The 114483-nt window shown below is 60.2% G+C and carries 107 protein-coding genes and 1 riboswitch (1 of these 108 only partly in view); of the genes, 55 read left to right on the top strand and 52 right to left on the bottom strand.

Annotation, left to right across the window (positions count from 1 at the left end):
* Positions 1 to 1598 carry the beginning of a YhdP family phospholipid transporter gene (locus ACSQ83_RS20170; protein WP_436229364.1) on the bottom strand. Its footprint begins 2608 nt before the window's first position, so the window shows 1598 of its 4206 coding nt (coding positions 1–1598); it begins with the start codon at positions 1596 to 1598; its stop codon lies beyond the left edge, outside the window.
* A 206-nt stretch (positions 1599 to 1804) separates the two neighbouring features.
* Between ACSQ83_RS20170 and glnE the strand changes: the two genes are divergently transcribed.
* Positions 1805 to 4603 (top strand): bifunctional [glutamate--ammonia ligase]-adenylyl-L-tyrosine phosphorylase/[glutamate--ammonia-ligase] adenylyltransferase, encoded by a 2799-nt coding sequence (gene glnE / locus ACSQ83_RS20165; protein ID WP_436229363.1) that lies wholly within the window; start codon positions 1805 to 1807, stop codon positions 4601 to 4603.
* Positions 4604 to 4669: 66 nt separating this feature from the next.
* On the opposite strand, the gene ACSQ83_RS20160 is transcribed toward glnE, so the two are convergent.
* From ACSQ83_RS20160 to ACSQ83_RS20145, 4 genes are all read right to left on the bottom strand, one after another.
* A complete protein-coding gene (locus tag ACSQ83_RS20160) occupies positions 4670 to 5080 on the bottom strand; it encodes a type II toxin-antitoxin system VapC family toxin (RefSeq protein ID WP_436229362.1) in 411 nt (136 codons plus the stop codon).
* A complete protein-coding gene (locus tag ACSQ83_RS20155; RefSeq protein WP_436229361.1) occupies positions 5077 to 5334 on the bottom strand; it encodes a type II toxin-antitoxin system Phd/YefM family antitoxin in 258 nt (85 codons plus the stop codon). The genes ACSQ83_RS20160 and ACSQ83_RS20155 overlap by 4 nt, the downstream gene beginning before the upstream one ends.
* A gap of 197 nt (positions 5335 to 5531) precedes the next feature.
* The gene (gene recN, locus ACSQ83_RS20150; RefSeq protein ID WP_436229360.1) at positions 5532 to 7187 is read right to left on the bottom strand and encodes a DNA repair protein RecN; all 1656 of its coding nucleotides are present in this window, start codon (positions 7185 to 7187) and stop codon (positions 5532 to 5534) included.
* 7 nt (positions 7188 to 7194) lie between these two features.
* Positions 7195 to 8097, bottom strand: coding sequence for an NAD kinase (locus ACSQ83_RS20145; protein ID WP_414950023.1), 903 nt, complete (start codon positions 8095 to 8097; stop codon positions 7195 to 7197).
* Between the two features lie 217 nt (positions 8098 to 8314).
* Between ACSQ83_RS20145 and hrcA the strand changes: the two genes are divergently transcribed.
* The 3 genes from hrcA to ACSQ83_RS20130 all read left to right on the top strand — a co-directional run bounded on the left by hrcA (position 8315) and on the right by ACSQ83_RS20130 (position 11008).
* On the top strand, positions 8315 to 9334 hold the full coding sequence (gene hrcA / locus ACSQ83_RS20140; protein WP_299713102.1) for a heat-inducible transcriptional repressor HrcA: 1020 nt from the start codon (positions 8315 to 8317) through the stop codon (positions 9332 to 9334).
* A 189-nt stretch (positions 9335 to 9523) separates the two neighbouring features.
* A complete protein-coding gene (gene hemH, locus ACSQ83_RS20135) occupies positions 9524 to 10591 on the top strand; it encodes a ferrochelatase (protein ID WP_436229359.1) in 1068 nt (355 codons plus the stop codon).
* Positions 10592 to 10600: 9 nt separating this feature from the next.
* The gene (locus ACSQ83_RS20130) at positions 10601 to 11008 is read left to right on the top strand and encodes an RNA-binding S4 domain-containing protein (RefSeq protein WP_414950026.1); all 408 of its coding nucleotides are present in this window, start codon (positions 10601 to 10603) and stop codon (positions 11006 to 11008) included.
* Here ACSQ83_RS20130 and ACSQ83_RS20125 read toward each other — a convergent pair.
* On the bottom strand, positions 10980 to 11141 hold the full coding sequence (locus tag ACSQ83_RS20125; protein WP_166681130.1) for a hypothetical protein: 162 nt from the start codon (positions 11139 to 11141) through the stop codon (positions 10980 to 10982). The two genes, ACSQ83_RS20130 and ACSQ83_RS20125, sit on opposite strands and share 29 nt — an antisense overlap.
* A gap of 454 nt (positions 11142 to 11595) precedes the next feature.
* On the opposite strand from ACSQ83_RS20125, the gene grpE reads away from it, so the two are divergent.
* From grpE to pabB, 5 genes are all read left to right on the top strand, one after another.
* The gene (gene grpE, locus ACSQ83_RS20120; RefSeq protein ID WP_436229358.1) at positions 11596 to 12177 is read left to right on the top strand and encodes a nucleotide exchange factor GrpE; all 582 of its coding nucleotides are present in this window, start codon (positions 11596 to 11598) and stop codon (positions 12175 to 12177) included.
* Positions 12178 to 12203: 26 nt separating this feature from the next.
* On the top strand, positions 12204 to 12599 hold the full coding sequence (locus ACSQ83_RS20115; RefSeq protein ID WP_436229357.1) for a thioredoxin family protein: 396 nt from the start codon (positions 12204 to 12206) through the stop codon (positions 12597 to 12599).
* Between the two features lie 199 nt (positions 12600 to 12798).
* A complete protein-coding gene (dnaK, locus tag ACSQ83_RS20110; RefSeq protein WP_436229356.1) occupies positions 12799 to 14757 on the top strand; it encodes a molecular chaperone DnaK in 1959 nt (652 codons plus the stop codon).
* A 347-nt stretch (positions 14758 to 15104) separates the two neighbouring features.
* A complete protein-coding gene (gene dnaJ, locus ACSQ83_RS20105) occupies positions 15105 to 16247 on the top strand; it encodes a molecular chaperone DnaJ (RefSeq protein ID WP_299707129.1) in 1143 nt (380 codons plus the stop codon).
* Between the two features lie 19 nt (positions 16248 to 16266).
* Positions 16267 to 18060 carry an aminodeoxychorismate synthase component I gene (gene pabB / locus ACSQ83_RS20100; protein WP_436229355.1) on the top strand — a complete coding sequence of 598 codons (1794 nt, stop codon included), beginning with the start codon at positions 16267 to 16269 and terminating at the stop codon, positions 18058 to 18060.
* A gap of 41 nt (positions 18061 to 18101) precedes the next feature.
* On the opposite strand, the gene panB is transcribed toward pabB, so the two are convergent.
* The 6 genes from panB to hda all read right to left on the bottom strand — a co-directional run bounded on the left by panB (position 18102) and on the right by hda (position 23444).
* The gene (gene panB / locus ACSQ83_RS20095; protein WP_414950035.1) at positions 18102 to 18917 is read right to left on the bottom strand and encodes a 3-methyl-2-oxobutanoate hydroxymethyltransferase; all 816 of its coding nucleotides are present in this window, start codon (positions 18915 to 18917) and stop codon (positions 18102 to 18104) included.
* A gap of 58 nt (positions 18918 to 18975) precedes the next feature.
* A complete protein-coding gene (locus ACSQ83_RS20090) occupies positions 18976 to 19689 on the bottom strand; it encodes a deoxynucleoside kinase (RefSeq protein ID WP_414966473.1) in 714 nt (237 codons plus the stop codon).
* Between the two features lie 58 nt (positions 19690 to 19747).
* Positions 19748 to 20275, bottom strand: a complete 528-nt coding sequence (gene folK / locus ACSQ83_RS20085; RefSeq protein WP_414950037.1) for a 2-amino-4-hydroxy-6-hydroxymethyldihydropteridine diphosphokinase — start codon at positions 20273 to 20275, stop codon at positions 19748 to 19750.
* A gap of 80 nt (positions 20276 to 20355) precedes the next feature.
* Positions 20356 to 21963 carry a polynucleotide adenylyltransferase PcnB gene (gene pcnB, locus ACSQ83_RS20080; protein WP_414950038.1) on the bottom strand — a complete coding sequence of 536 codons (1608 nt, stop codon included), beginning with the start codon at positions 21961 to 21963 and terminating at the stop codon, positions 20356 to 20358.
* On the bottom strand, positions 21956 to 22642 hold the full coding sequence (locus ACSQ83_RS20075) for an HAD family hydrolase (protein WP_436229354.1): 687 nt from the start codon (positions 22640 to 22642) through the stop codon (positions 21956 to 21958). The genes pcnB and ACSQ83_RS20075 overlap by 8 nt, the downstream gene beginning before the upstream one ends.
* Positions 22643 to 22718: 76 nt before the next feature.
* Positions 22719 to 23444, bottom strand: coding sequence for a DnaA regulatory inactivator Hda (hda, locus tag ACSQ83_RS20070; protein ID WP_414950046.1), 726 nt, complete (start codon positions 23442 to 23444; stop codon positions 22719 to 22721).
* Positions 23445 to 23676: 232 nt separating this feature from the next.
* Between hda and purM the strand changes: the two genes are divergently transcribed.
* Complete coding sequence (gene purM, locus ACSQ83_RS20065; protein WP_414950048.1) at positions 23677 to 24732, top strand: phosphoribosylformylglycinamidine cyclo-ligase; 1056 nt, start codon at positions 23677 to 23679, stop codon at positions 24730 to 24732.
* A gap of 1157 nt (positions 24733 to 25889) precedes the next feature.
* Here the strand turns inward: purM and ACSQ83_RS20060 are convergent.
* From ACSQ83_RS20060 to thiL, 4 genes are all read right to left on the bottom strand, one after another.
* Positions 25890 to 29195, bottom strand: a complete 3306-nt coding sequence (locus tag ACSQ83_RS20060) for an SNF2-related protein (RefSeq protein ID WP_436229353.1) — start codon at positions 29193 to 29195, stop codon at positions 25890 to 25892.
* Positions 29196 to 29276: 81 nt separating this feature from the next.
* On the bottom strand, positions 29277 to 29777 hold the full coding sequence (locus tag ACSQ83_RS20055; protein WP_414950051.1) for a CinA family protein: 501 nt from the start codon (positions 29775 to 29777) through the stop codon (positions 29277 to 29279).
* Positions 29778 to 29831: 54 nt separating this feature from the next.
* Positions 29832 to 30368, bottom strand: a complete 537-nt coding sequence (locus ACSQ83_RS20050; RefSeq protein ID WP_414950053.1) for a phosphatidylglycerophosphatase A family protein — start codon at positions 30366 to 30368, stop codon at positions 29832 to 29834.
* Entirely contained in the window at positions 30358 to 31398 is a 1041-nt protein-coding gene (gene thiL / locus ACSQ83_RS20045) for a thiamine-phosphate kinase (protein ID WP_436229352.1), read from the bottom strand. The genes ACSQ83_RS20050 and thiL overlap by 11 nt, the downstream gene beginning before the upstream one ends.
* A gap of 247 nt (positions 31399 to 31645) precedes the next feature.
* Here thiL and ACSQ83_RS20040 point away from each other — a divergent pair, with 247 nt between their 5' ends.
* From ACSQ83_RS20040 to ACSQ83_RS20030, 3 genes are all read left to right on the top strand, one after another.
* Positions 31646 to 33952, top strand: a complete 2307-nt coding sequence (locus tag ACSQ83_RS20040; RefSeq protein WP_414950057.1) for an NADP-dependent malic enzyme — start codon at positions 31646 to 31648, stop codon at positions 33950 to 33952.
* 607 nt (positions 33953 to 34559) lie between these two features.
* Complete coding sequence (locus ACSQ83_RS20035; RefSeq protein WP_414950059.1) at positions 34560 to 35078, top strand: ribonuclease domain-containing protein; 519 nt, start codon at positions 34560 to 34562, stop codon at positions 35076 to 35078.
* Between the two features lie 5 nt (positions 35079 to 35083).
* Complete coding sequence (locus ACSQ83_RS20030; protein ID WP_213768530.1) at positions 35084 to 35641, top strand: barstar family protein; 558 nt, start codon at positions 35084 to 35086, stop codon at positions 35639 to 35641.
* Positions 35642 to 35838: 197 nt separating this feature from the next.
* Here ACSQ83_RS20030 and ACSQ83_RS20025 read toward each other — a convergent pair whose 3' ends face one another.
* Together ACSQ83_RS20025 and ACSQ83_RS20020 are read right to left on the bottom strand one after the other, a co-directional pair.
* Positions 35839 to 36576 (bottom strand): 16S rRNA (uracil(1498)-N(3))-methyltransferase, encoded by a 738-nt coding sequence (locus tag ACSQ83_RS20025; RefSeq protein WP_436229351.1) that lies wholly within the window; start codon positions 36574 to 36576, stop codon positions 35839 to 35841.
* A 113-nt stretch (positions 36577 to 36689) separates the two neighbouring features.
* Entirely contained in the window at positions 36690 to 37103 is a 414-nt protein-coding gene (locus ACSQ83_RS20020; RefSeq protein WP_414950063.1) for a VOC family protein, read from the bottom strand.
* 385 nt (positions 37104 to 37488) lie between these two features.
* Here ACSQ83_RS20020 and tkt point away from each other — a divergent pair, with 385 nt between their 5' ends.
* Together tkt and gap are read left to right on the top strand one after the other, a co-directional pair.
* A complete protein-coding gene (gene tkt, locus ACSQ83_RS20015) occupies positions 37489 to 39519 on the top strand; it encodes a transketolase (protein ID WP_414950065.1) in 2031 nt (676 codons plus the stop codon).
* A gap of 100 nt (positions 39520 to 39619) precedes the next feature.
* Positions 39620 to 40630, top strand: a complete 1011-nt coding sequence (gene gap / locus ACSQ83_RS20010) for a type I glyceraldehyde-3-phosphate dehydrogenase (RefSeq protein ID WP_299705504.1) — start codon at positions 39620 to 39622, stop codon at positions 40628 to 40630.
* A gap of 121 nt (positions 40631 to 40751) precedes the next feature.
* Here the strand turns inward: gap and fur are convergent, their stop codons facing one another.
* Positions 40752 to 41180, bottom strand: coding sequence for a ferric iron uptake transcriptional regulator (fur, locus tag ACSQ83_RS20005; protein ID WP_047895757.1), 429 nt, complete (start codon positions 41178 to 41180; stop codon positions 40752 to 40754).
* 201 nt (positions 41181 to 41381) lie between these two features.
* On the opposite strand from fur, the gene ACSQ83_RS20000 reads away from it, so the two are divergent.
* From ACSQ83_RS20000 to ACSQ83_RS19985, 4 genes are all read left to right on the top strand, one after another.
* On the top strand, positions 41382 to 42227 hold the full coding sequence (locus tag ACSQ83_RS20000; RefSeq protein WP_414950070.1) for an outer membrane protein assembly factor BamE: 846 nt from the start codon (positions 41382 to 41384) through the stop codon (positions 42225 to 42227).
* 163 nt (positions 42228 to 42390) lie between these two features.
* Positions 42391 to 43194, top strand: coding sequence for a 4-hydroxy-tetrahydrodipicolinate reductase (gene dapB, locus ACSQ83_RS19995; protein ID WP_436229350.1), 804 nt, complete (start codon positions 42391 to 42393; stop codon positions 43192 to 43194).
* 34 nt (positions 43195 to 43228) lie between these two features.
* Complete coding sequence (locus ACSQ83_RS19990) at positions 43229 to 43933, top strand: MotA/TolQ/ExbB proton channel family protein (RefSeq protein WP_414950074.1); 705 nt, start codon at positions 43229 to 43231, stop codon at positions 43931 to 43933.
* Positions 43934 to 43980: 47 nt separating this feature from the next.
* Positions 43981 to 44406 carry an ExbD/TolR family protein gene (locus ACSQ83_RS19985; protein ID WP_414966480.1) on the top strand — a complete coding sequence of 142 codons (426 nt, stop codon included), beginning with the start codon at positions 43981 to 43983 and terminating at the stop codon, positions 44404 to 44406.
* 12 nt (positions 44407 to 44418) lie between these two features.
* Here the strand turns inward: ACSQ83_RS19985 and ACSQ83_RS19980 are convergent, their stop codons facing one another.
* Together ACSQ83_RS19980 and ACSQ83_RS19975 are read right to left on the bottom strand one after the other, a co-directional pair.
* Positions 44419 to 45144 carry a fimbrial protein gene (locus ACSQ83_RS19980; RefSeq protein WP_436229349.1) on the bottom strand — a complete coding sequence of 242 codons (726 nt, stop codon included), beginning with the start codon at positions 45142 to 45144 and terminating at the stop codon, positions 44419 to 44421.
* Between the two features lie 96 nt (positions 45145 to 45240).
* The gene (locus ACSQ83_RS19975) at positions 45241 to 45513 is read right to left on the bottom strand and encodes a hypothetical protein (protein ID WP_436229348.1); all 273 of its coding nucleotides are present in this window, start codon (positions 45511 to 45513) and stop codon (positions 45241 to 45243) included.
* Between the two features lie 435 nt (positions 45514 to 45948).
* Between ACSQ83_RS19975 and leuS the strand changes: the two genes are divergently transcribed.
* The 5 genes from leuS to ACSQ83_RS19950 all read left to right on the top strand — a co-directional run bounded on the left by leuS (position 45949) and on the right by ACSQ83_RS19950 (position 52168).
* Complete coding sequence (gene leuS, locus ACSQ83_RS19970) at positions 45949 to 48543, top strand: leucine--tRNA ligase (RefSeq protein ID WP_436229347.1); 2595 nt, start codon at positions 45949 to 45951, stop codon at positions 48541 to 48543.
* A gap of 104 nt (positions 48544 to 48647) precedes the next feature.
* Positions 48648 to 49199, top strand: coding sequence for an LPS assembly lipoprotein LptE (locus ACSQ83_RS19965; RefSeq protein ID WP_436229381.1), 552 nt, complete (start codon positions 48648 to 48650; stop codon positions 49197 to 49199).
* A 17-nt stretch (positions 49200 to 49216) separates the two neighbouring features.
* The gene (gene holA / locus ACSQ83_RS19960; RefSeq protein ID WP_436229346.1) at positions 49217 to 50332 is read left to right on the top strand and encodes a DNA polymerase III subunit delta; all 1116 of its coding nucleotides are present in this window, start codon (positions 49217 to 49219) and stop codon (positions 50330 to 50332) included.
* A gap of 85 nt (positions 50333 to 50417) precedes the next feature.
* Positions 50418 to 51695, top strand: coding sequence for a glutamate-5-semialdehyde dehydrogenase (locus ACSQ83_RS19955; protein ID WP_436229345.1), 1278 nt, complete (start codon positions 50418 to 50420; stop codon positions 51693 to 51695).
* Positions 51696 to 51751: 56 nt separating this feature from the next.
* On the top strand, positions 51752 to 52168 hold the full coding sequence (locus ACSQ83_RS19950; protein WP_436229344.1) for a CopD family protein: 417 nt from the start codon (positions 51752 to 51754) through the stop codon (positions 52166 to 52168).
* Between the two features lie 97 nt (positions 52169 to 52265).
* Here the strand turns inward: ACSQ83_RS19950 and ACSQ83_RS19945 are convergent, their stop codons facing one another.
* A complete protein-coding gene (locus ACSQ83_RS19945) occupies positions 52266 to 53042 on the bottom strand; it encodes a copper homeostasis protein CutC (protein ID WP_436229343.1) in 777 nt (258 codons plus the stop codon).
* Between the two features lie 789 nt (positions 53043 to 53831).
* Here ACSQ83_RS19945 and ACSQ83_RS19940 point away from each other — a divergent pair.
* The 6 genes from ACSQ83_RS19940 (at position 53832) to ACSQ83_RS19915 (ending at position 56751) form a co-directional block, all read left to right on the top strand.
* Positions 53832 to 54227: a hypothetical protein gene (locus ACSQ83_RS19940; RefSeq protein WP_414950089.1), complete on the top strand. Its 396-nt coding sequence runs from the start codon at positions 53832 to 53834 to the stop codon at positions 54225 to 54227.
* Positions 54145 to 54327: a hypothetical protein gene (locus tag ACSQ83_RS19935; protein ID WP_414950091.1), complete on the top strand. Its 183-nt coding sequence runs from the start codon at positions 54145 to 54147 to the stop codon at positions 54325 to 54327. Before ACSQ83_RS19940 ends, ACSQ83_RS19935 begins: the two co-directional genes overlap by 83 nt.
* An 81-nt stretch (positions 54328 to 54408) precedes the next feature.
* A complete protein-coding gene (locus ACSQ83_RS19930) occupies positions 54409 to 55026 on the top strand; it encodes a hypothetical protein (RefSeq protein ID WP_436229342.1) in 618 nt (205 codons plus the stop codon).
* Between the two features lie 77 nt (positions 55027 to 55103).
* On the top strand, positions 55104 to 55310 hold the full coding sequence (locus ACSQ83_RS19925; protein WP_436229341.1) for a hypothetical protein: 207 nt from the start codon (positions 55104 to 55106) through the stop codon (positions 55308 to 55310).
* Between the two features lie 152 nt (positions 55311 to 55462).
* On the top strand, positions 55463 to 56491 hold the full coding sequence (locus ACSQ83_RS19920) for a hypothetical protein (protein ID WP_436229340.1): 1029 nt from the start codon (positions 55463 to 55465) through the stop codon (positions 56489 to 56491).
* A complete protein-coding gene (locus ACSQ83_RS19915; protein ID WP_436229380.1) occupies positions 56443 to 56751 on the top strand; it encodes a YadA-like family protein in 309 nt (102 codons plus the stop codon). The genes ACSQ83_RS19920 and ACSQ83_RS19915 overlap by 49 nt, the downstream gene beginning before the upstream one ends.
* Positions 56752 to 56958: 207 nt before the next feature.
* Here ACSQ83_RS19915 and ACSQ83_RS19910 read toward each other — a convergent pair whose 3' ends face one another.
* A complete protein-coding gene (locus ACSQ83_RS19910; protein ID WP_436229339.1) occupies positions 56959 to 57804 on the bottom strand; it encodes a MurR/RpiR family transcriptional regulator in 846 nt (281 codons plus the stop codon).
* A 309-nt stretch (positions 57805 to 58113) separates the two neighbouring features.
* On the opposite strand from ACSQ83_RS19910, the gene edd reads away from it, so the two are divergent.
* The 8 genes from edd to ACSQ83_RS19870 all read left to right on the top strand — a co-directional run bounded on the left by edd (position 58114) and on the right by ACSQ83_RS19870 (position 65161).
* Positions 58114 to 59955, top strand: coding sequence for a phosphogluconate dehydratase (gene edd, locus ACSQ83_RS19905; protein ID WP_414950102.1), 1842 nt, complete (start codon positions 58114 to 58116; stop codon positions 59953 to 59955).
* Between the two features lie 59 nt (positions 59956 to 60014).
* Entirely contained in the window at positions 60015 to 60650 is a 636-nt protein-coding gene (eda, locus tag ACSQ83_RS19900) for a bifunctional 4-hydroxy-2-oxoglutarate aldolase/2-dehydro-3-deoxy-phosphogluconate aldolase (RefSeq protein ID WP_414966485.1), read from the top strand.
* Between the two features lie 242 nt (positions 60651 to 60892).
* A complete protein-coding gene (locus tag ACSQ83_RS19895; RefSeq protein ID WP_436229338.1) occupies positions 60893 to 62257 on the top strand; it encodes a GntP family permease in 1365 nt (454 codons plus the stop codon).
* 10 nt (positions 62258 to 62267) lie between these two features.
* Entirely contained in the window at positions 62268 to 62762 is a 495-nt protein-coding gene (locus ACSQ83_RS19890) for a gluconokinase (protein WP_414950106.1), read from the top strand.
* On the top strand, positions 62759 to 62917 hold the full coding sequence (locus ACSQ83_RS19885) for a hypothetical protein (protein ID WP_436229337.1): 159 nt from the start codon (positions 62759 to 62761) through the stop codon (positions 62915 to 62917). Before ACSQ83_RS19890 ends, ACSQ83_RS19885 begins: the two co-directional genes overlap by 4 nt.
* The gene (locus tag ACSQ83_RS19880) at positions 62914 to 63153 is read left to right on the top strand and encodes a hypothetical protein (RefSeq protein ID WP_436229336.1); all 240 of its coding nucleotides are present in this window, start codon (positions 62914 to 62916) and stop codon (positions 63151 to 63153) included. The genes ACSQ83_RS19885 and ACSQ83_RS19880 overlap by 4 nt, the downstream gene beginning before the upstream one ends.
* Before the next feature lie 692 nt (positions 63154 to 63845).
* Entirely contained in the window at positions 63846 to 64736 is an 891-nt protein-coding gene (locus ACSQ83_RS19875) for a hypothetical protein (RefSeq protein WP_436229335.1), read from the top strand.
* 206 nt (positions 64737 to 64942) lie between these two features.
* Positions 64943 to 65161, top strand: a complete 219-nt coding sequence (locus tag ACSQ83_RS19870; RefSeq protein WP_436229334.1) for a hypothetical protein — start codon at positions 64943 to 64945, stop codon at positions 65159 to 65161.
* Positions 65162 to 65171: 10 nt separating this feature from the next.
* Here ACSQ83_RS19870 and purB read toward each other — a convergent pair whose 3' ends face one another.
* Positions 65172 to 66560 carry an adenylosuccinate lyase gene (gene purB / locus ACSQ83_RS19865; RefSeq protein ID WP_436229333.1) on the bottom strand — a complete coding sequence of 463 codons (1389 nt, stop codon included), beginning with the start codon at positions 66558 to 66560 and terminating at the stop codon, positions 65172 to 65174.
* A 411-nt stretch (positions 66561 to 66971) separates the two neighbouring features.
* Here purB and ACSQ83_RS19860 point away from each other — a divergent pair, with 411 nt between their 5' ends.
* Positions 66972 to 67217, top strand: a complete 246-nt coding sequence (locus ACSQ83_RS19860; protein ID WP_414950115.1) for a FitA-like ribbon-helix-helix domain-containing protein — start codon at positions 66972 to 66974, stop codon at positions 67215 to 67217.
* Positions 67214 to 67636, top strand: a complete 423-nt coding sequence (locus ACSQ83_RS19855; RefSeq protein ID WP_436229332.1) for a type II toxin-antitoxin system VapC family toxin — start codon at positions 67214 to 67216, stop codon at positions 67634 to 67636. The genes ACSQ83_RS19860 and ACSQ83_RS19855 overlap by 4 nt, the downstream gene beginning before the upstream one ends.
* 9 nt (positions 67637 to 67645) lie before the next feature.
* Here ACSQ83_RS19855 and murU read toward each other — a convergent pair whose 3' ends face one another.
* Together murU and ACSQ83_RS19845 are read right to left on the bottom strand one after the other, a co-directional pair.
* Positions 67646 to 68362, bottom strand: a complete 717-nt coding sequence (gene murU / locus ACSQ83_RS19850) for an N-acetylmuramate alpha-1-phosphate uridylyltransferase MurU (RefSeq protein ID WP_436229331.1) — start codon at positions 68360 to 68362, stop codon at positions 67646 to 67648.
* Between the two features lie 8 nt (positions 68363 to 68370).
* Positions 68371 to 69396: an aminoglycoside phosphotransferase family protein gene (locus tag ACSQ83_RS19845; RefSeq protein ID WP_436229330.1), complete on the bottom strand. Its 1026-nt coding sequence runs from the start codon at positions 69394 to 69396 to the stop codon at positions 68371 to 68373.
* Positions 69397 to 69646: 250 nt separating this feature from the next.
* Between ACSQ83_RS19845 and ACSQ83_RS19840 the strand changes: the two genes are divergently transcribed.
* The 5 genes from ACSQ83_RS19840 to ACSQ83_RS19820 all read left to right on the top strand — a co-directional run bounded on the left by ACSQ83_RS19840 (position 69647) and on the right by ACSQ83_RS19820 (position 76038).
* The gene (locus ACSQ83_RS19840) at positions 69647 to 72025 is read left to right on the top strand and encodes an LPS-assembly protein LptD (protein ID WP_436229329.1); all 2379 of its coding nucleotides are present in this window, start codon (positions 69647 to 69649) and stop codon (positions 72023 to 72025) included.
* A 104-nt stretch (positions 72026 to 72129) separates the two neighbouring features.
* Positions 72130 to 73497 carry a peptidylprolyl isomerase gene (locus ACSQ83_RS19835; RefSeq protein ID WP_414950125.1) on the top strand — a complete coding sequence of 456 codons (1368 nt, stop codon included), beginning with the start codon at positions 72130 to 72132 and terminating at the stop codon, positions 73495 to 73497.
* 11 nt (positions 73498 to 73508) lie between these two features.
* Positions 73509 to 74504 (top strand): 4-hydroxythreonine-4-phosphate dehydrogenase PdxA, encoded by a 996-nt coding sequence (gene pdxA, locus ACSQ83_RS19830; RefSeq protein ID WP_436229328.1) that lies wholly within the window; start codon positions 73509 to 73511, stop codon positions 74502 to 74504.
* 63 nt (positions 74505 to 74567) lie between these two features.
* A complete protein-coding gene (gene rsmA, locus ACSQ83_RS19825) occupies positions 74568 to 75380 on the top strand; it encodes a 16S rRNA (adenine(1518)-N(6)/adenine(1519)-N(6))-dimethyltransferase RsmA (protein ID WP_436229327.1) in 813 nt (270 codons plus the stop codon).
* Positions 75381 to 75705: 325 nt separating this feature from the next.
* Entirely contained in the window at positions 75706 to 76038 is a 333-nt protein-coding gene (locus tag ACSQ83_RS19820; protein ID WP_436229326.1) for a LysR substrate-binding domain-containing protein, read from the top strand.
* A gap of 17 nt (positions 76039 to 76055) precedes the next feature.
* Here the strand turns inward: ACSQ83_RS19820 and ACSQ83_RS19815 are convergent, their stop codons facing one another.
* From ACSQ83_RS19815 to ACSQ83_RS19745, 15 genes are all read right to left on the bottom strand, one after another.
* Positions 76056 to 77015, bottom strand: a complete 960-nt coding sequence (locus ACSQ83_RS19815; RefSeq protein WP_436229325.1) for a DMT family transporter — start codon at positions 77013 to 77015, stop codon at positions 76056 to 76058.
* Positions 77016 to 77386: 371 nt separating this feature from the next.
* Positions 77387 to 77773 carry a lactoylglutathione lyase gene (gene gloA, locus ACSQ83_RS19810; protein ID WP_436229324.1) on the bottom strand — a complete coding sequence of 129 codons (387 nt, stop codon included), beginning with the start codon at positions 77771 to 77773 and terminating at the stop codon, positions 77387 to 77389.
* A 171-nt stretch (positions 77774 to 77944) separates the two neighbouring features.
* The gene (locus ACSQ83_RS19805; RefSeq protein WP_436229323.1) at positions 77945 to 78946 is read right to left on the bottom strand and encodes a YgjP-like metallopeptidase domain-containing protein; all 1002 of its coding nucleotides are present in this window, start codon (positions 78944 to 78946) and stop codon (positions 77945 to 77947) included.
* A 96-nt stretch (positions 78947 to 79042) separates the two neighbouring features.
* Entirely contained in the window at positions 79043 to 79858 is an 816-nt protein-coding gene (locus tag ACSQ83_RS19800) for a lysophospholipid acyltransferase family protein (RefSeq protein ID WP_436229322.1), read from the bottom strand.
* Between the two features lie 58 nt (positions 79859 to 79916).
* Positions 79917 to 80480, bottom strand: a complete 564-nt coding sequence (gene gmhB, locus ACSQ83_RS19795) for a D-glycero-beta-D-manno-heptose 1,7-bisphosphate 7-phosphatase (RefSeq protein WP_436229321.1) — start codon at positions 80478 to 80480, stop codon at positions 79917 to 79919.
* 11 nt (positions 80481 to 80491) lie between these two features.
* Positions 80492 to 82591: a glycine--tRNA ligase subunit beta gene (gene glyS, locus ACSQ83_RS19790; protein ID WP_436229320.1), complete on the bottom strand. Its 2100-nt coding sequence runs from the start codon at positions 82589 to 82591 to the stop codon at positions 80492 to 80494.
* 18 nt (positions 82592 to 82609) lie between these two features.
* Positions 82610 to 83617 carry a glycine--tRNA ligase subunit alpha gene (glyQ, locus tag ACSQ83_RS19785; protein ID WP_436229319.1) on the bottom strand — a complete coding sequence of 336 codons (1008 nt, stop codon included), beginning with the start codon at positions 83615 to 83617 and terminating at the stop codon, positions 82610 to 82612.
* A 182-nt stretch (positions 83618 to 83799) separates the two neighbouring features.
* Positions 83800 to 84321 (bottom strand): GNAT family N-acetyltransferase, encoded by a 522-nt coding sequence (locus ACSQ83_RS19780; protein WP_436229318.1) that lies wholly within the window; start codon positions 84319 to 84321, stop codon positions 83800 to 83802.
* Positions 84278 to 85999 carry an apolipoprotein N-acyltransferase gene (gene lnt, locus ACSQ83_RS19775; RefSeq protein ID WP_436229317.1) on the bottom strand — a complete coding sequence of 574 codons (1722 nt, stop codon included), beginning with the start codon at positions 85997 to 85999 and terminating at the stop codon, positions 84278 to 84280. The genes ACSQ83_RS19780 and lnt overlap by 44 nt, the downstream gene beginning before the upstream one ends.
* A gap of 204 nt (positions 86000 to 86203) precedes the next feature.
* A complete protein-coding gene (locus ACSQ83_RS19770) occupies positions 86204 to 87121 on the bottom strand; it encodes an HlyC/CorC family transporter (RefSeq protein ID WP_436229316.1) in 918 nt (305 codons plus the stop codon).
* A gap of 213 nt (positions 87122 to 87334) precedes the next feature.
* Positions 87335 to 87991: a gamma-glutamylcyclotransferase gene (locus tag ACSQ83_RS19765; RefSeq protein WP_414950291.1), complete on the bottom strand. Its 657-nt coding sequence runs from the start codon at positions 87989 to 87991 to the stop codon at positions 87335 to 87337.
* Between the two features lie 36 nt (positions 87992 to 88027).
* A complete protein-coding gene (ybeY, locus tag ACSQ83_RS19760) occupies positions 88028 to 88495 on the bottom strand; it encodes an rRNA maturation RNase YbeY (protein ID WP_436229315.1) in 468 nt (155 codons plus the stop codon).
* Between the two features lie 2 nt (positions 88496 to 88497).
* A complete protein-coding gene (locus ACSQ83_RS19755) occupies positions 88498 to 89607 on the bottom strand; it encodes a PhoH family protein (RefSeq protein WP_436229314.1) in 1110 nt (369 codons plus the stop codon).
* 33 nt (positions 89608 to 89640) lie between these two features.
* Positions 89641 to 91002 (bottom strand): tRNA (N6-isopentenyl adenosine(37)-C2)-methylthiotransferase MiaB, encoded by a 1362-nt coding sequence (gene miaB / locus ACSQ83_RS19750; RefSeq protein WP_436229313.1) that lies wholly within the window; start codon positions 91000 to 91002, stop codon positions 89641 to 89643.
* A gap of 159 nt (positions 91003 to 91161) precedes the next feature.
* Entirely contained in the window at positions 91162 to 92127 is a 966-nt protein-coding gene (locus ACSQ83_RS19745; RefSeq protein WP_436229312.1) for a LysR family transcriptional regulator, read from the bottom strand.
* A gap of 134 nt (positions 92128 to 92261) precedes the next feature.
* Here ACSQ83_RS19745 and ACSQ83_RS19740 point away from each other — a divergent pair, with 134 nt between their 5' ends.
* From ACSQ83_RS19740 to ACSQ83_RS19730, 3 genes are all read left to right on the top strand, one after another.
* Positions 92262 to 92657 (top strand): VOC family protein, encoded by a 396-nt coding sequence (locus tag ACSQ83_RS19740; RefSeq protein WP_414950158.1) that lies wholly within the window; start codon positions 92262 to 92264, stop codon positions 92655 to 92657.
* Between the two features lie 9 nt (positions 92658 to 92666).
* The gene (locus tag ACSQ83_RS19735) at positions 92667 to 93845 is read left to right on the top strand and encodes an MFS transporter (protein WP_436229311.1); all 1179 of its coding nucleotides are present in this window, start codon (positions 92667 to 92669) and stop codon (positions 93843 to 93845) included.
* 139 nt (positions 93846 to 93984) lie between these two features.
* The gene (locus ACSQ83_RS19730) at positions 93985 to 94854 is read left to right on the top strand and encodes a hypothetical protein (protein ID WP_436229310.1); all 870 of its coding nucleotides are present in this window, start codon (positions 93985 to 93987) and stop codon (positions 94852 to 94854) included.
* An 86-nt stretch (positions 94855 to 94940) separates the two neighbouring features.
* On the opposite strand, the gene ribB is transcribed toward ACSQ83_RS19730, so the two are convergent.
* The 3 genes from ribB to glpD all read right to left on the bottom strand — a co-directional run bounded on the left by ribB (position 94941) and on the right by glpD (position 98619).
* Positions 94941 to 95660 (bottom strand): 3,4-dihydroxy-2-butanone-4-phosphate synthase, encoded by a 720-nt coding sequence (gene ribB, locus ACSQ83_RS19725; RefSeq protein WP_436229309.1) that lies wholly within the window; start codon positions 95658 to 95660, stop codon positions 94941 to 94943.
* Positions 95661 to 95820: 160 nt separating this feature from the next.
* Positions 95821 to 96000: riboswitch (FMN riboswitch) on the bottom strand.
* 100 nt (positions 96001 to 96100) lie between these two features.
* Positions 96101 to 96862, bottom strand: coding sequence for a helix-turn-helix domain-containing protein (locus tag ACSQ83_RS19720; RefSeq protein WP_436229308.1), 762 nt, complete (start codon positions 96860 to 96862; stop codon positions 96101 to 96103).
* 164 nt (positions 96863 to 97026) lie between these two features.
* A complete protein-coding gene (gene glpD, locus ACSQ83_RS19715; protein WP_436229307.1) occupies positions 97027 to 98619 on the bottom strand; it encodes a glycerol-3-phosphate dehydrogenase in 1593 nt (530 codons plus the stop codon).
* 254 nt (positions 98620 to 98873) lie between these two features.
* Here glpD and ACSQ83_RS19710 point away from each other — a divergent pair, with 254 nt between their 5' ends.
* Complete coding sequence (locus ACSQ83_RS19710; RefSeq protein WP_414966498.1) at positions 98874 to 99254, top strand: hypothetical protein; 381 nt, start codon at positions 98874 to 98876, stop codon at positions 99252 to 99254.
* Between the two features lie 63 nt (positions 99255 to 99317).
* Here ACSQ83_RS19710 and ACSQ83_RS19705 read toward each other — a convergent pair whose 3' ends face one another.
* Positions 99318 to 99515, bottom strand: a complete 198-nt coding sequence (locus tag ACSQ83_RS19705; RefSeq protein ID WP_414950292.1) for a hypothetical protein — start codon at positions 99513 to 99515, stop codon at positions 99318 to 99320.
* A gap of 331 nt (positions 99516 to 99846) precedes the next feature.
* The gene (locus tag ACSQ83_RS19700; protein ID WP_436229306.1) at positions 99847 to 100626 is read right to left on the bottom strand and encodes a DeoR/GlpR family DNA-binding transcription regulator; all 780 of its coding nucleotides are present in this window, start codon (positions 100624 to 100626) and stop codon (positions 99847 to 99849) included.
* Positions 100627 to 101379: 753 nt separating this feature from the next.
* On the opposite strand from ACSQ83_RS19700, the gene ACSQ83_RS19695 reads away from it, so the two are divergent.
* Together ACSQ83_RS19695 and ACSQ83_RS19690 are read left to right on the top strand one after the other, a co-directional pair.
* Positions 101380 to 102207 (top strand): ferritin-like domain-containing protein, encoded by an 828-nt coding sequence (locus ACSQ83_RS19695; RefSeq protein ID WP_414950173.1) that lies wholly within the window; start codon positions 101380 to 101382, stop codon positions 102205 to 102207.
* Between the two features lie 87 nt (positions 102208 to 102294).
* Positions 102295 to 102810, top strand: a complete 516-nt coding sequence (locus ACSQ83_RS19690) for a hypothetical protein (protein WP_414950174.1) — start codon at positions 102295 to 102297, stop codon at positions 102808 to 102810.
* A gap of 77 nt (positions 102811 to 102887) precedes the next feature.
* Here ACSQ83_RS19690 and ACSQ83_RS19685 read toward each other — a convergent pair whose 3' ends face one another.
* The 4 genes from ACSQ83_RS19685 to ACSQ83_RS19670 form a co-directional block, all read right to left on the bottom strand.
* Positions 102888 to 104408 carry a DEAD/DEAH box helicase gene (locus ACSQ83_RS19685; RefSeq protein WP_436229305.1) on the bottom strand — a complete coding sequence of 507 codons (1521 nt, stop codon included), beginning with the start codon at positions 104406 to 104408 and terminating at the stop codon, positions 102888 to 102890.
* A 287-nt stretch (positions 104409 to 104695) separates the two neighbouring features.
* Positions 104696 to 105316, bottom strand: coding sequence for a PAQR family membrane homeostasis protein TrhA (gene trhA, locus ACSQ83_RS19680; RefSeq protein ID WP_414950177.1), 621 nt, complete (start codon positions 105314 to 105316; stop codon positions 104696 to 104698).
* A gap of 288 nt (positions 105317 to 105604) precedes the next feature.
* A complete protein-coding gene (locus tag ACSQ83_RS19675) occupies positions 105605 to 106903 on the bottom strand; it encodes a c-type cytochrome (RefSeq protein WP_414950179.1) in 1299 nt (432 codons plus the stop codon).
* A 21-nt stretch (positions 106904 to 106924) separates the two neighbouring features.
* Positions 106925 to 107686 carry a c-type cytochrome gene (locus ACSQ83_RS19670; RefSeq protein WP_414950181.1) on the bottom strand — a complete coding sequence of 254 codons (762 nt, stop codon included), beginning with the start codon at positions 107684 to 107686 and terminating at the stop codon, positions 106925 to 106927.
* A 456-nt stretch (positions 107687 to 108142) separates the two neighbouring features.
* On the opposite strand from ACSQ83_RS19670, the gene ACSQ83_RS19665 reads away from it, so the two are divergent.
* Entirely contained in the window at positions 108143 to 109078 is a 936-nt protein-coding gene (locus ACSQ83_RS19665) for a CopD family protein (RefSeq protein ID WP_414966500.1), read from the top strand.
* 23 nt (positions 109079 to 109101) lie between these two features.
* Here ACSQ83_RS19665 and ACSQ83_RS19660 read toward each other — a convergent pair whose 3' ends face one another.
* Together ACSQ83_RS19660 and dgoD are read right to left on the bottom strand one after the other, a co-directional pair.
* Positions 109102 to 109407: a hypothetical protein gene (locus ACSQ83_RS19660; RefSeq protein WP_414950185.1), complete on the bottom strand. Its 306-nt coding sequence runs from the start codon at positions 109405 to 109407 to the stop codon at positions 109102 to 109104.
* A 284-nt stretch (positions 109408 to 109691) separates the two neighbouring features.
* Positions 109692 to 110840 carry a galactonate dehydratase gene (dgoD, locus tag ACSQ83_RS19655; RefSeq protein ID WP_436229304.1) on the bottom strand — a complete coding sequence of 383 codons (1149 nt, stop codon included), beginning with the start codon at positions 110838 to 110840 and terminating at the stop codon, positions 109692 to 109694.
* A gap of 169 nt (positions 110841 to 111009) precedes the next feature.
* On the opposite strand from dgoD, the gene ACSQ83_RS19650 reads away from it, so the two are divergent.
* The 3 genes from ACSQ83_RS19650 (at position 111010) to ACSQ83_RS19640 (ending at position 113817) form a co-directional block, all read left to right on the top strand.
* Positions 111010 to 111687, top strand: a complete 678-nt coding sequence (locus tag ACSQ83_RS19650) for a FadR/GntR family transcriptional regulator (protein WP_436229379.1) — start codon at positions 111010 to 111012, stop codon at positions 111685 to 111687.
* Positions 111688 to 111830: 143 nt separating this feature from the next.
* The gene (locus tag ACSQ83_RS19645) at positions 111831 to 112880 is read left to right on the top strand and encodes a DedA family protein/thiosulfate sulfurtransferase GlpE (RefSeq protein ID WP_436229303.1); all 1050 of its coding nucleotides are present in this window, start codon (positions 111831 to 111833) and stop codon (positions 112878 to 112880) included.
* 37 nt (positions 112881 to 112917) lie between these two features.
* Entirely contained in the window at positions 112918 to 113817 is a 900-nt protein-coding gene (locus ACSQ83_RS19640) for an alpha/beta fold hydrolase (RefSeq protein ID WP_436229302.1), read from the top strand.
* The last annotated feature ends 666 nt before the right edge of the window (positions 113818 to 114483 follow it).

The raw sequence follows: 114483 nt of genomic DNA, 5'->3' as shown, positions 1-114483 counted from the left end.
AGGGTCCACGTCACGCGGCCGTTGATCTGATCGAGCACGAGACGCGGGTTATCGAAGACGCCGGGCAGGGTGATCGCGGTATTTTTCGTATCGATGACCGCGCTGCCGCGATCCTGGTTGGCGTCAATGCTGCCCCACAGGTTCTCCACGCCCGGAATCCCGGCTCGCGGATGGTTGTTGATCGTCAATCCCGGCGGCGGTTCCTGCGCCTGCACGCTGACGCCGTGCAAGTCGCCCTTGACCGTGTAGCGTATTGGCGGCTCGGCGCCCGTCTGCCGCTGCGCCAGCATTTGAGCGTGAGTCGCCGGTCTGGGCCGCTCGGTTTGCAGCGTGTAGTTGGTAATCTGGCCACGCGGGTTGAAGCGGATCAGATCGTTTTGCGCCTTCGATGGCAACGGCAACGCGCGCGCAAATTCACCAAGAATGCCGAGATCGACGACATCGCCCGTCACGCCGAACAACTGCCCGCGCTGCAACGAAGCCGCGCGGTAATTGCCGGTCAGCGTATGCAACGCGAGGAGGCGAGACACCGGCGTGCCGTCGGCGAGCGGGCGCTGGCCAAGTTCCGCGTGCAGGTTGCCAAGATGCAGCGTGTATTCGTCGTCCTTTTGCGCGAGGTCCCAGCGGAAGCTCGCGATGGGCACGTCGAGACGCGGCTGCGTTGGACGCACGCGCAACGCGATGTCGGAGCCGGTCAGGTCGCCGCCCGCGGTTTGCAGTTTGCCGCTCGCGAAGTCAAGCCAGATGCGGTTATCGAAACGGCCGCTGTAGGTCGCGAACGGCATCGTCACGTACTTGGCGAGCATGGGCAGATCGACAGGACCAGTCGACAGATACGCCTGCCCCGTCCAGTTCGCCGGCCGGCCGGGCACGCTGAAGTGCGGCGTGGTGAAGTCCGCGCGAAAATCGAGCGGCCCGTGCAACAGGTCGCCGTCGGGCGGCGCCTGCAGCGCCAGCCGATGACTTGTGCCGTCGTTAAGAATGGCGAGCTTGATGCGCTTGAGCGCGAGTTGCGGCGCCTCACGCTCGCCGTCGTGCCAGCGCAGCGTGCCGTTGCGCAGCACGATAGCTTGCTGGCGCAGCAGCCAGGTCATGAACGCGTCGTTGCCCGTATGTTTCGCCTGGATCGGCACGCCGGCCACGCTGAAGGTGCCGTCGGCGGCGCGCGAGATGACTACGTCGGGGCCGTCGACGGTGAGATTCGAGAGCACCGGAATGGGACCCAGCAGCGAGCGCCACGCGACGGTCGCACTGGCATGCGGCACGGCGAGACCCGGCGTGCCGTCGGCGGCGTCAATCCTCAGGTTGTCGATATCGAACGAGGGCTGAAGGCCGTACCACCTCGCCGTGATTCGCCCGATGTGCAACTGCGCGTGGATCTTCGCCGACACCATTTGTTCGATGCGCGGCCTGAATACATCCATCTGGGGAAGCACCGCGTAACGCAGTGCGAGATAGATCCCGGCGACCGCGAAATAGATCACGGCGACGAGCACCAGAAGGACTTTGAGCGCCCGCGACAATGCGAGCTCGGCGCGACCACCTAGCTTCACGGGTACAGCTACGGGTGGGTCGGCTAGTTCCTTTCGGTCGGACATGCTGCGGCGGGTCGGCGATATGGTAGGTTTTCGAGATTTGACGTTGAAATGTAACACAGCGCGCGGTGCAAAAAACTGCGGGAACACGCTACGATGCGGCCGCTAAGCCGCGCCGGATGGCGTTTACGCCTTTATGGCACGCTTGTCGCAAAAGCCCCGGCACACTGCTGGACTTGATTCAGAGCAATGACCGAGCCCGACCTTTCATGACCGACGCCGTTTTGCTGAGTGCCAGCGCTTCCAACTATGCCGCGCGCGTGTATGCCGCGCGTCCCGAATTGCCGGCGCAGGTGGCCGAATGGTCGCAAGCGCCGATCCGCCGCGCGTGGATAGAAGCGCGGCTGGACGCCTTGTGCGCGGTCTGTTCGGCGGGATCGACGCATGGGCGGCTCGATGAAGCCGGGCTCAAGACTGCATTGAGGCGCTTGCGCATCGAGGTCTTCTGCACGGTGATGGAACGCGATCTTGCCGGCCTCGCGCCCGTTGCCGAAGTCACGGGCGCGATGACCGATCTGGCCGAGCTGACAATCCAGCGCGCGCTCGCGGTGTTATCGGCGGATCTGGAAGTCACGTTCGGCGAGCCACGCGGGCCTGACGGACAGCGTTTGACGCTGGGTGTGGTGGGAATGGGAAAGCTCGGTGGACGTGAGTTGAACGTGTCGTCGGATATCGACCTGATCTTCGTCTATGAAGAAGACGGTGAGACGACAGGCGGCGAACGCGCGGCGTTATCGACGCAGGAATATTTCACGCGGCTCGGCCGCAAGCTCATAGGCGCATTGGCCGAGGTGACGGAAGACGGTTATGTCTTTAGAGTCGATATGCGGTTGCGGCCGAACGGCGATGCCGGTCCCATCGCGTGCGGACTCGGCATGCTCGAAGAGTATTTCTACGTGCAGGGCCGCGAGTGGGAGCGGTACGCGTGGATCAAGGGGCGGCTCGTCTCCGAGAACAAGAGTGAACCGGCGCAACGGTTGGCCAAGCTGCTCGACGCGCTCGCCAAGCCGTTTATTTATCGGCGGTATCTCGACTACGGCGTGATCAGCGCGATTCGTGCGCTGCATGTGCAGATCCGGCAGGAAGCGCAGCGGCGCGCCTCAATGCGCCCGGACAAAGCCGACGACATCAAGCTCGGCCGTGGCGGCATCCGGGAGATCGAGTTCAGCGCGCAGGTGTTTCAGTTGATCCGTGGTGGCCAGATTGCCGATCTTCGGATTCGTCCGACCTTGTTCGTGCTGGAACGCGCGGCGGCGCATGGGTTGATATCGGCGAATGTATGTAGTGAATTGACCGAAGCGTACTTGTTCCTGCGCAAGCTTGAACACCGGCTGCAATATAGAAACGATGCGCAGACGCACGCCATGCCGGTCGCGCCCGACGACCGCGCGGTGCTTGCAGACGCAATGGGTTTTGCCGATTACCCGGCGCTGACCGACGAGCTGGAAGCGCATCGGGCGCGCGTTGAGCATCAGTTCGACCAGATCTTCGCCGATAAAGTGAAGGGCGACGGCGGCTGTGCGGTGGCGGAAGATTCGGCGGCGTCGTGGGTCTGGAGCAGCGCGCTCGCCGACGACAGCGCCGAGGAACAGTTGGTCGAGCGCATGACCGAACTGGGTTTCACCGATGCCGCCGCCGTGCTCACTCGTCTGCGCAGCGTGTGGAAATCGACGCGATACGAAGGTTTGCCCGAGCGCAGCCGGGAACGATTCGACATCGTCGCGCAACGTGCGCTCGAAGCCGCGCAGGCGATTCAGCCGCCCGAGCGGCGCGGCGACACCATCGCCCGGCTGTTCGACCTGCTCGAAGCGGTCAGCCGCCGCGGCGCCTATCTTGCGTTGCTCACCGAATATCCGGCGGCGCTCGAACGGGTGTTGTCGGTGCTTGGCGCGTCACGTTGGGCGGCGGGATATTTGATTCGCCATCCGCAGCTTCTTGATGAATTGCTCGACGATGAAGTGATCGCGAGCCCCTTTGACTGGGCGGAATTTCGAGAATCTTTGCGCGCGCAGATTGCCGCTGCCGATGGCGCCGAGCAGCAGATGAACTTGCTGCGGCACGCGCACCAGGCTGAAGTGTTCCGCATTCTGCTGATCGATTTAAGCGGCAAACTCACCGTTGAACACGTGAGTGATTTGTTGTCGGCGCTGGCCGATGCGGTGCTCGATGTCACTATCGAAACGGTGTGGTCGCAGTTCCCGAAGCGTCACCGCGAGGTGCCGCGCTTTTCTGTGATCGCTTACGGAAAGCTGGGCGGGAAGGAGTTGGGCTATGCGTCCGACCTGGATCTGATCTTCCTCCACGATGACCCCGACGAATCTGCCGCCGATATCTACGCCACCTTCGCGCGCCGGCTGATCACGTGGCTCACTACAGCAACGGGCGCGGGCACATTATTCGATGTTGACTTGCGGCTGCGTCCGAATGGCGAGTCGGGCTTGCTGGTGACGAGCCTGGAGTCGTTCCGGCGTTATCAGATTCGTGAAGGGGATGCCGCGAATACGGCTTGGGTCTGGGAACATCAGGCGTTATCGCGGGCGCGTTATTGCGCCGGTGACGCGGAGATTGGCGAGCGCTTCGAGGAGATTCGCGCCCAGGTTCTCACTATGCCACGTGATGCCGCAGCGTTGGCGCAGGAGATTGTCGTAATGCGCGAGCGGGTGGACGCCGGACATCCGAACCGGAGCAAGTTGTTTGACCTGAAGCACGATCGCGGCGGGATGGTGGATATCGAGTTTATCGTGCAGTACTGGGTGCTGCTGCACGCGCGCGAAGACGCTGAATTCGTGCGCAATATTGGGAATATTTCGCTGCTGCGACAGGCTGCCGGGTTCGGACTGATGAGCGCCGAGGAGGCGGAAACGGTGGCGGCTGCGTATCGGCGGTACCGGAAATTGCAGCACACGCTGAGACTCGACGGGATGGAGAAGGCGCGGGTTGAGCCGGACGTTGTGGTGGCGGAGAGGGAAGCGGTGACGGGGCTTTGGAATCGGGTGTTTGGGAAGTAGCCGCTATGTTTGATCCCCGCCGCGGCGCTGATGACTGGAATGTGGCCTCGGCGTCGGGCGCGCTTGTTACTTCACCAGGCGGATCGGACTCGCTTTGTACTCAGCGACGGTTTCGTCATTGGTCAGCAAGGTGATGCCCTCGAATGTCGCTTGCGCGATCAACAGCCAGTCGAACGGGTCTTTGTGATGATCGGGCAAGTTGCCGACGGCCGCGGTGTGCGCGCTGCTGATGGCCAGTTCGATATAGCCGTTGTCCAGCAACGACCGGCGGAACAAGTGCGCATCGACTTTGAAGTCCGGTCTGCCGAGCCCATTCTTGATTGCCACTTCCCATACGCTGGCCGCGCTGAACAGCAGGTCGTTTTCCTCATCTTCGATCAGCGCCCGTGCTTCGTTGGAAAGCGAGCTATTCGAACGAACATCCGCGCTTGCAACTGCCGTCCACAACAGCAAATGCGTATCGAGCAGCTGCTTCATTCGTCACCGCCAAACATCGCAGCGATTTCGTCACGGCCCAGATCGTTGAACGTCTGCGCATCGGGCACGGTGACCTGGCCGGCGAGGAAACCGATGCGCTTTTTCTTTTTCGGTACCTCAGCGTCTATAGCGATGATCCGCACCATTGGCTTGCCCGCTTTGGCGATTACAACCGATTCACCCTGGACCGCTCTCTCGACCAGCCGTGACAGGTTGGTTTTGGCCTCATGCATGTTGACAGTGATCGTAGGCATAGCACTCTCTTTAGCTTAGCTAAGCTAGCTTAGTCTACCATGGGGCCGAAAAAAGGCGTGTGGCCGCGTTGATTATTTAGGGGGTGAGACCCGTGAGACGAAGCATGAGTCGCATTCCGGCGTGTGCTCGGCCTCGGGGCGCGTGCATGTCAACGGACGACGGCCGCAAACAGCCGTGCTCCCCGCTGGTCCCCCGCTCAAGCCGCCAGCATTTCCTTCGCATGTTTGCGCGTGGTGGCCGTAATCTCAAGGCCGCCCAGCATGCGCGCGACTTCCTCGACACGCTTCGATTTATCCAGCGGCGTCACCGTACTGACCGTTCCGCCCGCCGAATCTCCGGCTTTCGCCACCTGGAAGTGGTGATCGCCACGAGCGGCCACTTGCGGCAAATGCGTGACGCACATGACTTGCCGGTCGCGGCCGAGTTGATGCAGCAAACGTCCTACGACTTCCGCGACGCCGCCGCCAATCCCCGTATCCACCTCATCGAAAATCAATGTGGGGGTCGGGCTTGCCGTGCTCGCAATCACCGCGAGCGCCAAACTGATCCGCGCGAGTTCGCCTCCCGACGCGACCTTCGCCAGCGGACGCAATGTGACCCCGGCATGGCCGGCCACGCGGAACTCGATCTGCTCAAGCCCGTTTGCACTACCCTCTGCAAGCGGCACGAGCGCGACTTCAAAGCTGCCGCCGACCATCGACAACTCCTGCATACCTTTGGTGACCGCCTTGCCAAGCGACTTCGCAGCCTTCGCGCGCGCCTTCGACAATACTGCGGCTTCCGCCAGATAAACCTCTTTCGCCTTGGCTACTGCCGCACGTAGCGCATCGAGATCAGCGGCGGCATCGAGCGCTGCCAGTTGCCGGCGGCGCTCAGCATGCTCCTCGGGCAACGCCTCGGGTTGCATGCGGAACTTGCGCGCGGCTGAATGCAGTTGCTCCATCCGATGCTCGACTTGCGCCAGGCGGTTTGGATCGAGTTCGAGCCGCTGCGCGTAGTGCGAGAGCGAATACGAGGCTTCCTGCAATTGAATTTCGGCGGGTTCGAGCGAAGCCAGCACGTCGGCAAGCGCTGGGTCGATATCGACGAGACCGCGCAACTTCGACACGATCGCCGAGAGCTGCGTGATCATGGCTTCATCTGACTCGGACAACGCGTTCAGCGCGCCCTGCACACCGTCGATCAGACTAGCCGAATGCGACAGCCGATGATGCTCGGCACTCACGTCTTCCCACTCACCCGGTTGCGGCGCAAGCTTGTCGAGTTCGCTCAACTGCCATGCAAGACGCTCGCGTTCCAGTTGCAACTCGCGATCGCGGTTCTGCGCGAGTTCCACCGCATGCGTCGCGTCGCGCCAGACCCTGTGCGCACGAGCTACTTTCTGTGCAGAGTCGAGAAGACCCGCGTGGGTATCGAAGAGTTCACGCTGGGCGTCCGGGCGCATCAGCAATTGGTGAGCGTGCTGGCCGTGGATGTCGACAAGCATTTCGCTCAGTTCACGCAATTGCACGAGCGTGGCCGGCGTACCGTTGATGAACGCCCGCGAACGTCCGGTCGAATCGACGACACGGCGAAGCATGACCGTATCGGCGTCGCCAATAGCCAGCGCGTGCTCGTCCAGCCAGCGCGAGACTTGCGCGTGAATGGAAAACTCAGCGGTAATGTCCGCGCGCGCTTCTCCGGCCCGCACAATGCTGGCGTCGGCGCGCGCGCCGAGCGTGAGCGCGAGCGCGTCGATAAGAATCGACTTGCCGGCGCCGGTTTCGCCCGAAAATACGGTGAAGCCGCGCTCGAACTCGAGGTCGAGCGCGGCGACAATGACGAAGTCGCGAATCGAGAGATGACGGAGCATGGGCGTCTTAAAGTTTCGTGGCGTCGTCGTGCGAAGGATATTCGTTCCAGTGCAGCTTCTTGCGCAGCGTGGCGTAATGGCTATAACCGACCGGATGTAACACCGGCACGGTATGGCGCGAACGCCGCACTTCAATGGTGTCGTTCAATTCGACAGCGGTAAATGACTGCATGTCGAAATTCACGTTCACGTCGCGTCCGCCAATAATCTGGATATCGACCTGCGAGTCATCGGGCAAAACAATGGGACGATTCGACAGCGAATGCGGCGCAATGGGGACGAGTACGAAACCCTGCAATTGCGGATGCAGGATTGGTCCGGAAGAGGAGAGCGCGTAGGCAGTCGAACCCGTCGGCGTGGCAACAATAAGTCCGTCTGAGCGCTGGTTGTACATGAAGCGCCCATCCACCGACACGCGCAGTTCCGCCATGCCCGAGAAGCCGCTTCGATTCACCACGACGTCATTGAACGCCAGAGCGTGATAGATCGGCCGGCCGTCGCGGACAATGCGCGCTTCGAGCAAGGTCCGCTCTTCACGCTCGAAACTGCCGGCAAGCATCTGCGGCACGAGCTCGTGCATTTCGGCCAGCGAGATGTCTGTAATGAACCCAAGCCGCCCGTGATTGACGCCGATCAACGGCGTGCGATACGGCGCGAGCTGCCGCCCAATGCCGAGCATGGTGCCGTCGCCGCCGAGCACGACCGCCACGTCTGCACGCGCGCCAATTTCCTGCGCGGTCAACGCGGGGTAGTCGGTCACGCCAACGTCATGCGCCGTCTCTGCTTCGAACACGACGTCAAAGCCGCGTTTCACAATACACGCGGCGAGCGCCGTCAGCGGCTCCCTGATGCCGGGCGTATTGTTGCGCCCCACGAGCGCGACAGTCTTGAATTGGGTACCTATTTCCATGCCGGCATTACACCATAGGTAAGTGTCGAAAAGAACCGCGCGCCACGTCCGACGCGGCTACGGGTTGTGTATACGCTAAGCGCCGGGCGTGACGGGCAATTGTCGCTAGAATGGTGTGGATCATGAATTGATGACGGGTGAATGACAAAATGACGTCCACCGGCATCGCCTATTTGGTGTGCTCGCTGCTTCCTTACACGTTGAGCTAAAATTTCCCATGCTAGACCCACGTGCCCAGACCCTCCTCAAGACGCTGATCGAGCGCTATATCGCCGAAGGTCAGCCGGTCGGTTCCCGCACGCTGTCGCGTTATTCCGGACTCGAGCTCAGCCCGGCCACCATCCGCAACGTCATGTCGGACCTGGAAGACCTTGGGCTGGTAGTGAGTCCGCATACGTCGGCGGGGCGGATTCCCACGCCGCGCGGCTACCGGCTCTTCGTGGACACCATGCTCACCGTCGAAACGACCGACGACGAAGCCATGACCTCCGCTGTCAAGATCAAGCTGCAGGGCGGCGAACCGGCGAAGATCGTGGCCGCCGCCGCGAGCGTGCTGTCGAACCTGTCCACCTTCGCCGGCGTCATTCTCACGCCGCGCCGCAGTCACATGTTCAAGCAGATCGAGTTCATGCGGCTGTCCGACAAGCGCATCCTGCTGATCATCGTGACGCCGGAAGGTGACGTGCAGAACCGCATCATGGCGACCCAGCGTGACTACTCGCCGTCGCAGCTCACCGAGGCGTCGAACTATATCAACGCGAATTTCGCCGGCTTGTCCTTCGACGAAGTACGCCGCCGACTGCGCGAGGAAATCGACGCGTTGCGCGGCGACATGACCTCGCTGATGCAGGCAGCGGTGGCCGCGAGCGTCGACGAAACGGATCAGGGCGACACCTTGCTGATTTCCGGCGAACGCAACCTGCTGGAAGTCGCGGATCTTTCCTCCGACATGGCGCGGCTGCGCAAGCTTTTTGACGTGTTCGACCAAAAGACGAGTCTCCTTCAATTACTCGATGTCTCGAGCCACGCGCAAGGCGTGCAGATATTTATAGGCGGCGAGTCGAATCTCGTGCCCATCGAGGAAATGAGCGTGGTGACCGCGCCCTATGAAGTGAACGGGAAAATCGTGGGCACGCTGGGCGTGATCGGACCCACGCGGATGGCGTACAACCGCGTCATTCCCATTGTTGATATCACCGCGCGCCTGTTGTCCCTCTCGCTCAGTAGCCAGCAGTAGTGCAATAAGCGCCAACAAGTTGTCTGCCGATGCGGCCCGCAAAATGCTGTGGATCCCTCTGGCAGACAACCCATCTTGCCTTGCCACAGCCCCGTGCACCACTCGGCCGATCGGCCGATGTTGCGTTCCGAAACCCGCCGCTATAATGGGTTTCACTTACTTACACGGGCTTCACGGCCTCTTTCCGTTATGCGCTACGACCTCGAGTTGCCTTCGCAGCCTTCCGCTTCGCATCGCGTTGCGGTGCTGCTGATCAACCTCGGCACGCCGGACGCGCCCACGGCCAAGGCCGTGCGCAAGTACCTCGCGCAGTTCTTGTCGGACCCGCGCGTGGTGGAGATTCCGGCGCTCGCCTGGCAAGTGATCCTGCGGCTGGCCATTCTGCCGTTTCGCAGCCGGGCGTCAGCGAGAAAATATGCCCAGGTCTGGCTGCCCGAAGGCTCGCCGCTGAGGGTCAACACAGAAAAGCAGGTGGAGGGATTGCGGCGGTTGTTCATGGTGAACGACTATCACGTGATAGTTGACTACGCCATGCGCTACGGGACGCCCGGCATTCCGGCCATGATGAATCAACTCAAGCTGGAAGGCGCCGAGCGCGTGCTGCTTGTTCCCATGTATCCGCAATATTCGTCGTCGACCACGGCCACCGCGTTCGATGACGCATTCAACGCCCTACGGCGCGTGCGCAATCAGCCGGAAATTCGCACCATTCGCCAATACGCCGACCATCCGGCCTACATTGGCGCGCTGGCCGAGCAAGTTAGGGATTATTGGCGGCAGCACGGCCAGCCGGACTTTGCGGCCGGCGACCGGCTGGTGCTCAGTTTCCACGGCGTTCCCAAACGCACCATGGATCTCGGCGACCCATATCACGATCAGTGTCAACAGACCGGTTCGTTGCTGATGGCGGCGCTCGGGTTGTCGCCGGTCGAATGCCGGGTGACATTCCAGTCGCGTTTTGGCCGCGCGGAATGGCTGCAGCCTTATACCGCGCCGTCGCTCGCCGAACTCGGTGCGGCGGGCGTGAAGCGAGTGGACGTGTTCTGTCCAGGTTTTACGTCGGATTGTCTGGAAACCATCGAGGAAATTGGCATTGAAGTGCGCGACGAATTCCTGCACGCTGGCGGCATGGAATTTCACCGGATTCCGTGTCTGAATGCATCGCCGGCGTGGATCAAGGCGCTGGGCGAAATTGTCGCGCAGCACTTGCAGGGATGGCCGGTGCAGGCGCCGCAAACGCTTAGCGCAGCCGCATAGAACGAGCTAGTGAACTACCAGATCTCCACCGACCCGGGCGCGCGCCTTCGTATCGACAAATGGCTGTGGGCAGCGCGCTTTTTCAAAACGCGCTCCCTTGCCAGCGACGCCGTCGAGAAGGGCCGAGTGCGCATTGGCGGCGCGAACGTGAAGCCGTCGAAGGACGTGCGAGTTGGCGATCTTGTAGAGATCGAGATTGAACACGTGCTTTGGCAAGTGAACGTGCTGGGAATTTGTGAAGTGCGCGGTCCGGCGCCCATTGCGCAGACGCTTTACGCGGAAACGGACCCTGGACGTGAAAAACGTGTGGCGGAAAGCGAGCGGAGGAAGACGTATCGTGAGCCGGCAGCGGCATTGCAGGGTCGCCCAACGAAGCGCGACCGCCGCATTATCGACAAACTTTCAGGTTCGGACTGAAAAAGTGTTCCATGGTGGCCGAGACGCCGCCGTACTCCGTAGTGTGGTCGTTGACCGCACCGGACATACAAATGGTCGTGGTGCCACCAACGAGTACCAACGCGACGATCGCAATAGCAAAGGTCAGTTTCATTGGGCCCCCCCTGTAACGCAACAGCTCTGAAAAACGGGCGCTAGAGCGGGCTTGATACGAGCTTTAGCGATAAAAAAACTTGGATTCGGGCGTTCGTAAGGTTAGGGTTAACTAGGGCTCCCGAAGGCATGTTCGAAGTGTAGGCGAGCAAATCAACCGGCTCAATCTGAATCTGATGACGCGCTCAAAATGGTTGTAACCGGTCATTTCTGCAGACTAGAAATAGCCCCGGAAAGCACGTGCAACCCCTTGAAAACGCTTGATTGAGCCTCAGATGAAGGTCTTGGGACGAGCGCAGGATGTCCCCGCTTCAAGCGCACTGACTATCGATTGACCCCGTTGTGTTTTTGCAACGTTGAGTTGGCGGTTATCATCGGCAGCCTTTTGATGAATCGAAACCGCAACGTCGGGTCCGATTTCATCCGTTTTCACCCATTGCAAAATCTCTAGCGACATGGAAAACACGCAAGACAATACCGCGAGCCAAAACCCCACGCCCGCCGACGATACCGCGGCGGCTCAAACTATCCATCAAGCCGGCGCGCCGGACGGGACGTCCTCCCCGGATAACGTCGACGCAAACGAAACCGTGGCATTGCTCGCTGAAGCGCAAGCGCGTGCCGCGTCGTTGCAAGAAGAGTTCTTGCGCGCGAAGGCCGAGACCGAGAATGTCCGGCGCCGTGCACAAGAAGATGTGCAGAAGGCGCATAAATTCGCGATCGAAAACTTCGCGGAGAATCTGCTGCCGGTGCTCGACAGCCTGGAAGCCGCGCTGACGCATTCATCCACCGACCTGGCGAAAGTCCGCGAAGGTGTTGAACTGACGCTGCGCCAACTGACTGCCGCGCTTGAAAAGGGCCGTGTCGTCGAGGTGAATCCGGTTGGCGAGAAGTTCGATCCGCATCGCCATCAGGCTATTTCCATGGTGCCGGCCGACCAAGATGCGAACACGGTGGTGTCGGTGCTGCAAAAGGGCTATGTGATTGCTGACCGCGTTCTGCGTCCGGCACTGGTCACCGTCGCCGCACCGAAATAAGCGTTTCGGCAAAAGACGTCACAGTCATGGCCAATATCCCTGTCGACGCCACCGCGTTTGCCGTTTTCGACATGCAGGAACTGAGTGCCGAGACGTTCAATGCCGGCCTTGAGTCGGCGGCGGACGAATTGGCCGTCGTGTTTTTCTGGGGTTTCGAGTGCTTCAACTGCGAAATCGCGAAAAAGGCGATGCTCGCAAAACCGGACGAGATCCTGGCGCTCGGGTTGAAGTGGTTTCACAGCAACGTCTACGAGCATCGCGATCTCGGTCGCCGTTTCATGTTGCATGGCGTGCCAACGTGGTTCTTCTTCTTCCGGGGCAAGCGCCTGGGAAGAGCCACCGGATGGCATGGGCTTGGCCAGTTCGAAGCCGCTGTCGCCGCCGCTCGCGAGAAAATCCGGGCGCTCGAAGCGAAGGCTTGAGCCAGGTTCTCCAGGGAAAGTTTCAGATCGCCTGAAAAAAAGCGGAAAAGCATCGGTTTTTGGTCTTGAAATCGATGCGAACGCTCTTATTTGGCGTACAGGGTTAAATTTTGGGCGTCCAGCTAGCCGATTCGACTATGAGCCACGTCGGAAACGCAAAAACGGACTCGCTGCAATCAAAGTCAGGAGAGTGATAAAAATGGGCAGAATCATTGGTATCGATCTGGGCACGACGAACTCGTGCGTCGCGATCATGGAAGGCAACACGGTCAAGGTGATTGAGAACGCGGAAGGCACGCGCACCACGCCGTCGATCATCGCTTATGTGGACGACAACGAAATCCTCGTCGGTGCGCCGGCGAAGCGTCAGTCGGTCACGAACCCGAAGAACACGTTGTACGCAGTCAAACGGTTGATCGGTCGCCGTTTCGACGAAAAAGAAGTGCAAAAAGACATCGCATTGATGCCGTATAAGATCGTGCGCGCCGATAACGGCGACGCCTGGGTCGAAGCCCGCGATCAAAAACTGGCACCGCCGCAAATTTCGGCAGAAGTGCTGCGCAAAATGAAGAAGACCGCTGAAGACTATCTCGGCGAAGAAGTGACGGAAGCCGTCATTACGGTTCCTGCCTACTTTAATGACAGCCAGCGTCAGGCTACGAAAGACGCGGGCCGTATTGCCGGTCTGGACGTGAAGCGCATCATCAACGAACCGACCGCAGCCGCGCTCGCGTTCGGCCTGGACAAGAACGAAAAGGGCGATCGCAAGATTGCCGTGTACGACTTGGGCGGCGGCACGTTCGACGTATCGATCATCGAGATCGCGGATGTTGACGGCGAGAAGCAGTTCGAAGTGCTCTCGACGAATGGCGACACGTTCCTCGGCGGCGAAGATTTCGACCAGCGCATCATTGAATACATCATCGGCGAGTTCAAGAAGGATCAAGGCGTCGATCTGTCGAAGGACGTGCTCGCACTGCAACGCCTGAAAGAAGCCGCTGAAAAGGCGAAGATCGAGTTGTCGTCGGCCGCTCAGACCGAAATCAACCTGCCGTACATCACGGCCGACGCGTCGGGTCCGAAGCATTTGAACCTGAAAATTACGCGTGCGAAGCTGGAGTCGCTGGTTGAAGACCTGATCGAACGCACGATGGAACCGTGCCGTATCGCTATTAAAGATGCAGGCGTGAAGGTCGGCGAAATCGACGACATCATCCTGGTCGGCGGTATGACGCGCATGCCGAAGGTGCAGGAAAAGGTCAAGGAATTCTTCGGCAAGGAACCGCGCCGTGACGTGAATCCGGACGAAGCCGTGGCCGTTGGCGCTGCGATTCAAGGCCAGGTTCTGTCGGGTGATCGCAAGGACGTGTTGCTGCTGGACGTGACGCCGTTGTCGCTGGGTATTGAAACCCTCGGCGGCGTGATGACCAAGATGATCAACAAAAACACGACCATCCCGACCAAGCACGCACAGGTTTATTCGACCGCTGATGACAACCAGAGCGCCGTGACGATCAAGGTGTTCCAGGGTGAGCGCGAAATGGCAGCGGGCAACAAGCTGCTGGGCGAGTTCAACCTCGAAGGCATTCCTCCGGCATCGCGCGGTACGCCGCAGATCGAAGTGAGCTTTGACATCGACGCGAACGGGATTTTGCACGTCGGCGCGAAGGACAAGGCAACGGGCAAGGAAAACCGCATCGTCATCAAGGCGAACTCGGGCCTGTCGGACGCTGAGATCGACAAGATGGTGAAGGACGCCGAAGCGAACGCCGACGAAGATCACCGTCTGCGTGAACTGGCCGACTCGCGCAATCAGGGCGACGCGCTGGTGCACAGCACGAAGAAGGCCGTGGCTGAATACGGCGACAAGGTTGAAGCGGAAGAGAAGGAAAAGATCGAAGCGGCGTTGAAGGATCTTGAAGAAGCGCTGAAGAGCACGGCGAGCGACAAGGCCGCGATCGACGCGAAGATCGAAACGCTGTCAACGGCGTCGCAGAAACTCGGCGAAAAGATGTACGCCGACATGGCTGCAGCGCAAGGTGCGGCGGGCGCGGTGGCAGGTGCGGCGGGCGCAGCAGGCGGCCCGGGTGCGCAAGCGGCGCCAGAGCAGCACGACGACGTTGTCGATGCCGACTTCAAGGAAGTGAAGAAGGACTAAGTCGATTGAACCGCGTCAGCAGTTCGTCGATGAAGGAACCGGTCTCGTGCGGCTTCGGCTTTGCACAAGACCGCGACGGAAAATGTCTCGTGCGCGACTGAGCGTACAGACGAAGAGCGCGCCTGGCGAGCCTAATGGCTTCCCGGGCACGTTGTTTTTTAGAGGGCGCTGCGTTTTGTGCGGGTTGATTCAGGTGAGTTGACTCAAGCGCGCTGATCATCGTTTGATCGCGCGAGTCCCGCACGAAGGCCAGGCGTCGACGAACCACATGAGTCGCGAGACTCCAGGCATCCAAGAGGGAGCCGCCGGACCTGATTTCTGATCAGGCGCGGTGGCGCTGAACCGATATGGCGAAACGGGATTACTACGAGGTTATGGGCGTCGCGAAGAATGCGAGCGACGACGAAATCAAGAAGGCTTATCGCAAGCTGGCGATGAAGCATCACCCCGACCGCAATCCGGATAACAAGGATTCGGAAGCGCGTTTCAAGGAGGTCAAAGAGGCCTACGAAATGCTCTCGGATCCGCAAAAGCGCGCGGCCTACGATCAGTACGGGCACGCCGGCGTCGATCCGAACATGGCTGGTGCAGGCCAGCAAGGTTTTGGCGGATTCGCCGATGCATTCGGCGATATCTTCGGCGATATCTTCGGTCAGGCGGCCGGTGGTGGCGCGGGAGCCAGCCGTGGGCGCGCGGGCCCGCAGGTTTATCGCGGTGCGGATTTGCGCTACAGCATGGAAATCTCGCTGGAGCAGGCAGCGCACGGCTACGACACGCAAATTCGCGTGCCGAGCTGGGTGAATTGCGAGATTTGCAAGGGCTCGGGCGCGAAGGCCGGAACCAAGCCGGAAACCTGTCCGACGTGTCAGGGGCAAGGCACCGTGCGTATGTCGCAGGGCTTTTTCAGCATTCAGCAGACTTGCCCGAAATGTCACGGCACCGGCACCTTCATTCCTGAGCCGTGCGGTCATTGCCACGGGGCGGGCAAGGTGAAGGAAACGAAGACGCTGGAAGTCAAGATTCCGGCGGGCATCGACGACGGTATGCGGATTCGCTCGTCGGGTAATGGCGAGCCGGGCATCAACGGCGGTCCGAGCGGCGATTTGTACGTCGAGATTCACATCAAGCAGCATTCGGTGTTCGAACGCGACGGCGACGACCTGCATTGCCAGATGCCAATTCCGTTTACCACGGCGGCGCTGGGCGGTGAGATCGAAGTGCCTACGCTTGCTGGCCGCGCGAGTTTCACCGTGCCGGAAGGCACGCAGTCGGGCAAGACGTTCCGGTTGCGTAGCAAAGGTATCAAGGGATTGCGCTCGAGCATTGCCGGTGACCTCTATGTGCACGTACAGGTCGAAACGCCGGTCAAGCTTACTGACCAGCAACGCGATCTGCTCAAGCAGTTCGAGCGCTCACTAACCGAAGGCGGCGCGCGTCACAGTCCGCAAAGCAAGAGCTGGTTCGATCGGGTGAAGAGTTTCTTCGATTAAGATTCCGTCGACTAAGGTAATGATCATGCAGCAACGCAGCGAGGTTTTCGCGCTGCTCGACGATTGCGACTCGACCGCCGAAAGGCGGTCGAGTCGCCTTTACGCCAGCTTCTTGCACGAACGCTCGTGTCACGACGCCGCGCAACTCGATGAAGTGTGCGCGAGTGTTGGAGCGGACCTCCACGACGGATTGCACGCCGTCGTGCTCGCGGACTATGAATTCGGCCGCAACCTCCAGTTAGCGCAGCCCGGCGAAGCCGCGCTGCGCTTTTTATTGTTCCGCGAGTGCACGCTGTTATCGCGCGGTGAGGCGAATCAATGGCTTGCCACGCGTGATAACGGCCTGGCCGATCAGGCTTCTGTGGCGGGTGTGGCGAATATCGAAGCAAGTGTGTCGCGGGACGCGTACGAGCAGGCGATTGCGGCTGTCCAGGAAGCGTTGCACGCCGGCGATTCGTATCAGATCAACTACACGTTCCGTCTCGCCTTCGATGTATTCGGCTCGATCGTCGGGTTATATCGGCGGCTGCGGGAACGCCAACCGGTGCGTTATGGCGCGCTGATCGCGCTGCCCGATGGACGCGATGTGCTCTCGTGTTCACCCGAGTTGTTCATCCAGCGCCAGGGCGACGTGCTCCGCGCCCGTCCCATGAAAGGCACCGCGCCCCGCAGCGCGGACCCGGAATGGTTGCGGCTCGATCCAAAAAATCGCGCGGAAAACGTGATGATCGTGGACTTGCTGCGTAACGACATGTCGCGTGTCGCGGTCACAGGAAGTGTCCAGGTGCCGCGCTTGTTTTCGGTTGAGCCATACAAGTCGGTTTGGCAGATGACATCGACGGTTGAAGCGCGCTTGCTTCTCAACACCACGTTCGCCGATATCCTCCGGGCACTTTTGCCTTGTGGCTCAATTACGGGCGCGCCGAAGCACAAGACGATGCAATTGATTGACGCGCTGGAAAGCACGCCGCGCGGCATTTATACGGGCGCGATCGGTTGGATAGAAACGAGCCGGGACTTCTGCTTGTCCGTGCCGATCCGGACGCTGGAAATTCAGCAGGGCAGAGGCAAGATGGGTGTTGGCGGAGGTATTGTGCTTGATAGCGTTGCCGCCGATGAATTCGAGGAGTGCCAATTGAAGGCTCGATTCCTGACCGGCTCCGATCCGGGTTTCGATCTGTTCGAGACCACGTTCGCGACCAAGGAGCAGGGGATACGCCATTGGGATCGCCATCGTTCCCGGCTTGAGACGAGTGCGAAGTGGTGTGGCTTTCCGCTTGACCTGGAGTTGTTGCAAAAGCGTGTTGATGAAACCTGCGCGGGCTTCGAAGCGGAAGCGGGTTATCGGTTGCGGATTGCGTTGGGCAAAAGCGGCGAGATTACCGTAACAAGTGCGCGGCTCGTGCCGTTGGCGGCACCCACCGTCGACGTGTTGCAGGCATCGGAGCACGGCTTCGCAGCTCGATCGGCGGATGATCCGTTGCTCAGGCACAAGACAACGTCGCGTGAAGAGTACGACCGCGCGTGGCGTGAGGCCGAATCGCTAGGCGCCTTTGACATGCTGTTTTTCAACGAGCGTGGAGAGTTGACGGAAGGCGGGCGGTCGAACGTCTTCGTGAAACTCGATGGCCGTTGGATCACGCCGCCGCTCGACGCAGGATTATTGCCCGGCGTGATGCGTGGCGTGTTGATCGAGGAACTGGGTGCAGAGGAACGCACCCTGACGCGGGAGGACCTGGACCGCGCGGAATCGTTGATGATTTGTAACGCGCTGCGTGGCGCGGTGCCGGCGCGATTGAAGTTGTTGAGCTAGGCGGCGTGGCACACAACCACGCCGTCTCGGCATAAACCCTCTTAAAACGTATGCTCCGGCCCGGGGAAAGTTTTTTCCCTGACAGCGCGAACATACGCCTCGACTGCCGCAAGAATACTCGGCTGCCCTTGCATGAAGTCTTTGACGAAGCGCGGCCGTTTGCCGGGGAAAATACCGAGCATGTCGTGCAGCACGAGCACTTGGCCCGAACATTCGATCCCCGCGCCAATGCCGATCGTCGGGATGACCAACTGTTGCGTCACTTCGCTGGCCAGCAGCGTAGGCACTGCTTCGATCACCAGCAATTGTGCGCCGGCGTTCTGAAACGCCAGAGCATCGCGGCGCATTTGTTCGGCGCCGGCATCGGTTTTTCCTTGCACCTTGAACCCACCAAACGCGTGCACCGATTGCGGCGTCAACCCGACATGACCGCAAACCGGAATTGACCGGTCTACGAGAAACTTGACGGTATCGGCGACCCATTCACCGCCTTCAATCTTTACCATCTGCGCACCCGCGCGCATCAACTGCACGGCGTTCGCGTAAGTTTCCTCGCGCGAGCCGACCGTACCGAACGGCATATCGGCGACAACCAGTGCGTTCTTGTTGCCGCGTGCGACCGAAGCGGTGTGATACGCGATATCGGCCAGCGTCACGGGCAGCGTCGTGCCATGCCCTTGCAGCACGTTTCCAAGCGAATCACCGATCAGCAATACGTCGACGCCGGCACGATCCAGCAGCGCGGAGAAACTCGCGTCGTAGCATGTGAGCATCGATATTTTTTCGCCGGCGTCGCGCATGGTCCGAAGCTTCGGGACGGTAATCGCGGAGCGGCTGGTTTCCTGCAAATAAGCCATGAGAATTTCCACATCGACTAGATATGAGACGGCGCGCCTGCGCGCAAGCCGGACGGACTTAAAGTGACGTGCCCTTGACAAAGAATTCCTTGCGCCCACGCATGGTTTCAATGCGGTCTACCAGCAGCGCCAGATCGGCGTCCGATTCCAGCGGATTCAAATGCTCGGCGTTCACCGTCAAGAGCGGTGTGGCGTCGTAGTGATAGAAGAAGTCATTGTAGGCGTCGCAAAGGGCGCGCAGGTAGGCGTCGGGAATCTGCAGTTCCATTGGCACCGCGCGCTTTTGAATGCGCGCGAACAAGACTTCGGGACTGGCCTGCAAGTACACGACCAGATCCGGTGCGGGCGCGGAAGTATCAATCCGCCTGGTGATTTCCCGGAACAACTCCAACTCGTCGTCGGGCAGCGTGAGACGCGCGAACAGCGCGGTTTTATCGGTGATGAAGTCGGTGATCAGCGGCGCGTTGGTGTTTTGCCCCAAGTGTCCTGGTGTCGGCGCGCCCGCCAGCGCCGTTGCGATCTCCTGCGTTTGCTGCGTGCGCTGCAATGCAAACTGCAATTGCGTGGGCAGCGCGTAACGCGTGTTGTCGCGATAAAACCGCTCGAGAAACACGTTCTCCTGCGGGCGTTCGAACAACGTGCGCATTGACCAGCGTTCGGCAAGCAAGCGCGCCAGCGTGGTCTTGCCGACGCCAATAGGCCCTTCTATCGCGATATACCGATGCGGCGGCCGCAATTGCGGCGCGGTGACGGTGAGGGGCGACATGGTCATGGGCTATTCACCTTTCAGGCTTCACGTCGCCTGGTTCCAGGCTTCGCGTCGCAAATTTTTAGGCTTCGCGACGCGAAGTGCAGCGGGAAGCGAATAGCGGGCACTGATGTGTCGCCACTTTTTCAATGCGCTGATCCTGAACCGAGGCGAGAAAGGCATCGGCGCGGCCGCGTTGGGCGATGACCACATCGCGGTCGAGTTCGATCAGCGGCACGAGTGTAAACGCGCGCTCGGTGAGACGAGGGTGGGGCACGACGAGATCGGCTTCCTCGATACAGGAATCGCCGTACAGCAAGATGTCGATATCAAGTGTGCGCGGCGCGTTTCTATACGGCCGCTCGCGTCCGAAATGGCTTTCCACGCCGTGGCACAGCCGCAGCAACTGGCGTGCGGGCAGCGTGGTATCGATCTTCACGACGCAATTGAAGTAGTCGTCGCCACCGGCGTCAATGGGCGCGGTGCGATAGAGGCTCGACTTCGCGAGCACGGTGATCGTGTGTTGCTGAGCAAGACACACCACTGTGTCTTTCAGGGTCTGGCGCGCGTCACCAAGGTTTGCGCCCAGGCCCAGATAAGCTACCGTCATGGCATGAATCCTACGACTGTCATTCGGCGAAACACGACTCACACGCGTTAATCAAAACGTAAAAACGCGTACGGTCTGTGTCAATCGTCGCGCTGGCCACCGCTTTCGTCGCCATACCGCACATCACGTACATCCCGCACGTCACGCTCTTCGCGATTGTCGCGAGCTGACCCTTCCGTGCTCGCGCCGCCCTCCATTCCGTCACCCGGCCTGCGGCTTTTGGCGTTGCTGCTACGCCGCCGTCGTTTCTTGGGTGCCCGGTCCTTCCCGCCTTCCGAGAGCAGTGACTCTCGTGCAGCAGCGTCCCCTTCGATGAAATCTGTCCACCACTGGCCAACCGATGCATCCAGTTCGCCCGATTCGCATCGCAGCAGGAGGAAATCATAACCCGCCCTAAACCTTTGGTGTTCCAGCAGCTTCATCGCGCTTCTGCCCGAGCGTTTTTCGAGCCGAAGTTGCAGACCCCATATCTCGCGCATATCCGATGAAAAGCGCTTATGGATAGCGAGTTTTTCCGTCTGCATGTCGAGCACGTCGTCCATCGCGCGATGCAGCGCGGGCACGGGAAATTCACCGGCTGCGATGAACTGTTCCCAGCGCGTTTGCATGTCGTTCCAGAGCAGCGTGGCGAACAGGAATCCCGGCGATACACCCTTGCCGGCGCGCACGCGTTCATCGGTATTGGTCAGCGCGAGCGTGATGAATTTCTCGCCGTGCGGGGACTCGAAGATCACATCGAGCAGCGGTAATACGCCGTGATGCAAACCTTCCGCACGCAGCCGCGTCAGGCACGCGAGCGCGTGGCCTGAGAGCAGGAGCTTGAGCATTTCATCGAAGAGACGCGCGGCCGGCACGTTACTGATCAGGCCGGCCAGTTCCGCGATCGGCGCACGCGTCGCTGGCTCGATCTCGAAGCCAAGCTTCGCTGCAAACCGCACGACGCGCAGCATGCGCACCGGATCTTCGCGATACCGCGTAGCCGGGTCGCCAATCATGCGCAGCAAACGCGCGCGGATGTCGGCCATGCCGTCGTGATAATCCAGCACGGTTTGCGTGGCCGGATCGTAATACATGGCGTTGATCGTGAAGTCGCGGCGCGTGGCGTCTTCGTGCTGCTCGCCCCACACGTTGTCGCGCAGCACGCGGCCGCTGGCATCGACTGCATGCGTGCGCGTGTCCATCTCGCCGCGTCGCAAGCGTGGCGGCGGCGGTGAAGGCGGGGCGTCAGCGGGGGTATCGACGAGCGCGCGAAACGTCGATGTCTCGATGATGTCCTGGCCGAACTGCACGTGCACGATCTGGAACCGACGGCCAATGATGCGCGCGCGGCGGAACAGCTTCTGCACCTGGTCCGGCGTGGCGTCTGTTGCAACGTCGAAGTCTTTTGGCGCCACGTTCAGCAGCAAGTCGCGCACGGCGCCGCCGACGATAAACGCGCGATGCCCGCCTTGCTGCAGCCCATCGGTCACGCGAATCGCGTTCTTCGAGATCAGCGCCGGGTCGATGCCGTGGACGTCCGCCGACAGGATCACCGGCACGTTGGGATCGCGCTTCGTCGTTGCTGGCGCAGCCTTTTTGCGCGTGCTCTTGCGGGCGGGTTTTACATCGTCGGAGAGCGGGGCGGTTGCCGGAGCTTCTTCTTTGGCGCTTTCCTGGCCGAACAGCTTGCGGATGAGTTTTTTAATCACGTGGGGAGAAGATTTCCAGGATGCGCCAGCCGCGGGATTGCGCATGCGCGCGCAAGGTGTCGTCGGGATTGGTCGCGATCGGGTCGGTGACTTTCTCGAGAAGAGGAATGTCGTTGTGCGAGTCGCTGTAGAAGTAGCTGTGTTCGAAGTCGTTCAGGTTTTTTCCCATGGACGCGAGCCACGCTTCGGTGCGCACGATCTTGCCCTCGCGATAGCTCGGCGTACCCGTGGCGCGGCCGGTCAGCTCGCCGTTGGGGATATTGTCGACCGTTTCGACCTCGCACGCGATCAGTGCTTCAATTCCGAACGCCCGGCCGATCGGTGCCGTAATGAACGCGTTCGTGGCGGTGACGAGGCAGCACAAATCGCCGGCTTCCTGGTGCTTGCGCACGAGTTCGAGTGCCGCTGGAGCGATGGCCGGCGTGATGATCTCGCGCATGAATTGCGCGTGCCAGTCGTCCAGTTGCGCCCGCGGATGTTGGGCGAGCGGTGAAAGCTGGGCGGTCAGGTAGGCGTGGATATCGAGCGTGCCAGCTTTGTAATCTTCGTAGAACGCGTCGTTTTGCTTGGCGAACTTCTCAGCGTCGACAATGCCGAGCTTCGCCATGAAGCGACCCCATTCGTGGTCGCTGTCTGTTGGGATGAGCGTGTGATCGAGATCAAATAGGGCTAGGTTCATGGGAGCGCATTTTACTTGAAGCGGGTGGAAGCGTTCGCTGGGTGCTCGCGGCGGGGATGATGGCCTTGAAAAAGGGCTAAAAAAGCTCAGTTTGCGGACGCGGTGCATCGTCTTCTTTTGCGGCGAGCATCGTGCGTAATAACGGCAGCGTCACGGCGCGCTTTTGTTCCAGCGAAAAGCGGTCGAGTTCGTCGAGCAAGGTCATCAGGCTGGGCATGTCGCGGCGAAAATGCGTGAGCAAGTAAGCCGGGACGTCGTCAGCCAGCGCAATGCCGCGCTCGCGCGCCGCGTGTTTCAGCGCGCTGGCTTTGCTTTCGTCGGAGAGGGGCGTGAGCTGGAATACAAGTCCCCAGCCGAGGCGCGTGCGCAAATCTTCTCTCACCGATAACCCCAGCGGCGCCACATTGCCCGTTGCCACCAGCGCGCTGGCCGGATGCGCGCGCACCTCGTTGAACAGGTTGAAGAGCGCGATTTGCTGCGCGCCTGACAGCCGTTCGCAATCGTCGATGGCGTAGATGCTCGCCTTGGGGTCGAACGTGAACGCGGCCAGCGGCGCTTGCGGGCTCAGAAAGCGCGCCCGGCCGTTCGCTTCGTGCACCAGCGCCTGCAGCAGATGGCTGCGGCCGCTGCCGGCTTCCCCCCATACATAGAAGGTCCGGTCGGCCACGGGGCCGGCAGCGAGCGCACCGTCGAGTTCGCGCAGGCGGGTCACCAGTTCGTGGTTGCCGGCGGCGAAAAAATTATCGAAGGTGGCGAGCGGCGGCGTGCCGAGATCGAGCGTCAGTTGGCGTTGCACGGGCAATCGGTTCCGTCAGGGCGTATCTTGAAAAGCGGCGCGCTCAGCGGGCCAATGCCGGGTTTAAACCGTGGCGAAAGGCGTTGAGCGCGGGGTCGAGTTTCCAGCCGGATGGGCGCGTGTCTCGAAAAGGGTTTGGTGCGGTCTTTCGGAGTCAGGGCCGCGAACTGCGAGAAATGCGGCCGGGCGGCTGGCATCGGTTAAAATCTCATTTTACCGACCTTCTCGCCGATCCCCCATGAATCAACCGAAATCCGCCCCAGACGCCCAAGGTTTGTCCTATCGCGACGCGGGCGTGGACATCGATGCCGGCGACGCGCTTGTCGACCGGATCAAGCCATTTGCCAAGAAAACCATGCGCGATGGCGTGTTGGGGGGAATTGGCGGGTTCGGCGCGCTGTTTGAAGTACCTAAACGATACAAAGAGCCGGTGCTGGTCTCCGGCACCGACGGCGTGGGTACGAAGCTGCGGCTGGCTTTTCAACTGAACAAGCATGACACGGTCGGCCAGGATCTGGTCGCCATGAGCGTCAACGACATCCTGGTGCAGGGTGCCGAGCCGTTGTTTTTCCTCGATTATTTCGCGTGCGGCAAGCTGGACGTGGATACGGCTGCGACCGTGGTGCAGGGCATTGCGCAGGGTTGCGAGCTGGCCGGATGTGCGTTGATTGGCGGTGAAACCGCCGAAATGCCGGGCATGTATCCGGACGGTGAGTACGATCTGGCCGGGTTTGCGGTGGGCGCGGTTGAGAAAAGCAAGATTATCGATGGCTCGACCATTCAGCCGGGCGATGTCGTGTTGGGACTTGCTTCTTCGGGAATTCATTCGAACGGGTATTCGCTGGTGCGCAAGATCATTGAGCGCGCGCAGCCTGACCTGAATGCTGATTTCGATGGCCGTTCGCTTGCTGACGCGTTGATGGCGCCTACGCATATTTACGTAAAGCCGTTGTTGTCGCTGATGTCGCAAATGGCCGTGAAGGGCATGGCGCATATCACCGGTGGCGGGCTGGTCGAGAATATTCCGCGGGTTTTGCGTGATGGTTTGACGGTCGAGTTGGATCACCGGGCGTGGCCGTTGCCGCCGTTGTTCTCGTGGCTGCAGAAGCACGGCGGTGTGGCTGATGCGGAGATGCACCGGGTGTTTAACTGCGGAATCGGGATGGTCGTTGTGGTGGCCGCTGGCGACGCTGAAGCCGCGACGGGGCTTTTGTCGGCTGCGGGCGAGCAGGTTTGGTCGATCGGCGTGGTGAGGGAATCGCTTGCTGGTGAAGCTCAGACTGTAGTGGTTTAGTTTTTCATTCGCGACTTGGTTTTTCGCTCGCGCCGGTGGACCGAAAGGGGCTGGCGCGGGTTTGGGGGTTTGCGGTTCTGGGTCAATGCCGGGTTGCTAGGTTCTGGCGTTAGCGGTCGGGGTCATTGCCGGGTTGCTGCTCTCCAGGGTAATGGTTTGCTTAGGTTCGCTAATCTTTTTATCACTATTAGCCACTGCGCGTGGCGGCGCGTCATTTCTTGGTCCTTAGCGACAAAGAAACGAAGCAAAGAAAGCGCTTTTAACAGCACTACCCTAAGTGTCCACAGCGTGCAGTTTTCATTCATTGGTGCCCCAAAAGCACGGTGCTCGCAAGAGCCACGGATGTGTGAAACCCTCTTTCTCCGAACACGGATACCCCACGCTGCGCCACCAGTGTTTGAACCTGCCAAGGGGCACCTCGCGCTATCCGCGTAAACCACCCGCCAAATAGGTTCGCATACGGAACCATGTCGGCAACCCGCCAAGAAATTGCGTCATAAAAATGCGTGAGGCCGTAGCCGGCAATAAATAATATGCGGGCTAAACAAACGCTCAAAAAAAGAGGCAATCAATCTGCATCCGGCCGAAATGTAGTCCATGAAATTGCTGGGCAGAGCTCGCAACCAAACTGCCAAAGCTCACGAAGTAGGCTGTTTCACGGGGATTGCTGCGCAAACCGGACGGCTAGGTTCGCAAACGAAGTGGAGTCGCACAAACGCGTAAGGCCGATCGGATTGTGAGGCACGGGTGCTTGCCCGAGAGCGTACGGGGCGAAGCGTTTTACTGTCAGGATTCGCGAGAAGGAGGGGTTCACACATCCTAAGCTCTGGCGAGCACCGTGCTTTTGGGGCACCCATGAAATGGAACTGCACGCTGTGGACACTTTAGGGTAGAGCGGTGAAAGCGCTTTCTTTGCTTCGTTTCTTTGTCGCTAAGGACCAAGAAATGACGCGCCGCCACGCGCAGTGGCTAATAGTGATAAAAAGATTAGCGAACCTAAGCAAACCACCAACCTAGAGAGCAGCAACCCGGAATAGACTCCGACCGCTAACGCAAGAACCTAGCAACCCGGCATTGACTCCGCCCACTAAAGCCAGAACCTAGCACCCCGGCACCAACCCCGACCAAACCCCTCCCGTCCACCGGCGCGAGCACCCTCAAACCGCCGGCATTGGCGCCAGCAACGCCTCAATATCCTCGGCAGAAAATTTCGCTGCTCCAGCCGCGTCCTCACGCAAAATACTATCGGCGAGAGCGGCTTTGCGGCCTTGCATGGCCACAATCCGTTCTTCAATACTCCCCGCCACAATCAGCTTGTAGACAAACACCGGCTTCAACTGCCCAATCCGATGTGCCCGGTCCGTCGCCTGATTCTCCGCCGCCGGATTCCACCACGGATCGTAATGAATCACCGTGTCTGCAGCAGTCAAATTCAACCCCACGCCACCCGCCTTCAGGCTGATCAGGAACAACGGCACCTCACCATCCTGAAAGCGCGTCACCGGCGTAATCCGGTCAGTCGTATCGCCAGTCAGCGTCACATACGGAAGCCCCGCTTCATCGAGCGCGGCGGCAATGATCGCCAGCATGCCCGTGAACTGCGAAAACAGCAGCACCCGACGTCCTTCTTCAAGCAACTCCGGCAGCATATCGAGTAACAAATCGAGCTTCGCCGATTCCTCCACACCGCCCGCCCGCGCCAACTTCACCAACGCCGGATCGCAGCAAACCTGCCGCAACTTCAGCAACGCCTCGAGCACGACAATGTGGCTGCGCGCCAATCCCTGATCCGCGACCGCCATCCGCACTTTTTCCTGCATCGCAATCCGCACGGTCTCGTACAAATCGCGCTGCGCACCCTCGAGCGCCACGGTCCGCACGATGGTCGTTTTCTGCGGCAATTCGTTCGCGACTTCATCTTTCCTTCGACGCAGCATGAACGGCCGAATCCGGCGCACCAGCAAATCGCGCCGCACCGGGTCATCGTATTTTTCGATCGGCGTGCGCCAACGCTTCGTGAAATCTTTCTGCGTTCCAAGGAACCCGGGCAGCAAGAAATCGAATTGCGCCCACAACTCGCCCAAGTGGTTTTCCAGCGGCGTGCCAGTCAAACATAACCGATGCCGCGCGCGTAAATCGCGAATGCCCTTCGCGGCCTTCGTCGCGACGTTCTTCACAATCTGCGCTTCATCGAGGATCAGCAGGTGATATTCGTGCAGCGACAACATCGCCTGATCGCGCCACAGCAGCGGGTACGTGGTCAACACGAGATCGTGCTCGTCAATCTGATCGAAACGTTCCTTGCGCTGCGGGCCATGCAGATCCAGCACGCGCAGATCAGGCGCGAACTTCTTCGCTTCCTCACGCCAGTTGTGAACCAGCGTGGTCGGCAACACGACCAGCACCGGCCGGTCCAGCCGTCCCGATTCCTTCTCGACCAAAATGTGAGCCAACGCCTGCACGGTCTTGCCGAGACCCATGTCATCGGCGAGAACACCCGACAGATTGCGCTCGCGCAAATACTGCATCCAGTTGAGCCCCTCGCGCTGATACACCCGAAGCTCGGCATGCAAGCCGCGCGGCACGGGCACTTCCCGCAGCCCCGGCCCTTCCTGCAAACGCTGCGCAAGCTCGCGAATGGAGAGGTCGCCGTGAAACTGCCAACGGGCTGTGTCGGTGAGCGCTTCCAGTCGTCCCGCGTCCTGTTCGGAAACGCGCAGCGGATGCGTGCCGATAGTATCGAAGAGATCGATCAGCACGCGCACCACAGGCTTGATCCGTGCCGCCCGCACCCGCAGGCGCTCGCCGAGATCGGTCTTGAGTTCGATGCCTTCTTCGTCAGGAATTGAATCGATAGCGCCAGCCAGCCAGCGCCGGTCGCGCTGAAACAGGTCAGCCAGAAGCGGTTCGAGCCGGACGCTCCGATCGCCCACGGCAATGCCGAGTTCCAGGTCGAACCAGCCATCGGTTCCCTGGCGCGCAGTGCCCTCGATGTCATCGATCTCGATGAAATCGAAGCGAAATTCCGGCGACATGCTCACGCGCCAGCCGTTCTCCCGCAACTCGGGCAGCGCGTCGTTAGTGAATACGGCCCACGCGTCGGGCACGGGCAAGCCGATCACGCCGCTCGGAATGGGCTTGGGTCCAAAACGCTGATGCGATGGAATCTGGCGGAAGCCAAGATCGTAGAGCGAGGCGAGATAGCGCGCTTCCACATCGTGACGACGCCTCACCTGAACCATCTCGCCGGACGTGGACCGCATGACCGTGGTGGCCCGCGTGGGGTCGATGCTGAAACCGTCGTAATCGAAAGTCACCAGCGCAAAGTCGAGCACGTTTGCCGCAGTGCGCTCGTCGCGGGAGCGCCAACTGCTGTTGACGGGACGTGTATCGAGCAGGAGCACCGGCACCGGCTCCACATCGATAACGCGCACGTTCAGCGTTTCCGGCTCCGGCGGCGGAGGCAGGTCGGAGTCGACTTCACGCAGCATGGCGCTGACCAGCGGCGCTTCGGCCAGCGAGATGGGCGGCATCGACAAATAGTCGGCCAGTTGCCGCGCGGGTTGCGGCATATCCACGACGCCCGCTTCAAGCGTTTGCGCGTCGGCGAACCACAGCGGTTCGGTGGGAATGACCAGCGTGGCGGGCGGGTCGGTTTGCAGCACCGGCCGCACGCGATCGTCCGGATCAGGCGTCCACTCGATTCGTCCCGGGCGTTGCTCACCTTCACGCAGCGGCCGGCGCGGCGCCGACGTGTCGTGGTCAGCCGGCATGGCGCTGAACAGCCGTCCTGTCGCCAGCATGCGCTGCAGCAGGTCCGCGCCTTCTGCGCCATGCAATCCAAAGCCACCGAAATCGTTGCGGGTGCGTCCAATGACGAGGCCCCGAACGATGGTCATGTCTTCATCGCTGACGAACTTCGGCTGCTTGACAAGCGCCGCATCCAGATTGGTCCACGGCCGGTCGAGCGTCTGGAACGAACCGTCGGGACTGAGCCGCACTTTGTGGAGCGCGATCTCGGCGGTGCGCATGACGCGCGACGTTCCCAGCACATAAGCCAGCGCAAGCGCACCGTTCGATTCACCGGGTTTTTTTGCGGACGTATTGCGAGTGGAGGCAAAGCGCGAGCGGAATCCTTCAAGCCAGCCCGCCACTTCCGGGCGCACGCCTTCAGATTCGCGCGGTCGGTCAGCCGCGCTCGCGAGCAACACGGCGGCGGCGTGCTTGCAGCCGAATCCGACCGGGCAGGAACAATGGCCTTGCGCTGAAACCGCGCCGTCGTGATCATTGAACATCACCTCGACGGTGTAAGGCTGGCGTTGCGTCCCTTGAACATGGGCACGCAGGACGTCGTCATCCCAGTGCAGACGCGTCACTTCGTCCACATACCCGCGTGCCTTGGCAACGGTCTGCGAGCCGAGCCACTTGATGATTTGAGCCGTGTCGTACACAAAGGCCGGCATCAGCAACCCCGTCCGTGCATGGCCGTTCCCGTGTCACCCTGGTCAACCTGTCTTGCCGCCATCCGCTCGATCACCGTCTACTCACCGTTCCCTGCGTTCCAATAGTTCCAGCAAGCCGCGCAGCGCGTACGCTGCCGCCTGGGTGCGAATCTGCTCGCGATCGCCTTTGAATTGCTGCGTCTCCACCGACGTGTGCAAGCGGTTGCTCCACGCAAAAGACACCATGCCAACAGGCTTTGTTTCCGTGCCGCCACCCGGCCCCGCCACACCCGTAATCGACAGCGATACCTGCGCCCGGCTATTCCTCAGCGCGCCTTGCGCCATGGCTTTGGCGACCGGCTCGCTGACCGCGCCGTGACGTTCGATCATGTCGGCCGGCACGCCGATCATCTCGGTTTTCGCGGCATTCGAATAGGTGACGAAACCACGCTCGAACCACGCGCTGCTGCCGGAAATGTCGGTCATGGCGGCGGCGACCATCCCGCCGGTGCACGACTCGGCGGTCGCGAGCATCAAACGCTCGTCGCGCAGTTTGTTGCCGGCACGGATGGCGAGCTGGTGGACGACGTTATCGGTAGCCATGGCAAAGCCTCGGGTGGGGGCGGTCGGAAACGTGAGATGCAGGCAACACGGAAATCAAATGGTCATGCGCCATAGCGCAATCACGAGCAGCGTGAAGAAAGCAGCGGCGATATCGTCGAACATGATGCCGAAACCGCCTTTCAACTGGCGGTCGAAATAACTGATGGGCGGCGGTTTCACCATGTCGAAGAAACGGAACACGATGAACGCCCACAACTGTCCCGTGAACGTAGCCGGCGTGACGAACAGCAACACCAGCCAGAACGCGATGATCTCGTCCCACACCACCGGCGACGGATCGGAAATGCCCATTTTCTTCGCCGTGAAACCGCAGAACCAGCAGCCGGCCACGAAGCCCGCGGCGATCAGCACGGCCCATTCGGCGACCGTCAGGTGCGGGTTGAAGACCACGAACGACACCCATGCAAACAAGGTGCCGACCGTGCCGGGCGCGATCGGCGACAAGCCGCTGCCGAAGCCGAGCGACAGGATATGCAGCGGATGCGACAGCATGAAGCGCGCGCTGGTACGGCGCGATGGTTTCGGGCGTGGTGTGTCGTCGATTGTGTCGATGATCGGATCAGTCTGCATGAAAATGGTCGAAGCCCGTGTCCAGAAAGGAAACCGGACCAGTGTTGTCGCGCCAGTCGATGGCCGCTGGCTCTGGACGCTTGCTCGGCGCGCCAGATGCCGCTGGACTCTCGGTGGCCGGACCCTCGATTGTACCGATACGCGTCACCAAAACTTTCTGCGCCGTTCCTGTCCGCTCGATTTCGGTCCTTGCGGCGACCGGCGCGGTGAAGCAGAGCTCGTAGTCGTCGCCCCCCGCCAGGATGCAACGCCGCTGCGTGGTTTCCGGCAGCGTGGCGAGGGTTTCGGAGCGCGGTATCTGATCGATATTCACCGTCGCCCGCATCTTCGAGCGCTTCAATATATGGAGCAGGTCACCAGCGAGGCCGTCGGAGATATCGAGCGCAGCGTGAGCGACGCCTCGCAACGCGATGCCGAGCGCCACGCGCGGCTCCGGCTGTTCGAGCGCATTGATGGCGATAGCTTCGTTGGCAGCGCTGTCTAGCGACCATTCGCCGCGGCGGATGCCGAGCCCGGCACGTGCGCCACCAAGCACGCCGGACACCCAGATGTCGTCGCCCGGGCGAGCCGCGTCACGACGCAGCGCCTGCGCGGCGGGCACGTCGCCAAACACGGTGATGCTGATGGTGACGTGAGGACCACCGGTGGTATCGCCGCCGATCAGCTCGCAGCCGTATCGGTTCGCCATTTCAAATAGACCGCCGCTGAATGCTTCGAGCCAGCTTTCATCAGCTTTCGGCATTGACAGCGCCAAGGTGAACGCGCGCGGCTTCGCACCCATGGCGGCCAGGTCCGACAGATTCACCGCCAGCGCTTTGTAACCTAGCGACCACGGGGAGACATCGGGGAAAAAATGGCGGCCCGAGACGAGCATGTCGGTGGAAATTGCCAAGTGCTGACCGGGTTGCGACGCGAGCAGCGCGCAGTCGTCCCCGATGCCGAGCGTCGCGTTCGGGTCATCGCCCGTTGATGGAAATGCGGCGGCAGGCTGGGAGAAATATCGTTCGATCAGGGAAAACTCTGAGAGCATCGGCGATCCGGCAAATGTCGAGGGGCGAGGTTGGAGACGATGCGCGCGTGTTGGCGCGCGTTTCATCTTAATAAGGGAACGTTGCGGCGTAACCCGCTGCCGGCTTGGCGCTCATGGTGGTTTTCCAGGCCTTGTCCAAATGGGCTATGTGCCGTGTATTGCCGGTATCACCGGTCGGGACGGACTTTGATTGGCGCTACAATGCATTCGAACTTGTATTCTAATCTTGCCTTCAGACCGACGCCTCATGACCACTCCAGCCGATAACGCCAAAGCCAAACTCCGCGAAGCCGCGCTCGATTACCACGAGTTTCCGACTCCCGGCAAAATCGCGATTGCCCCCACCAAGCAGATGATCAACCAGCGCGATCTCGCGCTGGCTTATTCACCGGGCGTGGCGTTCGCGTGCGAGGAAATCGTCGCCGATCCGCTGAATGCCGCGCGTTTTACCGCGCGCAGCAACCTGGTCGGCGTCGTGACCAACGGCACTGCGGTGCTCGGGCTCGGCAACATCGGCCCGCTGGCATCGAAGCCGGTGATGGAAGGCAAGGCCGTGCTGTTCAAGAAGTTCGCCGGTATCGACGTGTTCGACATCGAGCTGAACGAGATGGACCCCATGAAGCTCGTCGACGTCATCTGCGCTTTGGAGCCCACGTTTGGCGGCATCAACCTGGAAGACATCAAGGCGCCGGATTGCTTCATTGTTGAGCGCGAATGCCGCAAGCGCATGAAGATCCCGGTGTTCCACGACGACCAGCACGGCACGGCTATCGTAGTCGCGGCTGCTATCACGAACGGCCTCGTCGTGGTCGGCAAGAAGATTGAAGAAGTGAAGCTGGTTGCGTCGGGTGCAGGTGCTGCGGCGCTGGCGTGTCTGGACCTGTTGGTTGAACTCGGCATGAAGCTCGAAAACATCTTCGTGACCGATCTGGCCGGCGTGGTCTACAAGGGCCGCGTGGAATTGATGGATCCGGACAAGGAACGTTTCGCGCGCGAAACCTCGGCGCGTACGCTCGCCGACGTAATGGAAGGCGCCGACGTATTTCTGGGGCTGTCCGCCGGCGGCGTGCTGAAGCAGGAGATGGTCAAGGGCATGGCGCAAAAGCCGCTGATTCTCGCGCTTGCCAACCCGACGCCGGAAATCCTGCCGGAACTGGCGCTGGAAGTGCGTCCGGATGCCGTGCTTGCCACCGGCCGTACGGACTACCCGAATCAAGTCAACAACGTCCTGTGTTTCCCGTTCATTTTTCGCGGCGCACTGGATGCAGGCGCAAGCACGATCACGCGCGAAATGGAAATTGCCGCGGTGAACGCAATCGCGGAACTGGCGCGGCAGGAACAAAGCGATATCGTGGCAACCGCTTATGGCATTCAGGACTTGTCGTTTGGTCCCGAATACCTGATTCCGAAACCGTTTGACCCGCGCCTGATCGTGAAGATCGCGCCGGCCGTGGCAAAAGCTGCCATGGACTCAGGCGTGGCCACGCGTCCTATCGAAGACATGGATGCTTACGAGCAGCATCTGCAGCAGTTCGTCTATCACAGCGGCACGACCATGAAGCCCGTGTTCCAGCTCGCACGCAGCGTGGAGCCGGACAAGAAGCGCATTGTGTTCGCCGAAGGTGAAGAAGAGCGCGTATTGCGCGCCGTGCAGATCGCGGTGGACGAGAAGATCGCCAAGCCAATCCTCATCGGACGACCGGCTGTGATCGCGCAACGCATCACGAAGTACGGTTTGCGTTTGACGGCTGGCGTAGACTTCACGGTGGTGGATACGGATCACGACGAGCGGTATCGCGACTTCTGGCAGACGTATCACACCATGATGGCGAGGAAGGGCATCAGCGCGCAAATGGCGAAGCTTGAAATGCGCCGACGCACCACGTTGATCGGCGCAATGCTGGTCAAGAAGGGCGAAGCGGACGGCATGATCTGCGGCACGATCAGCACGACGCATCGGCACCTGCATTTCGTCGATCAGGTGATTGGCAAGAAGGAAGGCTGCAGCGTCTACGCAGCAATGAACGCGCTGGTGCTGCCGGGCCGGCAGATTTTCATTGTCGACACGCACGTGAACGTGGACCCGACCCCCGAGCAGCTTTGCGAGATCACGATCATGGCGGCGGAAGAAGTGCGCCGTTTCGGTATCGTGCCGAAGATCGCGTTGCTGTCGCATTCGAACTTCGGTACAAGCAACGCGCCGACGGCCGTCAAGATGCGCGACACGCTGGCATTGCTGCGCGAGCGTGCGCCGGATCTGGACGTGGATGGTGAAATGCACGGCGACGTCGCGCTGGATGCCAACCTGCGCCGCGAAGTCCTGCCGGAGTCAACGCTGGTCGGCGATGCGAATTTGCTCGTACTGCCGAATATTGATGCCGCGAATATCTCGTATAACCTGCTGAAGACGGCGGCCGGCAACAACATCGCGATTGGCCCGATGTTGCTGGGCGCGGCTCAACCTGTGCATGTGCTGACGGCATCGGCTACGGTGCGCCGGATCGTGAACATGACGGCGTTGCTGGTGGCGGACGCTACGGCTGTGGCGCGGTAAGGGTTCAAGGCTCGCGCGGCTTAGACCCGCGGGAGCTCAACCCGCGCCGGGCTGGCGGTTCGAGTCGAACTCCGGTAAGAAGAACTGCAAAAGAGGGATTGCGACGAGGTGTCGCAATCCCTCTTTTTATTTCTGCGCTCGTCTGGCCAGCGTGAACAGAGCGTCCACTCGGCTTCATGCCTTGGAATATCTTTTGGCTTATCGGGTTTCCCCTCACGAAAAAAAAGCGTGCCGGATGATCCGACACGCCACGAGGTATGCAAGGGGATTTGCTTTCTCCTCCAAACAGCGATGGTGCCGGTTTTTACACCGTGGAAGCTTCGCGAGAGAGGCGACACTAGTTCCACTCCCCAAACCATGCATGACGTCATTTTTCACTAGATAAAGCTAAAAATATCTCGGACTGATCCTAAAAATGATCGAGGCCTATTTTTCTTGTCATCGACGAAAAAGCGTTGGCGAGCCGCATACAACGGTCAGATCCGAGGGAGAAAGCGCCTGAAAAATGAGCATCTGCCGAACCAACATTGATTCCCGGTGTCATTAGCGATACCCTTACGTCTTTCATGGTCGTCATATTTTTGGGTTCAAAGCGGGGACAGGTTTCGTGAAGCGCGCGTGGTTTTGTGGATTGATCGTGGCGCTTTCATGGGTGTTGAGCGGCTGCGGGAAAAGCGGGCCGGATGCCCAAAGCCCGGGTGCGAACACCTCTGCAGTAGCGTCGCAGGCGGAACCGCCGCACGTGTTGCAAGACAAGGACAAGCTGAAAAGCGATCCGCGCGCAGAGAGCTGGCGCGATACCGCCTCAACGGGTTCGGAACCGTCGCAGACTACCGTCGATGCCGCGCAATTGCCAAAACAGGCCATTGTGACGCTACGGCGGATCGAGGCTGGCGGGCCGTTTCCGTATGAGAAAGACGGCATCGTGTTTGGCAATCGCGAGCGTATGCTGCCGCCGCACCCGCGCGGCTTTTACCACGAATACACCGTTCCTACGCCGCGCGCCCGCGATCGCGGCGCACGTCGGATCGTATGTGGCGGGCCCCGTCGGCAGATCGACAACTGCTTCTATACCGACGACCATTACGTGAGTTTTAAACGCATTGCGGGATTAACTTCGGGATGAACGGCATGAGCGACAACATCTACGCGCACGACAACGGTGTCGCGGGTGATCTTTTCGCCGGCGATGGCAACATGTTCCAGCGAGTTTTGCGACTCCGCACGACAGACGAAAATCGACCCGACGACGAACAGAGCACGGCGCTGTCATCATTGAACGAGGGGTCTATGAGTCTTTTCAAGACGGTGCGATCAAATATCGTGCAGTCGATCCGCGCTTTCAGGGTCCAGGATCTCGCCGACGAAGCGAGCAAGCTGGGTCAGCATTTCCTATATGCGTATTGCGGTCAGGCCCAGAGCAAGCAGGAAGTGCTCGAAACTATCGCTACATCGTTTTTGTTTCCGAAGCACTTCGGGAAGAACTACGACGCGCTCTACGACAGTCTTACCGATCTGGTGCATAAAGCGGGTTCGCAGCCGGGTTTCGTGATCGTGCTGGAAGCGCTGCCGGTTGCGCAGAAATTTGACAAAGAAGGGCGCGAAACCTTGCTCGACGTGTTTCGCGAAGCAGCGGAATTCTGGGCGGAACGGCGTGTGGCGTTCAGGGTGTTTTACTCGTTCGCCTGAGGCGTTTGCCTGAGTTCTTCGCCGGCACGTAAGCGATAGCGCCCGAATTCAGGGTTTAGCACTGCGGGCAAGGCGCTGCGTCTCTCGGCGAAAAGAGGTCAGAAAGCCGGTCGTCGTCTGTTGAACACAGGCGTTGACTGGCTTTTTTGCGTTTTATTGCGGAATGAATCGCAGCGCGGGAGCCTTACCGACCTGCATCACCACCCGCCCCAGCGCGCGGCGAGTGCTCCAAGGACTGCTATACCCGCCGTTTCGGTGCGCAAGACGCGAGGTCCAAGGCCAAGCGTGGCAAACCCGGCATCGACAATAGTCGCTTCCTCTGCCGGCGAAAACCCGGCTTCCGGCCCGATCGCGACGGTCACCGGTGCCGTGGGCGCGCTTGTTGGCAAAGACGCAAAGCCAAGCTGAGCACGCGGTGACAGCAGCAGCCGCAACTCGCCATCTCCGGCGGGCGGCAGGTTACCGAGCCATTTGTCCAGGTCCAGAGGCGCCGCGACATCCGGCACCCGGTTTCTCCCACATTGCTCACATGCGGCTCGTACCAACGCCTGCCAATGTCCTTGCCGACGCGCCGCGCGTTCACCCGAAAGCCGCACCACGCCGCGTTCGGCCGTGAGCGGAACGACGGCCGCGACGCCCAGTTCCACCGCCTTCTCGATCAGCCAATCCATTTTGTCGCCGCCCGCCACGCCTTGCGCCAGGGTGATTCGATACGGCGCTTCCGCTTCACGTTCGATGAATTCATCGAGGTGAACGATCGCAGTTCGCTTGCCGATTTCAACCAGATGCGCGCGATATTCACCGCCCGCTCCGTTGAACAGATGGACCGTGTCGCCCGCTTGCAGGCGCAGGACGTGCACATGGCGGATGACATCGTCCGGCAAGGGCATCATTTCGCCCGCGACGAGCGGGCTGGCAACAAAGAAACGTGGCATGAAATGACTCGCCCGGGCGCTGTACAGCGCGGGGGCAGGGAAGTGATGGATGCTGAACTCGGCTATTTATCTAGAACGCAGAACACGACGACGTAGAACACGACGGACCCAGCCTAATTCAAATGCCGGGCGATTGCCCACCGATACCCGTCCGGGTCTTCGAACTGTGCAAAACGATCGCCCCAGTACTGGTCCTGGGGTTGGATCAGCGGTTTCGCGCCGACCGCGATTGCACGCGAGAACACGGCGTCTACATCGTCTACATAGAGATAGAACGATTGCGGCGCCATCAAGCCCGTGCTTTTTGGGGTCTTCGCGTGCGAACCATAAGCGCCTTCGGGGGCGAACATCAGGATCAATTGCCCGCGATAGGTCATCTCGACATGGATCACGGCGCCGTCGTCGTTGACGCTGTCACGCACTGCAAAACCTAGCGCTTGTTCGTAGAACCCCGTGGATACACGGGCATCGCGAACGGTCAGGTAAGGCGTGAGCCACGGCACATCGGCGGGGCGGGGGTCGGACATAAGGGCTTCTCCTCGAGCTCGGCTGATGCCTGCATTGTGCCATGGCGCCCTTTGGCAGACGGGCCGGGCCGCGAAGGCCGGGCCACGCGGGCTGGGCGGGTTTCAGTTGCGGCGCTACGCCGCGTCTGCCGATGTGCTGGTGCAGGGAGCGTGCCCGCAGGAAGCCTTCGTCATGATTGCCGTTTCCGGCGAACAATCGCTTCCTGCGCCGCCCGGTTCCCCGCCGCCGTCCCGCCAGCGCCTCAAAGTCGTCTGCTAGAATAACCGGCTTCCGATCCTCTCCGTTTCTCGTCGCTCCGGGTGTTGAAAACGTAGGTTCTATCGTTTGCTCCGGTGCGTCGCTCAGAATCATCCCAGGATCTTTTCAGGACCTACCGGACTCGACATGACGACCCCGACTTCCAGCCAGACCACCCTGATGGCCAACGCAATCCGTGCGCTGGCAATGGACGCCGTGCAACAGGCCAACTCCGGCCACCCGGGCATGCCAATGGGCATGGCGGAAATCGGCGTGGCGCTCTGGTCGCGTCACCTCAAGCACAACCCGAGTAATCCGCATTGGGCCGACCGCGATCGTTTTGTGTTGTCGAACGGTCATGGCTCCATGCTGCTGTACTCGTTGCTGCATCTGACCGGCTACGACCTGGCGATCAACGAACTCAAGAACTTCCGTCAACTGCATTCGAAGACGCCGGGGCATCCGGAATACGGCATTACGCCGGGCGTTGAAACGACGACCGGCCCGCTTGGCCAGGGTCTGGCGAACGCGGTCGGCATGGCGCTCGCCGAAGCACTGCTCGCAGCCGAGTTCAACAAGGACGGCACGAAGATCGTCGACCATCACACGTACGTGTTTCTCGGCGACGGCTGCATGATGGAAGGCATCTCGCACGAAGCCTGTTCGTTCGCCGGCACGCTCAAGCTGCACAAGCTGATCGCGCTGTACGACGACAACGGTATTTCTATCGATGGTCACGTTGAGCACTGGTTCCACGACGACACCCCGAAGCGTTTCGAAGCCTACGGCTGGAACGTGATCCGCGCGGTCGATGGCCACAACGTTGACGCGGTGGACGCGGCCATTGCGCAAGCGAAGAACTCGGACAAACCTACGCTGATCTGCTGCCGTACGACTATCGGCAAGGGTGCGCCGACCAAGCAAGGCAGCCACGATTCGCATGGCGCGCCGCTGGGCGCCAAGGAAATCGCGGACGCGCGTGCCGGTATGGGCTGGACCTGGGAACCGTTCGTGATTCCGCAGGAAGTCTATGCGGCATGGGACGCGAAGGAAGCGGGCGCGCGCGCCGAAGCCGAGTGGAACAAGCGCTTCGATGCCTACCGCGCGAAGCATTCGGCTGAAGCCGCCGAGTTCGTGCGCCGCATGAAAGACGAACTGCCTGCCACGTGGGCGCAGGACGCGAAGAACATTATTGAAGCTGCGAATCAGAAGGGCGAAACCATTGCCACGCGCAAGGCGTCGCAGCAGACGCTCGACGGCCTTGCCGCCGCGCTGCCTGAACTGCTTGGCGGTTCTGCCGACCTGACGGGCTCCAACCTGACCAACTGGAAGGCATCGAAGCCGGTGCGCGCGGGTGAGAACACGAACGAGATCCAGTGGGGCAACCACATCAACTACGGCGTGCGCGAGTTCGGCATGAGCGCGGCCATCAACGGCATCGTGCTGCATGGTGGGTATCGGCCGTTTGGCGGCACCTTCCTGACGTTCTCGGACTACAGCCGCAACGCGCTGCGCGTGGCTGCACTGATGAAAGCGCCATCTATCTTCGTGTTCACGCACGATTCAATCGGCCTGGGCGAAGATGGCCCGACGCACCAGTCGGTGGAACAAACGTCGAGCTTGCGCCTGATTCCGCACTTGCAAGTGTGGCGTCCGGCCGATACCGTCGAAACCGCCGTTGCATGGACGCATGCCATTGAGCACAAAGGGCCTTCGGCGCTGATTTTCACGCGTCAGAACCTGCTGTTCTCGGCGCGTAACGACGTGCAGATCGCGAACATTGCGAAGGGCGGCTACGTGCTGCGCGACTGGAACGACGACATTCCCGCACGCAAGATCATCCTGATTGCCACGGGTTCGGAAGTCGAACTGGCGCTGAAGGCCGGCGAGAAACTGGCGCAGGAAGGCATTGGCGCACGCATCGTGTCCATGCCGTGTACGAACGCGTTCGATCTGCAAGACCAGGAGTATCGCGACCGCGTGTTGCCGAAGGGCGTCGTGCGTGTGGCGATCGAAGCCGGCGTGACCGATTTCTGGCGCAAGTATGTGGGTCTCGAGGGCGGCGTGGTGGGCATCGATTCGTTCGGCGAATCCGCGCCCGCCGGCGAGCTTTTTAAGTATTTCGGCTTCACCGTCGAGCATGTCGTGGAGACGGCAAAAGCCGCGCTCGCGGGCTGATATCGGGTACTTTGTCTTTGGAGGAGTTGATGACCCAACTCATCCGGCAAACCCCGCAGCAGCGAACTGGAACATTTTTTCAGCCATCAGGAGATAGACCATGACGATTCGCGTTGCAATCAACGGCTACGGCCGGATCGGCCGCAATACGCTGCGCGCCTTCTACGAAAACGGCAAGAAGCACGACATCGAGATCGTTGCGATCAACGATCTCGGCGATGCCGCCACGAACGCGCACCTGACGCAGTACGACACGGCGCACGGCAAGTTCCCGGGCGAAGTGTCGGTGGATGGCGATTACCTCGTGGTGAACGGCGACCGCATCCGCGTGCTGGCTAACCGCAACCCGGCCGAATTGCCGTGGGGCGAATTGAAGGTCGACGTGGTGCTGGAATGCACGGGCTTCTTCACGACGAAGGAAAAGGCCAGTGCGCACATCAAGGGCGGCGCGAAGAAGGTCATCATCTCGGCGCCGGGCGGCAAGGACGTTGATGCAACCATCGTCTATGGCGTGAATCATCACGTGCTGAAGGCGTCGGATACGGTGATCTCGAACGCATCGTGCACGACGAACTGCCTGGCGCCGCTCGTCAAGCCGTTGAACGACAAGATCGGCCTGGTGAACGGCCTGATGACGACGATCCACGCGTACACGAACGACCAGGTCCTGACCGACGTCTATCACGAGGACCTGCGCCGCGCGCGCTCGGCCACGCATAGCCAGATCCCGACGAAGACTGGCGCCGCTTCAGCAGTTGGCCTGGTGCTGCCGGAATTGAACGGCAAGCTGGACGGTTACGCCATTCGCGTGCCGACTATCAATGTGTCGATCGTGGACCTGTCGTTCATCGCTGCACGCGACACGACGGTGGACGAAGTGAATTCGATCATGAAGGAAGCATCGGAAGGCTCGTTGAAGGGCATCCTGGGCTACAACACCGCGCCGCTGGTGTCGATCGACTTCAACCACAACCCGGCGTCGTCCACATTCGACGCAACGCTGACGAAGGTGTCAGGCCGTCTGGTGAAGGTGTCGAGCTGGTATGACAACGAGTGGGGCTTCTCGAACCGCATGCTGGACACGGCTGTTGCTTTGGCCAACGCCAAATAACGCCGACAAGTAAGGCAGTGGAATCAAGCTGAAAAAAAGCCGCCGGTTTGCAAGAACCGGCGGCTTTTTCACGCTTGTTTTACGTTACGTGCTGAATCACACGCACATACACTCATCAAGATCAGTTCTTCCTGTGCGGGCAATGTTCCTTCGTACACGTGCCATACAGGGCAAGCGCGTGCTCGTGCAGCTTGAAGCCGCGTTCCTTGGCGATATCTTGCTGGCGGCTTTCTATTTCAGCGTCGAAAAACTCTTCCACCATGCCGCAGTCCAGACACACCAGATGGTCATGATGGGTGCCTTCGTTGAGTTCGAACACCGCTTTGCCCGACTCGAAGTTACTGCGGGAAAGCAGGCCCGCTTGCTCGAATTGAGTGAGCACCCGGTACACGGTGGCGAGACCGATGTCGAGTTCTTCGTGCAACAGGTTTCTATACACGTCTTCTGCAGTCAGATGACGCACAGGACTATGCTGGAAAATCTCAAGTATCTTGAGCCGGGGCAACGTTGCCTTCAGCCCGATATTTTTCAGATCGGCGGGATTGGTCATGGCTAGGCATCCCTAGAGTACAATTCAAGGTTCTCATAGTAATGCGTTTTTACCGTTCCGGTCACCATCCGAACGAAATGGCGCGATCTCCGAAAGACTCCGCAACTTCTTGCGCCCCCACGGGCGATGGGCCAGGCGAAGGGTGAAATGAAGGGTGAAATGTTTCTAAAATCTTTATTGAATAGCCGGGAGAGCCGTCGTATGCGCGGAACTTTGATCGCTGCCGCCACTATGACCGTCCTGGCTGGATGTTCCACTTACGACAGCGTTACGCAAAGCATCGCGCAGCACATCACGCCGTATCGGATCACGGTTGTGCAGGGGAACTTCGTTTCGGCGGAAGCCGCGAGCCAGATGAAAGTCGGCTTGTCGCGAGACCAGGTGAAGGCGCTGCTGGGCACGCCGTTGCTGGCAGACATGTTCCACGCGGATCGCTGGGACTACGTCTTCTACTTCAAGCGCGGTTCTACGTCGGTTGTGCAGCAGCGTGACTTTGTCGTGCTGTTCGCGGGCAATACGGTGGCGAGCTGGTCGGGCGGCGAGAATTTGCCGTCGAATCTCGAACTGCTGGCTGAAATCGATGGCGACAAGGGCGTCAAGCTGACCTCCGCTACGGCTGCGGCCACGGCGGCCTCGGCCAAAGGCGCCAGCGCAATAGACGCAACGGCCGCAGCGGGATCGGCGAGCGGGGCAGCGGTCGCGGGAGCGGCTAGTGCGCCGGGCATCCGTCCGGATGCATCGAATGCGTCGAACGCGTTTGCCGGCGACGCCAACCAGCAAGCCGCTCAAGCTGCAAATCGCGCAACGGACGCCGTGCAGACACCTACGGGCCGCACTCGCTCGTCGGCCATGCCGGTTGTGCCGGGCAACCCGGGATTACCGCCGAACGTCAGTGCCGCAGGCAACTCGCAGATCCAGTTGCAGCGTCGCCCGAACCCGGTCACGATCCCGGACAGCAGCGCCGTGGGTCCGTCGGGCACGTCGCCTGCCCCGGCGAACTCGGGCAACGGTCTAGGCGCGCCCTCCGTGCCGACGACTACCAACTAAGCAGAACGGCGGGCAGACGTACGTTGCCCGCCTGCTTTGTCTGGTTTCGTCAGGATCTATTCTGCTCGGGCGGCTGCGCGCCAAGCTGCAGCCGCATCCGTCGTGTCGCTATCATGCTTCTGACTTCGTCGCTTTCGTAGCTCCAACTCACGCGAGACACGCCATGAAAATCGCCATCGCCGGCGCATCGGGCCGCATGGGCCGCATGCTCATCGAAACAGTTCTGAAGGACGCCAACGCCACGTTGGCCGGTGCGCTCGACAGAACCGGCGCGCCGCAGCTCGGCCAAGACGCAGGCGCGTTCCTCGGACTAGAGACCGGCGTTGCGCTGACTGACAACATTGAGCAGGTGTTCGCCAGCGCGGACCTGCTGATCGACTTCACGCGTCCCGAAGGCACGCTCGTGCATCTGGAAGCGGCGTTGCGGCATAACGTGAAGATGGTCGTCGGCACGACCGGTTTCGACGATGAACAAAAAGCCCAATTGCGCGCGGCCGGTGAAAAAATCGGCATCGTGTTTGCGCCGAACATGAGCGTGGGCGTGAACGTGACGCTCAAGCTGCTCGAGTTCGCAGCGCGACATTTCGCCGAAGGGTACGACATCGAGATCATCGAGGCGCATCACCGGCACAAGGTCGATGCACCGTCGGGCACCGCGCTTGCAATGGGTGAAACCATCGCCCACGCGCTCGGCCGCGAGCTGAAGGATTGCGCCGTGTATGGGCGCGAGGGCGTGACTGGCGAACGCGATCCATCGACCATTGGTTTCGCGGCCATTCGCGGCGGCGATATTGTCGGCGATCACACTGTGTTGTTCGCCGGCATTGGCGAGCGCATCGAGATCACGCACAAGTCGGCCAACCGGCTGTCGTATGCGCAAGGCTCGTTGCGCGCCGCGCACTTCCTTGCGGGCCTCGAGCGCGGTTACTTCGACATGCAAGACGTGCTCGGTTTGCGCGAAGCCTGAGTCCGAGCCACTAAACCCCGGGGTTATTTTTCCGATGGCTACAACCGGCATCATCCATTATTTGCAGAGCAGCGACGGCATCACGCATGGCGTCGCGGGCGTGCTTCTGGCCATGTCGGTGGCGAGCTGGTGTTTTCTCATCGTGAAGGCCTGGGTCCTGGTGCGCGCGAAGCGTCAGGGACCGCGCGCCGTGCAGCGTTTCTGGCAGGCGCCGACGCTGTCCGAAGGCATCGCGGAATTGCGGAAAGTGGATCGGGAACGGGTGTACCTGCCGCTTGCGGTTGCTGCATGGCGTGCTTCCGAAGCCGAGATGCCCGGCGCCTTGATCGCGCATGTGGAGCCCGGCGAGCGCGTGCTGCGCGCGTTGCGACATGCGTTGCTAGCATCGCAACGGCGGCTTGAATTCGGGCAGGTCCTGCTCGCATCGGTGGGAAGTACAGCGCCGTTTGTCGGCTTGCTCGGCACCGTGTGGGGCATTTATCACGCGCTCGGCAGCATTGCCGCGAGCGGGCAGGCCATGATCGAAAACGTCGCGGGTCCGGTTGGCGAGGCGCTCATCATGACGGCGTTCGGGCTGGTCGTGGCTATCCCGGCCGTGCTTGCGTACAACGTGCTGGGGCGGATGGTGCGGCAGATATCGGAAGAACTCGACGGTTTCGCGCACGATCTGCACGCGTACACGAGCGGCGTAGCGCCGCGCCGCGCCAAGAGCGCGCCGGTTGAAGACCGCGTGGTTTAACCGACCACCCGCCGACCCTCATATTCCCGCACCCGGACGAGTACATCATGGCATTCGGCGGACTGGACAAGAAATCGAACGGCGCGCCCATGGCGGAGATCAACATGACGCCGTTGATCGACGTCATGCTGGTGCTGCTGGTGATTTTCATCATCACGGCGCCGTTGTTCACGCATGCCATCCGGCTGGACCTGCCGAAGGTGGCGTCGCAGGTGGCGCGCGAGACGCCGGACACCATCACGCTTTCCATCGACGATACGGGAAAGTTTTACTGGAATGACAAGCCAATCACGTTCGAGCAGATGCAGGCGCAATTCGCGGCGGACGGCAAGAAGCCGACGCAGCCTGAGCTTCATTTGAGGGCATCGGCTGCAACACATTACGACGTGATCGCCCGCGTGATGGGTGCAGCGCAAAGCGCGGGGCTGAGCAAGATTGGCTTCGTGACTGACCCGGGAAAGCCGGCGCGATAAGAAGTTGCAAGCCTACTGATACGACATGGTGAAGGTGGCCAGAGCCTTGATGGAACCCGCTGCCAGATCGCCGGTGCGAATATATTGTGCCGACAGCGGTAATTCGAGCAATCCATTCGGCGATGCACCGATCAACCATTGGTTCTCCACGTTCTGGCCGATTGCGTCCGGACCGAACAGAACCGGTGTGTGCCCCGCCTTCAATACCTGGACCCCAACCCCCTTCGCTGTCGACTCCGCCGCGAGCTTGAGCACGTTGGATCGATTCGACGGATCGACGGCATCCGTAATCACAATGGACACCTGAGCACCCGCCGCGCAGGCGAAGCTCAAGTTGAACGCCTGCCTGCCTGCAATTACTCCCACGCTCGCCAACGAACGTGTGGCAACGGTTGGGAGCGTGATTGCAATGACCGGCGTCTGCACCGAACAGGCGGCGGTCATAAGCGTGCCCGTTGCGGTGCTTCCGTATAGATCTGCTTTTGGCCACGAACCGCCGGCATCCTTGATCGTGAATTTTACGATTGGCGCGCTCGACAGCACGGACGCGCCGCCCTTCACCGCGCCTGTTACCACAAGACTAGGTGTAACCGTCATGTCCGAATAGAGCCACACAGCCGAGTCCGGGATGCCGGAGACAAGATACGAGATGGCGATCTTGCCATTCTTCATCGTCAGGTTCTGCGCGTCGCATGTCTTGTCGCCGTTGAATGTGTACCGGACGCCCAGACCTGGCACGCTGGTCGGATAAACGTCGTCGAATCCCGGCGCTGGCGTTGTGGTCGTAGTCAGAGTGGAAATGGTGATCCCCGACGTCTGCCCTTTCGTGAGAAGTCACTGCGCCTGAAAGGTGCTCGGCGGCAACGTGAGCACGGTCTGGCCTGACGTGGCGCCCATGGGGATCGAAATCCCGCCCGCATCAATCGTATTGCCGAGACCAAGCCCGTTGCAACCGAGGTCCGCCTGTGCAGGCGCTGCGGCAAGCGCCGTGAATACTATCGATAGTGTCCGCATTGCGTTTTTAATGGCTTGCGAGAGCATATTCGATCTGCGGACTTCATCGCTCGCACGCGAAATGGCGAGCGAATGTATAGCAAAAGCGGTCATTTGAATCGTTTCCCGTTCATCGGTCGTGTGTGCCAGTACGACCAACAATCGTTCTGACTGATCCCGTACGTCAATCCCCGCCGTGAACACAGTGCGTTTCGATTTCGTGCTGACGTGGCGCACGAACGGTTATCGTGACGAAGCGAAGCGATTTGCAGCCGAGAGCGAAACGGCGGGATAGTTTGCTGTGGCGAGGCCGATTCGCCAGTCGGCAAAAAACGGGTGGAGCCGTGCAAGCGTTCGAACACCACAGGCGTCGTTTCAAATCGCTGGCGCCTCAAGGGCACCCGGCGTCGCCCACCCATCACAGCCGGTATAATCACGCTTTGCCCGGTTTTCACGTCCGCCGGGCCCCAAACCTCTGAACGCGATCATGAGCGCCAGGTCCGGCGAACGCTGAACGCCCGCACTAGCCGAAGAAAGCCAAAAACCACCATGCAAGATAAATACGTACCCGCCGACGTCGAATCCGCAGCGCAAAGCGACTGGCGCGCGAAAGATGTCTACCGGTCGACCGAAACCAGCGACAAGCCCAAGTTTTACTGCGTGTCCATGCTGCCGTACCCGTCGGGCAAGCTGCACATGGGGCACGTGCGCAACTACACGATCAACGACGTGATGTACCGGTTCCTGCGCATGAACGGGCATAACGTGCTGATGCCCATGGGCTGGGACGCGTTCGGCATGCCGGCGGAAAACGCCGCGATGGCGAACAACGTGCCGCCGGCGAAGTGGACTTACGACAACATCGACTACATGAAGAAGCAGATGCAGTCGATGGGCCTCGCTATCGACTGGTCGCGGGAAATTGCGTCGTGCAAGCCCGAGTACTACAAGTGGAACCAGTGGCTGTTCCTGAAGATGCTGGAAAAGGGCATCGCGTATAAAAAGACCGGGACGGTGAACTGGGATCCGGAAGATCAGACCGTGCTCGCGAACGAGCAGGTGATCGACGGGCGCGGCTGGCGTTCGGGTGCGCTGGTGGAAAAGCGCGAAATCCCGATGTACTACATGCGCATCACGGACTACGCGGATCAGTTGCTCGGCGACCTGGAAGGCCTCGGCTGGCCCGAGCGCGTGAAGGTCATGCAGCAGAACTGGATCGGCAAGAGCTTCGGCGTGAATTTCGGCTTCCCGTACGAGATCGACGGAGAAAGCAAATTGCTGCGCGTGTTCACCACGCGCGCCGACACCATCATGGGCGTGACGTTCGCTGCCGTTGCCGCCGAACATCCGCTGGCAACGCGCCTTGCTCGCGATAACGCTGCGTTGCAAGCGTTTATCGAAGAATGCAAGCGCGGCGGCGTGGCTGAAGCCGACGTCGCAACGATGGAAAAGAAGGGCATGCCCACGGGCTTTTTCGTCACGCATCCGCTGACGCAGGAAAAGGTCGAAGTGTGGATCGGCAACTACGTGCTGATGAGTTACGGCGAAGGCGCCGTGATGGGCGTGCCGGCCCACGACGAACGCGACTTCGCGTTCGCGAAGAAATACGCGCTGCCGATCAAGCAAGTGGTTGCCGTTGAAGGCAAGACCTACAGCACCGACGCGTGGGAAGAGTGGTACGCCGAGAAGGGCACGGGCACGCTCGTCAATAGCGGCAAGTACGACGGTCTCACATTCGCAGACGCGACCAACGCGATCGCCGCGGACCTGAAGGCGCTCGATCTCGGCGATAAAAAAATCACTTGGCGTCTGCGCGACTGGGGCATTTCGCGCCAGCGCTACTGGGGCACGCCGATCCCGATCATCCACTGCGCCACATGTGGCGACGTGCCGGTGCCCGAAGCCGATTTGCCGGTCGTGTTGCCGGAAGACCTCGTGCCGGACGGCACGGGCAATCCGCTCGCGAAGTCTGAAGCGTTCGTGAATTGCACGTGCCCGAAGTGCGGCGCGCCGGCCAAGCGCGAAACGGACACCATGGACACGTTTGTCGATTCGGCCTGGTATTTCTCGCGTTATGCCGCGCCGGACGCGACCTCAATGGTCGACGAACGCACCGATTACTGGATGCCGATGGATCAGTACATCGGCGGGATCGAGCACGCGATTCTTCACCTCTTGTATTCCCGCTTCTGGACGAAGGTCATGCGCGACTTGGGTTTGGTGAAGTTCGGCGAACCGGCGAAGAACCTGCTTACGCAGGGCATGGTGCTCAACGAAACCTATTTCCGCGAAGACGCGGCGGGCAAGAAGACGTGGATCAACCCGTCCGACGTGACCGTCACGCACGACGACAAAGGCCGACCGGTCGGCGCGGTGCTGAACGCCGACGGCAAGCCGGTGGTGATTGGCGGCGTGGAGAAGATGTCGAAGTCGAAGAACAACGGTGTTGATCCGCAATTGCTGATCGATGCCTACGGCGCGGACACGGCGCGTCTCTTCGTGATGTTCGCCGCTCCGCCCGAGCAATCGCTCGAATGGTCGGGCACGGGCGTGGAAGGCGCAAGCCGCTTCTTGCGTCGCGTGTGGCAACTCGCGCATGGCCGTGCGGACACGCTGAAAACGCACGCGAAGCTGGATACATCGAAGCTGAACGACTCGGACCGCACGCTGCGCCGCGAAATCTACACCATCCTGAAGCAAGCCGATTTCGACTACGGCCGCTTGCAGTACAACACGGTGGTATCGGCGGCCATGAAGATGCTGAACGCTGTCGATGCTGCCAAGGACGCGACGCCCGCCGTTCTCACCGAGACCTTCGGTGTGTTGCTGCGCGTGCTGTACCCGGTCGTGCCGCACATCACGTTCCAATTGTGGCAGGAACTTGGTTACGCCAATCTCTACGGCGGTTTGCTCGACGCGTCCTGGCCGAAAGTGGACGAAAGCGCGCTCGAACAGGCTGAAATTGAGCTCGTGCTGCAGGTCAACGGCAAGGTGCGTGGATCGCTGACCATGCCGAAGGACGCGTCCCGCGAGGACATCGAAAAAGTGGCGGTCGCGCACGAGATGTTCGAGAAGTTTTCGGAAGGGCGCGCGCCGAAGAAGGTCGTCGTGGTGCCGGGCCGGTTGGTGAACGTGGTCGTATGAACCGGACATCGCGCACTGTGAAAATCCTGGAGGACGTTGTGAGCAGGAAAGCTGTCAGCTTGAGTTCGACCCAGATCCAAAGCCAAGCGAAGACCAAGCGCGCAATCAGCCGTCGCTCGATCCTGACGCTGGCATGCAGCGCGGCGCTGCTGTCGGCATGCGGCTTCCAGTTGCGCGGGCAGCAGGACTACGCGTTCAAGCGGCTCGCCATTAGCGGCGGCACGCCGGAAATGCTGGGGCGCCTCCAGCGCGTGGTGGAAGGCGGCAGCGACACGGTGATCGTCAAGGTATCGGAAAAACCCGACGCGATCCTTTCGCTGACCGGCGGCAACGGCATGAAGACCTTGAGCCTGAATGCACAAGGTGTCGTGCAGGAGTATGAACTCGACTACAACCTGAGTTACTCGATGGTTGGCGCCGACGGAACCTTGCTGATTCCACCCAGCGTGATTTCACTGAACCGTGCGCTGACCTATAGCGATCAGTTCACGCTGGCGAAGGGTATTGAAGCGCAGACGCTGTATCGCGACATGCAGTTCGATGCCGTGGACCAGTTGACGCGCCGGCTTGCGGTGGTGCGTTCGCTGCATCCTTCGCCGAATGAAGCAGCGCCTGGCATTGCGCCGCGTGCGCCTTTGCCTGTACCGCCGCTGTAACCCCGGGTGCCTGAACAATGCAGTTGAAGCTCGACGCGCTCGACGCGCATCTCGCGAAAGGGCCGAAAGGCTTGTACGTCGTCTATGGCGATGAGCATCTGCTCGCGCAGGAAGCGTGCGACAAGATTCGCGCGAGTGCCCGGGCGAAGGGTTTCACGGATCGCTCGGTGTTTGTGGTCGACCGTTACTTCGATTGGAGTTCGCTATTGGGCGCAAGCCAATCGATGTCGCTCTTCGGCGACCGTCAACTGGTCGAGTTGCGCATTCCTACGGGCAAGCCCGGCAAGGAAGGTGGCGAGGCGCTGAAAACCCTGGCCGCCGCCGATAACCCCGATGTCCTCATGCTCGTCACCTTGCCGCGGCTCGACGCCGCCACGCAGAAGTCCGCGTGGTTCACGGCGCTGAGCGGCCCGGGCGTGATGATGAAGATCGATCCGGTCGAGCGCGCGCAGTTGCCCATGTGGCTCGGCCAGCGCTTGAACGCCCAAAACCAGCGCGTCGAGCCGGGCGAGGATGGACGGCGGGCGCTGGTGTTTATCGCGGAACGGGTGGAGGGCAATCTGCTCGCCGCGCATCAGGAAATCCTGAAGCTGGGTTTGCTCTATCCGGCGGGCGTGCTGACGTTCGAACAGATTCACGAAGCCGTACTGAACGTCGCGCGTTATGACGTATTCAAGCTCAATGAAGCCATGCTCACCGGCGATGTCGCGCGCCTCACGCGCATGCTCGACGGCCTGAAAGGCGAGGGCGAAGCTGGAACGCTCGTGATCTGGGCGCTGGTCGAAGAAATACGCACGCTGCTGCGAATGAAACGCGGCGTCGCGGCCGGCAAGCCGCTCACCACGCTACTGCGCGAGAACCGCGTCTGGGGACCACGCGAACGGCTGATCGGCCCTGCTCTCACGCGTGTGACGGAAGCGACGCTGGAAAAGGCGCTGTCGCTGGCGGCGAAGCTGGATCGGCAGGTCAAGGGCCTGTCAGGCGGTACCGGTCCGCGAGGCAGTGCGAACCCGGGCGATCCGCCGCCCGACCCGTGGGACGGCATGTTCGAGCTCGCGATGACCGTCGCGTCGTCGAGCAGCCCGCTGCAACGCCGCGTGCCGCTCGCACCGCCGTCAAAGCGCCCAGCCTGACTCCGGCATAAAATCGACCTATTTCGGCGCTCCACGCCAAAATCTGCTCTACACCGCAGCGTCGAACGAAACCAAGAGAATGACGATGACTGACATCGACGAATACATGACCGAACTCGGCCGCCGTGCGCGCCGGGCCTCGCGCGCGATGGCGCGTGCATCGACGGCCGCGAAGAACGCCGCGCTCGAAGCGGTGGCGAACGCGATCGAACGCGAGCGCGCGGCATTGAAAGACGCCAACGCGCGCGATCTTGCCCGCGCTCGCGATAAAGGCCACGACGCTGCGTTTATCGACCGCCTGACGTTGTCGGAGAAAGCACTCAATACGATGATCGAAGGCTTGCGGCAAGTGGCCGCGCTGCCTGACCCGATTGGTGAAATCAGCGGCCTGAAGTTTCGGCCCAGCGGGATTCAGGTCGGCCAGATGCGCGTGCCGCTCGGCGTGATCGGGATCATTTATGAATCGCGGCCGAACGTGACTATCGATGCCGCCGCTTTGTGCCTGAAGTCGGGCAACGCGACCATCCTGCGCGGCGGTTCCGAGGCGCTGGAATGCAATACGGCGTTGGCACGGTTGATCGGTGAAGGCCTTGAAACTGCCGGTTTGCCGCAGGAAGCTGTGCAAGTTGTCGCGACTGCCGATCGTGCGGCGGTGGGCAGGCTGATCACCATGATCGAGTACGTCGATGTGATCGTGCCGCGCGGCGGCAAGGGACTGATCGAACGATTGATGGCCGAAGCGCGCGTGCCGATGATCAAACATCTGGACGGCATCTGCCATGTCTACGTGGACGACCGAGCGGATCTGAACAAGGCGCTCAACGTCTGCGATAACGCGAAAACGCATCGTTACGGAACGTGCAACACGATGGAAACGCTGTTGATCGCGAAGAGCATTGCGGCAGAAGCGCTGCCTTTGCTCGCCAGCGCGTTCAAGGTGAAAGACGTGGAATTGCGCGTCGACCCCGCCGCGCGCGCCGTGTTGCAGCAAGCGAAATACGACGGCCCGCTCAACGACGCGACTCAAGCCGACTGGAGCACCGAATATCTCGCGCCCATCCTGGCTATCAAACTGGTGAGCGACCTGGACGAAGCCATCGAGCACATCAACACGTATAGCTCGAATCACACCGACGCCATTGTCACCGAAGACCACGACCGCGCCATGCGCTTCCTTCGCGAAGTGGATTCGGCGAGCGTGATGGTCAATGCATCGACGCGTTTCGCCGATGGCTTCGAATTCGGCCTTGGCGCGGAGATCGGCATTTCGAACGACAAGCTGCACGCGCGCGGACCGGTTGGGCTGGACGGTTTGACATCGCTGAAATACGTCGTGCTCGGTCACGGCGAAATCCGCGAATAAACGACGCGAATAAACGACGCTAACAAACGACGACAATAAGCGAGACCGCCATTCCAATGCTCTGGATCAAATCGCTGCATATAGTATTAGTGGCCTCGTGGTTTGCGGGCCTGTTCTACCTGCCGCGTATCTTCGTCAATCTCGCGATGGAAACCGAGCCCGCAGCGACCGCTCGTTTGCTCCTCATGGCACGCAAGCTGTTCCGCTTCATGACGTTTATCGCGGTGCCGGCGCTGGCTTGTGGTTTATGGCTGTTGCTGGATGTGGGTATCGGGCAAGGGCAGGGCTGGATGCACGCGAAGCTCGGCATTGTGGTGCTGATCATTCTGTACCACGCGTATTGCGGTGTTTTGTTGCGTCGTTTTCAGCGCGGCGAGAACACGCGCTCTGATAAGTGGTACCGAATGTTTAACGAATTGCCGGTGCTTGGGCTGCTCGGTGCGACGCTTTTAGTTGTAGTCAAACCGTTTTAAGCAGCAAGCATGTTGCAGTAAAAGAAACGCCGGCCAACGTGCCGGCGTTTTGCTTTTCGGCCGCTCCGTCTGCCTCAAGTGCGTGATCTGTGCGGTCTTATCCAAGGTGCTCGGGTCTATCCCAGCTCTCGTTCGCTCGAGCGATGATCTGTTTCACCAGATCCGCCGATGTCTCGACGATCGCGTATTCGTCCTGTCCCGGTCCCCCCATCTTGACGCGTTCATTTCGGTAGCGCATGCCGCTGGCGAACGGCGCCCGACCCGACGTGTGATATTCGACGCAGCCCGTTTCATCGATCAATTGCGCAATATTGTTAAGCCGCACGCCGGCACCGGGCATGACGGTGAGCCGCTTGCCCGCAGCCTCACGCAGTTTGCTGATCAGGAGTGCGCCTTCCAGCGCGTTGGCTTCCTGGCCCGAAGTGAGAAGGCGAGTGCAACCTGTCGCGGTGATGTCTTCAAGCGCTTTGAGCGGATCGCGCGCGACGTCGAATGCGCGATGGAACGTGACCGGCATGGGCGCAGCCAGTTCAACGAGATGCTTGGTACGGGGCACATCGATATCACCGTCCGCCGTCAGCAACCCGATCACGACACCCTCCACACCGAGTCTCTTGCAGGCAATGATGTCGCGCTCCATCACGTCAAATTCCACGTCCGTGTAAAGAAAGTCGCCACCGCGTGGACGGATGATCACGTTCAACTGTATGGACAACTTATCACGTGCGCTCGATACAGATCCATAAGAAGGCGTGGTGCCGCCTTCCAGCAAGTTGTCGCAAAACTCGACGCGGTCAGCGCCGCCTTCTTGCGCGGCGAGGCATGAGATGACAGAACCTGCACAGACTTCCAGCAAAAACGGTGACGTGGGCATGAATGTGTTTTCTGGTTAAGGCCGCCCTCGCAGCTTAATGCACATCGCTCAGATCGGCGATTCCTGAGGTCCTCCGGGACTTCGGGATCCGAAATTGTATGAGCGCAACTCGATCATGGCGCACGCATGCGGCTCTTTCTTATGAAGTAGATCGGCATGACAGTCGCTATCAGTCCGCTACACACCAACTCAGTATCTTGCAATAACCGAAAAACCGGGCAACGGCGCCAGCGCCTGTCCGGCCGTGACTTCCGTTGCAACCCCCGCCGCTGCTCGAATTCCCCTGCGTAAGCCCTTGATTCCGCTGCGCAAAAGCATCTCTATTTGCGATGTCCGGCATCCGTTTAATTCGGACGTTTCTCATGGTTCTCCGAGCCTCTGACGCCGAGAATCAACTCATCGCATTAAACCAGTGCGCAGCAGGAATTACGGATTCCTTTCCCGATTTGTATTTAAAGACGCTTCCGATTTTCCGCGTAAGAGCCCGTGCAGATAATGCATCCGCTGAAATAAATGCTTCCCGCGACGAATCGTTCCGCGTTGTTTCATAGCGACGCTCACCCTGGCCGGTCCGAGGGCTCACGCCTTCCGCCCGGACGCTCAAAAGTCAAAAGCCATGAAAAATGAAGTACCGGGCGCGATAACGCCCATGCAACCGAACGGCGACGACGCCTTGCTGCAAAGCCTCGTCTGGATGGCTGCCTATCATGGCAAGCCAACCAGCGAAGCGTCCATGCTGTCAGGTCTGCCTGCGGGACGATTCATTCACCGAAGCAGGCGCAACTTGCTATGGAGCAGTCCGGCTTCTCAGTCGGCGTTATCGAACGCCAGCCGAATGAAGTCTCGCCCATGTTGCTGCCCGTCGTGCTGTTTCGAAAGGATCACGGCGGTTGCATCCTGATCGGCCGTTCGCCGAACGACGTCAAGCTCATCAAGCCGGCTGCGGAGATCAAGGAAGGCGACCAACCTGCCCAAATCGAGATGGAAGCGGCTTATCTCGTCGTGTTGCCGGAAGCAGGCTCGAAAGTGGTGGCTATCGGCGTGAGCCAGCTGAAGGCGAACTACACCGGTTTTGCCATGCTCTTGAAGCCTATCGGCCGGAATGATATCCGCGCCGGCGCACCCGCACCCAACAGTGGCAGCCGCACCAATATCAAACTGGACCGACGTTCTTGCAACCGGTAACACGGACAAAGCAGGGACGACCATTGCCGAAGGTACTGATGCAATGGCGATTGGCCTCAATACACATGCTACCGACGTGAGGGCTGTCGCAATTGGGTAGAACGCGCTTGCGACCGCGCAGGACGCTGTTGCAATCGGTAACGGTGCAATTTCGAACGGCATTGGCGCCACCGCGATTGGCGTGAATGCCAGCGTGACCGGCTTGAATGCTCTGTCGATCGGCTATTCCTCTGTTGGCGATAGTCAAGATGCGGTTGCGATCGGATCGAGCGCATACTCAGGCGGTGTGGGAAACGTTGCGATCGGTAAGGAAGCAGCAGTTACGAGCACGGCTGACGGCTCGTTCTTGCTGGGTAATGGAACGACAGCAACCGGCGCGAACACCTTCGTACTGGGTAACAACATTGCCGAGGTAACGGGCACGAACAGCGTTGTGCTGGGTTCAGGCAGCGATGGTTCGCAGAACAATGTGATCTCTGTTGGTTCCAAGGGTAAAGAGCGCAAGATCGTGAACGTGGCTCAGGGTATTGCTGACACGGACGCGGTCAACGTTAGCCAGATGAAGCAGTCTATCAAAGACGGCGGCGGCGGAGACGGCGGTCTGAATCTCGTTACTCAAGACGTCACCAGCAACGACATCATGGTTGCGAAGACGTCAACCGGTAACCATGTCAACTTCGCAAATGGCGCGAATGCGGCTCGTGAACTGATCAACGTGGCAGCAGGTACGACGGCTACCTCAGCGGTGAACCTTGCTCAACTGAAGCCGGCAGTCGACGCGCTCGGCGGCGGTGCATAGGTTGATGCAACGACCGGTGCTGTGACTGGCCCGACGTACACCATCCAGAAGGCTGACAAGCACACGGTTGGTGAAGCATGACATCGTTGGATACGGGCTTGACTGACGCTAACGTCGCTGTTGCCAATTTGAGCAATGCCGGTACGGGCTTGGTCACGCAAGATGCAACGAGCCACGACATCCTGGTGGCGAACAAGGTTGGAGGCAGCCATGTGAACTTCGCTGCTACTGGTGGCACCGCTCGTGAATTGACGGGTGTTGCAGCAGGTACGACGCTTACTTAGGCAGTCAACGTTAGTCAGTTGCAGCCGATGGCAGCAGCATTGGGTGGCGGAGCAGGCGTCAGTGCAGCCGGTGTCTTCACCGCACCGACGTACACAGTCCAGAAGGGTAGCCAGAACAACGTTGGTTCCGCGTGACTGCACTGGATACCGGCTTGACTACGGCCCAGATCCAGATTGCGGATATGAACGCGACCTCGGGTCAGGGTCTGGTGCTTCAGAATGCAACGACCGGCGCGATCACGGTGGGTGCAACGGCAACGGGTAACACAGTCGACGTGTCGGGTCTGAATGGCACGAAGCGCGTGGTTACGGGCGTAGACGCTGGAAACGTGAGTGAGTCGAGCTACGACGCAATCAATGGTTCGCAACTGTTCAAGACTGCTTCCGCTCTCGCAACGGCGATCGGCGGCGGTGCAGCTCTGAACGCCGACGGTTCGATCACGCAGCCTTCGTTTAGCGTTGGCGGTAACACGGTTCACAACATGGGTGATGCAATTACCCATGTTGACGGCCGCTTAACCACCAACACGACGAACCTGACGACCCTGCAGACGCAAGTGAACAACATCACGACGAACGGTGTAGCAAATCCGAACGAAGTGGCGTATGACTCGTCGACGCATGACAAGCTCACGCTGACCGGCTCGAACGGCACTTGTACCACGTTGCTGACGAACCTGACGGCTGGCGCAGTGGAAGCAGGCAGCACGGACGCAGTAACCGGCGACCAGTTGAACACCACGAACGCCAATGTCTCGGCACTCGAAACGTCGGTGAAGAACTTCTCTACCATGGGTTCCAGCAGCATCGGCATCAATGGTACGAACGGTACGAACGGCACCAACGGTACGTCGCCAGCAGCTGCTTCGGCAACTGGCAACGACGCAATCGCCCTGGGTGACGGCGCTTCGGCTTCTGGCGATCACGCAATTGTGATTGGCGGCGGCGGAGCAACCGGCACGGGTTCGGGCGTAGTGGTGATTGGTCGCGGCGCGGGCGCATCGGGTACGGACTCGGTCGCTATTGGCAACGGTGCTTCGGCTCCGGCCAACAACGCAGTGGCGCTGGGTGCGAACTTGGTTGCTGATCGTGACAACAGCGTTCGGTCGGTTCCGGTGACCAGCAACGCCAGATCACGAACGTTGCAGCCGGTGCGCAGGGTACGGACGCTGTCAACCTGAACCAGATGAACTCGGCGATGGGCGGTATTGCTCGTAAGGCTTACAGCGGTATTGCGGCAGCCACTGCGCTGGCCATGATCCGGGACGTCGACGCGAACAAGACGCTGTCGATCGGTATTGGGGGTGGTACGTTCCAAGGCTATGCAGCAACGGCCATTTGCGGTGCGGCTTGTATCACGCAAAACATCAAGGTCCGCGTGGGTGCCGGTTGGTCGGCAGCGGGTACAACGGTCGGTGCTGGTGCTTCGTACCGGTGGTAATCGAAGTCTGACCTGAGGGGAGCCCGGTTCGTCAAAGCCGGGTTTTTCGGAAGGTTGGTCTTGTCAGTTTTTAAGCTGTAATTAAACTAAAAGCGGGTTCTTCTTCGGAAGAACCCGCTTTTTTTCGCCTGCTGCAGGCCTGATCGCCTCAACCACGAGGTCAGTTCCTGGATCAGCGTTGGACGGCAGCCCGAATGCCAACCCTGATTATTTTTCTACTCGTCGTCGATCAAGCACACCCTTCGCTTCAGCCAATCTCTCTGCAAACTCGGGTCCACGCGCCAGCGCCACACCCACTGCCAGAATGTCGCCGATCGCGAGGTGCGAAACGCGCGATGTCATCGGCGAAAAGATATCCGTGTCTTCGTCTACGTTCGCGAACAGGCCTACGCTCGCCATGCGTGCGAGCGGCGAATTGCCATGTGTAATCGCGATCACCTTTGCACCGCCATGCAGCGCCGATTTCACCGCCTCGAGAATGTCGCGTGTCCGGCCCGTGTTCGAAATCACCACCACCACGTCCCCGGCAGCCAACAACGTTGCCGATGTGGTGTACGTATGCGGATCGGAATACGCCACGCTCGGCACACCAAGACGGAAGAACTTGTGCTGGATATCGAGCGCTGCAATTCCCGACCCTCCCGCGCCATAGAACTCGATGCGCCGCGCCTCCGCCAGCAATGTGATCGCGGCCGCCACGCTATCCGATGACAAACTGTTGCGCACCTGTAGCAACGCGCCGATAGTCCGATCCAGCACCTTCGCTGCAACGCCGGCCGCAGGTTCATCGGCGCGAACGTCGCGGAAAACTGCGGGCGCAGGGACGTCGGAGGCAATGCTTTGGGCCAGCCGGATCTTGAATTCGCGGAACCCTGAAAACCCCAGCGCCTGACAAAAACGCGCGATAGTCGGCTGACTTACCCCCGCGCGCGCGGCGAAGTCGGTCATGGCCAGATCAAGCACCTCGCGCGGCGCTTCAAGGACGTAATCGGCAAGCTTGCGCTCGGAGGGGCGCAATTGCTCGCGCATTGCTTCGACCTGGGACAGCAACATCGGGAATCTCGCCTATGCTGGAATTGCGTGGACTATAGCTGATTCGTAAGAATGTACAAAAACTACAGAACAAAACACGCAACAAAGTTCATTCGGTATCGATAATAAGCATTCAAAGTAAGCCTACCCGTAACAGCTCAGCCAATTCAGGCGAAAACTAAGGGTTTTCCAGATGGTGATTATGTAGTTTTTCTACTAAAATTCTGTTCATGGCACGGGACGTCTCAAAAACAAAATCAACCCGGTTTCCCGCGATCGTTCAACCTGGCGTCAATCGCCCGCTCGCCGCCCATCGGCGAAGGAGTTTCGATGGTTTCCCCGCATTCGCATCTCAACACCGTGACGCAACGCGTGATCGAGCGCAGTAAGCCGACGCGCGCGGCGTATCTGGCGCGTATCGATGGCGCCCAAGGTCATTTCCCCGCCCGCGGCGCATTGTCGTGCGCCAACCTCGCGCACGGCTTCGCCGGCCTTGAGGGCCAGGAAAAAATCTCGATCAAGGCGGTCAAAGAGCCGAACATCGGCATTGTTTCGTCTTATAACGAGATGCTCTCGGCTCACGCGCCTTTCAAGAATTATCCCGACATCATCAAGCAGGCAGCGCGCGAAGCGGGCGGTGTGGCGCAATTCGCCGGCGGCGTTCCTGCCATGTGCGATGGCGTGACGCAAGGCAACGCGGGCATGGAACTGTCGCTGTTTTCGCGCGAAGTGATTGCCATGAGCACGGCGGTCGCGCTGACCCACAATATGTTCGATGCCGCCCTGTGCCTCGGCATCTGCGACAAGATCGTACCGGGCCTCTTGATTGGCGCGCTGCAATTCGGTCATCTGCCAACTGTTTTCGTGCCCGCCGGGCCCATGACCAGCGGCCTCACGAACGACGACAAGGCCAAGGTCCGCCAGCAGTTCGCAACGGGCGGGTGCGACCGGGACGCGCTGCTCGAAGCGGAAGCCGCTGCGTATCACGGCCACGGCACGTGTACTTTCTACGGCACGGCGAACAGCAACCAGATGCTGATGGAAGTGATGGGCTTGCATCTGCCGGGTTCGGCGTTCATCCATCCGCATACGCCATTACGGGACGCGCTGACCGCAGAAGCCGCCAAGCGCGTTCTCGAATTGACGGTCGAGCGTGGCCATTACACGCCGGTTGGCCATGTGGTCGATGAAAAAGCCATCGTGAACGGCATCGTTGCGTTGCTGGCAACAGGCGGTTCGACCAACCACACTCTGCATCTTGTGGCGATCGCGCGCGCGGCGGGCATCGTGATCGACTGGAATGACTTCGATGAGCTCTCGCAAGCCGTGCCGCTGACGGCGCGGATCTATCCGAACGGCAAGGCCGATGTGAACCATTTCCACGCTGCCGGCGGCGTGGCGTATCTGGTGCGCGATTTGCTCAGTGCCGGGTTGCTGCACGAAGACGTTAAAACGGTCGCGGGCGAAGGCCTCAAGCACTACACGCGCGAACCGAAATTAATCGATGGCAAGCTGCAATGGGTCGACGGCGCCGAATCCAGCCACGACACAAAAGTTTTACGCAGCCACAAGGAACCGTTCGCACCCGATGGCGGTCTGCGTCTGATGCAAGGCAAGCTCGGTCGCGGCGTCATCAAGATTTCGGCGGTGGCGGACGCGCATCGGCACGTGAAGGCGCCGGCGATTGTTTTTGATTCGCAGGAACAAGTGCAAGAAGCCTTCGATAACGGCGAGCTCAAGCGTGATTTCGTGGCTATTGTGCGGTTCCAGGGAGCGCGCGCGAACGGCATGCCGGAGTTGCACCGGTTGACGCCGCTTCTCGGCGTGTTGCAGGATCAGGGCTTCCATGTGGCGTTGGTGACGGACGGGCGCATGTCGGGGGCATCGGGCAAGGTTCCCGCCGTGATCCATATCTCGCCGGAAGCGTTGCTGCACGGTCCGATTGGTAAGGTCCGCACGGGCGACATGATTGTTATCGATGCAAACAAGGGCGTGCTTGATATTGAGATTGATGCTGGCGAATGGGCTGCGCGTGAAGTCGAGCAGCCGAAGCATCAGGCGGAAAACGAAGTAGGCTTTGGACGCGAGCTGTTCGGCGTGTTCCGCAACGCAGCGATGCCGGCGGAGCTGGGCGCGTCAGTGTTCGGCCCGATGGTCGGAGAGGCGAAGTAAAGGCAACTTTGCCTAAGAAGTGCCATGCAGCCGAAGAGATCCAACATAAGGAGCAACAAATGAAATCAGTAAGCGAAATCGTGCGCCTCGGGCCGGTTATTCCGGTGCTTGCTTTCGAATCGGCCGAACAGGGCGAAAGCGTTTCGCGCGCGCTGCACGCGGGTGGTGTGAAGGTTCTCGAGATCACGTTGCGCACGGCAGCAGGACTTGAAGCAATAGAACGGGCGAGCCATTTGGCCGATGACATCGTGGTCGGTGTTGGCACGATCACCAAGCCTGAGCATTGCGGGCAAGCCAAGAAAGCGGGCGCGCAGTTCGGGGTATCGCCGGGACTGACGAAAGACATCCACCAGGCTGCGCTCGATTGCGGACTGCCGCTTCTGCCGGGCGTGATGACGCCGACGGACATCATCGTGGCAATAGAGCTCGGCTACGAAATCGTGAAGCTGTTCCCGGCACAACAGGCGGGCGGCATCGCGATGTTGCAAGCGCTCAACGGTCCGTTCCCCGGTTTGAAGTTCTGCCCGACGGGCGGCATCACCGCTGAAACGGCGCCGAGCTTCCTGGCGCTGCCGAACGTGGTGTGCGTGGGTGGTTCGTGGCTGACGCCCAAGGCTGCGCTCACCGCGCGCAACTGGGAAGAGGTCACACGTCTCGCTCGTGCAGCGAGCACGCTGGCGCCACCACAGCACTGACGTGCGCAAGGAGGGCCAGTCCACGCCTCACCCTTCGCAATAAGTAGTAACCCAAAAACCTCCGCACTCGACCGCGGTGGTTTTTTCACATTTGGACACCCTTACCGCGCGAGTTTCTCAACCTGCAAGTAAAATCCGCAACAGTCATTAGCCGACTGCACGCGTTGATCCATCGTCCGTTCTGAAAGTCGATGAAAACCGCAGCGCAGGAAAGAAACATCAACGAACATGGGAGGCGCTACATGGAGCCAGTCCACGGCAGCATGCTGCTGGTGTACGGGGTGATTGCAATTGGGCTGCTGATCCTGCTGATCACGCGCTACAAGGTTTATCCGTTTCTCGTCCTGATCATCGTTTCATTGCTGCTTGGCCTCGCCGCCGGCATGCCAATGGACAAGATCGTGAAGGCCTTCGAAACGGGCAATGGCAATACGCTTGGGCACATAGCGATCGTGGTCGGTCTTGGCACGATGCTCGGCAAGATGATGGCCGAATCGGGCGGAGCCGAAAGAGTCGCTAATACGCTGATTGCGTGGTTCGGCGAAAAACATATTCACTGGGCAATGATGGTCGTGGCGATCATAGTCGGCTTGCCGGTGTTCTTTGAAGTCGGCTTTGTGCTGCTGATTCCGATTGCTTTCAACGTGGCGAAGCGCACGGGCAAGTCGCTGCTGCTGATCGGCTTGCCGATGGTCGCCGGTCTTTCCGTTGTCCACGGGCTGATCCCGCCGCACCCGGCCGCCATGCTCGCCGTGCAGGCGTATCACGCGGATATTGGCCGCACGATCATCTACGGGCTGATCGTCGGCGTGCCGACGGCGATTGTCGCGGGTCCGCTGTTCGCGTTGCTGATCCACAAATACATCAAGCTGCCAGAGCACAATCCGCTCGCGGCGCAGTTCATCGATTCACGCAAGGAAGGTGATCCGCCGCGCGAACTGCCGGGTTTCGGCATCACGTTGTTCACCATTTTGCTGCCCGTGATCTTGATGCTGATTGGCAGCTGGGCGGACCTGATCTCCACGCCGAAAACCTTGCCGAATGATGTGCTGCATTTCATCGGCAATTCGGACGTGGCGTTGCTGATCGCGGTGCTGTTCAGCTTCTGGAGCTTCGGGAAGTCGCGCGGGTTTGATCGCGAGCAGATCCAGAAATTCTGCGGCGAGTCGCTGGCGCCCATTGCAGGGATCACATTGATTGTGGGCGCCGGTGGCGGCTTCGGTAATGTGCTGCGCGAGAGCGGGATTTCGCAGCAGCTGGTAACCGTCGCAACGGCCGCGCATTTATCGCCGCTGTTGCTTGGCTGGTTCGTCGCGGCGCTGATTCGTCTGGCAACCGGTTCCGCGACTGTCGCCATGACCACTGCGTGCGGGATCGTCGCGCCGATCGCATCGGCGGCAGGGGCGAGCGTGAGCCCTGAATTACTGGTGCTGGCAACCGGTTGCGGCTCGCTGATTTTCTCGCACGTGAACGATGGCGGTTTCTGGCTGATCAAGGAATATTTCGGCATGACGGTGGGTCAGACGTTCAAGACCTGGTCACTGTGCGAGACGATCATTTCGGTAATGGGTTTGGGTTTGACCTTCGTGCTAGCGTCGGTCGTGTAAGGAGATTCTGATGATATTGATCGTGATGGGTGTATCCGGCTGTGGCAAGACGACAATTGGCGAAATGCTGGCGCGGCGGCTGAACTGCGATTTCGCCGATGCCGACAGCTTTCACAGCCAGGCTAACAAGGACAAGATGCACAAGGGCATTCCCTTGACGGATGAGGATCGCTGGCCCTGGCTGAATGCGATTCGGGCATCGATAGTGGAAAAGCAGGCGACCGGCACCGTGCATGTGTATGCGTGCTCGGCGTTGAAACGCGTATACCGCGACATTCTCCGCCAGGGCGACAAGGACGTGACCTTCGTTTATTTGAAGGGATCGCCGGAATTGCTGCGCGAACGGATCAAGACGCGCAAGGGCCATTTCTTTGACCCGGCGTTGTTGCAAAGCCAGCTCGATACGCTTGAACCGCCGGGACCTGACGAAGCGATTGAAGCGGACATTGCGTTGTCGCCTGAGCAGCTTGTGGACAAAGTGTTGAAGGAAGTGAAGGATCGTTGACTACGGATACCACGGGTCACTCCGGTGCGGCGGGGGATCCAATGGCCGTCACCGTTGCGTCAGGAGCAGCGCCGGTCAAGCCGGTCATCAACGGCATAACCGACGATCACGGCGTGCCGATTGTCGGTCCGACAAGTGACCCGCATCCGACATGAGCGGGACGGTTACGCCGGGGGACAAGATCACGATGTACGACGGCGCAACGCCGATCGGCTCGGTCATTATTTGCGGGGACGGCAAGTGGACGGTTCAGCCCGAAAAGGATCTGGGTAGCGGCACGCATGACATCTATGTGCTCGAGACGAGCCCGTCGGGCGTACCGAGCACTCGGGTGCGCATACCGAGTTGCTGGTTCAGCAAGGCGTGCAGATCATCGTGCATTAAGGTGTGAATCCGCTCTCGCTGGTTGAGGAGAGCGGTTGATCAAGAACGCAAGCAGAAAGCCAAGCCGTTACCGGAGTGATCCGTGAACGGCTTTTGTTGCCTTTTGCCGAGTCGCATTCTCATGGCAATCGCGTATTGGAGCGCAAACTGATTACACCGTCCGAGGACTCGCTACGACGCTGCGCCAACAGAAGCAAACGCCGAGATAATTTCTTTACTTGGTCTATAAAGTTTGTCCTCTCGGCCTCAAGCAAAAAATGCAATAAAGCGTTGCACCAATGTGATCGACTCGCGTCATAAAACCGAATAGCCTTTCGCGGCATAGGTGAATTTAACCTATATTTTTTGCGATATTCTCAATCATTGATTCGACATCCTGATCTATCAAATATCCCACTGCAAATCACACTACTTTAGTCATGCCATAGGACATATTAGAAGAGCGTTAGTACTTCTCTACCTAATCAACATTGGAATGTCCCTTCACTCATCCAAACGCTACAAGAAAAAGCCGGGGCGTGAAATGTCGGGTGAAAAAACGCGTCGATTCCTTATCAAAAGAGGATGCAAATAGTGGCGTCTGATACAGATACGCGGGTCCAAGCGGTTATAACGGAAGTAAGCGGCACTGCGCGGCGACAATTGTTCTGTCCGGCGGCCACAGTAGTTGACGCCATACACGGCACAATGGCTGGCGGCATGACCCACAATGAAACACCATTGATTGTGGGTAGGGCCGATCCATTCGCCACCGTCGACGTGTATGACAGCGCCACGTTGCTCGGCGTAGCGGTGGCGAATGGACAAGGCGCATGGTCGCTGCAACTATCGACCCCTCTGTTCGATGGTATTCACGACCTCTCCGCAGTCCAGGCAACGGACTACGGGACAGGCCGCGTCGCGACCTATTTCGCCGTCACGGTGGAAGCGTCCGAACGCGTTCAGGCGACCTTCGAAGAAAGTGTTGCACCTACAGACGCAATTCGCGTATTCGACGCGGCCAGAGAGCCAGGGCAGGCGTATTTCCCTCCAAATTATTTCACCGTGCGATCAACGGAGGCTTCAGCAGAAGTAGAAGCCAGCGCTGCAAAGAACGATCGCAGTGTGCCGCCAGATCCTCCACCGCCGGCGAATGCCGAGGCAGCAATCGACTCGCAAGCGTACGTGAGGCAGGCATTGACGGGTGTAGCAGGGGGAAAGAGTTTTGACACCGTTGCGTTTCTGGGCCATCACCTCGCGCTCGATCTCAACGGTTTCGCGTTTGCGTTGCCAGTCGCATATGCGCCCAACATAGGTGGATTTGATCTCGGCGGCCACCATAACGCGCTCACTCTGTCTCTCGCCGACGTCCTTTCTCTAGGCGGCCACAACCTTTTCGTCGACGATGGCAAACGCCAGGTGATCGTCAACGGCAAGGCGGGTGACTCCGTCGACCTAACCAATTCGCACGTAACTGGCTTATCCGAACGTGCGTGGCAGCAGCATGGAGCGGCGCACGTGGGAGGGGGCACGTATAACGTGGTCGAGCACTCGAGCGCGAACACGGAGTTGCTGGTTCAGCAGGGCGTTCACATCGCGCTGCATCACTAAGCAAAGCGCTGACTTCTTACTGAAAGGGACGTCAAATGGCTACTGGCATTAACACTCGCTCCCCGGCGGAGATCACGGAGCTGGAAGGCAGGGCGGATCGCGGCTCGACTTCGAAAATACAGGGTGCCTCGCAGGCGTCGAATAACGCGGGGACTGAAACTGGGCCCTTACCTCACGCTGATCTTGTCTCAACGTTGAGCCCGGCAATGGATGGCGATGCGCAATTGTATGTAAAACATGTGTTGCCGCCCATCGAAGGCGGCAAGGGTTTTGACATGATCGGTTTTTCGGGCGACCACCTCGTGCCGTCAAAGACGGATTACGACTGGCGTGCCTCGAACCGATCAGGCCGCACGAAATTTCTGTCGGGATCTGAAGCAAAAAAAGCCGCTCCGAAAAACTGGAGCGGCTTTTGCACGGGTTGAAAACAGTGCGTTATTTGATTCGCTGCGCCAGTTCCACGGCTTTACCCACATAGGAATGCGGCGTCATGTCGAGCAGGAGCTTCTTGGCATCGTCGGGAATGGCGAGACCATTGATAAACGTCTGCAACCCTTCCCGCGTAATGCCTTTACCGCGCGTGAGTTCCTTCAGTTGTTCATACGGGTTCTCAATGCCATAACGGCGCATCACCGTCTGGATAGGCTCAGCCAGAACTTCCCAGCAGTTATCCAGATCTTCATTCAAGCGCGCGGCGTTCACTTCAAGCTTGTCCAGCCCGCGAATCAGCGAGTCGTATGAAAGCAGTGAATAGCCGAACGCAACGCCAATGTTACGCAACACGGTTGAATCCGTGAGGTCGCGCTGCCAGCGGGAAATGGGCAATTTATCCGCGAGATGGCGCAGCAGCGCGTTGGCCATTCCCAGATTGCCTTCCGAATTTTCGAAGTCGATAGGATTGACCTTATGCGGCATGGTCGATGACCCAATCTCACCCGCTTTCGTCCGCTGCTTGAAATAGCCTACCGAGATGTAACCCCACACATCGCGGTCGAGATCCAGAAGGATGGTGTTGGCGCGCGAGATGGCATCGAAGAGTTCGGCCATGTAGTCGTGCGGTTCAATCTGGATGGTGTATGGATTGAACGTGAGTTGCAGGCGGTCTTCCACCACGGCTTTCGAGAACGTTTCCCAATCGAATTCCGGATAAGCCGACAAATGCGCATTGAAGTTGCCCACGGCGCCGTTCATCTTTCCAAGGATCGGCACTTCGGCAATCCGCTCGATCGCACCTTGCAACCGCGCTGCCACGTTCGCCATTTCCTTGCCGAGCGTAGTCGGACTTGCCGGCTGACCGTGCGTGCGGGAGAGCATGGGCTGCGCAGCGTTGGCCTGCGCCAGCTTGACCAAACGTTCGTGCACCGAGCGCAGGGCAGGCAGCAACACATGTTCGCGAGCGCCGGCCAGCATCATGCCGTGCGACGTGTTGTTGATATCTTCCGACGTACACGCAAAGTGGATGAACTCGCTGGCTTTTTCGAGTTCCGGCTGCCCTTTCACGGATTCCTTCAGCCAGTACTCGACCGCTTTCACGTCGTGATTCGTGACCTTTTCGATGTCCTTGATCCTGGCGGCATCGTGCGCGGTGAAGCGTGCGGCGAGTTGCAGGAGGAAGTCTTCGGCGGCGTTGGAGAAGCGCGGGATTTCATCGAATCCCGCTTGCGCCAGCGCGATCAGCCAGTGAATTTCCACCTTCACGCGATGCTTCATGAACGCATATTCCGATAGCCACTCGCGCAGCGCCTCGGTTTTGGCGGCGTAGCGGCCATCGAGCGGCGAGAGCGCGGTCAGGGCGAAAAGGGTATCGGGACGGGTATCGGACATGGTGGGGAGCCGCGCAGTGAGACAAAAGGAGTAGCGGATTTTACCATTTGGCCGGGGAGGGGCCGAACGGGGGCGGTCTAGCTGGGATTGTTTGAGAAAGGCATCGCGTGAAAAGCCGTCGCAATTGATCTTCGTGAGCCGCGAACGATTGATTGTGAACCACAATGGTCGCGTTATTTGCGTGAGGGATACAACTTGGCCGTGACACTCAAACTATCGGACGAGCTGATCGAGATTGCAAAGTCGAATTCAGCGGCATTGCATCGTTCGATCGCACAATAATTCGAGCATTGGGCATGGCTCGGAAAGCGAGTTGAAGAAAAATCCCATCCTGGCGCGCACTTCAGTAAGTTGGGCAACGCTGACAATTCGTGCTAGCATTGCAGTCAATGACAGCAAATCGGGGGGCTAGTGGCAACGCTGACAATTCGCAATCTGGACGATCAAGTGAAGGCGCTGCTTCGTCTAGAAGCGGCCCGGCATGGCCGGTCCATGGAAGAAGAGGTGCGAGTGATCTTACAGAACGCATTGGCGGGTACCGCAAACGTGAACGGTTTTGGCAGCCGTGTTCATCAACGCTTCGCGAGCTTCGCCGACGAGGGCCTGTCGCTACCGGATCGCACGGAACAGCCTCGGGCCGCCGAGTTTCCGGAATGATCATTCTGGACACAAACGTCTTGTCCGAACTCATGCGAGCCGAGCCTGACGAGAACGTAATAGCGTGGCTCGATTCGCAGAATTCGCAGGACCTGCACACTACAGCCATCACTGTTGCGAAGTTGTTATATGGTGTCGCCCGGCTCGCGCACGGCAGACGCAAAACCGCATTGCGCGGCGCGATCGAGTCGATGCTCGACGGAGAACTGGCCGGCAGGGTATTGCCCTTCGATGGTGACTCCGCGCGTTGCTACGCCATGCTCGTAGCTGAACGCGAGGCACATGGCCGGCCAATCAGTTCAGCCGACGCGCAAATTGCCGCTATCTGCCACGCCCGTGATGCAGTGCTCGCTACTCGAAACGGCAAGGACTTCGAGGCGACAGGCATCCCAATCATCGATCCTTGGACGATGGAGTAGTGTTCACGTCTACCTGCCCCGCAACACCCTATCCAACGCCTCCAACTGCGCCGCCGTTCCAACGTTCTCCCATCGCCCTTCAAACAACTCGCCGGTGGCGCGTCCTGCTGCGACCGTCTCCTGGTAATACGGCGTCAATGCGCGCCGAGTGTTGGGAGCGAGATCGCGGAACATGCGCGTATCGTACAAACCGATATTGCCGAACGTGAAGCGCGGCTCGTTATCGAGCGAGAGGATGCCGTCCTGGCGCAATGCAAAGTCGCCGAGACGATGAAACGGCGGGTTCGGCACCATCACCAGATGCATTGCCGGCGTTGCTTCCAGCGCCATCTCCGCGGCGCGCTCGCGCAAGCTCGCGTAGTCGAACTCGCAAAACACGTCGCCGCTGACTGCTGCGAATACGGTGGGTTCGCCGTTCTCTTCCAGCAGCGGTAAAGCATGCCCAACGCCGCCTGCCGTTTCCAACGCATGCATCTCGGCCGAATATCGCAGTTGAACGCCCCACCTGGAACCATCGCCGAGTTTGGAATGGAACATCCGTCCAAGCCACGCGTGATTGATCACAATCGTCTTGAAACCCGCCGCGGCAAGCCGTTCAATCTGCCAGACGATCAGCGGCTTGCCGCCCGCCAGAAGCAGCGGCTTGGGACACGAGTCCGTCAGCGGACGCATGCGCTCGCCACGCCCGGCGGCGAAAATCATCGCGGTAGTCAACGTGGAGTTCAACGTGGCGCTCAAAACGTATAACCCACGTCAACGGCGCGTCCTTCGAGCGTATCGAGCAACCGCGCAAACGGACGCAACGGCCTGTACCGCTCCGAAACTTTCCGCGCATAGCCAATAAATCGCGGCAAATCGGCCAGATACTGCGGCTTGCCATCGCGATGATAAATCCGCGCAAAAAGCCCCAACACCTTGATATGTCGCTGCAAGCCCATCCATTCAATCTGCCGATAAAACTCGCCGAAATCCCCATCCACGGGCAATCCGGCTTTGCGCGCGTCTTCCCAGTAGTACACGAAGCAGTCCAGTTCGAACTCTTCTTCCCAGCTGATGAACGCATCGCGCAGCAACGACGCGATGTCATAACTCAACGGCCCGTACACCGCGTCCTGAAAATCGAGCACGCCGGGATTCGGCTCGCTGACCATCAGGTTTCGCGGCATGAAGTCACGCAGCATGAAAACCTGCGGCTGGGCCAATGCGCTTTCGACCAGAACGTTGAACGTGTCGTCGAGGACCTTGCGTTCGGCCGCCTCCAGTGTATGGCCCAGATGCTTCGCCACGAACCACTCCGGCATCAGTTCCATTTCGCGCCGCAGGAACGCTCCATCGAAGGCAGGCAGCAGGCCTTCACGCGACGTCATCTGGAACTTGATCAATGCGTCAATCGCCGCGCGCATCAGCGGCCGGGCGTTCTTTTCATCGAGGACGGAGAGGTAGGTGGCCGTGCCCAGATCCGTGACCAGCATGAAGCCGGCATCGAAATCCGTCTCCAGGATCAGCGGCACATGCACACCCGCATCACGCAACAACCCGGCCACCTGCACGAACTCGCGGCACTTCTCGGGCGGCGGGGCATCGACGGCAATCAGCGTCTTGCCGAAATCGCTGTCGGCGGACAAGCGGAAATAGCGCCGGAAACTGGCGTCGGTGGAAGCGGGAGCAAGCGTTGAAAGATCCAGCCGATACCGCTCGGCTAAGGGTTGCAGCCAGTCGTGAAGCTGGGTAAGGCGAAAATCGGTGTTTGGCGGCGTCATAAATTCGAGGGGTGAAACGTCTTGCCATATAATACCCCACGACTTTTTTAAGCATTCCGTTTGCGCCCGGCGCGAAGCCTTTGGCAGGCCATGAAGGCTGCCGCTGGTCGAGATCACCGCCCGTTTCATCCATCGATCGATTCACTTTCGTTCGCAGCGAACCGACAACTCCGGTGGCGCGAGTCCCGGTGGCTGTGCCCGGGTGCTCTCGTCGAGCGCCGAGCGTGACGCGATTGAACAGCACTCAAACATGCCGCCACGACAGTTTTCCAAACCAGTTCCATTGCGCGAAGCGCGGCCACGCAGGCGGCGGCTGTTCGCGGCGTTGATCGCCGTGCCAGGCCTCATGCCGGCGCTCGCGCACGCGCAGCTAGCGGGTGCGGCAGCCGACACCCAGCCACTCGGCGACGCCTGGAGCCTGCGGCTCGCGCCGCAGCTCCAGGAGCGCCCGTTGCAGCAGGGCAGCCAGCCGGCTACGTTTGTCCTCGGCGACCACACCACGGGCACAGCCGACCAGGACATGGCCGCGAAGGGTTCGGCGGAATTGCGTCGTAATGTTTCGGTGATCAAGTCGGACGCGCTGCATTACGACCAGGACACCGACATGGCCGATGCTTACGGCCATGTCAGGATATTCAACAACGGCAATTCGTTCATCGGCCCGGAAGCGCACTTGAAGGTGGAGGCGAACGAGGGTTACATGACGAACCCGAAGTACCGCTTCAATCTCTCGAACGGCTCGGGCAGCGCGCAGCGCGCGGACCTGATCAACGACGAGCAAACGAAGGTCGACCACGGTACCTACACGGCGTGTTCGTGCGAGACCGACCCGGCGTGGTACATCAAGGGCACGTCGTTTGACTTCGATACCGGCGCGAACGAAGGCGTCGCGCACAACGGCGTGCTGTTCTTCCAGGGCTTCCCGGTATTCGCGAGTCCGTGGCTGTCGTTCCCGCTGACCGGCGAACGGCGCAGCGGTCTCTTGCCGCCCACGGTGTCGGTGAATTCGACGACCGGTTTTGAAGTATCGCTGCCGTATTACTTCAATATCGCGCCGAATCGCGACCTGGTGGTCACGCCGCGCATCATGACCCGGCGCGGCATTCAGATCCAGTCCACGTTCCGGTATTTGTCGCCGACTTATTCGGGCACGATCACCGGCGAATTCCTGCCGCAGGACTTGCAGACGCATACGAACCGCTATGCGATCTACATCCAGCACCAGCAGAACTTTGGTGGCGGTTTCGGCGCGTATATCAACTACAACAAGGTCTCGGACAATCAGTATCCGGAAGACCTGGGTAACGCGTCGAACCAGATCATCAACGGCACCCAGGTCCTGTATCAGCAGGAAGTGGGTGTCACGTACAACAACGGGCCGTGGTCCATTCTCGCGCACGAGCAGCGCTGGCAAGTGTTGCCGCCGGCAACCTCGCCGTATGCCCGCGAACCGCAGTTGAACGTGCTGTACAACAAGTACAACGTTGGCGGCATCGACTACGGCGCGGAAGCGGATTACACGCGTTTCACGACGACCATCGCGGATTCCACGGAAGGCCAGCGCGTTGTATTTAATCCGTACCTGAGCTACAGCGTCACTGGACCGGGTTATTTCGTCACCCCGAAGGTGCAGTATCACCTGGCGTCGTACGACTTGAACGAGATCGGCAGCGCAGCCAATGGCACGCCACCGAACCAGCCGAAGAACCTGACGGAATCCATTCCTACGGTCAGCTTCGACACCGGCCTCGTGTTCGACCGCTCGGTGCGCATCTTCGGGCAGGATTACATCCAGACGCTGGAACCGCGGCTGTATTACGTGTACACGCCGTACCGCAACCAACAATTCGCGCCTATTTTCGATACCGGCCAGTCTGACTTCAGCCTCGCTGAAATCTACACGCCGAACACGTACGCGGGTAACGACCGTATCGCCGATGCCAACCGTCTCACGGTCGGCCTGACCTCGCGTTTCATCAACCCGGCAACGGGCGACGAACGCGCGCGTTTTGTGATTGCGCAGCAGTATTATTTCCAGCCGCAGCGCGTCACGATCACGGAAGGCCAGCCGCTCGACCAGGCGAAACACTCCGACCTGATCCTGGGCGCGTCCTTCAAGCTGGGCGCTGGTTTTTCACAGGAAACCGCGTTCCAATATAATGCCGATAACAACCAGCTGGTGCGTTCGAGCATTGGTTTCGGGTATAGCCCCGCCGCGCGCGAAGTCATCAATATTGGGTATAGATACACGCGGGCGAACGAGACCACGCTGTCCACCTCGCCGATCAACCAGATTCTGGTTTCTGCACAATGGCCATTATCGCGACACATTTATAGCGTCGCCCGGGTGAACTACGATCTGGCAGGCCATCGTCTCGTCGACGGGCTGCTGGGCTTCCAGTACGATGCCGACTGCTGGACGCTGGGCGTGGGCTTGCAGCGTTACGCAAACGGTATCACTAGCACCGGAAGTAACACTGCCGGGACGCGTATTCTTGCTCAAATGACGTTCAAGGGCTTGTCGAACGTCGATAATGGCTTGACCGCGGCGTTCCGCGCCGGCGTCAACGGTTACACGCCGCCACCGCCTCCGCCCGCACCGCTCGCGCGTTACACGAATTACGAATGAGCGTGTGTCGTGAGTGCGGAATGGGCGGCGGTACGCCGCAGGTAATAGTGCACAAGCAATAGGGCCGGTCACCGGCCGCAATCGATGGAGTATCTGTGTCAAACATGAACAAGTTGAAGTGCGCAATGGTCGCGGCAGGTGTTTTCGCGGCAGCTTTACTGGCCGGCCCGGTGGCGCACGCTCAGGCGCTGGCGCCCATCAAGGCGGGCGGCGCACAGATTGCGGATTCGGTCGTGGCCATTGTGAACAATGACGTCATCACGGAACGTGAACTCGCCGACCGCACGGGTCTGATCGTGCGCCGCCTGCAACAGCAGAACGCGCCGGTTCCCCCGGCGGATCAGCTGCAACGCCAGGTGCTCGACCAGATGGTGGTCGAGCGCATTCAGTTGCAGAAGGCGAAGGAAGACAACATCACCATTGACGACGCCACCGTGCAACGCACGCTCGAGCGTCTCGCGCAGCAAAACAACATGACGCTCGACGTGTACCGCGCGCGCATTGAAGCGCAAGGGGTGCCCTGGACGACGTTCCAACGCGATGCCCGCACCGAGCTGACGCTATCGAAATTGCGTGAGAAAGAGGTGGACAGCAAGATCACGGTGTCGGACGGCGAAGTGGCCAACTACGTGGCCAGCCAGCGTGGACCGGGCGCGCGCGGGTCCAACGACCTGCATCTCCAGCACATCATGTTCAAGGTGCCGGAGAACGCAACGCAGGCTGACATTGCCGCTATCCAGGCGAAGGCCGAAGGCGTGCTGAAAGATGCGCAAAGCGGATCGGACTTCACCAAGCTCGCCAAGAACAATTCGCAAGATACCGATGCACCCAAGGGCGGCGATCTCGGTTTCCGCACGCAGGCTTCGCTGCCGGCTGACATTGTGAGCGCGGTTGCCAGTCTCCGTCCGAACGAAGTGAACCCCCAACTGATTCGCACCGCCGGCGGTTTCGAGATCATCAAGCTGGTGGAACGCCGCGTAGGCCAGGGCCAGGCTGCTGATGCACCGAAACTCGTGCAAACCCACGTTCGCCACATCCTGCTGCGCGTAGCCGACGGCGTGTCCGAGGCGGCCGCGCGTCAAAAGCTGCTCGATATCCGCAGCGACGTTGCGAAGGGCGGCGATTTCGCCAACTTCGCGCGGACGTATTCGCAGGATGGTTCGGCGTCGCAGGGCGGCGATCTCGGCTGGATCAGCCCGGGTGAAACCGTGCCGGAATTCGAGCGCGCGATGAACAACCTGCAAGACGGCCAAGTCAGCGAGCCGGTGCGCAGCGAGTACGGTTATCACTTGATTCAGGTACTGGGACGCCGCGATGCGGAAGGTTCGGTACAGCAGCAACTGGACACGGCACGTCAGGCGATCGGTCAGCGCAAGGCGGAGCAAGCGTACTCTGACTGGCTGCGTGAACTGCGCGACACCGCTTATGTGCAGTACAAGGGTGTTGCAGCTCAGCAAGCGATGAACCAGTAAGGCTTGGCGAGATGAACGCAGCAAGCCAGCCGCCAGTGTCCTCATTGTCTATCGCCATTACCACCGGGGAACCGGCGGGGGTGGGGCCTGAATTGACGGTGGCGGCGCTGGCTGAGGCGGCTGAGCGCTGGCCGTCGGTGCGGTTCACCGTACTTGGCGACCGTGAGCTGATGGCCGAGCGGGCGGGTTCATCGTCGTGGCTTTCCAAAGGCGCGGACATCGAGATCGAGCATCACGCGCTTGGTGCGCCCGTCACAGCAGGCACGCTGAACGCCGCCAACGGGCGTTACGTGCTCGGTCTGCTCGATACAGCCATAGACGGCGCAGTCAGCGGTCGGTTCGACGCAATAGTCACCGCGCCGCTGCAGAAAAGCACCATCAACGACGCCGGCGTTCCGTTCACCGGCCACACCGAATATCTCGCTGAACGCACCCATACGCCGCGCGTCGTCATGATGCTCGCGGGCATGGGCGAGCGGCCGCTGCGCGTCGCGCTCGCTACGACGCATCTGCCGCTGAAAGATGTGTCGGCGGCGTTGACGGTGGATGGCATTGTCGAGACGCTGAGCATTATCGATCGTGATCTGAAAGCGCTGTTCGGGCTGCAAAAACCGCGCATCCTGGTGACCGGACTGAACCCGCACGCGGGCGAAAATGGTTATCTGGGCCGTGAGGAAATCGATGTCATCACGCCCGCGCTGCTGCAAGCGCGCGCGCTGGGGATTGATGCTCCCGGTCCCTATCCGGCGGATACGCTGTTCCAGCCGCGTTATCTCAAAGACGCCGATTGCGTGCTCGCGATGTTCCACGACCAGGGGCTGCCGGTCCTGAAATTCGCGACGTTCGGCGAAGGCATCAACGTCACGCTCGGGCTGCCGATCATCCGTACCTCTGTCGATCACGGCACCGCGCTCGATCTGGCCGGCACCGGCCGCGCTGATCCGGGCAGCCTGATCGTTGCTATCGATACAGCCGTTGCCATGGCGCGCCATCGTCGCGCGGCCTGATTGCGCGCCGCCTGATTGCTTTTGCGTCCTTTCTTTCCATTGCGGTTTTAATCGGCTTCTCCGATGTCCATCAAGCACCAGGGCCACTTCGCGCGCAAGCGCTTCGGGCAGAACTTCCTCGTCGATCAAGGCGTGATCGATTCGATCGTGGACACCATCGCGCCCAGACGCGGCGAACGCATGGTCGAAATCGGGCCGGGGCTCGCCGCGCTCACCGCGCCGTTGATCGAACGGCTTTCCACGCCGGAGTCGCCGTTGCATGCGGTGGAGTTGGATCGCGACCTGATCGGGCGGCTTGAGAAGCGGTTTGGCAACCTGCTGGCACTGCATGCCGGCGATGCCCTCGCGTTCGACTTCGGTTCGCTCGCGCTGGAAGGTGACAAGCCGTCGCTGCGGATTGTCGGGAACCTGCCATACAACATTTCCAGTCCACTGCTGTTTCACTTGACCGCGTTCGCGGCGAAGGTCATCGATCAGCATTTCATGTTGCAGGATGAAGTGGTCGACCGGATGATCGCCGAGCCGGGCAACAAGGACTTTGGCCGCCTGACGGTGATGCTGCAGTATCGGTATGCCATCGATAAACTCATCGATGTTCCGCCTGAATCGTTCAACCCGCCGCCGAAGGTGAATTCGGCGATCGTGCGGATGATTCCCTTTGGGCCAAGCGAATTGCCCGATGTGGATGAAAAGGTGCTCGGCGAAGTGGTGCTCGCGGCGTTCTCGCAACGGCGCAAGATGATGCGCAATACGTTGGGTGTGTATCGCGATCGGGTGGATTTCGACGCACTTGGGTTTGACCTTTCCCGGCGTGCGGAAGAAGTACCCGTGGCCGAGTTCGTGAAATTGGCTCAGGTGGTCAAGGCGGCACAGTAGCCGATTTTAAGGCCGCTGGCGGGTTTGGATGGCGCGCGTCTCAGTCAGCGAGGCGTGCCGCACCGACCGCGCCAGGGCGGTTCTATCAGGCCGCGATCGCAGCTGCTTCCGTTGATCTCATCTTTTCTATCTCACTATTCCGGGTTCGCTTCGGCGAATCACGCGACATCTCTTCCACGTCTCTTTCCTCGTTGCCTCCATGCGGTTCCTGCATTCTTTCGATGCGAAGAATGCACTGGAGTTAATTCCTTCGTTAGTCTCAAATTGGCAGCGCAACCGCGCAGCAGACTCTCATAAGGGGGCGTCCGCTTCAGCGGCATGACGCATGGAAGATGCGTTGCGCCGGTTGTTGAAATTTCGCGCGCACGAAGCCGTTCCCGTGCAGTTGGAATGTAACGATATCGCCGTGCTGAAGGACGTGGTCGCGCGATCGGATGCCGTGATGTTTTGCACGGCTTCAGTGTTACAACGCGATCCTGATGGCCGGCGCCTCGTGCGTGTGCCGATTATTCACTCGCGCAAACTGGGGCTGCAGTTTGCGCTTGTTTGTCTTGCTGACCGGACGCAATCGGCAGCTGCTGACGCGGCGCTCGTCCTTACCGGGCAGGTCATGAACGATGCCAGCCGCGCGGCACAAGTAGCGGGACGTACGCGATAGCCCGCGCGCTCAAGTGCTCATGTGCGCCGACGTCCTGCGGGTGCATTGACCAGCGCAATGCCCGTCACAACAAGCGCCGATGCAACCATGAAACGCGTTGTCAGCGATTCCCCCAGCAGCAAGACACCGAACGCGACACCAAAGATGGGTGTGAGAAACGAGAACACCGATAGCCTCGACGCCATGTAGCGTGTGAGCAGCCAGAACCACGTGAGATAGCTCAGGAACGCGACCACGATTGCCTGATAGGCAAGGCTGGCGACGGCTGTCAGCGTGATGGTGCTCACGTGTGTTTGGCCGAGCGCGAAGGCGAGCGCGAGTAAAACTATTGCCGATACCCCAAGTTGATAGAACAGCGTCTTGCTGGCGCTTGCACGCGCGAGCGGCGATGCACGGATGACGACGGTGGTCGCCGCCCAGAACACGCCGCCGAGTACGCCGAGGGCGTCGCCGGCGGTGCCTTGCCATGTCGATGCACTGCCGGACGCGGTGCCCGATGCGCTGCTCGTGGCCGCGTGCAGGAAGCCATCGGCGAAAGCGAGTGCGATACCGCCGAACGCCAGCGCTATCCCCACCCATTGCACCCGCTTGAGCTTTTCTCCCGCGACGAACCAGTGCAGGCCAAGCGCCATGAAGCACGGTGCGGTGTAGAGAAAGACGACCATGCGCGTGGCGCTGGTCAACGTCAGCCCCAGGAAAATGCACACGAACTCGCCGCCAAACAGCACGCCGGCGAGCAGGCCGGACGCGAGGGTATTGTCGCTGCGAAACAGCGCGATGCCGCGTGATCGCGTCCATATCCAGACGAGAACGGTTGCTATGGTTGAACGGATGCCGGCCTGGAGCATCGGGGGAAACGATGCGTTTGCACCCTTGATGGCGACCTGCTGGAAACCCCACACCGCGCATAGCGCGATCATTAGCAGAATGGCGGTGGAGTCGGGCGCGCGACGCACAGGCAGGGCAGTGGTGCTCATCGATTATTGTGTTTGTGTTTGCGTTTTGACCGGTTGCTGAGTCAAGTCTCTGGCGCATTCTGCCATTGATGGCGCGGGGATGTCATGCGTGGTTGGGGCGTGTGGCGTTGGTCTTGCCGACGTTTGGGCCGCCGCCCGTGATGTCGAGGGATTGAACTTGGTGTGTTGTGCGTCGCACGATAATGGTGAACCGCAGACCTTTATTAATCACGAATAGATCGTACTGGCGATTGCCGATAAATCAGGATATCTGATGATATTTCGCGCAAGGTCAGCATTGAGCGGAAATGAATGAGGCTCCCGAAGGAGCGTCATTCAAAGAGTTCGGAGACAACCAGCCATCGCTGGCCAACCGTTGCCCCCAAACCGCTTCAGGCATGCTTTTCGATCAATTCGACCTTGTATCCATCCGGATCTTCAACAAACGCGATCACCGTCGTTCCGCCTTTCACTGGACCGGCTTCGCGCGAGACCTTGCCGCCGGCTTCGCGGATGCGACCGCACGCTGCCGCCGCATTGTCCACTTCCAGCGCGATGTGGCCATATGCCGAACCGAGATCGTACTTATCGACGCCCCAGTTGTAAGTCAGTTCAAGCACGCTGTTTTCGCTTTCATCGCCGTAACCGACGAACGCCAGCGTGTATTTGTACTCGGTGTTTTCGCTTTGACGCAGCACTTTCATGCCGAGGATACGTGTGTAGAAATCGATGGATCGCTGCAAATCTCCGACTCGCAGCATGGTATGAAGAAGTCGCATGATGGGGTTCCTGTGGGGAATGTCGATGGAACGGATGGTCCGATTTACCGTGTCTTTTAACGTGCCTCAATGCACACCGCGCACGATGAAAACGGCCACATCGAAAATTGTACCGCTCGTAGCAAACGCTCGCAGCGCTCTGCTCGGCGCCATTTCCGTGCTGGCAAAGCGTTAAAGCAGCGGCAGCAATTCGGGCGGATGATGCTTGAGCGTATGCCGCGCTTCGCGGAAGTCCGGGAAAATGGATTCGACCGTGGCCCAGAAGCGCGCGCTGTGATTCATCTCCCGAAGGTGCGCGAGTTCGTGCGCGACCACGTAGTCGATCACATGCACGGGGAAATGAATCAGCCGCCAGTTGAGGCGAATCTTGCCTTCGCTGGAGCAACTGCCCCAGCGCGTAGAGGCGGATGACAACGCATAGGCCCTGAACTCCACGCCTAGTTTGGCCGCATACACCGGCAACCGCTCGCCAAACACCTGCAGCGCCTGAGCATGGAGCCAGCGTTGCACACGCTCGCGAATGACCTGCCCATCTGCCAGCGCGGGAAGGCCGAGCCACAGCACGCCGGTTTCTGTATCGAACGCCGGTTGCGTAGCGCTCTTGCCGGTTGTGCCCGGTGCGCCGGTCATCATGACGGTGACGTTTTGTCCAAGGTACGGAAGCTGCGCGCCATCCTTCCATTCAATCCGCGGCACCGCGCGTTGCTCCACGCGCGTTTGCCATTCGGTCAGCTTCTTGAAGATCCACTTTTCCTTCTCGGCAATCGCGCTTTCTATTGCGCCGATTGTCACCCAGCGCGGTGCGGTAATCGCGAGGCCAGTGCCATCGATAGTGAAGCCAATCGTCCGGCGCGATGAACGTTTCAAACGGTAATCGAGCATCTGCGAACCGAGCATGAGTTGCCGGTAGCGCGAACCATCGGGCGCAATGGGCGTACGTGAAGGCGGCGCGGACGGGCTTGCCGTTTCGGTTGTATCGGTCGGCGTGATGTCGCCACGCAATGTTGCGGGCATGGCGGGAGGCGATGCGACGGGCGCGGCAGACGTGCCCGACATAGCAGGCGAGGGTGCCACACTCGACAGCCTTGGCTCACTGGGAAAGTTGAGCGGCAGGTCGAGTTGCGGGTTGTCGAGCGCGGCAGCGGGACGCTGTCTCGAGGGGGTCTTCTGCATCGGCTCAGCTTGGCGCACGCGGCGCAGGAATGACGGAAAGGACAACACTAACGATAGAAACGAACGTAATGAACCTGACGATAACGACATCCGGATCTACAGGCCGGTAGCCGCGCCCTGAGACTTGGAGTCAGAGGCAGACGCGGAGTCAGCGCCGGAATCAGACACAGCGATGAAACGATCGGCGGGACCGTACGAGTCCGGATCAATTCGACGCATTTCCGTTTCGATCCAGCGCTCCACGCGCAGATTGACTTCTTCCGGCGTGAGGCCTGTCGTGTCGATCGGACGACCGATTGACATTGTGACTATACCCGCATATTTGAGAAACGATTTCCGCGGCCATACGTGTCCGGCGTTGTGGGCAATCGGCACGACCGGCGCGCCCGCCGCGCACGCGAAGCGCGCACCGCCTGACTTGTACTTGCCTTGCTTGCCCGCGCTTGTGCGCGTGCCTTCAGGAAACATGATGACCCACGCTCCCTCGGCCATGCGCTCGCGCCCTTGCCGCGCCACCGATGCAAATGCATCCTTGCCCTGACGCCGGTCGATATGAACCATCTTCAGCATGCCCATGGTCCAGCCGAAGAACGGCACGAACAGCAACTCACGCTTGAACACATAGCAGAGCGGCCGCGGCATTAACGCGGGGAATGCCAGCGTTTCCCAAGCCGACTGGTGCTTCGACAACAACACGGCGGGACCATCGGGCAGATTCTCCATGCCTTCAATCTGATAGCGGATGTTGTTCAGGTAGCGCATCACCACGATGCACGACTTGCACCAGTACGCCGCCATCCAATAACGCTTTTCAGCGCGCATGAACGGGAACACGAGGAAGCAAGCGCACGCGTACGGCACCGTATAAACGACGAAAAAAACCATCAGCAACAGCGAACGAATGAAGCGCATCGGCTTGAATAAGTCTTATGTGATGTGACGAAAAAAACCCGCCGACAGATCGGCCGGGTCAGTCGTGATGTGCGGCGAGGAAGTCGAGCGCGAAGGTGCGCAGGTCGTTGTGTACCTTCGTATTGTCCGGCAGATGGCCCGCTGCCAGCGTTTTATGCCCCTTGCCGGTCAGCACCAGATGCAGCTCGAAGCCGAGCGCCGCGCCCGCTTGCAGGTCGCGCAGCGAGTCGCCGACCATGGGCGTATCAGCCGGATCGATCTCGAAGCGCTCCACAATCTGCTGCAACATGCCGGGCTTCGGCTTGCGGCACTCGCACTCGTCTTCCTGTGTGTGCGGGCAGAAAAACACCGCGTCAATGCGGCCGCCTACCGCCGCTGCCGCCCGGTTCATCTTTTCGTGCATTGCGTTGAGCGCGGCCATGTCGAACAGACCACGGCCTATGCCCGATTGATTCGATGCAATTGCCACGCGGTAGCCGGCCTGGTTCAAACGCGCGATCGCTTCGAGGCTGCCGGGGATGGCAACCCATTCGTCGGGCGACTTGATGAATGCGTCGGAGTCGACGTTGATCACGCCGTCCCGATCGAGTATCACCAGTTTCTTGTTTGCGTTGGTCGGCATGGTGTGGCGCATCAGGCGGCAAGCTTCGAAATGTCCGCGACGCAATTCATCTGCTGATGCAGTGCGCCGAGAAGAGCCAGGCGGTTGTTACGTAACGCCGGATCTTTCGCGTTCACCATCACGTCGTTGAAGAAAGTATCCACGGCATCGCGCAGCGCGGACAGCGCCGACAGCGCTTCCGTGTAATTGCGTTCGGCCAGTTGCGTTTGCACGCGCGGCGCAACTTGTTCGAGCTGAGCGTACAACGCCTTTTCGGCGGCTTCCTGAAGCAAAGCTGGCTGCACGCTCGCCGGCACGCTTTCCGCCGACTTCTTCAGGATATTCGAAATACGCTTGTTCGCCGCGGCAAGCGACGCGGCTTCCGGCAACGACGCGAATTCGCGCACGGCGTCCAGACGCGCGACGATGTCGTCCAGGCGCGTGGGGTTCAGGCTCAGCACGGCGTCGATTTCAATTGCGTTGAAACCGCGTTCACGCAGCACGCCGCGCAGCCGGTCCATGAAAAACGCGTAGATGGCGTCGGTTGAATCAACCACGTGCGGCATGTCGGCGAATTGCTTGTACGCAATACGTAGCAAGTCGAACAAGTCGATGGCAAGGCGCTTTTCCAGCAGGATGCGCAACACACCGAGTGCGTGACGACGCAGCGCGAACGGATCTTTCTCGCCGGTTGGCTGCAAGCCAATGCCCCAGATGCCGACGAGCGTTTCCAGTTTGTCGGCCAACGCGACGGCGCTGCTTACGCCGGTGGCGGGGGTTTCATCGCCGGAGAAACGCGGCTGATAATGTTCCGAACACGCGAGCGCGACTTCCTCCGGCTCACCATCGTGGCGCGCGTAGTACGTGCCCATGGTCCCTTGCAATTCGGGAAACTCACCGACCATGTCAGTGATCAGGTCAGCCTTCGCGAGCAGGGCGGCGCGCTTCGTGACGGCCACATCCACGCCGATCATGGGCGCGATTTCGCCCGCGAGCGCTTCGAGTCGCTGCACGCGCTGCAATTGCGAACCCAGCTTGTTGTGATACACCACGGCCGCGAGCAGCGGCACGCGGTCGGCAAGACGTTTCTTCTTGTCCTGCTCGAAGAAAAACTTCGCGTCGGCCAGACGCGGGCGGATCACGCGCTCGTTACCTTCGACAATATCGCCGGGCGTTTGCGTCTCGATGTTCGAGACAATCAGGAAGCGCGAACGCAGCTTGCCGTGCTCGTCAGTCAGCGCGAAATACTTCTGGTTCGTCTGCATGGTGAGGATCAGGCATTCCTGCGGCACTTGCAGGAACGATTCGTCGAAACGGCACTGATACACGACCGGCCATTCGACCAGCGCATTCACTTCGTCGAGCAACGATTCAGGCATGACTACGCGGTCTTCGCCTGCGAACGCCAGCAATTGCGTACGGATGGATTCGCGGCGATCCTCGAAATTCGCGACGACCCTGCCCTTCGAACGCAGCGTTTCGGCGTAGTCGTCGGCGTGTGCGATCGGAACAAGACCTTTCGACATGAACCGATGACCCAGCGTGGTGTCGCCGGAGTCGATACCAAGCGCGCTCACCGGCACAATTTCGCGGCCATGCAGCGCGATCAACCCATGCACCGGCCGCACGAACTGCACGCTGGTGCCGTCGGGGCGTTGATACGTCATCACCTTCGGAATGGGCAACTTGCCGAGCGTTTCTTGCAGAGCGGTTTGCAGGCCGTCAGCAAGCGTTGCGCCGGGTGCTGCGTAGCGCAGGAAGAATGCTTCGGCCTTGCCGTCCTGCGCGCGTTCGAGATCGCTAATGGCGAAGTCGGGGAAACCCAGCGCAGCGAGTTTCTTCGCGAGCGGCGCGGTGGGCAGGCCGTCTTTGTCCAATGCGACGGAAACAGGCAGCACCTTCTCGCGCACTTGCCGTTGCGGTGCGACTGCGCGCACGTTCTTGATGAGCACGGCGAGACGTCGCGGCGTGGCGTATTTTTCGAAACTCGCTTCGCCGTCAATCAGGTCGCGCGCGGCAAGCCGCTGCACGATGCCTTCGGCAAACGAGGTGCCCAGGCGGGCGAGCGCTTTCGGCGGAAGTTCTTCGGTCCGCAGCTCGACGAGCAGCGATGCAAGATTGGTTTCTGTCATTGTTATGTCGTGCTCTGGTCAGGCCTGATCGATATTGCGCTCGACCTTAAGCGCCGGCGCCCACGCGGGCTTGGCGGCATCTTGTGCGTCCGAAACAAGTCCGGCCGCGGCGTGTACGGGATTGCCCAGCATCGGGAAACCGAGCGCTTCACGCGACTCGTAATAGCCCTTCGCAACCGCACGCGACAAATCGCGAATCCGGCCGATATACGCCGCCCGCTCCGTCACCGAAATCGCGCCGCGCGCGTCCAGCAAGTTGAACGTATGGCCGGCTTTCAGCACGAGCTCATACGCGGGCAGCGAGAGCTTCGCTTCAATCATCTTCTGCGCTTCGGCTTCGTAGCTCTTGAAGAACGTGAACAGCAGGTCGACGTTCGCGTGCTCGAAGTTGTAGGTGGACTGCTCGACTTCGTTTTGGTGATACACGTCGCCATACGTCAGGCGCCGGAGTTCGCGGCCGTTCGGGCCTTCCTCTTCCCATTCGGTCCACACGAGGTCGTACACGTTCTCCACTTTCTGCAGATACATGGCGAGCCGTTCGAGACCGTAGGTGATCTCACCGAGCACCGGCTTGCAGTCGATACCACCAACTTGCTGGAAGTACGTGAACTGCGTCACTTCCATGCCGTTCAGCCAGACTTCCCAGCCGAGGCCCCATGCGCCGAGCGTGGGATTTTCCCAGTCGTCTTCCACGAAACGCACATCGTTTTGCTTCAAGTCGAAGCCAAGCGCTTCGAGCGAGCCGAGGTACAGATCGAGGATGTTTTCCGGCGCGGGCTTGAGCACCACCTGGTACTGGTAGTAATGCTGCAGGCGGTTCGGGTTGTCGCCGTAACGGCCGTCCTTCGGACGCCGTGACGGCTGCACATACGCTGCTCGCCACGGTTCCGGTCCAATCGCGCGCAGGAACGTGTGCACGTGCGAGGTGCCCGCGCCGACTTCCATGTCGATCGGCTGGAGAAGCGCGCAACCCTTGTTGTCCCAATAGGATTGCAGCGTCAGGATGATTTGCTGAAAAGTGAGCATGAATGCCTTTGAAGCGTGCCTTCGAAGCGTGAGCCGGCGGGCCGGCGCGTGGTCGAAGCCGACCGGAAAAATGCCCCGGCCGGAGGGCTAAAACGTTGAATTTTAGCGGGAATGAGGGTCTTGCGCGACTTTTCGGGGATGAACGGCAGACTCATCGGCCGATTGGCCGGTAAAAACGGGTGTTATCCGCGGAGGCGTTTCGTCATTGGCACGCAATCCATGGTCAGGCCGCGTGGCGACTGGTATGGCGTGATTTCTTCGCCTTCGAAACCGAGCGCGCGATAAAACGGTGCCGCGTTCAGCGTGGAGTCGAGCGTGAGTTCCGGGAGCTCTTTCGAGCGGGCGAGTGTTTCCAGATGACGCATCATTGCTGCTCCAATGCCGCGTTTCATATACGCCGGATGGACAAAAATCGCATCGATTTTGCCCGTCGCGAGGTCGATCATGCCGGTGCCCGCGACATACCCGTCAACGGTTGCCACGAGGAAACGCTCTTCTACGGCATCGGCGAATGCTCGCGATGCCGTACCGCCGGTCCACTGTTCCAGCTGGTCTAGCGGATACACATTCGCGCATTCACGCATCACGGCGGCGCGGCGGATTTCCCACGCGGCGTCCGCATCGGCTCTCGTGGCTTTGCGGATGGCAAACCCGGCCAGCTCAGGACTTTTCGCGACCATGATCGACAGCTTTGTTGCGGCCATTCTTTCCCGGCGCGAACGCAAATCCGAACGCCAGCAGCAACAGCGACACCATGATCACCGTGATGTTGCCGCTCGTCACATACGGCGTACGCCCGGATGTGCCCTGGACGGTGGCATCGAGCGAGCCGACTGTGTACACAGGCAGCCGTGCCACCACAGCGCCATTTGCCGCGATCACCGCGGTTGTGCCCGTGTTGGTCGAACGGAGCATGGGGCGGCCGGTTTCGATAGAACGCATGCGGGCCATTTGCAGATGCTGATCGAGCGCAATGGTGTCGCCGAACCAAGCAAGATTCGTCGAGTTCACCAAAATGCCTGCGGGCGCTTCCTGTTCGCGAATCGTCCGCGCTATCTCTTCGCCGAAAATGTCCTCGTAGCAGATATCGACGGCAATCGGCTGGTTGTGCACGAAGAACGATTTTTGCACCGGCGGGCCGCGCCCGAGATCGCCGAGCGGAATGCCCATGAGGGCAACGAACCAGTGGAAACCTGTCGGCACGAATTCGCCGAATGGCACGAGATGATGTTTGTCGTAGCGGTACACGTCCTGCTGATTCGGCGTGATGCCGAACAGGGTGTTTGTGTAGCTAGGCACGGAACTTTCAGCCGAAGTCGTCACGCCGAAAGCGCCGAACAGGATGGATGAATGGGTTGTGTCGGAGAAATTGCGCAGTGCCAGCGCAACGTCCGGTGGCATCCGAACGCCGAGAACAGGGAACCCCGTTTCCGGCGTGACGATGAGATCCGCAGGCTTCTCGGTGATCAGTTTTTTATACAACGCGAGCGATTGATCCACGCCTTCCTGCTCGAACTTCATCTCCTGCTTCACGTTGCCTTGCAGCAGCCGGACGGTGAGTGGCGCGTTCGCGGGGGTTGTCCATTCGACCAGTGACAGCAACATGCCGGATGCAAGCAGCAGCACCGCCACGATGAACGGCGCAAGACGCGCAGCCGTCGACCGTTCAACTACGGCTGTGCTGCGCCTGAAGCCGTAGAAACCTTGCACGAGCAACGCCGCCACCAACCCCAGCACCCAGCCCACGCCGTATACGCCCGCAACCGATCCAAACCCCGCCAATGGGCCATCGACTTGCGCATACCCGCTCGCAAGCCACGGGAAGCCGGTGAACACAAGCCCGCGCAACCACTCGCCCAGCGCCCACGCGCTCGCAAAGGCAAACGCGCCGTGCCACGTGGGCACGAAGCGCGGTTCATCGGCGAGCTCGGTCGCGGAGGCGCCATCGTCGTCATACCGCGCATGCCCCGCGCACAGCGACCAGACCACGCCCGCCAATGCGGGGTAGACCGCAAGGTACATCGAGAACAACGCGACGGCTGCAGCCGCCAGCGGCGCCGCCATGCCGCCATAGTCGTGCATGCTGACATACAGCCACCACACACCCGTGACGAAGTTGCCGAATCCAAATGCCCAGCCCGTCAACGCCGCGCTTTTCCAGCCATTAGTGCGCGTAAGCCACGCGAAGAACAGCGTAAAGATCACCAGTTCGACCCACCCGCCATGCGGCGTGGGTGCAAACGAAAGCGTATTCGCGACACCCAGCACGGCCGCGACGAGGTAATGCCAGAAGGGCATGGACTGAGCCGTGCCGGCGCGCTTTTCAGCGGGCATCGGGCGGGAGTTGCGCTGCGAGGTGACAGGAGACGATGAGTCGGCCATGGATTACGAGGTCAGCAGAAAGTAAGCGAATGACGGAGCGTGACCGGCGCGCGTCATGTCACGAAAAAGGCGTAAAACGCCTGCACGGCGGTTCGGCACGCAACTGCTGCAATTGAACGCGTAGTGTGATCACGCTGTGTTACAGGCTGAAGCAGGTCAGGGCCGGTTGAGGGGCCCCTTGTTCTCTATGGAGATCAAACCGGATCAATCGCGTTCGTCGTCGTGATCGCTGTCACGGTGGTTGCGCGAATTGCCGTCGAGCACGTTCATATTCGGTGCGCGGCGCACGCGCAGCACGTGGATCTGGCGAGCGTCGCCGCGCATGATTTCGAACACGAAGTCATCGATCCGCACCTTCTCTCCACGATGCGGCACGCGTCCGAACCGATGCGTGACCAGCCCGCCAATGGTGTCGACTTCGTCGTCGGAGTAATGCGTGCCGAATTGTTCGTTGAATTGCTCGATGCCAGTCAGCGCACGCACACGATGCGCGCCATCCGGCGTCGCAATGATGTTGCCGGCTTCTTCGTCGAAGTCGTATTCGTCTTCGATGTCGCCAACAATCTGCTCCAGCACGTCTTCAATCGTGATCAGTCCGGCCACGCCGCCGTATTCATCGACGACGATGGCAATGTGATTCCGGTTCACGCGGAAATCGTGCAGCAAGACGTTCAGGCGTTTCGATTCGGGGATGAATACGGCGGGGCGAAGCATGCCGCGGACATCGAATTCTTCTTCGTGGTAATAGCGCAGCAAGTCTTTTGCAAGCAGCACGCCGATCACGTTGTCGCGGTTGCTTTCGAATACTGGATAGCGCGAGTGCGCTTTTTCGAGCATGAACGGAATGAACTGCTCGGGCGTTTCGGAAATATTGATGGCGTCCATCTGGGCACGCGGAATCATGATGTCGCGCGCGCAGAGTTCCGAAACCTGGAACACGCCTTCGATCATGGAGAGCGAATCCGCGTCGAGCAGATTGCGTTCGTGGGCGTCCTGAAGGACTTCCAGCAATTCGTCGCGCGATTCAGGTTCGTGCGAGATGAAATCGGTCAGGCGCTCAAGCAGCGTGCGCTTTTCCGGTGGTTTGTCGGTGTAACGTCGACTGGGATCGGAGTCGTTCATAGTGGGGCGCCCGGATTGTTCCGGACGCGAAATTTCGGAAAGTTAAGAATACACCAAGGAAAATTCGCGCCAATTCAAGCGGGCGCGAAGACGTTCAAATCTCGTAGAAACATCGTAACTGATAAATATCGGCGGAGTATGTCGAGCCAGTGACGTTAGCCGATCGGCCATGGTTCAGCACTTGGCGCGTCGTTTTGGCGCGTTTCGTGACGCTCATTCCTGCGACGAATCCGCGCCTTGGCATCGATGCAACAGCGCTTCGAGCTGCCGGTCCGGCATGCCGCATTCGCGCAGCGCCTCGACCGTGCGGCTGACGTAATCGAGCGTGGTGCCGTATCGGCCGGTCGCGCAGCCGAGCACGTGGCGTACCATCTGGTCGGCGAGCTTGCCGGTGTAGGTAGACGCCTCGCGCCGCATCACAAACGCCAGCGCTTCTACGCGGCGGCCGTCCACGAGCGTGCAAGGCAACCACGCCACGCGATACGAATTCATCGCCATTTCGCGTCGCCACAGCACTTCGAGATGCGGCTCCGCGCCTTCGGCCGCCAACCGGAACGCCATGCCCGAGCATGAACCGCCGCGATCCAGCGCCAGCACGAGCCCAGGCTGCTCAGGCGTGCCGCGATTCACGCGCGACCACAAATACAGTCCGCGATGATAACCGTGCACCTTGCTGCGTACCATTTCCACGGCGGGCAAGCCCGGGTTCCAGATCAGCGAGCCATAGCCGAACAGCCAGAGATCCGTCTTGCGATCCCACTGCGCCAACGCTTTTTCACGCGATGCCGCCAGTTCTTCGTCGGTGAGAAGACGCGACTCCTCGAACACCGGCGGATAGTGGTCGGGAATCTGCGAAGGCGGTTCCTTCATCAGTTCAGGAAGAGGGGGCGGGTCGTCAGTCACGGCTTAGCTGGGCGGCAACGGCAGGTAAGGATCGGTGAAACCAAGCTTTTGCATGATGCCGGTTTCGATCGATTCCATTTCTTTCGCTTCCGCCGAATCTTCATGATCGTAACCCTGAGCATGCAGCGTACCGTGCACGATCAGATGCGCGTAATGCGCGGCGAGCGGCTTGTTCTGCTCGCGCGCCTCGCGTTCCACTACCGGACAGCACAGCACCAGGTCGCCCGTGACCGGATCGTCTTCCGACTCGGCATACGCGAACGTCAGCACGTTGGTGGCGTAATCCTTCTGCCGATAAGACCGGTTCAGCGCCCGGCCTTCCTCGGTATCGACGAAACGCACGGTCAGTTCCGCGTCCGCGAACAGCGACGCCTTGATCCAGCCGGCGACGGTTGCGCGCGGCAATAGCGCCTTGTGTTCAGGGAACGTCTTGGCGGCCGGGAACTGCAGTGTCAGTGCAAGTTTGGGCATGCTTATTCAGAGCGATATTTCGCGGCGGCAATCGCGGCGGCCGAGGCATCGCGCTCCGACTGCGCGTCGTACGCTTCCACAATCCGCGCGACCAGCGGGTGCCGTACTACGTCTACGCTCGTGAACTTCGTCATCGCGATACCGCGGACATCGGCCAGGATGTGTTGCGCTTCAATCAGCCCGCTCCTGTGCCCACGCGGCAAATCGACTTGCGTGGTGTCGCCGGTGACAACGGCCTTCGACCCGAAACCGATCCGCGTCAGGAACATCTTCATCTGCTCGGGCGTAGTGTTCTGCGCCTCGTCCAAAATGATGAACGCATGATTCAGCGTCCGGCCGCGCATGTACGCGAGCGGCGCGATTTCGATCATCTGGCGCTCGAACATTTTTGCGGTTTTATCGAAGCCGAGCAGGTCGTAGAGTGCGTCGTAAAGCGGCCGCAAATACGGATCCACCTTCTGCGCGAGATCGCCCGGCAGGAAACCCAAGCGCTCGCCGGCTTCCACCGCCGGACGCGTCAGCACAATCCGCTTCACCTGATCGCGCTCGAGCGAATCCACCGCGCACGCTACCGCCAGATACGTTTTACCCGTACCCGCCGGGCCGATGCCAAACGTGACATCGTGCGCAATGATCTGCTTCAGGTATTCACGCTGCATGGGCGTGCGGCCGCGCAGATCGGCGCGTCGCGTGTACAGCTTCGGCCCCGGATCTTCCTCTTCGCCCAGGTCGATGGTCACGTTGGGTTCATCGAAGGGATGATCGGGGTCGCCACGGAAACGCGGATCGACGGGCTCGGAATTCAGGTTATTCGATGGCCTGTTGGCATTCAACCCATGCCGCGCCGCATTGCGCGCTTCGACCAGCGCAAGCTGGATGTCGTCCACCGACAACGTGTCTTTCGCGCGATTGTAGAAATTCTCGAGCGCCGCCAGCGCAACCTTCGCGCCGCGCCCGCGGATGGTGATCTTGTGTCCGCGACGCGTCAGCGTCACGTCGAGCGCCTGCTCGATCTGCCGCAAGTTTTCGTCGAGCGGGCCACACAGGTTGGCGAGCCGCGCGTTGTCGTCGCGCGGAGCGGTGAATTCCAGATGCTGCTGAGCGGTCTTCAAGGCTAGAGTCGGGTTCCTGTCGAAGCTGCGGTTTTAGTGAGTTGTCGCGGGCGTCATGATTAATTCGCCGCGCAACGAATGCGGATACGCCACGTTGATTTCCACATCGACCATCTGGCCAATCAGCCGCTTGTGCGACGAGATCGGCGCCGGGAAATTCACCACGCGATTATTCTCCGTGCGTCCGGCGAGTTCGCTCGGATCCTTGCGCGACGGGCCTTCCACCAGAATGCGCTGCACCGAACCCAGCATGGAATTGCTGATCTTCGCCACGTTCGCCTCGATGGTCGCCTGCAAATGCTGCAAACGCTTGAGCTTCACTTCGCGCGGGGTGTCGTCGTGCAGGTTCGCAGCCGGCGTGCCCGGACGCGGGCTGTAGATGAACGAGAAACTGGTGTCGTAACTCATTTCGTCGATGAGCTTCATCATCTTCTGGAAGTCATCTTCCGTCTCGCCCGGGAACCCGACAATCATGTCCGTAGACAGCGACAAATCCGGACGAATCGCGCGCAATTTGCGGATCACCGACTTGTATTCGAGCACGGTATAACCGCGCTTCATGGCCATCAAAATACGGTCGGAACCGTGCTGCACGGGCAAGTGCAAGTGGCTCACGAGCTTCGGCACTTTCGCGTATGTATCGATCAGGCGTTGCGTGAATTCCTTCGGATGCGACGTGGTGTAGCGAATCCGCTCAATACCCGGAATCTCCGCGACGTATTCAATCAGCGTAGCGAAATCCGCGATATCCGTGGAATGCTGTGTCACTGGGCCGCGATACGCATTCACGTTCTGCCCCAGCATGGTGACTTCGCGCACGCCTTGGTCGGCGAGACCGGCGATTTCGGTCAGCACGTCATCCAGCGGTCGCGATACTTCTTCGCCGCGCGTGTAGGGCACCACGCAATAGCTGCAGTACTTGCTGCAACCTTCCATGATCGATACAAACGCGCTCGGGCCATCCACACGCGCCGGCGGCAGATGATCGAATTTTTCGATTTCCGGGAACGAGATGTCGACTTGCGAACGTCCTGTGGAACGTCGTTTCGCAATCATGTCCGGCAGACGATGCAGCGTCTGCGGGCCGAACACCAGGTCCACGTACGGCGCGCGGGACACGATCGCTGCGCCTTCCTGGCTCGCCACGCAACCGCCTACGCCAATGATCAGGTTCGGATTCGCTTCCTTCAATTCGCGCACGCGGCCGAGATCGGAGAAAACCTTTTCCTGGGCTTTTTCGCGCACCGAACATGTGTTGAAGAGAATGACGTCGGCGTCTTCCGGCGTGAACGTCTGGGTGAGGCCATTGGCTGCGCCGAGCACGTCGACCATTTTGTCGGAGTCGTACTCGTTCATCTGGCAGCCAAAGGTCTTTACATACACTTTCTTGGTCATGAATTTCGCCGGTCGCAGTGATTAGTCTGGGGGCGCGGTATTTAATGCGTTGAAGGGAATTATCTGTTTCGTTTCGTCGGCTTTTAACGCTGCTTTAGGCCTATTTCGCTTGAATTGGCCGAAATTTGCACGTTGCAGCACTCGACGGTTAGCTCGATATTATAGCGTTCGCTCGACTTCGTGACCCTGCTGGCCGGGCGGGTAGGCCAGGTCGCCGAGCAATTCCGCGGTCGCAAGGTCGAAGCGTTCGATCAGGAAGTCCAGCAGCACGCGAACCCGTGGCGCCCTATACCGGTTGCAGTGATACACAGCGTGGACAGCCGCCTCGTTCGAACACCAGTCTGCCAGCAAAATTTTCAGCGCGCCGGAGTGGACATCGGCGGCAATATCCCAGATCGATTTGTGCGCAATGCCCTGACCGGCCAGCGCCCAGGCGCGGGTCAGCGCGCCGTCGTTGGTTTCCCAGGCCTCGCTGAGCGGCACGGTGTGGGTGAAACGCTCGTCGCTGCGGACGAACTGGAACTCGTTGAACGTTGCCGTCGATGTCACCAGCACCGTGAACGTGTGCGCGGCGAGATCGGCGGGCGTTTTCGGTTCGCCGTGCCGCGCCAGGTATTCCGGCGATGCGCACAGCACACGCCGGTTCGGCGCCAGCCGACGGGCAATCAGATTGCCCTCCGACGGCCGGTTAAAGCGAATCGCCAGATCAATCTCTTCCAGCAGCAGGTTCGATACCGAATCCGACAGCGTCAGCGAAAAGCTCACGTCCGGATACAGGCGGCTGAATTCATCGAGCCAATGGCACAGCAGGTTGCGGCCGAAATCCGATGTGGCCGAGATCCGCACCTTGCCGCGCACGAGATTCTGGCCGGCGTGCAGCGCGGCTTCGCCGTCGTCGATAGCCTGCAGCGCGATCCGGCAATGCTGCAAATAAAGCCGGCCTTCGTCGGTGAGCCTGAGTTGGCGCGTGGTGCGCTCGAACAGCCGCGCGGTGAGCGATTTCTCCAGCTTGAGCAGCCGGGCGCTGGCCGCCGCCGGCGATAAACCCAGCTTGCGCCCCGCCGCGGACAAGCTGCCGAGCGCGGCGGCTTCGGTGAACAGGCGCATGTCGCCGAGTCGATCCATTGCGATTCTCAATTTGCTTTTGATAATGGTTCAAATGCTACGCCAATTATCAAAACGTTCCTGGGCGCGCAAAATTTGGTGCATTGCAGTGTATGAGGTTTGACTGTGCGGCCCGAATTTGCTGGAAACGTCCGATGAAACTCGATCACGTCACGATCGTCGCGCCCGATTGCGAGCCGATCCGCCATTTTCTCGTCGATATAGCCGGCATGAAAGTCGGCCCGCGCCCGCCATTCGGCATAGGCGGGTTTTGGCTTTATCTCGATGACACGCCCGCCGTGCATCTGATCGAAAGCGGCTCGGTGCTGGCTTCGCCGCCCGGTGGCCGGGCGGCCACGCGCATCGATCACCTGGCGTTGCGGGTTCAAAGCGCGGCCGAATGGCAGGCGTTGCTCGCACGCCTGCACGAACACGCGATCCCGTTTTCCGAAGCCGAGGTTCCGCTCGTCCGCGAACGGCAAGTGTTCGTGCAGCTTGCGCCGGGCGTGGTCATCGAATTCGTGACATCGCTTTCCTTATTCTCAAACTAGGGGATCTTCATGCCTATTCCACTTCTGGCGCTCGCGATCAGCGCGTTCGCTATCGGGACGACCGAGTTCGTCATCATGGGGCTGCTGCCCGATGTCGCCCGCGATCTGGCTGTATCGATACCATCGGCGGGATTCCTCGTCACCGGCTACGCGTTGGGCGTCGCCGTGGGCGCACCGCTGCTCGCCGTGCTGACTGCAAAAATGCCGCGCAAACTCGCGCTGCAATTGCTGATGGGCGTGTTTATCGTCGGTAATGTGCTGTGCGCCGTTGCACCCGGTTATTCGATGCTCATGATCGCCCGCGTGGTGACGTCGTTCGCGCACGGCTCGTTTTTCGGCATTGGCGCGGTGGTCGCGGCGTCGCTGGTTCCGGCTGAAAAGCGCGCCAGTGCGATTGCGCTGATGTTCACCGGGCTCACGCTCGCGAATGTGCTCGGCGTGCCGTTCGGGACGTTTATCGGTCAGGAATTCGGCTGGCGCACGACATTCTGGGTCGTGGCGGCGCTCGGTGTGTTGTCGCTGGTCGGCGTGACAGCGCTCGTGCCGAACAAGCACGATTCGGGGCCGTCGAACTTCGGCCACGAACTGCGCGTGCTGAAGGAGCCCCAAGTCTGGCTCGCGCTGGCAATGACCGTGCTCGGTTTCGGCGGCGTGTTCGTGGTCTTCACCTACATTGCGCCGATCCTCGAGCAGATCAGCGGATTTTCGCCACATGGCGTCACGCTGGTGCTCGTGCTGTTCGGCGTTGGATTGACGATCGGCAATACGATTGGCGGCAAGCTGGCCGACCGGGCGCTGATGCCATCGCTGATGGGCATTCTCGTCGCGCTCGCAATCATCATGGCTATCTTCGCGAAGACCAGCCATAACCAGACGCTCGCGGCCATCACGATCTTTATTTGGGGCATCGCCGCGTTCGCCACCGTGCCGCCGCTGCAAACGCGCGTGGTCGAGAAGGCGAAACATGCGCCGAACCTGGCGTCGACGCTGAATATCGGCGCGTTCAATTTGGGGAATGCCGGCGGCGCGTGGCTGGGCGGCGTGGTGTTGAGCCAGGGACATCCGCTCGATTCGCTGCCGTGGGTCGCGGCCGTGGTGGCCGTGGTCGCGCTCGGCGTGACCTGGTATGCGGCCCGGCTTGATCGCGGCGGGCAGGGAACGCGTGCGGCCGCGGTGGATGCCATTTGAGTTCGCGTGGCGTGCTGCGTGGGGAATACCCACGCCAAGGCCGTGCCGGATGTTGACCCGGCGTCCTCAACCGACTAGCGTGTCGTGCGAGCCGCATTCGCGGCTTTATCGCTTCATCACGCTTTTCGACCGAGGTTTTATGGAAGACATCACGCTGCGCCAATGCCTGACGGGCGCATGGCGCGACGCCGCCTCCGCCGTACGACACATGCCGATCGTATTTCTAGTGGCGTTCGTCGCCGTGCTCGCAACCGGAACCGCCGGATACAAGGCGCAATTTTCCGGGTTGGCGGCATCGGACAGTTCGCTCACGGCGATGACCAGCAGCAGCGCCGGTCACGCCGCGGGGTTCACTCAAGGGCTGATTTCCCTTGGCGTCACCTTCGTACAGACGCTGGTCCTCGCTGTGCTGGCCGTATTCGTGGTCCGCTTTGCGATGAAGTTGCACGCTGAATCCGCCGCGCCTGCCGCCGCACCGGTCTCCACGCCTGCGCCGATGCACCTCTGGGACGCCGGTATCCGGCGCTATTTCCTGCTCTGCATCGCGTTACTTGCGGGGTACGTAGGCGCGGCGCTCGCGGTCATGATCGCCTGGATCGGGTTGCGGCTGGCGGGGTTGTCGAGCGGCACCTCAATGGCCGCGGCCGCCACGCTCGCGGTGCTGGTTGTTTGCGGCGTGAGTTATGTGTCTGCGCGGCTTGCCTTGCTGTTTCCGCACACGGCTGTTGGTGGCCGGATCCAGTGGCGCGCCGCCTGGGAGGACACGCGCGGACATTTCTGGTTCATCACGACAGCCGCCTTGCTCGCGATCCTGCCGGTCGTCGGCATTGCGACGGTGCTGACCGTGGTCGCGGAAATGCTGGCGACGGCCGGGTCTATCGGCAGCCTGACCATGGGTTTGATGATCGTGCAAAGCGTAGGCACGCTGCTTTATACGGCGACGGGGGCAACTTGCTCGGTGTGGCTTTATAGAAAATTCGCGGCGATTTTGAGGGCGGAAGCCGTGTGATTTTTGCCGGGTTCTTCCACAACCCATAAATAAAAAGCGCGACCCTTTTGTTCAGGGCCGCGCTTTTTTATTGCTTCTATGCGTCGTTAAACCGTTTCTTCCGCCAGTTCGCGTGCGGCGGCAAGCGCCATCCGGAAATCGGCGAGTTCGGCGATTGTCAGCACCGGAATGTTGCGCTCCTTAACAAACGCATCGATCTGAGCACCGCGCGCCATCGTGCCGTCCGGGTTCATCAATTCGCACAGTACGCCGGCAGGCTTCAACCCGGCGAGGATAGCCAGATCGACGGTTCCTTCCGTATGACCGCGCCGGGTCAGCACGCCGCCCGGCTGCGCGCGCAGCGGGAACACATGGCCGGGACTCACGATATCGCCAGCCTTCGCGTTATCGGCAATCGCAGCGCGGATCGTGGTCAGCCGGTCAATGGCCGATACGCCCGTCGTCACGCCCTCGCGTGCTTCGATAGAAACCGTGAACGCCGTGCCGTATTTGCTGCCGTTGTCGGCGACCATCGGCGGCAAGTGGAGCGCGCGAACGGTCTCGTCAGGAAGGCACAGGCACACAATGCCGCTGCACTCCCGGATCATCAGCGCCATGCCTTCGACATCAAGCTTTTCAGCGGCGTAAATCAGGTCGGCTTCGTTCTCGCGATCGTCGTCGTCGAGCAGGGCGACCGCGCGGCCTTCGCGCAACGCTTGCAGGGCAGCGGCAATTCGATGAGGGATCGCAACGGACGCTTCACCTGCACGAAGTTGCGCAAGATCGGCAAAGGCGGTGGCCGGGGAGGTGAAAACTGAATCGGACATGAGTGAAACGCTCTCGCAAAAGAAAATGGGGCGAAAAACGTTTCAGGGCATTGCAAACAGACAGAACGACACGCGTCTTCAACGCCGTCAATTCGACAGCGCCGGTTTAACGCGGACGCAAATGCGCCGCGGCAAACACGCGAAACGGACATGACCGTCTGCACATCTTCTTCCATCCGGACTATGACCGTCGGCTCTGGCATCTCACCAGATCTGCTGACCCCGCTGGGCGGCTCGCAATGACTTGCAAGCTGCATTCACAGGCGCTCGCGGGCTCGCGAGAGGCTTTCGCCGCTCGCATACCGCCGGTGGGGAATTGCACCCCGCCCTGAAGACGTACTGACTTGTCGCTAAACACTTAACAACGCGACGAATTTCAGGATACAGCAGACTTGCCAATGTTGCAGTACTGCCTGCCTCTAGCTTGCAGGCAAGCTTGCTTAGCTGGCATCGTCGATACGACGTGAATCGGCCGGAACATGCCAGCGCGGCGGCGTTTCCGCGTTCACCGTCACCTGGTACGCGCGCGCTTCCGTGTTGCCGGGATTGCGCAGCGTGTGGGGTTGATCGGCGTCGAACACAATGGCGTCGCCGGTGGCTAGCAACTGCGCCCGGTCATGCACGCGAATTTCCAGCGTGCCGTCGCTCACGACCAGGTTGATCGTGGTGCCGGGTGGATGCGCGCTGCCGGATTCGGCGTGCAGCGGCGCAATCCTCAGTTCATGGAATTCCGCCGATGCAGGCGCGCTCAACGGAAATAACGGGCGGGCGGAAAAGCGTCCATTCGATGTCACCAGCCGCGTTGCCTCTTCAGCCGGCAAATATTCGATGCCATTGATCGCGTGGCGTCGCAGGAACGCCGCCACCGATACCTTCAGCGCGCTCGCAATCTTGTGCAGTACCTTGATGGACGGCACGCTACGCCCGGATTCGATCTGCGCCAACATGGCGCGCGATACGCCGGACGCGCGAGCGAGGGCATCGAGCGAGAGCTGGCGTTCGGCGCGCAGCCGCGCGAGGTTCACGCCAACCAGGTATTCGAGCGCGTCGTTCGCTTCCTGCGCGTCCGTTGGCTGCGTGTGAAGCGCGTTTGCCACGGTGTTTGCCGCACGCGCCTGTGTTGCCTCGGCGTGTTCGGCCGGCGCGCGCGCATCGAACGACTCGCGCACGAGTTCCAGCGATGAATAAGCCGATGCAACCATGATGAGCCTCCAGTCTTTCAATCGTTCAGTCGATCAGACCCGCTCGGCGAACCGGCGCGGGAACGAGTGAAGGCAAGACTAGCATTCGCTCAACTGGCGGCAAACGAAGATATCGTCACACCGTTATGAGGTGCCGCAGGGTAGCTATTCGCGGCAACCCCTCGTTAAACGACCGTGCGAGCGGGTGCGGGCGGCGTGGATTGCGTGGGTGACGTCTCCCGCAGCTCGGCATCGGGTTTGCTCGACGCGAACCACGCGTCAATGCGGCGAACCACGTCTTCAAGCGATCCCGGCTCCAGATGCAGGCCGAGTTTCGAGCGGCGCCAGAGCACGTCGTCCGCGCAGGTTGTCCATTCGTTGTCGCGCATGTAGCGGAGTTCGGCTTCGTAGAGGCTGGGCGCCAGGGCCTCGCCGAGGTCGGCGAGCGAGCCGGCATTGCCTAGAAGCTTCTGAGCGCGCGTTCCGTACGCCCGCGCGTAACGGTGCGCGAGTTCGTCCGGCAGCCAGCTGTTGCGTTGCTTGAACGAGCTGAGAAAAAGCGCGAAGTCGGCGTTGGCAATGTCCCCGCCCGGCAGCGGCGCGCCCTCGGTCCAGGTTTTACTCCGCGCCGGCGATTGCAGCGCTGCCCCCAGCTTGTCGACGGCTTCTTCGGCCAGCTTGCGAAACGTGGTGATCTTGCCACCGAACACCGATAACAGCGGCGCTTCGTTCGCGGGCGTGTCGAGTTCCAGCAGGTAATCGCGCGTGACGGCCGATGCGTTCTCCGCGTTTTCGTCCTCGAGCAGGCCGCGCACGCCGGCGTAGGTCCAGCAGACATCAGCCGGGCTGATGTGCTTCTTGAAGTAGCGATTGATGGAGTCGCAAAGGTACGCCGTTTCTTCCGGGCTGATCACGACTTTCGATGGATCGCCGTGATACTCGAGGTCCGTGGTTCCGATCAGCGTGTAGTCGTGCTCATACGGAATGGCGAAAATGATGCGCTTGTCCGGATTCTGGAAAATGTACGCGTGGTCGTGCTCAAAGAGGCGCCGGGTGACAATGTGGCTTCCCTTGACCAACCGCACGGTGTGGCGCGTATGCGTGTTGCTGTTGAGCGAATCCTTGAGCAGGTCGCTGACCCACGGACCAGCCGCGTTTGCGATGGAGCGCGCCCGAATCTCAAAGGTCGCGCCCTGGTTGTCGGCGAGCGCGGCATGCCAAACGCCTTCGCCGCGCCGCGCACTCACCAGACGCGTGCGCGTCTTGATGACGGCGCCGTGTTCCTGCGCATCGACGGCGTTAAGCGCGACGAGGCGAGCGTCGTCCACCCAGCCGTCGGAATACACAAACCCACGTTTGATTGAGTCGATAAGCGGAGCGCCCGCCGGGTGCCGGCGCATTTTGATACCCCGGGAGCCGGGCAGCAATTCGCGGCGCGCAAGGTGATCGTAGAGGAACAGGCCGGCGCGGATCATCCAGGCCGGGCGCAGGTTCGGCATGTGCGGCATCACGAAACGCAACGGCCATATGATGTGCGGCGCCGCGCGCAGCAACACTTCACGTTCCTGGAGCGCCTTGCGCACGAGCCGATATTCGCCGTATTCGAGATAACGAAGCCCGCCGTGAATGAGCTTCGTACTCGACGACGACGTGTGCGAAGCCAGGTCGTCCTTTTCGCACAGCATGACGGTGAGGCCACGGCCCGCCGCGTCCCGCGCTATGCCCGTGCCGTTGACCCCGCCGCCCACCACGAGCACATCGTAAAGATTGCCTTGCATCGCTTGTCCGCCCCATGGCCACCAACGGAAAACTCCGTCGGAACATACTAATGTTCGAATTCGAAATTTAACGAACAAAAACGAAAATGTAAAGTCGTCTGAATGGCTAACGCGCCGCTATTACTGCGTTTTGCCGGAAAAGTGCAGGTTGCGGTCGTTTTTGGTCGTATTTGGGCTCATAGGCCGTTCGGTCGAGTGGCGCGAAGCTGGCCGCCGGCCGATACTGTAGGCACTGGGGATGAAGGAGTAACGCGATGCGAAAGATGTTAGTGGCGGGTGCGCTCGGCGCGCTGACGCTGGCCGGATGTATATCCGCGCCAGATGTTGCAGGATCAATGGGAGCGCCGTCCCTCGCCGCGCTCCAGTCCATGTGCGGTGGGAGCGCAGTTGATTACGGCACGGACGCGCAGGGCGTGTATACGGCGTTTCTCGATGCTTACGTGGCGCAAAAACGCGGCAAGCTACCAAAGGACCAGTTTTGCGCGTTCCAGGCGGGAATTGCGAGTCAGTATGCGGCGTTTACTGCTAGCCGTACGGCAGCAGCGCAAAGCACGTGGGCTTCGTTCTTCGCGGATCAGCGGGCGCAAGCGCTTAGTTGGCGCGCAGCCGTCGACCCGACCTTGCGCGCTGGCTAATCGGCTCGCTGTTCGGCCCACTCACGCAGCCTTGGTGGAGGCTGCGATGGCCGAAGAGCGAATCTATGAATATCGTTTGATTGCTTTGATCGTGGAGTCGCCGGAAGCCGTCAGGCTCCACAACTGGTGCCCGGAGGCGAGATTTTCCAACTGGACAAGCTGGCGCTCGAGCAGGGCGTCGAGTTCGTCGCGCACCATGTCCATCTGATGGGGGGCGTCTTGCAACAGGAGCAGCGTGGCAAATTCATGCGGACTTAGCATCGTGTTCTCCATGACGATCGAGCGGCACTTTGATCGGTCGGCGATCGGCATAAGTGCTTCGGAACGTTGTGCGAGGCTGAAACTTCGTGTCCGGCAGACGCATGATGCATAGCGTGGCTGGGGGCGCCCAAAAGCGGCGCTTCGTTGCCGGAATTTGATTGTAGGCAAGCGTCAGACGAGTGCCAAACGCTTGCGGAAAATAATGGGTTTGACTTTTTAGGGGCGCGAAAGCGGTTCGGCAGACAAGCGGAATCGTAGAATTTACGTGAGGTTCCTGCCGCACTGCACACAGGCAGCGGGCCTTGGCGAAGCAAGATTTTTGGGGCCGGACCTACGCCGCCACGAATACCTGCGTGTTTGCTTCGGCGAGCGTTTGAGCCATTTCCGGTGGCGCAGGGGCATTGGTGAACAACGCGTCGATCTGGCTCAGATGACCGAGTCGGACCAGTGCCGGGCGGTTGAATTTCGAATGATCGGCGGCGAGGAACACCGTGCGGGCGTGTTTGATGATCGCTTCGGCCACGCGGACTTCGCGGGTATCGAAGTCGCGCAGTGTGCCGTCGGTTTCAATGCTCGACGCCCCAATGATCGCGAAGTCCACTTTGAACTGGCGGATGAAGTCGATAGCCAGCTCGCCCACAATACCTTTGTCCCACGGCCGCACAATGCCGCCGGTAATCAGCACCTCGCATTCGGGGTAACCGCTCATCATGCTGGCCACGTTGAGGTTGTTCGTGATCACGTGCAAGCCGCGATGCCGGTTCAGCGCCCGGGCGACTTCCTCGGTCGTCGTGCCCAGGTTGATGAAGAGGGACGCCTGATCGGGGATGTGCTGAGCGACGAGCGCGCCTATGCGACGTTTTTCGTCGTGGAACATGCGCTGACGCGCCGTGTATGAGACGTTCTCCGAACTGGTCGGCAGGCTCGCGCCACCGTGATAGCGGCGCAGGAGGTTCATGTCCGAGAGCCAGTTGACGTCGCGTCGAATGGTTTGCGGCGTGACGTCGAAATGCGTGGCCAGGTCTTCCACTGTCACGAAGCCATCGCGTTGCACCCAGTCGAGCAGCTCTTGCTGTCGTGCGTTCAAGGTGATGCGGGGATCTCGTGTCATGGCGTCGAAGAGTGCGCTTTTTTGTCTTGAGGTGGCCCGTATTGTAAGGGATAGGCCCGGCGGTCCGGCAATGCTCGATCGTCCGTCTTACCTTTGGATATCGCTGTCCAATGGCATCGATGCAACCACGCCAACGAGCGCGTTACGGCTGGGGTCAGGCATCAAAAGCGAGGAGTGCGTTACGAGGCATTACACCGCGTGCCACTCGCGAGCAGCTTGTAGTGAAGTTGCTCGGACATTGTCCATACGTGTACATATCCGCATGTCCAAAAGACCACTGCCTACATCGCCCGTACGGATTGCATGCTTCGCGTTCAGCGCGGCAACTCGTGAGGATGGCAAAATTGATGGTATCGAGTCTAACCGCGGCTTGCCGGCCCGAAATCTATCTCCCGCCAAGCATATTCGATATGAAAAATCGCTCGGCTATAAGGCGCCATTAACGCCATCGCCGAATCGTTTTTCAGTGGCTTACCGAAATGTGCCCGTAAGCGCACGGGAATCAAGCGTGACGTGCGTTATCGCAACGCGCTTCAACGCGGTACGATTTATGCTGTTTTGAGCGGTATCCGGAACTGACATGTGGTTCCAACGGTCTGTCTTCGGGCCTGCAGCTTAATTGCAACCCGGCTAAGATGCAGGCTCTAAGTCTTAACCACATGAGGACGCCGCGACTTCAAGTCATGGCGTCGCCTGATTTTCGGCCGGTTTGGCTGACGGCGCGTTCAGTACAGCTTTGGGAGCGCGATTTTTATGCACAGTGATAGTACCCACGTGATGCCCTGGCGGATCGAAGACATCGACCTGTCCCGGATCGACCGGCGTAAAGCGGCATCCAATGAACACCTTCTCTTGTTGCTTTGCGCGGCTTCGTTCATTGAGAGCGGAACCGATCTTTATACGAGCAACCTGAGCACGTATTTCAACGACGACCCTGAAGTGTCCGACTGGCTCAACAACGAGTGGGAGCCGGAAGAAATGCAGCACGGGCGCGCATTGAAGACGTATATCCACCATGTATGGCCTGAGTTCGATTGGGACACGGCGTTCAAGAATTTCTTCGCTGAGTACTCGCTGACGTGTTCAGTCGAGGACTTCGAGAAAACGCGGGCGCTTGAAATGGTCGCGCGCTGCGTGGTTGAGACCGGGACGGCCACGCTGTATCGGGCCATTAACGAGTGCTCGGACGAACCAGTGCTCAAGCAACTCACCGACAACATCCGCACCGACGAAGTCCGCCATTACAAGCACTTCTTCCGCTTCTTCAAGAAGTACAACAAGATTGAAGGCAATGGCCGCTTCGCTGTTCTCGGCGCCTTGCTGCGCCGTGTAATGGAAATTAAGAATGAGGATTCCGAGATCGCGCTGCGCCATGTGTTTGCCATCCGCTACCCGGACCGCGCGAACGACACCGCGCACAACCGCGAGTTGGCGGCGCGGGTAAATGCGTTGGTCCGGCGCAATTTGTCGGCTGATATGTGCGTGAAGATGTTGCTCAAGCCGCTCGATCTGCCGGCCCGCATTCAGCCTAGCGTGCACTATCCGCTCGCAAAGATCACGCAGCACGTGTTCTTCCGATAGGCCAAGCCGCCGTTTGCATCGAACGGTTCGCCAAGCGTTAATCGATGGCCCGCTTTCGCGGGCCATTGTCTTTTCATGGAGATCCGCATGACCGATTCCACTGCGTCCGGCGCACCCGGCCTCGAGCACGATACGTTCGACGAATGGCCTCCGGGTTTGCGAACCTTGTTCGACGGTACATCGATAGAAACGAAAACGGGCTTCACGGCGTCGTTGCTCGCAGCCGATGAAGGCCGCGTGCGGACGTCGCTGCTGAGCGTTGGTGAACTGTTCGCGCCGGATCCGGGCACGTTGTGCTTCTCGTTGTGGCCGCAATCGCGGGCGGCGCGGTTGGTGTCGAAGACCGGTTGCGCCACACTGACTTTCGTCTTCGATGAAGCCTTCTTCCAGGTCCAGCTTCAGACGCGAATTGCGACCTTGGAGGGTGCGCCGTTCAAGTGTTTTATCGCGACGATAGAAAGCGGGGAATGGCAGAAGGTGCCTTATGCACGACTCGTGCAGGGCATTGGATTCGAGTTCGCGCAAGGGCAGGGGGACGCTGTGCTGACGCGCTGGCGAGAACAGATTGACGTGCTGAAGCGTGCGGCCAGCGCCGCTGCCTGAAACAAAAAACACAAAAAAGCGGAGCCGAGGCTCCGCTTTTTTATCGAGTGCGATGAGGGGCGCTTCCCTCGTGCTACTTAACGCCCGCGTTGTCCCGTGCGGGGTGTATCGCGCCGGCCTGCACCGCCGCTGCCTTCAGTGCGCGGTTTGCCGCCGAGCAGCGCAGCGCCAGCCGGCCGTGAGCCTTCTGGTTTGCGCGGCGCACTGCCATTGCCACCGGTTTTCGCCGCAACGGGTTTCGGCGAGCGCGAACCGTAGCCGCCACCATTACCGCCATTACCGCCATTGCCGCCATTGCCGCCATTGCCGCCGCCGTTCCCAGCCGGCTTGGCCGAAGATGACGACCGTCCGCCGCCGTTCGATTGCTTCGGCCCACCTTGACGCGGCGCACCTTGCCCTTGGCGTGCACCGCCGCCGCCTTGGCCGCGTCGGAGAATCGGTTCCGGCTTCTGCGTCAGATCCGGTTCAAAACCTGCGATGACTTCCTGCGGAATCGGCCGCTTGATCAGGCGTTCGATGTCTTTGAGCAACTGATGTTCATCGACACAAACCAGCGACAGCGCCTCACCCGTTGCGCCTGCACGACCCGTACGGCCGATCCGGTGAACATAATCCTCCGGCACATTCGGCAGATCGAAGTTGACCACATGCGGCAACTGGTCGATGTCGATACCGCGCGCCGCAATATCCGTGGCTACCAGCACCTGCAGCGTGTTGTCCTTGAACTCGGCCAAAGCACGCGTACGTGCCGACTGACTCTTGTTGCCGTGAATGGCCAGCGCGCTGATCCCGTCCTTCGACAACTGCTCGGCGAGCCGGTTCGCACCATGCTTCGTACGCGTGAAGACCAGCACCTGGAACCAGTTGTTCTTTTGAATCAGATGCGTGAGCAACTCGCGCTTCTTGTCGCGATCGACGGGGTGAATCTTCTGCGCGATCGCTTCAACGGTCGAGTTCCGACGCGCCACTTCGATCAACGCCGGGCGATCGAGCAGGCTATCCGCAAGCGTCTTGATTTCTTCCGAGAACGTAGCCGAGAACAGCAGGTTCTGGCGCTTCGGCGGCAACTTGGCGAGCACGCGCTTGATGTCGTGGATAAAGCCCATGTCGAGCATACGATCGGCTTCGTCGAGCACGAGAATTTCGAGCTTCGACAAGTCGATGGTCTTCTGCTGCATGTGATCGAGCAATCGGCCGGGCGTTGCCACGACGATATCCACACCGCGACGCAATGCATCGATTTGCGGATTGATGCCCACGCCGCCGAACATCACCGTCGATTTCAGTTTCAGATACTTACCGTAGCCGCGCACGCTTTCTTCCACCTGGGCGGCGAGTTCGCGCGTAGGCGTGAGGATCAGCGCGCGGACCGGGCGCTTGGCGCCTGCCAAAGGCGCGGGAGCTTCGGACAAACGTTGCAGGATAGGCAGCGTAAAACCGGCCGTCTTGCCCGTGCCTGTTTGGGCGCCGGCGAGCAGGTCACCGCCGTTCAGCACAGCCGGAATGGCCTGCAACTGGATGGGGGTTGGAATGGTGTAGCCGAGTTCGTTGACAGCGCGAAGCAGGGGTTCGGACAAGCCGAGGGAATCAAAAGACATAAGTATTCACAGATTCGGTATGACGACCGGCGCTTTTCGCTTAAAGCCCCAAAGGGCTCTGAAGCCCCAAAAAAAGGCGGCTCGCACAACGAGGTGCGTGCGTACGACGATCGAGGAAATCGGGCGGCATGACGTTCGGGGCGCTTGCTCAAAACAAAAGCTACGAGCGCCGGGAAAGTTGCCGCGAAGATCAACGCGCTATCAAGACACGCTGACTGGCGTTAAGTTGCATTTGAAACGCCGTAAAACGCTTCGCGTCAGGCATTAGGTGCCGTTTCAAGGCAGGCTCACGCTACGTAGCGTGCAATGCTGACGAATTGACACAAGCTGCCGCCCAACACGAACAGGTGCCAGATGCCATGTCCATGCCGGATGCGCTCGTCGTTGATGAAAAAGTAAATGCCGGCGCTGTAGATCAAACCGCCGGCCAGCAGCCACGCCGTGCCGGCGGGCGGTAGTGCCGAAACGAGAGGACGGATGGCTACGAGCGCGAGCCAGCCCATCATCACGTAAATCACCATCGACACGCTGCGGGTTCGACGCCCGAGCGTAAGTTCCTGAACAATGCCGAGAGCGGCGAGCCCCCAGCTTACCCCGAATAACGACCAGCCCCATGGGCCGCGAAGCGTAACAAGCGTGAACGGTGTGTAACTTCCTGCGATCAGCAAGTAAATGGCCGAATGATCGCATTTCTGCAATACCGCCTTGGCCCGTGGACTGCGGACCCAGTGGTACAGCGTAGAGATTGTGTACAGCACGAGCAGCATGGCGCCGTACACCGCAAAACTGACGATCTTGTACGGGTCGCGTTCCATCGCGGCCATGGTGACGAGCGTTGCAAGCCCAGCCAACGACAGCACCGTGCCGACGAGATGGGTAACGCTGTTGAACCGTTCACCTAAGTACATCGACCATCCTTATCGCGGTATTGCGATCCTGTCTGTAATGCCGCGCTTTTCTGCTTTAAAAAGTGTGAGACCGAAGCTGGGTAATCTGCCAAATGAGCCGCGAACTGAGCCCTCAAACGCACCCGGGCATTTTACCGCTCCGAGTTCCGTCTGGCCTGACTACCCGCGTTCCACTTATTCGTGCTCAAAAAAGAAGAAGGGCGCCGCCCCGGTTTCGAGGCCTGCGCCCTGCTTGCGCCTTTCCGCGTATTTTACGCTACCTGCGGAAAACCCTTCTTTAAACAGTTATCAGTCGAGCGGAGCCGAACGCAAGTTGCTGACCTGTTGCGGCGATACCGGCGTACCGTGGTTGCCCCAAGACATCCGAATGTACGTCACCACTGCAGCCACTTCCGTATCCGACAGCGATTGAGCGAACGGCGGCATGCCATACGGATGCGGGTTGCCTTCCGTGCTCGGCGGATAACCGCCATTGAGCACCATGCGGATCGGGTTCACGGCCGACTGCATCTGGATGGACTGGTTCGTGGCAAGCGGCGGGTAGGCCGGCGGTTTGCCGAGACCATTTTCCGCGTGGCACTTCGCGCAGTTTTCCGTGTAGATCTTCTTGCCCTGTTGCAGCAATTCCGAACCAAACTGAGCCGATGTTTCGAACTGCATCGTTTCCGGCGCTTCGCCCTTTTGCGGGATCGACTTCAGGAACGTCGACATGGCGTTGATATCCGCGTCCGTCATGTACTGCAAGCTGTTGTGAACCACTTCGGCCATCGGGCCAAACACGGCGCCGCGCTGGGACACACCGGTCTTCAGCAGGTCGTTGATGTCCTTGATGTCCCAGTCGCCAAGTCCGGCTTCCTTGTTCGACGTCAGCGACGGTGCGTACCAGTTCTGCAGCGGGATCAGACCGCCGCCGAAGGCTGCCGAGCTGACCGGGCCGCCGAGCGGGTTGATCGATGTATGGCACATGCTGCAATGGCCAAGCCCTTCGATCAGGTAAGCACCGCGGTTCCACTCAACCGACTTGGTGGGATCCGGCTTGAATTCGCCTTCGCTGAAGAACAGCACGCGCCAGCCAATCAGCATGTTGCGCTGGTTGAACGGGAAGCGCAGTTCGTGCGGACGGCTGGCCACATTGACCGGGGGCACCGAGCGCATGTACGCGAACATGGCGTCCGAGTCGGCGCGCGTGACCTTGGTATAAGCCGTGAACGGCATGGCCGGGTACAGCAGGCTGCCGTCTTTCGAGCGGCCGAGGTGGATCGACCGGTAGAAATCGTCCGATGTCCATTTGCCAATGCCGTACTGGTCGTCCGGCGTGATGTTCGGCGTGTAGAGCGTGCCGAACGGCGTGAGCATGGGCAGGCCGCCGGCAAACGTCTTGCCGCCGCGAACCGTGTGGCAGGCAATACAGTCACCGGCGCGCGCCAGATATTCACCGCGTTTGATCAACTCGGTCTGGTCGGCGGGCACGGCCGCAACGGCGCCGCCCGAATGGAAGGTGTTGCCACCCGACCAGAGTGCGGCTGCGGCTGCGGCGGCCGTGATGACAACAACAGCCGAAAGTGCGAACAGGGACTTGCGTTTCATATTCTTCTCGCTCCTCGCGCCTTATTGCGGTTCGCTGCCGCAGGCGAGCGGCGTTTTGCGCGAGCCTGCAGGCGCGGGTACCGGATTAGCCGGTGCGGTTTGCGTGGACAGCCAGGCGGCGACAGCAGTCACGTCGTCGTCGGTCAGGCGGGTGGCGATCTGTTGCATGCAGTCAGGTGCTTTCGCGTGACGCGAGCCCGCACGCCAGGCGCCAAGTTGCGCGCTGATGTAGTCGGAGTGCAATCCTACGAGACCCGGAATAGCCGGTTGCATACCCGTCAGGTTCGTGCCGTGGCACGCCGCGCAGGCGGGAATGTTGCGTCCGGCATCGCCGTTCAGAACGATCTGCTGGCCTTTCGACAACGTTGATGCCGACACAGTCGGCTTGGCCGGCTGCGGATACGGCGGACGCTGTTCCGAGAAATACGTGGCGATCTGATGAAGGTAGTCGTCGGAGAGATACGTGACGAGGTAGTTCATTGGCGGATACTTCCGGCGGCCTTCGCGGAAGTTCTCCAACTGGTTGTAGATGTAGTCAGCCGGCTTGCCGGCAAGCCGCGGGAAATAGTCGTTGTCCGTGCCTTCGCCGTGGACGCCGTGACATGCCGTGCAACCCTGGACACGCGCTGCCATGGTGTCCGGCGCCATTGGCTGGGCGGCGGCTGTAGCGGGCGCCGGGGCTTCTGCTGCGCCGGCAATGCTGGCTGTGCCGATCAGCGCCAGAGCCATTAGCGGGGCGAGCAACGGACGGAAAATGCGTCTTGAAGACACGCGACACTCCATGAATTTCGAGGACCTGCCGAGCTTCGTTCGGCCCGGTGCGAATATGTGGTGAACCATTGCCACATTGGCTCTGCGAGCCCCTGATGCGACGCGGCATTCTATCATCGTTGCCTGATGGTGACTATTTGTGCCTTGGCCTGTTGCACCGCACTTTCAACGTGTACGCGACAATTTGACGCGCGACCGATCGACAGAGGTTTTTGGCTATGGGTGACGGCTAATAGTCGATGGTGCCGAACAAAGTATCGACGAGATTTGTTGGGTTTGGGGGCGGTTTTGTGTGGCTCGGATGTCTCTAGGCCCTGGTGCATTCCATGTGCCCGTTCCGCTAGACTCGCGTTCCTGCGGTTTGTTTTTGTTTCTTGTTTTGTTTCTTCCTCGGCCCTTCATCGAACCTTCAATGCATTCCTTGCTTGCTTTCACTTTCGGCCTGGATCACGTCGTTCAGGCGTATTCATGAGCGACGATCCGCTGTGGTTCGCTCAAGTCCTCATTGCCGCGCTCGCCGACATCGCGTTTGCCTGCGCGCTTGGCGGGGCGTTCCTGAGCGTGTGGTTATCGAAGGAAAACGCGGCTGCGCCCGTTTCACCCGCGCGTCTCGGCTGGGTCAGGGCGCGTCGGCTGAGCACGGGCGGCGCTGTCGTGCTCGCGGTGGCGGACCTCGTGCTGGTCTGGTTGCAGGCGGCATCGATGAGCGGCGCGCCTCTCTTTCAAGCCTTCGATGCCGTCGTCACCGTGGTGACCGGCACGCACGCCGGCATGGGCTGGGCGATCGCGTTCGCCGGCAGCGTGTTGATGGTATTGGCTTCGGTTTTGAGTACGCCGAAAGGCGGTCCGCGCATTGGCGTGTTCGCGGTTGGCGCACTGGTGGCGGCGGCCGGCAAGGCGTCGATAGGCCATGCCGCAGATGCCGGCGCCTTTTCTCTAGCTGAAGGCGTGCAGACGGTCCATCTGCTGGCGACGGCCGTGTGGGGCGGGTTGGTTATCGCGAGTGCATGGCGGGTGTTGCCGGCGCTTGGGACATCGCTTGCGCGGGCCTCGTTGATACGACTTGCCGGGAAGGTTTCCACGGCGGCGGTCGTTGCCGTATCGCTGGTGATCCTTACCGGGATTTACAACGCGTGGCGGGGGCTGGGCGGATCGGTCCAAGCGCTCGAAACAAGCGGGTGGGGCCACGCGCTGGTCGTGAAGAGTGTATTTATTGCGACGGCATTGTTGCTTGGCGCCATAAACCGATGGTCCGTCATGCCGCGATTGCAGCGCACTGCATCGACAGTCGATGCGCACACATTCACGGGCGTCATGCGGATGGAGGCGTTGCTGATTGTTGCGGTGTTTGTCGCGGCCGCCGTGCTGTCGCACAGCGTGCCGGGTTTTTCTGCGATGGCGTAGCTGGAGTTACAAAACGCCGATAGTCACTCGTAGCCCAGTCTGTGACTCACGATGGGTGCGCAGAACAATGCCAGCGCACAGCCAATCGCCTTGCCCTGCAACTCGATGAACGCCCGGTGCGACATGGGCGACGACAAGATGACGTCGAGGAGTTGCGGCAGGCAAAACAGCACGGCAGCGCCGATAAAGCAGCGCGTCACCGTCGACATGCGCCAGCTGTGCTGTGCGCCCACGGCGGCACAGATCACCCGCAGCACGCCGAACAGCACCAACGCGCCGACGGCCATCTGCGTGCGGACGAATTCATCTGGAAGGGTGTAGTAATACATGCTGGGCTCACTAGCTTGGTCGTTGCGCTCTTCCCGGGCGCTGGGTCGAAACAAACACACTTACGCCAGATAATGCAAGACGCGGGCCAGGCGTCTCACCCAAACCCTCCCGGCACATGAGTTTCGTGCGCCGTGAGGAAGCCATTTCCAGTGTTGTAACCCGTTGGCCAAAAGCATTTCGCCAGCATGTTACGTAACGCCATTGAGACGAAATTGTCGTATCAATGGCGCTATTCTACGATGCCCGCTCATTTTGCATAGTGCGGTGCAGCGCAATTCTCGGGTTACCACTCTGCAACGCTGCCATCCGCGTGACGCCACACCGGATTGCGCCAGCGATGCCCAACCTTCGCCATCTCGCGCACTTTCTCCTCGTTCACTTCAATGCCCAAGCCCGGTCCTTGCGGAATCATCACCATGCCATCTTCGTATTTGAAGACTTCTGGGTTCTTGATGTAATCGAGCAGATCGTTGCCCTTGTTGTAGTGAATCCCGAGGCTTTGCTCCTGGATGAAGGCGTTGTAGCTGACGGCATCGATTTGAAGACAGGTTGCCAGCGCGATCGGGCCGAGCGGGCAATGCAAGGCGAGGGCGACGTCGTAGGCTTCGGCCATCGATGCAATCTTGCGGCACTCCGTAATTCCGCCCGCGTGCGATGCGTCCGGCTGGATGATGTCGACGTAACCGCCCGCCAGGATGTGCTTGAAGTCCCAGCGCGAGTACAGACGCTCGCCGAGCGCGATCGGCGTGCTCGTCTGGTTCACGATGTCGCGCAACGCCTCAACGTTCTCCGACAACACCGGCTCTTCGATAAACAGCAGCTTGAACGGGTCGAGTTCCTTCGCGAGCACCTTCGCCATCGGCTTGTGCACGCGGCCGTGGAAGTCCACGCCGATGCCAATATTCGGTCCCACGGCCTCACGCACCGCCGCCACGTTGTTGATGACGGCTTGAACCTTGTCGAAGGTATCGATGATCTGAAGTTCTTCCGAACCGTTCATCTTCACCGCCTTGAAGCCGCGATCCACGACGGCGCGCGCGTTGTTCGCGACGTCGCTTGGGCGATCGCCGCCGATCCACGAATACACCTTGATGCGGTCGCGGACCTGGCCGCCGAGCAGCGCGTGGATGGGCACGCCGTGATGCTTGCCCTTGATGTCCCACAGCGCCTGGTCGACGCCCGCAATCGCGCTCATGCCGATGGGCCCGCCGCGATAAAACCCCGCGCGATACATGACCTGCCAGTGGTCTTCGATCAGCAGCGGGTCCTTGCCGATCAGATAGTCCGACAACTCATCGACGGCAGCTGCGACCGTGTGCGCGCGGCCTTCCACGACCGGTTCGCCCCAGCCGACGATGCCTTCATCGGTCGTGACCTTCAGGAAGCACCAGCGCGGTGGAACGATAAAAGTTTCGAGTTTGGTGATTTTCATGCTGGCTCTCCTGAATTTTCCGGTGAGTGGGGAACGAGGGTTTCTATGCTATCAAAAATCCGTTTGACGTGTATATTAATAGTACTATTTGACGGAAACCCTTGTCAGGGAAGGGTCCGTATAATCCAGCGCCGTACCAGCGTTATTACTTTGAGCGAAGGGGAAGGATATCCAGCACGATCTGCACGGACGCGTGGCGTATGAGCTTGGCACCGAGATTCTGCGCGGCGATTTTCCGCCTGCGTCCACGTTGCCGCGCGAAGCCGAACTGATGGAGCGTTTTGGCGTCAGCCGGACCGTGCTGCGGGAGGCGTTGCGGACGCTGACATCGAAGGGATTGATTGAATCGCGGCCGAAAATTGGGACGCGTGTGCGGCCTCAGCAAGCCTGGAATCTTCTCGATGCCGATGTCTTGGAGTGGTACTCGCGCGTCGCCAAGCCGTTGCAGTTCGCGATCAAGCTTCAGGAAATGCGCGAGATGATCGAGCCGTATGCCGCTGCGTTGGCCGCCGCGAATCATGATGATGCTTCGTTGACGCGTTTAAGCCAGGCACATCAGGCGATGCTCGATGCCCGCAATGTCGATGAATGGGTTCGTGCCGATTTGCGGTTTCACTTGAGCGTGTTGAATGCGTGCAGCAATGAGTTGCTCGTGCCGCTCGGGACGTTGATCGAGCGCACGCTTGAGGCGCAGTTGCGGTTGAATGCGCGGCGGGCGGAGGTTTTCAACGCATCGATGGCGGAACATACGGCCGTTTTCGATGCCATCGTCGCGCGGAATTCAGCGGCGGCGCGTGACGCGATGGGCGGTTTGCTCGGCGTCACGCGGGCTCGAATCGAGGGGTAAGAAGGAGATACCCGACGATCGGCACATTCGGCGATATTTTCATTTTCGAGATAAAGTTGCGGGTCCGAGCGCCGTATGTTGATATCGATCAGGTAGACGTAGTTCAAAACGCGGCGCTCCGCATCCTTCCGAAGGAGCCCGAATTGCCGCACGTCCCGATCTCCGTTGTGTCGTCGTGGGGCGCGTGGGCCGTGTTCGTCAGCGTGCTCGCCACCCAGCTCGGCGTCCCCATTCCCGCTGCACCCATGCTGGTGCTCGCCGGCACGCTCGTCGCGGCCGGGCTGGCTTCGTTCTGGCATATGTTGGCGGCCGCGGTCATCGCGGTGGTTATCGCCGATTCGCTCTGGTTTGCTGCCGGGCGGTTATATGGCCGGCGATTCCTGACATCGCTTGTGCGGTTCTCACTTTCCCTCGATACCACTTTGCGAACCGCCCGGAGTTGGTTCGAGCGGTTCGGCGTGCCTTTGCTCGCGCTGTCTAAATTCGTTCCGGGATTGGGATTGGTGTCGTCGCCGTTGCTCGGGACGACGCAGATCGATGTGCGCGTTTTCGTGTTCTGGGATCTGGTGGGCGCGGCGCTTTGGGCATCGGCGTGGATGCTCGGCGGCGCGATCTTGAAGGCCGAAGTGGCGAATCTGCTGGTGTTCGTGCGGACGTATGGGCTCACCGCGCTCGATGTGCTCGGCATGGCTGCGGGTGCGTTCTTGGCGTACCGATGGGCGCGGCGTATTCAGTTTCGTCGATGGCTCGCGAAGTATCGGATCTCGCCCGAACAACTCGATGAAATGATGCGCTCCGATGCACCCCCCGTTATTTTCGATGCCCGGCCGGAAGAGGTGAGGCGGAAGGAGGCGCATCGGATCAAGGGCGCGATTCCGCTGGATCTGGAGTCGTCACGGAAAATCGATCCGATGTTTCGCGAGCACGAGGTCGTGGTGTATTGCGTGTGTCCGAATGAGGCGACGGCCAAGCATATTGTTCGGCAGTTGCAGGCGAAGGGGTTTCGGAATGTGCGGCCGCTAAAGGGTGGGTTGGACGCGTGGGAGAAGAAGGGATTTCCGGTGGAGGCTATTCCTTTGGATTCTTTGGGGTCTGCTGTGTTGGGGTCTGCTTCGTCTTCCTCTTCGCTCGATGACGACGATGATCGCAGCATGGGCGATATGGTCACCGTTCGGGCTACAGCGCCGGAGTGATGGTTTTGATGTTTTTCGCTAAGCGGAGTTGTGTCGGATGAAGCTGTTGGATGGAGTGGATTCCTCGCAACTTTTCGGCCTGCCAGCGCCGGATATCGCCACGCTCGATGATGGTCTGCAAGTTCCCTTTGTTCAAACCGGGCACGAACACGATGAGGTGATGCTCTTCGTGCATGGATCGCTTTGTGACTTTCGATACTGGAAGCCGCAGTTAGGGCCGCTTGCGAAGCAATATCGATGTGTCGCGCCTAGTCTTTCGCATTACTGGCCATCGGGGGTGATGGGGTTTGGCGCGATGGCCGGTGGGTCAAGGCAGTTTAGCTGGGACGCGCATGTTGATGAGTTGGGACGGTTTATCGAACGGCTGGGCGTTGGGGCGGTGAATGTTGTCGGGCACTCGCGGGGTGGGTGTGTCGCGTTTCATCTGGCTGTTAGATATCCGGAGTTGGTGAAGTCGTTGGTGCTGGCTGATCCGGGTGGGGCGGTGGCTCTTGAGGGCTCCGATACGCGTTCGCGGACGATCTTGCCTGCGCCTATAAATGCGCTACGGGCTAAGGCGGCGGAGTTGATTGGTAGCGGAGAGGTTGATGCGGGCTTGGAGCTTTTTGTCGATTCGGTAAGTCGGCCAGGGTTCTGGGCGAGGAGTCCGAAAGAGTTCAAGGCCATGGCGATGGATAACGCAAATACGTTGGCGCTGCAGTTTAGAGATCCGTTGCCGGCGTACGATGCGAAGGCTGCGGGGAGGGTGCAATGCCCTACGCTGCTGATTGATGGGGAGAAGAGCCCGCGTATGTTTCGGGACGCGGTCAACGCGTTGGAAGGTTGGATCGAAGGGGCGCGGAGAGTGACGATTGAGGGGGCGTCGCATGGGATGAATGTGACGCATGCGGGAGTTTTTAATCGAACTGTGGGAAGTATGGCCTCGGGCCGTAGTTAAAGCTGTCGATGTGAACAAAAAGCGCAAGGTAGCGGAACCGGCATGTATGGCGTTCAAAGGTCGGAGAGCGTCCCGCGAAAAGTGCTCTTGAATACCTGAAAGCAAGAGATTGCGACGGTCAAACTCAGGCGCGCATTTTTTAACGAGTTGCCCAGAAAAGCAGCTTATGCTTCTTGTTTCGCTTTTTGAACTGGAGTCAGTGAGTCCTCACGCCGGGGATACAAACATCAGGTTAGGCGCCGCAAAATTGGTGGCTTTCATGCGGTTTGACCGTCAGGTCTCATGTCAGCCTCAGAGACTTCGGAATGTTAAGTCGTGGGGTGCGAGTCGTGGGGTGCGCCAATGAATTCCCTGTTCGACAAGGTCTCAACGTCTTAAGCTTTCAAGGGGACAGGTGAAGTATCGAGTCGTCTTTGGCTATCGATTTACCTGAAAGTTTTATTTTTCGCTGCTTCGACAAAAACGGTAAAAGCGCGTCGCGCGCGAATGCGGCATGGTGCATCCCTCTGGTTGCAGTCGAGACGGTTTCAGTCGATGAAAACGGAAATCCAGTTGCCCTGAGAGACGCAGATTCCGTGTCCATTTCAGAGTACGGGCCGGGACATACCTTTCTTTAGCATACGCAATCCGCTCCCCATCTGAAACGCCAGCGTGAGCTAGACCGGC

The organism is Caballeronia sp. LjRoot29 (assembly GCF_964252755.1).
Taxonomy (GTDB): domain Bacteria; phylum Pseudomonadota; class Gammaproteobacteria; order Burkholderiales; family Burkholderiaceae; genus Caballeronia.
This window is presented reverse-complemented; position numbering and strand designations above follow the sequence as displayed.

Bases quoted from the DNA above. Each gene is read 5' to 3' on its own strand.
- gap (WP_299705504.1), top strand. From the start codon at position 39,620: ATGACGATTCGCGTTGCAATCAACGGCTACGGCCGGATCGGCCGCAAT.
- glyS (WP_436229320.1), bottom strand. From the start codon at position 82,591: ATGACAGAAACCAATCTTGCATCGCTGCTCGTCGAGCTGCGGACCGAA.
- ACSQ83_RS19910 (WP_436229339.1), bottom strand. From the start codon at position 57,804: ATGTTGCTGTCCCAGGTCGAAGCAATGCGCGAGCAATTGCGCCCCTCC.
- ACSQ83_RS19695 (WP_414950173.1), top strand. From the start codon at position 101,380: ATGCACAGTGATAGTACCCACGTGATGCCCTGGCGGATCGAAGACATC.
- ribB (WP_436229309.1), bottom strand. From the start codon at position 95,660: ATGTCCGATTCAGTTTTCACCTCCCCGGCCACCGCCTTTGCCGATCTT.
- glnE (WP_436229363.1), top strand. From the start codon at position 1,805: ATGACCGACGCCGTTTTGCTGAGTGCCAGCGCTTCCAACTATGCCGCG.
- ACSQ83_RS19765 (WP_414950291.1), bottom strand. From the start codon at position 87,991: ATGAAGGAACCGCCTTCGCAGATTCCCGACCACTATCCGCCGGTGTTC.
- recN (WP_436229360.1), bottom strand. From the start codon at position 7,187: ATGCTCCGTCATCTCTCGATTCGCGACTTCGTCATTGTCGCCGCGCTC.
- ACSQ83_RS20155 (WP_436229361.1), bottom strand. From the start codon at position 5,334: ATGCCTACGATCACTGTCAACATGCATGAGGCCAAAACCAACCTGTCA.
- hrcA (WP_299713102.1), top strand. From the start codon at position 8,315: ATGCTAGACCCACGTGCCCAGACCCTCCTCAAGACGCTGATCGAGCGC.
- ACSQ83_RS19855 (WP_436229332.1), top strand. From the start codon at position 67,214: ATGATCATTCTGGACACAAACGTCTTGTCCGAACTCATGCGAGCCGAG.
- ACSQ83_RS19770 (WP_436229316.1), bottom strand. From the start codon at position 87,121: ATGAACGACTCCGATCCCAGTCGACGTTACACCGACAAACCACCGGAA.
- dapB (WP_436229350.1), top strand. From the start codon at position 42,391: ATGAAAATCGCCATCGCCGGCGCATCGGGCCGCATGGGCCGCATGCTC.
- ACSQ83_RS19870 (WP_436229334.1), top strand. From the start codon at position 64,943: ATGGATGGCGATGCGCAATTGTATGTAAAACATGTGTTGCCGCCCATC.
- hemH (WP_436229359.1), top strand. From the start codon at position 9,524: ATGCGCTACGACCTCGAGTTGCCTTCGCAGCCTTCCGCTTCGCATCGC.
- holA (WP_436229346.1), top strand. From the start codon at position 49,217: ATGCAGTTGAAGCTCGACGCGCTCGACGCGCATCTCGCGAAAGGGCCG.
- ACSQ83_RS19665 (WP_414966500.1), top strand. From the start codon at position 108,143: ATGAGCGACGATCCGCTGTGGTTCGCTCAAGTCCTCATTGCCGCGCTC.
- ACSQ83_RS19955 (WP_436229345.1), top strand. From the start codon at position 50,418: ATGACTGACATCGACGAATACATGACCGAACTCGGCCGCCGTGCGCGC.
- ACSQ83_RS19815 (WP_436229325.1), bottom strand. From the start codon at position 77,015: ATGAGCACCACTGCCCTGCCTGTGCGTCGCGCGCCCGACTCCACCGCC.
- ACSQ83_RS19705 (WP_414950292.1), bottom strand. From the start codon at position 99,515: ATGCTAAGTCCGCATGAATTTGCCACGCTGCTCCTGTTGCAAGACGCC.
- ACSQ83_RS19985 (WP_414966480.1), top strand. From the start codon at position 43,981: ATGGCATTCGGCGGACTGGACAAGAAATCGAACGGCGCGCCCATGGCG.
- ACSQ83_RS20075 (WP_436229354.1), bottom strand. From the start codon at position 22,642: ATGAACCTAGCCCTATTTGATCTCGATCACACGCTCATCCCAACAGAC.
- ACSQ83_RS19710 (WP_414966498.1), top strand. From the start codon at position 98,874: ATGCGAAAGATGTTAGTGGCGGGTGCGCTCGGCGCGCTGACGCTGGCC.
- ybeY (WP_436229315.1), bottom strand. From the start codon at position 88,495: ATGCCCAAACTTGCACTGACACTGCAGTTCCCGGCCGCCAAGACGTTC.
- gloA (WP_436229324.1), bottom strand. From the start codon at position 77,773: ATGCGACTTCTTCATACCATGCTGCGAGTCGGAGATTTGCAGCGATCC.
- edd (WP_414950102.1), top strand. From the start codon at position 58,114: ATGGTTTCCCCGCATTCGCATCTCAACACCGTGACGCAACGCGTGATC.
- pdxA (WP_436229328.1), top strand. From the start codon at position 73,509: ATGAACGCAGCAAGCCAGCCGCCAGTGTCCTCATTGTCTATCGCCATT.
- ACSQ83_RS19670 (WP_414950181.1), bottom strand. From the start codon at position 107,686: ATGGAGTGTCGCGTGTCTTCAAGACGCATTTTCCGTCCGTTGCTCGCC.
- ACSQ83_RS19740 (WP_414950158.1), top strand. From the start codon at position 92,262: ATGAAACTCGATCACGTCACGATCGTCGCGCCCGATTGCGAGCCGATC.
- ACSQ83_RS20000 (WP_414950070.1), top strand. From the start codon at position 41,382: ATGCGCGGAACTTTGATCGCTGCCGCCACTATGACCGTCCTGGCTGGA.
- leuS (WP_436229347.1), top strand. From the start codon at position 45,949: ATGCAAGATAAATACGTACCCGCCGACGTCGAATCCGCAGCGCAAAGC.
- trhA (WP_414950177.1), bottom strand. From the start codon at position 105,316: ATGTACTTAGGTGAACGGTTCAACAGCGTTACCCATCTCGTCGGCACG.
- ACSQ83_RS20020 (WP_414950063.1), bottom strand. From the start codon at position 37,103: ATGTCCGACCCCCGCCCCGCCGATGTGCCGTGGCTCACGCCTTACCTG.
- ACSQ83_RS19835 (WP_414950125.1), top strand. From the start codon at position 72,130: ATGAACAAGTTGAAGTGCGCAATGGTCGCGGCAGGTGTTTTCGCGGCA.
- ACSQ83_RS19720 (WP_436229308.1), bottom strand. From the start codon at position 96,862: ATGGTTGCATCGGCTTATTCATCGCTGGAACTCGTGCGCGAGTCGTTC.
- ACSQ83_RS20050 (WP_414950053.1), bottom strand. From the start codon at position 30,368: ATGCAGACTGATCCGATCATCGACACAATCGACGACACACCACGCCCG.
- ACSQ83_RS19820 (WP_436229326.1), top strand. From the start codon at position 75,706: ATGGAAGATGCGTTGCGCCGGTTGTTGAAATTTCGCGCGCACGAAGCC.
- dgoD (WP_436229304.1), bottom strand. From the start codon at position 110,840: ATGAAAATCACCAAACTCGAAACTTTTATCGTTCCACCGCGCTGGTGC.
- ACSQ83_RS20115 (WP_436229357.1), top strand. From the start codon at position 12,204: ATGGCCAATATCCCTGTCGACGCCACCGCGTTTGCCGTTTTCGACATG.
- ACSQ83_RS19940 (WP_414950089.1), top strand. From the start codon at position 53,832: ATGGAGCAGTCCGGCTTCTCAGTCGGCGTTATCGAACGCCAGCCGAAT.
- ACSQ83_RS19945 (WP_436229343.1), bottom strand. From the start codon at position 53,042: ATGCCCACGTCACCGTTTTTGCTGGAAGTCTGTGCAGGTTCTGTCATC.
- ACSQ83_RS20060 (WP_436229353.1), bottom strand. From the start codon at position 29,195: ATGCCGGCCTTTGTGTACGACACGGCTCAAATCATCAAGTGGCTCGGC.
- ACSQ83_RS19875 (WP_436229335.1), top strand. From the start codon at position 63,846: ATGACCCACAATGAAACACCATTGATTGTGGGTAGGGCCGATCCATTC.
- panB (WP_414950035.1), bottom strand. From the start codon at position 18,917: ATGGCTTATTTGCAGGAAACCAGCCGCTCCGCGATTACCGTCCCGAAG.
- gmhB (WP_436229321.1), bottom strand. From the start codon at position 80,480: ATGCCGACCAACGCAAACAAGAAACTGGTGATACTCGATCGGGACGGC.
- ACSQ83_RS20090 (WP_414966473.1), bottom strand. From the start codon at position 19,689: ATGACCATGTCGCCCCTCACCGTCACCGCGCCGCAATTGCGGCCGCCG.
- ACSQ83_RS19805 (WP_436229323.1), bottom strand. From the start codon at position 78,946: ATGCAGAAGACCCCCTCGAGACAGCGTCCCGCTGCCGCGCTCGACAAC.
- ACSQ83_RS19975 (WP_436229348.1), bottom strand. From the start codon at position 45,513: ATGACCGCTTTTGCTATACATTCGCTCGCCATTTCGCGTGCGAGCGAT.
- glpD (WP_436229307.1), bottom strand. From the start codon at position 98,619: ATGCAAGGCAATCTTTACGATGTGCTCGTGGTGGGCGGCGGGGTCAAC.
- ACSQ83_RS19845 (WP_436229330.1), bottom strand. From the start codon at position 69,396: ATGACGCCGCCAAACACCGATTTTCGCCTTACCCAGCTTCACGACTGG.
- ACSQ83_RS20145 (WP_414950023.1), bottom strand. From the start codon at position 8,097: ATGGAAATAGGTACCCAATTCAAGACTGTCGCGCTCGTGGGGCGCAAC.
- purB (WP_436229333.1), bottom strand. From the start codon at position 66,560: ATGTCCGATACCCGTCCCGATACCCTTTTCGCCCTGACCGCGCTCTCG.
- ACSQ83_RS19895 (WP_436229338.1), top strand. From the start codon at position 60,893: ATGGAGCCAGTCCACGGCAGCATGCTGCTGGTGTACGGGGTGATTGCA.
- ACSQ83_RS20160 (WP_436229362.1), bottom strand. From the start codon at position 5,080: ATGAAGCAGCTGCTCGATACGCATTTGCTGTTGTGGACGGCAGTTGCA.
- ACSQ83_RS19675 (WP_414950179.1), bottom strand. From the start codon at position 106,903: ATGAAACGCAAGTCCCTGTTCGCACTTTCGGCTGTTGTTGTCATCACG.
- ACSQ83_RS19800 (WP_436229322.1), bottom strand. From the start codon at position 79,858: ATGCGCTTCATTCGTTCGCTGTTGCTGATGGTTTTTTTCGTCGTTTAT.
- thiL (WP_436229352.1), bottom strand. From the start codon at position 31,398: ATGCTCTCAGAGTTTTCCCTGATCGAACGATATTTCTCCCAGCCTGCC.
- dnaK (WP_436229356.1), top strand. From the start codon at position 12,799: ATGGGCAGAATCATTGGTATCGATCTGGGCACGACGAACTCGTGCGTC.
- dnaJ (WP_299707129.1), top strand. From the start codon at position 15,105: ATGGCGAAACGGGATTACTACGAGGTTATGGGCGTCGCGAAGAATGCG.
- ACSQ83_RS19745 (WP_436229312.1), bottom strand. From the start codon at position 92,127: ATGGATCGACTCGGCGACATGCGCCTGTTCACCGAAGCCGCCGCGCTC.
- ACSQ83_RS20030 (WP_213768530.1), top strand. From the start codon at position 35,084: ATGAGCGACAACATCTACGCGCACGACAACGGTGTCGCGGGTGATCTT.
- ACSQ83_RS19880 (WP_436229336.1), top strand. From the start codon at position 62,914: ATGAGCGGGACGGTTACGCCGGGGGACAAGATCACGATGTACGACGGC.
- rsmA (WP_436229327.1), top strand. From the start codon at position 74,568: ATGTCCATCAAGCACCAGGGCCACTTCGCGCGCAAGCGCTTCGGGCAG.
- ACSQ83_RS20055 (WP_414950051.1), bottom strand. From the start codon at position 29,777: ATGGCTACCGATAACGTCGTCCACCAGCTCGCCATCCGTGCCGGCAAC.
- purM (WP_414950048.1), top strand. From the start codon at position 23,677: ATGAATCAACCGAAATCCGCCCCAGACGCCCAAGGTTTGTCCTATCGC.
- grpE (WP_436229358.1), top strand. From the start codon at position 11,596: ATGGAAAACACGCAAGACAATACCGCGAGCCAAAACCCCACGCCCGCC.
- ACSQ83_RS19735 (WP_436229311.1), top strand. From the start codon at position 92,667: ATGCCTATTCCACTTCTGGCGCTCGCGATCAGCGCGTTCGCTATCGGG.
- ACSQ83_RS20040 (WP_414950057.1), top strand. From the start codon at position 31,646: ATGACCACTCCAGCCGATAACGCCAAAGCCAAACTCCGCGAAGCCGCG.
- glyQ (WP_436229319.1), bottom strand. From the start codon at position 83,617: ATGCTCACTTTTCAGCAAATCATCCTGACGCTGCAATCCTATTGGGAC.
- ACSQ83_RS19935 (WP_414950091.1), top strand. From the start codon at position 54,145: ATGATATCCGCGCCGGCGCACCCGCACCCAACAGTGGCAGCCGCACCA.
- ACSQ83_RS19780 (WP_436229318.1), bottom strand. From the start codon at position 84,321: ATGGCCGCAACAAAGCTGTCGATCATGGTCGCGAAAAGTCCTGAGCTG.
- ACSQ83_RS19660 (WP_414950185.1), bottom strand. From the start codon at position 109,407: ATGTATTACTACACCCTTCCAGATGAATTCGTCCGCACGCAGATGGCC.
- ACSQ83_RS19990 (WP_414950074.1), top strand. From the start codon at position 43,229: ATGGCTACAACCGGCATCATCCATTATTTGCAGAGCAGCGACGGCATC.
- ACSQ83_RS20125 (WP_166681130.1), bottom strand. From the start codon at position 11,141: ATGAAACTGACCTTTGCTATTGCGATCGTCGCGTTGGTACTCGTTGGT.
- miaB (WP_436229313.1), bottom strand. From the start codon at position 91,002: ATGACCAAGAAAGTGTATGTAAAGACCTTTGGCTGCCAGATGAACGAG.
- fur (WP_047895757.1), bottom strand. From the start codon at position 41,180: ATGACCAATCCCGCCGATCTGAAAAATATCGGGCTGAAGGCAACGTTG.
- ACSQ83_RS19700 (WP_436229306.1), bottom strand. From the start codon at position 100,626: ATGACACGAGATCCCCGCATCACCTTGAACGCACGACAGCAAGAGCTG.
- lnt (WP_436229317.1), bottom strand. From the start codon at position 85,999: ATGGCCGACTCATCGTCTCCTGTCACCTCGCAGCGCAACTCCCGCCCG.
- eda (WP_414966485.1), top strand. From the start codon at position 60,015: ATGAAATCAGTAAGCGAAATCGTGCGCCTCGGGCCGGTTATTCCGGTG.
- pabB (WP_436229355.1), top strand. From the start codon at position 16,267: ATGATCATGCAGCAACGCAGCGAGGTTTTCGCGCTGCTCGACGATTGC.
- tkt (WP_414950065.1), top strand. From the start codon at position 37,489: ATGACGACCCCGACTTCCAGCCAGACCACCCTGATGGCCAACGCAATC.
- ACSQ83_RS20025 (WP_436229351.1), bottom strand. From the start codon at position 36,576: ATGCCACGTTTCTTTGTTGCCAGCCCGCTCGTCGCGGGCGAAATGATG.
- ACSQ83_RS19640 (WP_436229302.1), top strand. From the start codon at position 112,918: ATGAAGCTGTTGGATGGAGTGGATTCCTCGCAACTTTTCGGCCTGCCA.
- ACSQ83_RS19685 (WP_436229305.1), bottom strand. From the start codon at position 104,408: ATGTCTTTTGATTCCCTCGGCTTGTCCGAACCCCTGCTTCGCGCTGTC.
- folK (WP_414950037.1), bottom strand. From the start codon at position 20,275: ATGACGGTAGCTTATCTGGGCCTGGGCGCAAACCTTGGTGACGCGCGC.
- ACSQ83_RS19840 (WP_436229329.1), top strand. From the start codon at position 69,647: ATGCCGCCACGACAGTTTTCCAAACCAGTTCCATTGCGCGAAGCGCGG.
- ACSQ83_RS19925 (WP_436229341.1), top strand. From the start codon at position 55,104: ATGACATCGTTGGATACGGGCTTGACTGACGCTAACGTCGCTGTTGCC.
- ACSQ83_RS19690 (WP_414950174.1), top strand. From the start codon at position 102,295: ATGACCGATTCCACTGCGTCCGGCGCACCCGGCCTCGAGCACGATACG.
- ACSQ83_RS19730 (WP_436229310.1), top strand. From the start codon at position 93,985: ATGGAAGACATCACGCTGCGCCAATGCCTGACGGGCGCATGGCGCGAC.
- ACSQ83_RS19890 (WP_414950106.1), top strand. From the start codon at position 62,268: ATGATATTGATCGTGATGGGTGTATCCGGCTGTGGCAAGACGACAATT.
- ACSQ83_RS19950 (WP_436229344.1), top strand. From the start codon at position 51,752: ATGCTCTGGATCAAATCGCTGCATATAGTATTAGTGGCCTCGTGGTTT.